Raw genomic sequence first — 112,129 nt, 5'->3', positions numbered from 1 at the left:
GCACGATCGCGAAGCTCAGCGGGGTAAGGGGACGGACGTGCCATGACTCGATCCTCTCAGGGAATCGAGCCTCCATCAGACCCGGAGCGGTTCAGCATCGACGACTGCCTTAGGACAGACGTCGAGGCCTGTCGGCGTTTCGAAGATTGGAAGGGCTGGGACGGAAGGCGAGACGATTTGGGCCACTGACTAACCGCCTCGATCGGGGAGGGCGGTCAGTGGGCTACCGCGGCGGCGGCTTCGTCGGAACGCGGACGCGGCACGCTGGCCAGCAGGCCCAGGCCGAGTCGCTTGTCCATGTCAAGGCGGAAGGTGCCATACGGGTTGACGTTCGACCAGAACAGCGCGGTCAGTCCGCGCCGGTCCTCGTCGGTCAGATTCTTCGCCCACTTCGGCTCGGCAAGGACCCGCTGGAGCAGCAGCGTGTTGACGTGCACGAGGCTGGACCGGAGCAGGTGCAGGGCGAGCATCGACGTCTCGGCGTGCTCCTTGTCCGGGCCGGTCAGGGCGCCGTCCTTGCCGTAGTGGAGCACAGTGTTCGCGCTGTTCCAGATCTCCACGACCTGGAGGCCGCCGTGGATCTCCCGGCGCAGGTCGGGGCTGGCGAGGTAGTGGCAGGCGAAGACCGTGCGTACGGCGCGGCCGAGTTCTTCGAGGGCCTGGTAGGTGGGGGGCTTAGGACCGCGCGGGTGAAGCGCCGCAGTACCTGCTCGGCCTCGGCCGTTCCCAGGCGGAGCGCGGTGGCGTACTCGACCATCTGGTCGTACTGCTGCGCGATCAGGTCCCAGCGGATCGGCCGGGTCAGGGAGCCGCCGAGCGCCGGCCAGCCGGGCGGGACGTGGTCGGGGCGGTGTCGATCGGATTGACCGTCAGGACGGGGGTGCCGTCGGACAGGTTCCCGGCGCGGTCGGTGACGGCGATGTAGTAGCGGATGGGCTTGCCGTCGCGGTTCAGTCCGGTGTCGGTCCAGGTGGTTTTGTCGGTCAGGACCATGGCAGACCAGTCGCCGACTGCGGTCTGCCGGTAGACCCGGTAGTAGGCGAGGTCCATCTCCTTGTTGGGCGCCCAGGAGAAGGTGGCGGAGTCGGTGTCCTTGTCGTACACGACCTTTGCCGCGGTGGGCGCGAGCGGCGCGACACGGTCCACGGATGCGTCGGTGCGGGGGGTGTAGGCGAACTTGACGGTGGCGGCGCCCGTCCAGTTGACGTAGTCGATGCGGAGGGTGTGGGTGCCGCGGGGGATGGTCAGGTTCACGGTCCGGGAGACGGTGCTGGACCCGTTCTTCCAGAGGTCGATCTTGCGTGCGCCGTCGAGGTATACGCGGATGCCGTCCTGGCCGGAGGCGGTGAACGTGAAGGGTCCGCCGGAGCCGAAGTCGCGGGTGATCTGCCAGCGGACGCCGAAGTTGTTCGTGGCGATGCCGGAGACGCCGGGAGAGTTGGTGCGCCAGTTCTCGCTGATCGCGGTGTCGGTGTCCGTGCGCTTCGGAGTGCCGGAGAAGGAGGTGTTCGCGAAGAACTGGCGCAGGAAGGTCGGGTTCCCGGTGACTGAGACGTCGGACGTCCCGGCGGACACGTTGCCGGACTTGTCGACGGCGCGGACCTCAGAGAGGTGGGTGGTGCCCCCAGCGGAGGTGTCTGTGAAGGTCGTGCCGGTGACAGCGGAACAGCTCCGGTGCCGGGCAGGCTTCCAAAGTCTCATCCGGACGGTCGGCCCAGCGCCACCAGGCTGAGGCCTCCTGGCTGGTACCTGACGGCAGGATGTCTCTGCCAGACCGTCCAGAACGTAGTCACGGGGAGGCCTTCCACCAGTGGCATCAAGGGTTACGACGTCTTCTACTTCGACAGCGACGACCTGTCGTGGGCGGCAGAGGACCCGGTGATCGGGGCTGTAAACGAGGCCTTCGCTGAGCTGCCGGCAGAGGTCGAGGTTCGCAACGAGGCACGCGTCCACCTCTGGTACGAGCAGTAGTTCGGCGTCAAGTGCCCTCCCTCCACACAGCTGCACCGACGCGGCCGTCGACAACTTCGCGGCCACGACATGTTGCGTTAGTGTGCGCCTGGAGGGAGACGGACCCGAGGAGCGTCTACGCACCGCACAGGCTCTCCGACGTGTTCAATCTGGTCGTCCGACCCAATCCCGTGCTTGCCCCACGCGCGGTTACGAGGCCAAGACGGCCCGCTGACGGCAGTAATGGCCCGAGCCGACCGTACTCGACTGACCCTCGCCCAGGGTCCTGGCTCCGTCATCCCGATGTGCGGAGTCGACACAGCCAGATGATGCTCCAGGCGAGGCAGGGGACAGACGATCGGCGTGATCAACTTTGTCTGCCACAATCAGCGCAACAACAAGTGCCCGCCTGGAAGCATCCGTGACAGACCCCGAAGACCGAGAGCAACAGGCAGCCGTCACCCGTCTGCTGCTGTACTACCTGAATGCCCCCATCGCCGACTACTGCCATCTGCGCGGTGTCCTCCCCGCCCCCGGGGCCGTACGGATCGCCGTCCGAGCCGGGGAGGCCGAGCACGCCAAGAGCCTCCTGTACGAAATTCCCCACGACGCGGTGACCCCCTACTACATCCCCGGCATGCTGCGCACCGTCCTGACCGGGCCCCAGATCTACAGCAGCAGCGACGTCGACGAGGTAATGGGGATGACGCTCATCCGCCTCCGCCCTCAGGACATCACCCCGACCCCGGAAACCGAGCGAGGTGAGGCGCTCACCGTCGTACGCGCCCTCTCCGACCCCGTAGACGACGAGAACCCGTTCCTTGTCGGCTTCCTCATGCACGGCGACGGCCTGATCCGTCTGTACGTGCAGCGTCCCGACCGACCGGGCATCATCGGGGTCGACATCCGTTTGACCGGGACGCCGACGACCGCCCTCCTCGCCTCCCTCCCCTCCCTCATCGGGGAGGAGCAGTACCAGCGCCCGGCCCCGGATGACCCGCACTGCGACCTACTGGTCGACCTGACCAACTGGTAGAGCTCCGCCGACTAGGGCGTGTATCAAAAGTGGATCTTGAACGTGAGATGATCTTGGTTCGTGACACGTGGAGATCTGACGGATGCGCAATGGGCGCTGCTGGAACCGCTGTTGCCGAAGGGCAAGAAGCCCGGACGGCCGCCGACGTGGGCCAGGCGGCAGCTGATCGACGGCATACGGTTTCGGGTCCGCACCGGCATCCCCTGGCGGGACCTGCCAGCCGAGTACGGGCCGTGGGGCCGGGCGTACGACCTGTTCCGCCGGTGGCAGCGGGACGGCACCTGGCATCGGATCTTCACCGCGCTGCAGGCCCGGGCCGACGCGAAAGAGCTGATCACCTGGGACATCAACGTCGACTCCACGGTGTGCCGGGCCCACCAGCACGCCGCTGGGGCGAGGAAAAAGGGGAGCTGCAGAAGGAGCCGCCCGGCGGCGTCGCCGTCGAGCCGGACGACCACGGGCTCGGGCGCTCGAGCGGTGGCCTGACCACCAAGCTGCACCTGGCCGTCGAACAGGGCCAAAAGCCCATGTCCATCGTGATCACGGCCGGACAGCGCGGGGATTCCCCGCAGTTCGAGCCTGTCCTGAACAAGATCCGTGTCCCGCGTCTCGGGCCGGGCAGGCCGCGTACCCGGCCAGGTCGGGTGCGCGCCGACAAGGCGTACGCCTCCCGGAAGAACCGCGCTTACCTGCGGCGGCGCGGGATCCTCTGCACCATCCCGGACAAGGCCGACCAGGCCCCAACCGCAAGAAGCGCGGTTCGCGCGGCGGCCGGCCGCCGAAGTTCGACCCGCAGGACTACAAGGCTCGGCACGCGGTCGAGTGCGGTATCAATCGCCTCAAGAGGCACCGGGCCGTGGCCACGAGGTACGACAAACTCGCGGTCCGCTACGAGGCCACAGTCCTCGTTGCCGCCATCAACGAGTGGTTGTGACGTACTGGTCCGACGACAAGCCGAACACCCGTACTCGCCGACCCCCGGTGGGATTGACCGTCTCACAGACCGGATGCATCCCCAGTTTGGTCATGATTCGTTCGGAGGCGTCGTTGCCCACTTGAGTGATGCTGACGATCCGCTCCAGCCCTCGCTCTTCGAACCCGAACCGTACAGCGGCCGCAGCAGCCTCGGTGGCCAAGCCCTGCCCCCAGTGGGAACGTCCCAGCCGCCAGCCGACCTCAACCGCCGGCAGTACCTCCGGCAAGAAGTTGGGCACCGAAAGGCCGGTGAATCCGGCCAGCTCGCCAGTGGACCGGATCTCCACGGCGAACAGGCCGAAGCCCTGTGACTCCCACTCGCTCTCCCATGCCTGGACCCGGCGACGAGTCTGCTGTTCGTCAAGGACGCTGCCGTCACGGATCCACCGCATGACCGCGGGGTCGGCATTGACGGCAGCCATGGGCGCAACGTCTTCCTCGCGCCAGCGACGCAGGATCAAACGGGGAGTCTCAAGCGTGATCATCCAATCATTCTGGATCACAAATGGGCTCTCCTCCATCCTCACCAGGCACTTTCGATACACGCCCTAAGGCGTGCCTGGGCCACGGAACGTCTCAGCATCCGTGTCCACTGAGGGACGGCTCCCACGCCGGCTCCGGGCCCGGCGCACGCCGCTGCCAGTCCGTAGGTCTCCCGGCTCTAAACGGCCGTCAACAGCGTCCGCAACAACGGTCCCCAACTCCTCGACCCGATCAGCTTGTGACCGCAGCACGATGAGCGGCCGAAGACGGGCCTCTGACTACTGACCCGGTGCCCGGTCTGGCCGGTGTTCCGCGGACATCGGTTCCTACTCAGGCGCGGCGCGCCGGGTCTGAGGCTGGTGCTGTGGACGCGGGGGCGAGGTGCGGGATGCTTGCTCCTTGAGGAGCCAGTCGGCCATGGAACGGACCCGCTCTGCGAGATCGGCGTCCCCGGCCGTAGACGCCTCTGCAGCTTGCGGAGCGCGCAGGAAGCCGGCCTCATAGCGGGCTGTGTATGCCGCGCTGGCACGCCACCGGACGCTTGGTGCGATGGCGGCTTCGACGGGGGTGTGAACGCGGCGGTGTGCGTGCGATGCATCTGGTGCGCGTCACGCCAGGCCACTTCAGTGAGCGTTTTCAGCGTTGCCTCTCCAGGGTGAGGACGGCTTTGGTGATGACGCTCATGCGGTTGGGGCTGATTCGGGATCTGCGGAGGATCTGCCAGGACTTCATTTGCTTGCTTGTGCAGTACCCCCGCGTGCTTCACCAGCGGCTCGGGAGTTTTCATGTTCACGACGCCCTGTTTGCGTCACGCAGGCTGGAGAGCAGGGCTTTCGCGTGTGCCGCGTAGGCTTATCGCCGCGCCGCTGAGCCAGCCCCAGCTCCGCCGGGCTACGCCCGCTCAACTGGCGACGACCCCCGCAAGCTGCTTGCATGGAAGAGGAGCCTCGATGCGGGGGAGGTCAAGTTGAGAACTTACTCCGGCCCGAGAGTCGATGGCACGGCATCCTAGCGTGCTCTCATGAGATCACCGTAGGGAGAGCTCTGATGGCTGACGTCAAGCTAGACAACCCCGCATGTCACTCCGAAATCGTTTTTGTCGGCAACGTGGCCCTTCGTTCATTTACCGAAAAGTCGACGTACCCGCCTCCTCACGCGGAGTCAGTCCTGGTAATCGACATCCTGGTTTCCAAAAATTACCTCAAAGCGGAATTCTTGGAGGCTACGCTTACTCTTGAAATTAAGAGCCCGGCGGGAGTGCAATTCGTCGATCACAGTGATCGCAATAATTTTATTTGGGGGGTGCCAACGAACGGGTCCTGGAATGAATCCACTCCAGGCGCACCCACGAGCAAGCTGCGAATCAGGTGGGAAAAAACTACGCTACTTTCCGGGGATGGAAACGGAAAGACCCATTACATCGGCGTGCATGGGCTTCCGAGTGGATCCGCATTGGAGATCAGTGCGGTAGCGACTGCAACCAAGGTTACAGCTGCCACGTCAAGTTGTCCCCTTCAGGTCCAGAACCTCCACGTTGGCGAACGGCTTGCCGGCTACCTGGGCTAACGGCCGCAGGGGGGTGCTATCGAGGCCCCGGGGAACGGTTTCCAAGGCCGGGGCGGTGCTTCTAATGGAGACGGTCCGCAAGGGCGGGCTGGACGGCGCGATATCGGCTGAGTGCGGGCGACTGTGGGATTCGGACCGGGAGCCGACTATCGCACGGTCCGCGCACTCGCCTGCCTTAATCCGCAGTGCCCTGATTGGCTGCAATAGCGGTCACGGGTTATAGATATCCCGACCGCGTGGGATCGCAAGGAGGAAGCGTCATGGCGCAAAAGGTAATCGACGTTACGTTGGCGAGCATAACCAACACGGGTACTTCTCACATATCGCCGAAAGGCGTCATAAATATTCAAACGGTACGCGCTGTAGACGACGAGCAAGTGTTTCAGTCGGAGAATCTGTACCGGAGGAATGATGGGCAGCCGATGCATCCAAGTGGGGTGCAATCCCTTGCGCCGGGCCAAAGTCTCACATATAGCGTCACGAAGCGACTTACCGTTTCCCACTTCTCTGAAGATGAGAGTGAGGGATTCAATCAAATGATGATATTTGACCCTGATTTGACGCAGGATATAGTAGATCTCGGCTCAGTCAGCACCGTCCACTATTTTGGTTGTTTCAAGCGTAAGGTTCGCTTTGATGAGCTCGAGGGATTTCAAACAATCGAGTGCCTGTACAACATAGCGGCAACCGCTGATCACAACTGTAGGTTCACGGCAACGTACACGATAAACCTCGCTTCCTCGTCCGGATAGCCGGACTTCCTGCGCAGGTGCCGTCCTGCCCAAGCGCAGCGCAATAGTCGCGGGGCTGTTTGGGCGACCGCCGTAGGCCGGAGGCGCTTTCCGCCGTCTTGAGCGCCAGCCGGATGGCCCGCCCCATGAAGGCGCGACGTGGGCAGCAGCCCCGCCGCCGGCCTGACGTGCGTCGCTGGTTGTGGGCCGGGCGGGGAGCGGGAGACAAGGGCAGGCCCGTGGCCACTCCCCCGTGGCCACTCGCAGCTTTGCGTTGAACACTGAGCGTTTTCAGCGTTGCCTCTCCAGGGTGAGGACGGCTTTGGTGATGACGCTCATGCGGTTGGGGCTGATTCGAGATCTGCGGAGGATCTGCCAGGACTTCAACCGTGCTATGCCGCGTTCGACCGGTGCCCTCGCCGCGGCCAGGGCCCGGTTGACGGTGCGTTGGGTGAGAGTGAGTTCACCGCCCGGTGGCCTTTTGAGTCCGGTGGTGACCCAGGGGCCGGCGCCCTGGTAGGCGCGGTCGGCGAGGATCGGGACGCCCTGACGCTCGCACATCCGGATGATGCGGTGGGTGCGGGCCGCGGTCAGGTCGTGGGTGCGGCCCGGCAGCGCCGGCGAGATCCATAGAACCTCGCCGGCGGGGTCGGTGACGACCTGAACGTTCACGCCGTGTCGACGGTGTTTGGCCGAGGAGTCGGCTCGGCTGTCGCCGACGCGGTCGCACTCGGCGAGGGTCCCGTCCAGGAGGACGAACTCCGGATCGTGCTCGCGCAGAGTCTTGAGCAGGCCCTGGGCCCGTTCGGCGAGCAGGCCGGTCACGGCGGTGATGTACGCGTGGGCGGTGCCGACGGATATCCCGAAGCCGGACGCGATCCGGGTGAGGGTGTCGTGGCGGCGTAGGTACACCAGAGCGACGAGCGCCCGCTGGTGCGGCGGGAGTTTGCACCGTCGGTCACCCTCTCGGGTGACGATGAGCATCGTGACCCACTCGACCAGCCCGTGCGGGAGGTCGAGTGCGGCAGGATAGGGAACCAACAAGGCTCCTGTGCCGGTGGGTAGAGACTTCGAACACCTCCCCCAACGGCACGGGGGCCTTGTGCGTTGCGGCCCTCACCTCGACCTCGCCGCCGTCACCCGATCAGTGGCCACGCTGAAAACGCTCAGTCACCTCGACCGGGATGTCGGCGGCGGTGGTGAAGTCCACCAGCGCGGGCGTCACGGTGTGGGAGGCAACAGCGGCCCGGGCCAGCTGGTACAGCGTGAACGTCATATGCGTGGCGCCCCGTGCAGGGATGCTGCCTTCGAAGATCTCTTGGTGGTAGGCGTCCTCGAACGCCTGCTGCCGAGTGGCGTACCAGCGAGTGCGCGGAAGATTGCCGTGGCCGAGGTACTCCAACAACACCTCAGCCCGCGCGGCGGCGTCCTGGCGTTCGTCGTGGACGTGCGCGTGCACTGAGGGCGGCAGAAACAGGCGCGTGGCCCCGTGTAAAGGCTGGGCTGCCGGATCCAGCATGGTGGTCTGCACCGGGCGGTAGAGCGCCACGTAACCGTCGGCTTCCTGCTCGCCACGCTCCCCGTACCGGTAGACGGCGTCACGGTGGCCGTGAAGGCCGTAGCGGCCGTTTCGGTGCGCGAGTTGCGCCCTGCCGGAGGCGACCTCGATCGGGTCGAAGTAGGCGGCCCACTCGCCGGGCGGCCGGTTGTGGACGTTGCGCAGAGGATCGGGTTCCCGATAGCCGTTCCACCAGTGGGCGCCGTCGCGGCTGCGGGTGCCGTGATTGATCCACGCGGTTGGATAGGCCGCGTACAGGGCGTCCATGAGCACACTTCCCAGGCCACGCCGTTGGAAGCCAGGGTTCACCTCGAGCATCCACACCCGCAGGGCCTGCCCGTCGGGGTGGACGTGGAAATCCAAATTCCCGGCGGCCCTCCGGCCGACCAGCGCGACCAGGCGGCGTCCCTGCCATGGCTCACCGACGTCCATCCGGTAGTCGGTCAGCCACAGTGACAGTCCTTCGTCGGGCAGGCCGCCTTCGTCAGCGGACACCGCTAGCGGCCGTCGGTCATCGGTGTGACGGCGACGAGCCGGCTGCGGGCCTCATGGACACCCTCCAGCCCGACCAGCGCGGCAGCGGCCGAATCTTCCCGCTGCCTGGCGGCCAGCTGCCCAACCGGTCCGGTCCAGCGGCCGACATCGATGCCGAGCACGCTCTGCACGACAGCCTCGGACCTTTCCGAAACCGAGGTCGGCCGGGAGATGTCGTAGGTGACCACCTGGGCTGTGCACGCCACATCCCCCCGCGCATCAGGCACGGCCCGATGATCGAAGTTGATCTGCCCTGCAGTTCCCAGAGCGGCCATGAGCCGGGCGACAGCCTCCGGCGGCCCACTCATCTGGAGCTTGGTGTAAGAGGGGTCCGGTGCCTTCGACGGCTCACTCACGACTGCTCCCTGGGCGCGGATCACTACGAGATACAGCTCCCTGAATGCACGCGGGGAGTTCCCGCCGTCTGGCTCGGCTGTGCCGTCCAGTCGGGACTGCGGCGTGTGCTCGCGGCCCACGCTTGGTCGTCCAGCTCACGTCCGGCGCGCCGAGTGCCCTGCTGCCGAGGGCGGTTGCGCCCGCGTTCGGTCGGTTGTCGGTGTCTGGGTCGCTTCGATCGCTGGTGTCCTCGGACGTCCGACCGCCGCAGCGGCCGAGTGGCTGGCCTGTCCCGGCTTCTGCGAGCCGGAACGCGGGCTTGCGGGGGGTCAGGCGTGCGGGAGCCTGTCGAGGAAGCCGAGGACGGCGGTGATCCGGCCGTCCTCGGTCAGGGTGATCACGTCGGAGCCGGCGACCGGAGCCGAGCCGTCGGCGGTGGCACCAGTTCCCAGCTGAAGCGGGCGATGTGGTGGTTGCCGTCCACGTCGCCGGTCAGCTTGAACTCGAAGCCGGGGAACTGGTCGTGGGCCGCCTGGATGACCGCGATGATCTGGTCGTGGCCGCGCACGTCGGCCACGGGTCGGTGTAGGTGCCGCCTTCGGACCACGCGGCGCCGACCGCCTTGGCGAGCGTGTCGGTGTCCGAGGCGTTCCACGCCTCGAAGTAGCGGGCGACGGCGGCAGCGTAGATCGACATGATGGGACTCCCGTTCCGGTGAAGCGACTCGTCTTGCATGCCTTGGGGCCGGGTTCGGACCGGAGTGTGCCGGCCCGAACCCGATGGCTCCCGTCACTGTGCCGTGCCGGCAGGCTGCCGCCCGCGGTACGAGGACAGTCGTCCCGCCTGGTGGCCCGCGGACCGCGTGCAGCGTCCCGCGTCGCGGCGCCTTGCCATGCCCCGGGCAGTCCGGGAGCAGGAATGGCCGTCCCCGCCTACTACCGGCCGGGCCCTCACCGGCCTGGTGACCGGCCCGCGGCGGCGTAGCGGGCGCCTCCGGCTGGGTTTCCCCCTGGTGTCACGTCACCAGGGCGATCCGAGTAAGGAGGGGCAACGGTACTGGCCTGCCTGAAGCTGCGCGACATTGCGATGATCGCAATGATGATTGTAGGCCTGCAGCTACCGTTGATGCTGCTCTGCTCTGGTACGACCGCCCCTACAGCCCGGCCGCCGCGCTCCGAGCAATTGTCGTAAGCATGCATTCGATTGAGGAACTCGCCGCTCTGCGCAACCCGATGCCCGAACCGGGCTCCGCCACCCCCGAGGACTGCTACGCCGACGCCTGCGACCAGGTACTGGAACAGCGCAAAAACGACGCCGCCGGCTTGGAGGCCGCGGGCGAGGAGCTGGGGACGGATCCGCTGCTGCTGGCGCTCGCCGACCTGAAGTCGAAGAAGGAGGCTGTCGACGCGCAGATCAGGCATTTGCTCGCCTGGGGGCGGGAGTTCCACGGCAGCCGCCCCTACGGGCTGGAGGAACTCGCACGCCGCGCCGGGTACAGCATCTCCGGAGTACGCACCGCCTACGGCGACACGGAGATCAGGCAGGTCGCCGAACAGATCGGCCGTCAGCCCAACCGACCGCGACGCGAGAGCGCCAAGGGCGGCCGGTGAGCGGGACCGCCCATCCACCCCCAGCCACCGCACGGCAAAAGGAGCGGCCAGGGCAGCAGCTCGGCCCGGCAGCAGGCGCCGACTCCGGCGCCGTCCTCGGCGCCGGTGACCAGGGGAGACCGTACGGAGTGAACCCCGACGGTTCACACTCTCTCCCGGCTTGTAAATCGGGTGTCGTCCCGGATGGGCCGACAGCACCGTCCAACGAAGGGAACTTCTCTCATCGAAGCGGGAGTTCATTGTTCATAGCCGTCGCAGTGCAAAGGAGCAGGTAGCCGTGAGTGAGCCGCCGCAGACACCAGAGCCGTCCTACAACAGAGTCCAATTGAGCGGGCCACCGGAAGCAGTGGCCCGGCTCATGGCGGCTCTCGGCGCAGCGGGAGAGATCATCTTCGATCACCGGTCGGAGCCGGACGTACGTGGAGACGTGGCGTGCACGGCCCGGGTGGTCACCTACAGTGCGCCGACGCCGCAGCCGGTGTCTTCCGGGCGGGCGGAGGCGGTCGTTCAGAGCACGCTGCGGCTGGATACGGCACGCTGGCCCGGGCTCGGCCAGGACGAAGGCGTCCAGCGCTGGAGAACGGTGCCGCGGCCGCGCTGGGTGCGGTCGACGGTGTTACCGAGGTGAGCAGCCGCCTGGTGGCCGTGGTCCCTTCGGTTGCCGCTGGCTAGCGTGGCCGCGGAGGCGGGCGGCCTGCCCGAGGAAGGTCTGGCGCTGTGGCTGACGGAGTGGAAGGTCAGCACGAAGATCCCTTGGCCGGGCCGTCACCTGGTCGCGTCCGTCGGCCGTAGCGTGGCGGGGCAGCTCGACTACTTCCTCCACCCGGACGGGCAGGCGGTGAAGGTGGTCATGCTGCGCGACCATCCCGATTTCCAGCGGCGCGGCCTGGCCGGCGTGCTGATGGACGCACTGTATGCGGCGCATCCCACGGCCTGGATCAACCACGGCTGGCGCACCGGGGACGGCGCGCGCTGGTGGAACGGCTACCAGGAACCCGATCCCGGGCGCAATGTCCACAACCGGCCGCCCGCGGAGTGGGCAGCGTACTTCGACGCGGTGGACGTCGCCTCGGACAAGGCGCACATCGCTCACCAGAACGAACGCTACGGCCTTCACGGCCACCGGGACGTCGCCTACCGCTACGGCGAGCGCCTGGAGTCGGAGGCAGCCTTGCACGCGGCGGCGTTCCGGCCGGTCACGCCGGTCCCCGTGGACCCGGGCGCTCAGCCTCTGCACGGTGGCTTACGTCTCGTCCTGCCGCCGGCTATCCACGCGTTCGTCCACGACCGCACACAGGATGCCGGTGCGCGGGCTGCGGCGCTGCTGGAGCATCTCGGGCACGGGAACCTGCCGCGGGACGCGTACTGGAACACCAGCGTGCAGGCCGCGTTCGCCGACACCCACCAGGAGCTTTTCGAGAGCCGGTCGCCCGGACCGCCGGCCACGCATGTGGTGTTCACGCTGGCCCGCTGGACGCCTCAGCTGTGTCCGCGGCCGACGCTCTCGCGACGAGCGTGGAGTTCACGCAACCAGGCGACGTCGCGGTCGACGTCACCCGCATGTCCTGGCGCCCAGCCGACCGGCCGTACCTGACTAATGCCGCCGCGTTGACGCCCGCCGTCGCAGCAGCCATCGCCCCTCTGTCGGCGCGATCCGTGAGTGCCGCCTACCCTAGCCGCTACAACGAGAGCGGCTTCCTGCGCGCCGCGGCCCGAGCAGGCGGGCGGCCCTTCACCGACCGGGCCGCCCAGATCCAAGCCATGGCCGAACGGCTCCTGCGCGGCCAGGCCTCACGCACCCGGACACCACGGCCGAAACCCGCACCACCGCCGAGCGCCGCACCGCGCCCGCCCGCGCCCGAGCAACGACCACCAGCACCGGGACGCCGCCCATGAAACGAGCATCTGTGGCGGGTGGCCCGTGCAGGGCTCCTGGCCGCCAGGCGGGACCGCAAGGCCTCGCCTGCTAAGTCATCACCTGCCGCCGCACCGCGACGGCTGCGAGTCGATACGGCCGAGGTCCAGGTCGGCGACGTCGAGCAGCAGCCAGATGGGGTGACACGGCGTTTGCCTGGGAGCGTGACTGGTCACACTGTGATCATGCCCGAGTCCCAGGGCGGCGGACGGCTGCGCCCGCCGAAGCGTCGGAGTCCGCGCGTACGTGTACCGCGAGTGGAGAGTCGACCGCGGCCAGGCCATCCACGGTGGATGATGTTCCTCGACAAGGCGGCATCCATCCTCGCGCCGGGAACCCTCGTCATCGGGTTGCTCTATTTCTTTGGAAGCACGTACACGGATGCGTACTACGCCTTCTTCGGTGTGCCACCGCGCGACCTCCAGTTCTCTACACAAGGCTACTTGGCCAATAGTCCGCGGGCGATCTTCTTCCCAGTGCTGTTCCTTTTTCTGACTGGCGTCGGCCTGGTGATAATGATGCTGCTGATTACCCATGCGTTGTCAGGCAACCGGCATGTGGCGAGGCGCCGTGTCGTGGCCAGATGGTTCATGTATCCCGGCATGGCTGTCTCGCTGCTATTACCATTGGCATTCTCGAACTTGGCGGTGGGATCATCGCGCCAGGACTCGGCGAGGAGTTCCTACTGGGTGTGGACGCCACTTGTTGTAGCCCTGGGAGCGGCCCTGTGGCTGTACGGACTTCGGCTGAGTCCCGGCGACTGGGGTAACCCAGAAAAGCGCGCACCGAGTGGCAGGCGGGTGTGGTTCACCGCTGAGGTATTGCTGGCCGGCCTGATGACGGCCACCTTGTTTATTTTTGCGACCCGCTATGCGACCTACAGGGGAAGGGCTGATGCTGACGTCGACGCCAATACTGGTTTTAAAGCCTACCCGTCTGTTGTGATTTATTCGAGAATGAAGATCGACCACGATATTCCGGAAGTCACCGTGGAGGACCAAGGTAGCGGAAGCGGCCCGTACCGCTTCCGCTACAAGGGCTTCGTCGCCCTCGCGAAAACGCCAACCCATTTCTATCTCGTCTCCCGCGACTGGCATGCCGGCCGAGCGGTGCTCGTACTGCCGGACGACGGCACCATCCGCGCTGAGATGCAGCCAGCCTGAGCGTCGCAATCCGCGCCGAGACCGCGACAGAGAGCCGAGGCCGCCGTCCGGGCCGCCGATGCTGACAGGAAACTCTCGGTTGGACAACCACGTCGCCTCGGGCGATGCAGACCATCTCGCCGAGCGGCAGGTTATCCCTGTCACGCCAGTCGGCGTGGATGGCTTCGAAGGCGAGGCGGCCGATGCCCGCGCCCAGGTCGATGATCCGTTCGCCCGGCCGGTCGCCGCCGATGTCGTTGGTGGCGAGCTCGCGTGCCATCTCGCGGGGCGTGAAAAACGCGCCGCCGAGAGCCTGCGTGGTGGACGCCGACGGCCGGTAATGATCGAGAACGAACTCCTTCTCCTTGCGGGTCAGGTCCCGGTCGGCAGCGACCAGGTCCATCGCTTTGTGGTGATTGCGGGCCTGCTCACGGGTGAGGGGCACAGTCGCAAGCGCTGAGGTATGCGGCGGGCGGCCCGAGAACATGGGGTGGTGGTCACCGCTCAGCCCTGATTATCACGGACACTGGCGCGGTGGCTGGCAAGCGGCGCAACCCGCACCGACGGCGGTTTCCGGCGGCTTCGGACCCTTCTGAGGACGGAGATTGGGGGGCCTGGAAGGAGGTGGGGCGTGAGGGGAGCGGGCTTCGGCACGATGCAACGCACTGGCCCGGCCCGGGGTAGAGAGCGGCCCCGGCACCGCGACGGGCGGCGCCGGGGGCCGTGAGGTCAGGCGGGGTGACAGTGTTCAGCCTGCGCTGTGGCCGCGGCATTCCGGCTCGCTGCCAGCGTGGGCGTCCAACCAGCATGCGGTGGCCGTGCCGGGTGCGCCGGCAGCGCGAAGCAGACCGACCAGCGCGTCGATCTCGGTGCACTGCAAGGCAGCTGCCACCTCGCACGCGGTGTCCTGGAGGCTGAACACGGCGGCGAACCGGGCGGCGGCCTCCTCGAGCGGTGCGCAGGCGCCGGTTTGGACCAGCGGCTGCTCGGAGGGGCCGTGACGGCACACGCCGGTCTCGTCGTGGTCGATCGCGGCGCCCCTGCAGTACTGTGCCCCATCCTCCGCCGCGTGCTGCTCGCGCTCGGCGCACTCGGCTTCGGCTCTCAGTGCGCGAGCTACTTCGGGGAGGCGGCCGGTGAGAACGACGACCGGCACCGTGCCGGCCGGCTCGTCATCTTGGCGCGAGTCACGGACGAAGGTGAACCGGGTCCAGTCGTCCGCGGTCTCGACGCTGAGCGTGTTGCCGACCACGTCGACGAACTCGTACCGGTCCCGCCGGTCGAGGTGGTCGGCCAGGGCGCGCACCTTGACCGCGGGCAGGAGCACGGTGACCGTGTCGCCGCCCAGGGCGAGGTTCTCCGCCTCGCAGGACACGTAGGGCCCGCGAGGACGGGTGGTGGCGCGAAGCTCCACGCGATGGCTCTGTGGGTCGGTGTAGCTGTACGAGGACACAGGTGCTCCTGTTAACGGTGGGATGGTCCAGGGGTGCGGCCGGGCCGGAGCCGACCAGGCTGTGACGGCACAGTGGTCTGTGGGGGCGTCGTGGTTGGTGAACCCGCGTGGTTTTACTGAGGCGGGATCCCGTCAGTCGGCGTGCTGGGCGGGGCTGTGGAGTGGAGTGGACCGTGCGCGGGGGGTGGCTTAGCTCCGCAACCTGCTGTGCTGACCGGCATTGCATCGGGTCGGGCGCGGCAACGCGCTCGGCCCCGTCCCCTCAACGGGGGCGGGACCGAGTGGCAGTCAGCGTGACTGAGGCAGGGACGGGCAGGGCCGGTTCAGGTGGCGGCTGGGGCCGCCGCGCTGTCGGAGACGGCCGCGGTGGCCGACTTGGTGGTGGTCTGCTGTTGGCCGACAGGGGTGAGGATCTCTCGGTGGTCTGAGGTGATGAGGGCAGCGACGCTGTCACGCCAGTTCGGAATGCGGCAGCGACTGCGATCGAGGACCAAGAAGCCGGCGCCCCGACCGCTTCGGGCGTAGATGAAGGTGTCGCTGCGAGTGCCGTTGGTGAACTTCAGGGTGTGGCTGAGGCGGACCTGCGTGCCCGGCTTCAAGCCGCGACGCAGGAAGTCGCGTTGCGCGTGATAGGCCCGGCACTGCGCGCGCCAGGCGAGTGCGTACTCGTTCGTGGTCGGGGTCAGGACGTTGAGCACCGACTTGGGCGCCTTGTGGTCCCCAGGACCACAGTTCTCGTCCAGGTCCTTGTAGCCGAAGTTGAAGTCCGGATCATTGGTCCAGCGGGTCAGGGCGATGAACGCGGTGACTTCACTGGTGGTCCGGTCGCGGACGGCGGCGTAGAAGACGCCTTCGACGGTGCCGTGCGCGATGATCTTGTAGCGGTGGTCGAGCTTCTTCGCGAAGTGCTCTTCATCGGTTTCGGCGTTCTTGTCGCGTCGGTAGAACGTCCATCCCATGACGTGGCCTCTCGATCAGGTGCCGGTTCTGTGGCCCGGCCGCCGGCGCAGCATGGGACGGGAGGCGGCAAGCGACGCAAGGGTGTGCCGGCAACCCGCGCAGGTGGTGCGGGAGGCGGCGCGTCTCCGGCAACCGCGTACACGCTCATGCCGCCGACGCCGGCGAACACGGGCACGTAGACGCCGATGTTGTCGCCGCCGTTGGCGAAGGGGACCGCGACGACCTCCAGCGGCCTGGGCCCGCCCTCGGCCTTCTCTTTCTCCTCCTCCGGATCGTTCCGGTGCCGCCAGGCCTGGACGGCGGCCTTGATGTCCACGGCGAGCGGCAGCAGACCGAGGTTTGGGATGGCCTTCTCGGGCAGGAAGGAGGCGCCGAACGCGGCGGCCACCGCGACCGAAAGGACGGCGGCGAAGCCGAGGTACTGGCCGATGGCGATGCGCCGGGTGGAACCGCGATGGCCGGCGTCCTGGGCGACCAACAGAGGATGTCGTCGATGTTGGTGACGGCGAACGGGCGCCGCCTGGCCAATGATGCCGAGATTCACGCCTGCACCGCCCAACCAGAGGTGTGGGAGAGGGCGGCCGGCCGTAGGCGCTGCGGCGGGCCGGGTCGTGCTGAAGATGCAACTTCATGATCACCCCTCGGTCAGGCACGTTAGGTACGTGCAGAGCAAGCGGTGATCTACCGATGCGGTCTCGTTTCGGACTGATACGTGCGCGACCGGTCCTGATTCCGCCAGGAAGCATCAGGGTCGTAAGCGGGGCTTGGGTCGGCTCGACGAGGGGAATCTAGACCGACAGGCGTCGCCATCGGGGGGTGGGGGACATTCGGAGATCACAGGAGACTCGGGTCAACGCTGGAGTTTCTGATATCGACGGCGTGGCCCACGCAGTACTCGTACTGGGCGATACGGCGTGGTGGCCCCTGTCTTCAATCATCGGCCGTTCACCCAGCATGCTCACCGGAGCCTACGAGGGAAGGCTCCCGCGCATCACGGCCGTGGAGCCAGAGACGTTCAAAACGCAGGCATTGGCTGGCTGGTCCGCATGGCTCGACCTCGACAAAGGTGAGCTGTCCGTCACCTCACCGGTCAACCCACGTTTCCACTACGGAGCCGTTCCGCCCTTGCCGCCCGGATGGCGGGAGACAGCAGCGCTGGCGGGACGCGTCCTGCTCTTGGTCACCGGCTATTTGCCGCCCTTGCCCGCCGGCATCGACAGCGTCGATCTGCTGGACCGGCTGGCGGTCCAGGGCCGCCTCCACGGCGCCATAATTGGCTACGCGGAGTCCGCGAGGCCCAAACAGGCACACCATGTCCTTCACCACCCGGACGAGGGCGACACGTGCCTGCCGACCGTCGTAGCCCCAGCAGACGCTCTTATGGAACTGTCGGAACTCGTCGCCGACCGGGTTCTTGTGCTGGACGAGGCCAAAGCCCGTGCGCGTCGTATCGCCTGGCTCACGGAGAAGGCACGGGGGAGCGCAAGCCGACCGGATTCGGCTCCAGCGCCCATAGTCGGCCCGCCATTCGCTATACCCGGCGAACCGCCCGTCCACCATCCAGCAGGAACACCGGACAAACCCGTGCGGGAGATGACGGATTCCGAAATCGCCGCCCACGCCTTCCCTGTCGGGTGGCCCCCGGAGTGGGCGCTACGCGTGCACTACTACTACCTACGACTGCTGGTGGAGGTCGCCGAAGCCCGCGGAGGGCCCCAGCGGTCGTCACTGTGGCCGGTCGCCGCAGCTCGCGCCATCGACGCTGCCGCCCATCTGTACTCCGTCACCGGTGATGAAACTCTCTTCGACGATGCCAACGAACTCTCCGTTCGACAGCTCACCTTGCTGCGCTCCCAACCGCCTGCACGTCCTCTGCAGGACGCGCTCCTCGCCGCGGCCGAGCTCCGCCTCGCAGCCCTGGGCCCGCTCCATCTCACCGGCGACCTGTACGCACGCGAGCGCCTTCCCTGCCTCATGGCCGCGCGGCGAGTGCAGTTGTACCAAGCCTTTGAGGACGATCGGCCAGAGCCGTCCAGCCTCACGCTCCGCATCGCAGAGGCGAACGCCTTCGTCGAGGAAGCCCTTGGCACGCTCGCTGGGCCGTCCCGTGGGCGGGCGCTCGTACTGCGCATCCAAACCGGGATCGCACGTGAGCAGCCATACTCTCTGTCCACAAAGCAGATCCGATCCCTCGCGGCAGAAGCCCGCGCGTGTTTCCAGGGCACTGAAGGGCCGATCATCGACCTCTTCTTGGCTCGCCTGCTGAACGATCTATCCCTTGACGAAGCGGCCGACGTTTTCAGGCTACCGCTGCAGGCGATCGTGACGGCGTACGGTGAGCCGGGCGCCCGTGCCCTTGTCTCCCAAGGCATTGAGTTCGCGCGTTTCGCCGGGAGCCGAGATCTTCTGCAGCATGTCCTTCGATGGTCCGCCAACTTGTCTGAGCCCACGTCTGATGCGCACCTCCGCCAGGAACTGGAAGCGAGCCTCCACTGTCTTCCGTGCGACGAGACTCCGTGTCCTGCCCCCGGTGCTGATCTCGCCGTGCTAGCTCGTCGGCACCTCTCACACCCTCGACGGCTGTGGTCCTCCCTCCGGCGTAGGGCACCTCAGGAGGCGGCCCGCGCACACCTCGCGGCGCACGCCCTGGCAGACGGCCGCATCGAGCTCGGTTTGCGGTTGCTGCCGCCTTTCGAGTCATTGAGCACCCTCGGGCACGGGTTCTCCCTGCTCTATGCTGACCTGCACTACGAGGCGGCCAGGAAGAGCATCGCCTGCCCAGATGCTGCCGGGCCTGGTCTTGCCTGGCTGCTGTGCCAAGCGGCGCAGAAGTACTCCCTGCTCGGCCTGTACGGGCTCGCCAGTTGGTGCCTAATACAAGTGCTGGAGCTTGTGGAGGAGTCGTCCGACGACGACCTTCCCGGCGTGGTCACAGCCGTCGCGGGGGTCATGCCAGTGCTTCACGCGAACCGGGACCCGCAGCTGGCCCGCATTTACCGGGACGTGGTGCACACCAGCACGCCGTACCCCGAGTCCCTGGAGGCGTTCCTGGGACTACACCACGCGGCCAAGGGCCCCACGTTCTCCCAGCTCTACGGCACACGCGAGCCCTTCGAGGTGCCGGAGGCCGTGACGCACCAGTTGGTGCGGCTGCGGGTGGCCTCGGCTTCCCGCAACGCTGAGCTCCTTGCTCCAGCGGAGGCCCCACCGAACCAGTCCGACACCCTCATCCCGGACACGGAATTGTGGGACTCGTCGTCACCCTTATCCGTCGAAGAGACGGCGCCGGGACGGACAGCCGCAGAGATCGAGCAGAACATCAAGCGGCACATCGACCGCGGCATCAATGAAGCACTGCTCCAGACCGCTGCCAACGGCAAACAGGCGATTCCCGATGTGCACCGACTACAGGAAGGCCTGGACGACCGGACTGTGTTCCTGAGCTGGTTCCTTCCAGCGGCCGCTGGACCTCGGTCCGTCTACACCATGCTGGCGGTCACCAGGGAATCGGCGGAGGTCATGGTCACACGCTCGGCCTCTGGCGACGACGACGTCCCGGAAACGGGCAACGAAGCGGAGCGACGCCCGGGGGAGCATGCCCTGGTCCGCATGGTGAGCGCCATGCGGTCCGAGGTGACCCGTGAGCCGTTCTTCGACGAAGTCGTCACGCCCGGCGGAGCAGCCCTGCTAGCACGGCCTCTAATTCCCTCAGAATGGTTGCAGCAGTGGCGCGACAGCGGCAAGGATCATCTGCGCATCTGGGCGCACGGACCATTGCACTACCTGCCGTTCCACCTGTGCTCCTACGGCCCCGAAGCGCGGCTGGTCGCCGACGACTTTACGGTATCGCTCGTCGCTGGCCTGGGCACTTCATCTCCCCCGAGCTCTCCAAATCCCCGCCCGGCGCGTACCGCGGTCATCGCATCGGCGTGCGGCGGTGAAGAGTTCGGCCTGAAGCGCGAGTCCATTCTGGAAGAGCATGCGGCCAAAATCGCCACGCTGATGGGCACCGACCCCATCATTAAGCAGGCGGCGACCCGGCAGCGTCTGCTCGACGAACTGTCCACCGCCGACGTCGTCCACATCGCCGCTCACGGCACCCAGGATGCAGGGGCGCCCTGGTTTCACTGCCTGTACCTGAGCCCAGATGAGGACGACGACGGCCGGGTCTTCGCGCACGACATCCTCGCGGCCAACCTGCGTGGTGTGCGGCTCGTCACCCTTGCTTCCTGTGAATCCGCGCTCGGTCGCTACGACATCAACGACAACTTGCGCGGCATGCCAGCGGCACTGCTCCTCGCCGGCGCGCAAACGCTCATTGGCTGTCTGTGGGAGGTACAACCCGATCCGGCGACGCGCTTCTTCGCCGATCTCCACCAGCGCCTCGCACAAGGCTCCGCCCCGCTGACAGCCTTCCGAGAGGCGCAACTTGAAACGAGGGCTGTCTTCCCTGCCTACCGGGACTGGGGGGCATTCGTATTCCTAAAAGGCTGGCACCACACAGCTCAGGAGGCGACATGACCGAGGCGAACGGCTGGACCATCCCGTTGAAGGAGGTTCCCCTTATCCCCGAACGAACCCTGGGCACGCCACCAGTGTCCGGAGATCTGGCGCGCAGGCTGTCGTTCGGCCAGGCCCTGTTGCCGGTGTCCGAGGCCTACGCTCCCCCCGAATGGTGTGCCTATGCCGCGGGGCTCACCCCAGAGCGCACGTTCCGACTACTCGCTCTGGTGTGCTCCTTCTACCCCGAGCAGCCGGACAGTCCCTGGACCATGAAGACGGGGTCAATGGGGCTGTCTCTCAGCACAGCCGGTGAGACACCCGCTAGGGCCGTCGCTCGCCGCATCGACCCGGGTCGGCGGACCCAACCCGTAAGCACCTCGCCCTCTACTGTCTCCTTCTCCTTCAACGCGGGATTGTTCAGCGCAGGGGTGGAGCACCCGGTCGGGGGATCCACCACCGGCTCGGAATGGGTCGTGCAGGGCTACGGGGCGCATCAATCCCGGCTGCGCTGGGATTTCCGCAGCACCAGGCGCCATCCACTCGTCGGTGATCATCCCCTGGCCGTCCTTGTCGAACTCGAGCCCGACAAGGAGCACCGTGCCGAGGTCATGTTCTCTGTCGAGCTCAAGCACCCGGTCGTCGGGCTGCGCAGGCACCGAGCGCAACTCCCTGCCGTCACGATCCCATTCGCTATTTGACTACACCGCGTCAGGCCTATCCGGGCGAACTCACCAAGGCCCGAGCCGTCGTGTAGTCATTTCTGGTTCTCGAAGCGGACCATGTGCCGCAGGCTGGCTCGCGCCGCGGCCAGGTCGTCCTCGGCCTCCTTCAGCTTGCTTTCCAGCCGCCTCACCTGAGCGTGAGCCTGATCGAGCTCAGTGCACAGCTGTTGGTTGTCGGCGGTGAGTTCGTGGATGCGGGTGCTGAGGTCGGAGGTGACCAAATGGTCGAGCTGCTGGCCCGTGGCTTCGGCGGACGGTGCCCTTGAGACGCTCGGCCTCTTTCCGGAGGCGCTGGTTGTCCTCCCGCAGGCGCTGCTGCTCGCCCTTCCACCCGGCCGACGCCTTAGAGGTCCTAACAGAAGCCGTTGATCATGTGACTTTCGGCTTGGTTGGTCGTTGGTCCGATCGTGGAAACGCCAGTCGCGGCCGTGGATCGTCTCGGACGAACTGTGGTCGCTCATCGAGCCGTTGCTGCCCGTGCCGGGTCCGAAACTGGTCGAGGGCAGACCGCGAGTGCCGGACCGGCAGGCGCTGTGCGGGATCCTGTTCGTCCTGCACACGGGTATCCAATGGGAGTACCTGCCGCAGGAACTGGACTTCGGCTCAGGCATGACTTGCTGGCGGCGCCTGGCCGCCTGGAACGAGGCCGGCGTGTGGGACGAACTGCACCTGGTGCTCCTGAAGAAGCTGCGGGCGGCGAAGAAGCTGGACTGGTCCCGGGCGGTGATCGACTCATCCCACGTCCGGGCCGCTCGACGGGGCCCAAAAGCGGTCCCAGCCCGGTCGACCGCGCACGGCCGGGCAGCAAGCACCACGTCCTCACCGACGGCCAAGGCATCCCGCTCGCAGTGTCGCTGACCGGAGGAAACCGCAACGACGTCACCCAACTCCTGCCCCTGCTCGACAAGATCCCGGCGGTTGCCGGCGTCGTCGGCCGCCCCAGACATCGACCCGACGCGCTGCTTTCCGACCGTGGCTACGACCACGACAAATACCGCCGCCTAAGGGCTGTCCCGTAAATGATCTCCTGGTCGTCTCAAGCGTGGTAGGCCGCCGTGCGGCCCGCTTCCCTATCCGGCGAGGGCGAGGTTGTGCATCCAGGCGATGCCGAGCATGGCGTGGTGGACACCGTCGCCCTTGAGGCGGCAGTCGCGGAGGATCTTCCATGTCTTCATGCGGGCGAAGACGTGCTCGACGCGGGCGCGGACCTGCTTGTGGGACTTGTTGTGTTCCTCTTTCCAGTCCGGGAGTTCGGCCTGGCCGCGCTGTCGGCGGTGCGGGATGACGAGTCCGGTGCCCGGGTAGCCGCCGTCGGCAATCGTGACGGTGTTGCCGACGGCGGCCTTGGCGCCGGATTCCTCCCATGCCTTGCAGTCGTTGCGGTTCCCGGCAAGCGGCCGGCCGACCACGACGACCAGGCGGGAGTCGGCGTCGATGACGACCTGGTGGTTAGTGGAGTACCGGTAGTTCTTCGACCGCTCGGCGATGGTGTGGTCCCGGGTGGGTACGAGGGTGCCGTCGACGATGAGCACGGTGTCCTTGGCGAACCGCTTGCGGGGCTGGAGGGCGAGCATCGGCCCGAGGTGGTCGATGATCCGGTCCGCCGCCGACTTCGAGATCCCGAACAGTGGCGCAAGCTGCCGCATGGTCAGGTTCGTACGCCAGTAGGCCGCGACCAGCAGTGCTCGATCCTCGAGCGGAAGACTCCACGGTCGGCCCCTGCGGACCACGTCTGCACCTGCGCGACGCAGCACGGTCACCAGCTTCCCGAACTGCTGCGGGCTGAGCCCGGTGAACGGGGCTATCCAGGACGGCTCCGACGCCGTGATCACACTCGCCACACCATGATCATCGACCTCATCGAGGCATGGCCACAGCTACGCTGATCGAGGCAGTCCACAGTGAGTAAAACCGGGGGGAACCGTGAACCGACCTCTGCTGTTCCTCGACGTGGACGGGCCACTCAACCCCTATGCAGCCAAGCCGGAGAGACGTCCCGACGGCTACACCACCCTCCGGGTCCCCCGGGGCGAAGCCCATCAGGATGACAGAAGCCTGTCGCCCCGACAACGCCCCCTGCGAGTCTGGCTCAACCCGGAGCACGGACGAATCCTGCTCCAGCTCGGCTTCGAGCTGTGCTGGGCCACAACATGGATGGACGACGCCAACCGGTGGATCGCACCGGTCCTGGGCCTTCCGGAACTTCCCTTCGTGAACTTCGGCGACGTCCTGCTCCAAGAACGCCCTGATGGAGTCCACTGGAAGACCGGACCGCTAGTGGACCACGCAGGCGGCCGTCCTTTCGCCTGGGTGGACGATGAGCAGAGCGAGCTGGGCCCCGGCGGGGGCAGTGTCGGGGGGCCGGAAGACGCTCCCCCCCGCCCCCTGGGGGCGTGGTCGAGCCACCGGCGGCCGGGCCGCCTCGCCCCCGCTCTGCCGGTGCCAGACGCGGAGCTCGCCGCCCGGGTGGCCCGACTCCACGCGTACAAGGTGGGTGACCGTCCTATGAACGCATCCGCCCGGTCGACTGCCGACAGACGGTGCGGGGCGCCATCACCCCGCACCGCCCGTCGGTCCTGTCACGTCACGCGGAGGAGTCGTCGAACGGAGCGTTCATCACCGACGAGGACTCGCAGGACCAGATGACACCGGTGCTCACCCTGATCTTGCAGACCTCGATGTAGGCGTTGTCGATGTAGCCGCCCGGCGAGGCGTACGTCGTCCATGTCGCGGTGTCTTGACCCGACGGAATGGTCCGCAGCCGCCACACGATGTGGCCGTTGTCGCCGTTGGTGACAAGGCGGGCACCGATGGCGTAGCCGTCGGTCGCGGTGTCCTCGACGTGGATTGTGACGGGGTCCAGACTGTACGGCCGGAGGCGCCAGCCGATGTCCACGCGGCCGGAGTACGAGTAGTCGGTCGCCCGCACGCTGGCCGACGTGGTCAGCGGGGCAGCGGCGGCGGGCGTGGCGGCGGCCGGGACGAGGACGGCGGCCAGAGCTACCGCCGCAGTGGCAGCCAGAGTGTGCTTGAGACGCAAGAATCCCCCGAAAGACGAGCTCAGTAGAACTGAGGTGCGGAATGATCATTCTAGTGCCGGTTGACTGGATCTGGCGCACACCCGACTGACGTCCGGATGCCGCTAGCGGCCGCCCTGGACGACACCCGGCACCTACAGCCTGGCCCCCTCCACACGGTGGTCGCCACCTGGACGGCCCGCCTCACCGCCCTGCCAGCCTTGACTGCCTTCCTGGCGAGCGGCATGGACGTCCGACGGCATCGACGCCCAAGACTCGCCTGTGAGTGACGCCTTCAGCGCCGCCTCTCCGCGAAGGCCCAGGACGTCCTGACCGAACTGCCCGACCACGCGCGGCAGATCGTGCGCGACGTACTCGACATCGCCGGCCGCGACCCTTGGGCCTTCCCGCCGTTCGACAGCCGCGACCCCGAAGGCGAAGACGATTGCTCCGCCTCGGCCGGCCGGCTCACCGCCGTGTACTGGATCAACCGACCAGCCAGGCGCCTGTACGTCCTCGACCTGATCTGGATCGGCTAGGTGTACGAGGCCATGACGTTGGTGACGCCCCGACATAGTTGAGCTGCCGGGGGCCTGTTCTCAATGGCCGTATGGGGTCGGTGGTAGTTGTAGTGGACGTTCCAGACTTCAAGGGCCTCTGTGCGCTGCTGTTCTGAGGTCCATGGCCGGGCATACAGGAATTCTTCGGCCAGGATCCGGTTGTAGCGCTCGACCTTGCCGTTGTGCCGTGGGGTGTACGGAGTGATCCGCTGGTGCCGGGCCTCGAGGAGGGCCCTGGCGAAGGCATCAGCGCGGTAACAGGAGCCGTTGTCCGTCACTATCCGTTCGATTCGGGTGATCCCGTGAGTGGCGAACCACGCTCGTGCCCGGTGCAGGAACGCGACCGCTGTCGCTGCCTTCTCGTCCGGCAGGGCTTCGGTGTAGGCAAGTCGGCTGAATCCGTCGATCGCTGAGTGCAGGTACGCGTAGCCGCCGCATTCGGTCTTCTTCTTGCGTTTGTTGACGGACTTGGCTTGTTCGCTCCCGCGGCCGTGAACGCGCCATCCGCCACCCTCGGGGATGCGACCGACCTTCTTGACATCGACGTGGACCATGTGACCTGGTCGACGAGCAATGATCTTTTGGGGTTCTCTGTTCGACGCCCCGCTTGGGTCGATGAACCGGCGCCGGTTCAGCCCCAGCTGAGCCAGATGTCGGCTCACAGTCCGTCGGCTGATGGGTGTCCCGGCCTGTGTCAGCTCGAATGAGATGCGGGCTGCCGACCACTTGTGGGCGCGTCGGAGAACCTCGACCTGGGCTACTACTTCGTCTGGGGTGGCCGTCGGCTGGTGTCGTGGCGTCGAGGAGCGGTCCAAGAGCCCGATCTCGCCGAATCTGCGGTAGCGGTTCACCCACTTTGAGGCACAGGCCCGGGAGATTCCCATCTCAGCGGCGACGTGAGCAATGGGGCGAGTTCGGCAGCGCTCGACGAGGCGGCGGCGCCCTTCAACGACAACGGTGCGTTGCGGTGAGTCACGCGGCTCATCGCGCTTGTGGGGAGGCGGGGCTCGTGGTGGCCTCCTTCGGCCGTGATACGTGGGCGACGAGGAAGAGCAGTACGCCACAGGTGGCGACCAGGATCCAGCCCGGGCGGGACGCGTGTGCGAGCCCCGTCGGGCTGGTGGCCGTGACCAGGGCGCCGGCGAGAGCGATGCCGAGGGCGGAGCCGAGTTGCCGTGCGGTGGAGGTGATCGCCCCGGCCACGCCGGCACGGGCGGGTGGCAGTCCATTGACCGCGGTGTTGGTGATCGGGGCGTTAGCGAAGCCGAACCCGACGCCTATGAGCGAGTATGCGGCCAGAAGCAGCAACACGCTCGTATGCGGGGTGAGCCGGACCAGGCAGAGCCCGCCGGCCGTGATGAAACCGCCCGCAAGGAGCAGCGGCAGCCGCGGTCCCGTGCGGCCGACCATGCGGCCGGACCAGGGGGCGCAGACCATCGCTCCGACGGCCAGGGGCAAGGTCGCCATGCCGGCGGCCAGCGGCGTCCCTTCCCGGGTGTGCTGCAGGTAGAGGGTGTTCAGCAGCAGTGTCATGTTCAGGGCGACGAAGACCGCCACCGCGCCCAGGACGGCACCGCTGAAGACCGGGCTCCTGAAGATCCGCGGATCCATCAGCGGCTCACGTCGGCGGGACTCGACCCGCACGAATCCGGCTGTCGCCACGGCAGCCCATGCGTATCCCGCCAGCGCCGCAGGCGACGTCCAGCCGATGCGCGGCCCTTCGATCAGGACGCCGACCACGACGGCGAGGACCATGGTCAGCAGGACCTGGCCGGGCAGGTCGAGGCGCCGGGCCCGCGGTGCCCGGGACTCCGGCACGAACACCGCACTGAGCAGCAGAGCGGCCGCGATGACCGGTGCGTTGATCCAGAACAGCGCCCGCCAGCCGAGCCCCGCGAGCAGCGCGCCGCCCGTGACGGGACCGGCGGCCATGCTCAGTCCGAACACTGACGCCCAGATGCCGATCGCCTGCGCCCGTTCCTTCGGGTCAGGCATCGCGTTCACCACGATCGCGAGCGCCACGGGGCTGAGCATCGAGGCGCCGATGCCCTGCAGGGCGCGGGCCGCGATGAGTACGCCCGCCGACGGGGCGAGCGCGCAGACCAGTGAGGCCGCGCCGAACGCGGCCAGCCCGCACTGGAATACCCGGCGGCGTCCGAAGCGATCCGCCAGTGCGCCGGAGGAGATCAGGCAACTGGCCAGGACGAGGGTGTAGGCGTCCACGATCCATTCGAGACCGCGCGTGTCGACATCCAGGCCGCGCCCGATGGCCGGCAGACCCACATTGACGATGGTGGTGTCCAGGCCCACCAGGAACATGCTCAGGCAGCAGACGGCCAGTACCGTCCAGCGTCTGCGCGCACTCAGCATGGGTTGAACAGGATGTGTTGTTGCGGTCACGGTCTACCTCTGATGTCCGGGAACAATGCCCGGCAAGGCTCGGCCCGCGCGACGGCCGCAGCCCATCAATTTTGCGAACACTGCAAAACTGGGTCCATGAACACAGAATCCGGGGACGCGGAGCTGGAGCAGATCCTCGATGGCATCGGGCCCCGGCTGCGCAGGCTGCGCCGGGAACGGGGACTCACGCTCGAGGCACTCGCGGCCACGACGGGGATCTCGGTCAGCACACTGTCCCGGGTGGAATCGGGCAGGCGGCGCCCGACTCTGGACCTGCTTATCCCGCTGGCACGGGCGCACCACGTCGCACTCGACCAGCTGGTGGCGGCGCCGGCCAGCGGTGACCCTCGGGTGCACCTCCGGCCCTTGCACAAGGGGCGCGGCAGCGTCCTCGTGCCCCTGACGCAGTATCCGGGCCGAGTGCAGGTCTTCAAGCAGGTACTGGCACCCCGCCAGCCGGAACTGGTCACCCACGAGGGCTACGAATGGCTCTACGTCCTCGCCGGTCGGCTGCGCCTCATCCTCGGGGCGCAGGACTTCACGCTGCGGCCCGGCGAAGTGGCCGAGTTCGACACCACCGAGCCCCACTGGTTCGGCCCCGCGGACACGAGCGCCGTGGAGATCCTGCACCTGTTCGGTCCACGAGGAGACCAAGCCATCGTCCGCGCCAGACCGTCCGCAACCGATCCCGCCCCGCCGACCGCCCCAAACCCACCGTCAACAACGTCATGACCCGCAACAGCTAGGCCACCCCGTTCGGATCTAGTGGCTCATCTCAATTCGATGACCAGGCAATTGATCGCTGTCTCAGACAAGGCTGCTTCTAGGTTGAGCGTGGCTATGTTCGTGGCCACCGAGCGGTGGGCACTGAACTGCGTTGTCGGCGGCAGCGGTGTGTGGAAGAGTCCCGGCGCATGAGTACAGCGGTTGCTTATCCCGTCGCGAGAACGACGGATCTGACCGAGGCCTTGACCGCGGCCCACAGAGTGCTGCGGATCGCCGACTTGAGTAAGGCGGAGGTTTACGCGCACGCGAAGCTGACCACCGTCGAGGAGCTGCTGCGCCTGCGGGCGGCTGTCCCCGGAGCCTGGTACTGCACAGAGTCTGCTGTGGTCGGAGCCGACGGTGAGCCCGTCTATGGGTTCCTGGAGGAGGAGCTGCCCGGCGACGCTGATGGCCTGGCAGGACTGCTGCCGCTGGAGTTCACAGAGGAGGGCCAACCGATCGGCGACGTCCCCGACGGCTACGAGGAAACGTTCCTGTCCGCCGTGGGAGCCGGACCCGCCTCGCTGGCGTGGTGGTGGACCACGTGGCCCGCCGTGCCGGAACTCAACCTGCATCCGGGGGCGAAGCACGCCGAAGTGCAGATCGCTGTCCACAGCGCGGACCTTCTCCGGGAAGTCCCGGCCGACACTCACACCCTGTACGTTTACGTCGGACCGCGCGAGGCCGCCCGCGCCCACTGGATCGCCGCACAGGCTGGCCTGCACGTCATCGGCCCCGGGCTGTGGGAGAGCTAGTGGCTTGTCGACCTGCCACCCGTCGGCCAGCAGGGCCTGCGCCTTGATTCCCCCATGATGGGCCTCCCTGTACCGCGGGGAGGCCCATCTGCCGTTTCCAGGCCACGTACCGTGCGGCCACGGCATTCACCCGTCACCGGCGGAGGATGTCGTCAACCGCACTTGTCAAGACTGCGTGCGGTGGCTGACACCAGTAGCTGACACCAACAAGCGCGAACAGCAACGGTTGGCGCCGGACCTCAGCGGACGATCGACCACAGCGCAAGGCCCGTCGGTCGACGTTGACAGACCCCGGTGATCGACCTGATAAGGATGAGGCCAGACCTCAAAATCAGATTCCTAGGCCGTCGCCCGCCGGACCTGGTAATTCCAACGTGTGAGCGACCGGACGACGGTCTCGGCGCCAATGGGGTTGGCGCTGTGCACGAAGACCGTTCCGATTCGGAAGGGCCGTCCATTGAAAGCGGCTTCTTCCATGAGGGTCACCACGGGCAGGATGCTGTCGTCGCCGCCGAGGTCGTGGTCGAGCCAGAGTTCGTTGATGAAGGTGTCGCGGTGCTCTCGCAGGAGCTTGACACCTTCGCCGCTGGTGCGCGCGATCTGTGTGGCCCAGGGCAGCGGCCGGAGGTCGTCAATGCCAAGGATGACGGGCGTCGGTGCGGGCGACTCTTCCTTCACCCGCCCATCATCACAGCACCGCCGCGGCGGGCCCAACAGCAAGGACGACGTAGGCGGCGCTACGGATCAGAAGGTTGCGCATCCGCTGCGGCGGCCCAGTCACAGGCCGGGCCGTCTCAGTTTCCGTCTCATTCAGCGACGTACATCGCCGTTCAGCCTGGACCACACATGGCAACTGAGTCATGGAACGGCCAGCCGTGAACGCAGGTGAACGGCACTGTACGAGCTCCGCGCCCCCACCACCACAGTTGGAAAGCGTGTTGGCCGGGTGATGAGGGGGGTGGGGTCTGGGGCCTGCAACATAGTCCCGAGGTGGCTCCCGGGGACCTTTGTGCCCACCCCCCTTTACCGCGGACCTCGAAGGTTCTCTGACCGGTCTCACTTCGCCAGGCAAGCTAGCAGGGGGGACTGACAACCGGATGCCGGCAGGGAGTTGCGGTACAGCAGCGAAGTACAGCAACCCCAGCAACCGGCAACGATTCGCATCGGTCCTTATGGGCCTCCCGGCAGCCTGTATGACCTTCAATGACCCATCTCTGTGGAGCTACGGACCAGAAGGTGGCCGCGCCCCAGTCGTGCCCGATCGAGCGGGGGACCACGGGGAACACCGGGCAGTCACGGCACACGGTCACATGTGCGGCTTCCGACCGAGAAACCAGGTCAGGGGCCATTCTCAAGACCGTCGCCCTCTCGGGCGCCTTACCTCCTTGACCTGCAGAGCAACCCTGAGGGCGCTCCGCGAGCCGTCCTCGGCCCATGCCTGGCCCCTGGGGGAGGGATTCCTCCACCGCGAGTCTCCTGGCAGCCGCCCGGATCCCGGGCACCGCACCGACCCCTCAGCCTCGCGGAAGGCGGGGATTATCTGATGCCCCATTGTGATTCGCGGGGGTACAACCCCGTGCGGATGCTGGCTGTCTGTAAGGCGCTGGAGGGATGAGCCTTCTGTGCCTTCGCGTAAGAAGATTGGGGATCAGGTGGGGAAGCAGGTTTGGAGAGTCGTCGTAGCCGGTGGTGCGGCGGCAGTGTTCACGGCCGTGGCCGCGGCGCCGGCCGGGGCGGCCGAGGGTGGGGTCTCGTTCACCCGTGTCCAGGTGAACGGCGGCAAGCCGATTGTGATCGGGGTGTCGGAGGTTGCGGTGCCCGCCTCCTTCCGAATGGCGACCACCCACAAGTGGAAGTGGCCAGCGGTGTTCCTGTACCGCGGTGGTGCGGGTGATCGACTGTGGCACGCCATCGAGACGAGCGACTGCATCACCGTGAGCTCGGGCGTCTGCGACTTCAACGAGACGATGTACTTCGACCCGAGCGTGTGGGACATGCGTAACAGCGAGGCCGGGGCCTGGAAGGTCGCAGCCGAGGTGTACTTCAAGGGCGGCGGTGGCGACACCGACGACAAGGGTCTGACGGTCCACGTCAAGCGCAACTCCCGCCTGACCGTCAACGCCTCGCCCGAACCGGTGTCCAAGGACAAGACCATCACCGTGACCGGAAAGGTCACACGGGCCAACTGGGAGACCAGGAAGTACGCCTCCTACGGAGGCCGCCTGGTGAACCTGCAGTTCAAGCCTGCTGGCACCGCCTCCTACACCACGGTGAAGAAGGTGTACGCGGACGGCTCGGGTGATCTCCGGACGACCGTGAAGGCCTCCAAGACGGGAACGTGGCGCTGGGTGTACCACGGCAACACCACCACCGGCCCGTCGGCGTCGTCCGGGGACAACGTCGTGGTGAAGTGATGTCCGCGGTGCTGGCGGGCTGGTGGGGGTCGAGCCGGCAAAACGGCTACGACGGTGAAGCCGCTGGGTCCGCCACGATCGCGACGGACACGACGCCTTGCGCCGGCCGACTGCGAGCGAAGAGGTCGTGCCAGATCGTGCGGTGAACCACGGGACACCCCGGGGAATCAAACGGCCTCGCACCAGGCATCTATACCCCCCAGCAGCAGGCATGCCTCAGATCACCTCAGCTTCCCAAGCGGAGGTGATCTGAGCGCCGGAGCCAAGGACGACGCAGAGAGCGCCGATCGCCTCATCCCGCCTGGAGCGGAGTAAAGCGATCCCCGGCTGCTGCGTGTCTAACTGCCTGACAACGCCGACGAACATCAGCGGCCAAGCGCGGACGCCTGCGGACCATCGCCGCAGATGAGAGGCACACGAGTCCAAGGCCAAGCACCCAGCTAAGTTGCTTCGGGACGAAGCAGTCCTGAGCTAGAGGCTGTCGCGCTCGATGAGTGAGCCGCCAGGGCCGAGAGAGAAGAAGCGCGGTGGGCCCTTGGTTTCCATGGCCCTTTACCGCATAGCTCCCCTCCCGATGCGAAAAGACGACGATGCCCCCGACAACTGCTGACTGGTGCTCGACCGGAGCCTCGGAGACCTGCTCATCCACCGTGATGTGGTCCTCGACGGACTCGATGCTCCGCGGCACGCCGCCCGCACCGTCCTGGCCGACATCCCGGACGGCAAAGCGGAGGATCACCTCTTCGACGCCATGCTGGTGGCCAGCGAACTCATCGCCAACGTCATCCAGCACAGCAGTGGTGCGGTCCTCACAAGGGTTGAGGCCTACGAGTTCGGCGTGGCATTGGGCGTCGTTGACCGCGTGGCCGACATCACCGCCGTCCCTATCCGACCTCCGAACTCACCTGACTGACCGGAGCAGGCGGCGAGTAGAAGAGCGTGTTCGGCCGGTGACCGCCAGTCCGGCAGGTCAGATAGCAGCGGCCCGCAGGTCCGCTGCCGTCAGCAGCGACAGCAGCGCGATGCCCTCGGCCGCGAGGGCATCGGCACCGCCTTGCTCCCGGTCGATCACGCGCAGCGCCTCAGCCCCTAGACCACGCAGGTCCGCGGTCGACAGCACGATCTGTCCTCCGCTGGTGACCACATCCTCAACGACCAGCACCCGGCGTCCCTCGATGTCGGCGCCTTCGGCGAGACGGCAAGTGCCATACGACTTGGCCTGCTTGCGCACGAAAGCGCAAGGCAGACCCGTGTGTCGGCCGAGCGCGGTCACCACCGGGATACCGCCCATCTCCAGGCCAGCCAGGACCTCGGTGCCAGAGGGCACCAGCGGAGCCATCTGCCGGGCGATGTCATCCAGCAGGACCGGATCCCCCTCGAACCGGTACTTGTCGAAGTACTCCGTGGCAGTACGTCCGGACCGAAGCGTGAACTGCCCGGTCAAATGGGAAACGGCATGGATACGGCGAGCAAGCTCGTGTCTGTCTCGGTCGGCTGCCGTCAGTGCTGTGTGCGCCGTGGTGAGGATCTCCTCGAAGAGCGGGAGCCCTTGGTGGCGCGGGCCAGGACGGGGTCGCCGACCATGGTGCACAGGCGGGTGATGCCGTTCGCGTTTCCGGCAACTGGAGCAGTTCACCGCCTGGACGGGGTCCCTGGCGCGCCGTGTCGGGCACGAGGTCACCCGCTTCAGCGTCGGGCCGAAGCCGGACGGGCTCGCGGTCGTCGCCCGCTACGAAGGCGGCCGCCTCACCCGTCTCATCACCCGTGGGAAGGCTCCACCATCACCTATGCCACCCTGCACAACCCGGCCGACATCACCCGGCGCGACCTGCGTCTGGGCGACCAGGGCATGGTCCACCGCGCCGGAGACGTCATTCCCCGGATCGAGGCTCCCGTCGCCCACCTGCGCGCCGGCGGCGGAAGCCCATCGCGTTCCCGGAAGTCTGCCCGCGCTGCGGATCGGCCATCGACAAGAGGCAGGAGCGCTGGCGGTGCGCGCAGGGCCGCAACTGCCACCTGGTCGCCTCCCTGTCGTATGCCGCCGGCCGCGACCAGCTCGACATCGAAGGGCTCGGCGGCACCAGTGTCGTCCAGCTCGTCGACGCCGGCTTGGTCACCGATCTCGCCAGCCTGTTCACCCTCACCCGCGAGGCGTTGCTCGGCCTGGACCGGATGGGCGAGACCAGCACCGACAACCTGCTCGCCGCGATCGAGAAGGCCAAGCGGCAGCCGCTGTCGCGGGTGCTGTGCGCTCTCGGGGTGCGAGGCACCGGCCGCTCCATGTCCCGGCGTATCGCTCGCCACTTCGCCACCATGGACGCCATCCACGCCGCCGACGCCGAAGCGATGCAGCAATGTCAGTGGGCGGCGATGCTGCTTGCCCGTGCGGCCGCGGCGATGGCGGCGGCTTCGTCAGCGTCGCGATGCCGCGCCTTGAGCGGGGGGCCACCGGCCAGACACCCGAGACCCACCTGTCGGCCTCCGTCTCCCTGCCTCAATGACTGGATCAACGACCTCCTCAAGGCAACTGGTTGATCAACATCACCCAGGATCTAGCCCCCAGGCACCCCTACTCGGCACCACGCCGCTCACCACCCAAGCCGACGTCGTCGTACTCGCCGCTGTGGGCGTGTTCGAACGGCCGAGCACGGCGAGCGAGCGGGCCGGATGCTGTGCGGGGAGGCGGCGGCCGCCGGGGTCTGGAGTCGCCGCCATCACTGCGGGTGGAGCGAGCGGGAGCACGGGCCGCAGGAGTGGTGGGGCGACCGCCTGGATGGTAACCACCCGGTGGTCTGGGGGTCTTATGCGTCGAGTGGCCGGTGCACGGCGCATATGTGTCGAGGCACTTGTGGCCGCCGCCTCCGGCCCGGACGGCGTCCATCCAGCGCCTGCGTGCCGCGCTGGTCGACGCGCTCGGCGCCGATTCTGCAACCGGGTGCTGGAGGAATGTCCGCACCTCACCGGGTCCGACCCTCTTCGAGGGGCTGCACCCGCCACGGGGTGCGCCAGCGTCTTCCGCCCGCTGCCGGACACGTGTGCGCCCCCACCCGCACGCACAGTACGCGCAGGTCTCGGGAGCGGGACGACGACCGGGCAATCCTGAGGAGGAGTGCCCGGTCATCCCGTTCGCCGGTGCGACCGGCGGCCGGTGCCGGTGTCAGTGTCCGCCGGACTCCTCGGGGCGCGCCTGGCGCGGCAGGAGGAAGGAGAGGAGGAAGGTCAGCGCGAGCATGCCGTCAACGATCCACAGCACCGTCTTCATGACCGATCCGAAACCGCCCTTGAAGGCCGAGGTCGCGGTGGCCTGCAGGGCCGCGGGTATCCGGGCCCCGGCCTCGGGCGAGGTCACCGCGGACCGCGTGTCCTTCTCCAGGCGCGCGCAGGACGCCGGGGTGGCGGCGGGGTCCTTGGCCACGGCGCGGTCCGAGGCGCATTCGCGCAGGTCCGCCACGACACGATCCTGTGCGGCGGGCGCGACGTGGGCGGCGGCCAGCTGCCCGCGCAGATCGTTCGAGCGGTGGTCGACGGCGGTGGCGATCCCGCCGCCCAGCAGGCCGAAGAACACGGTGCCGAGGATGGCCACGCCGAAGGCGCCTCCGAGCTGCTGCATCGCGGTCATCGTGCCGGACGCCGAACCCGTCTCGTGCTGCTCGACACTGGCCAGCACGATGTCGAAGAACGGAGCCATGAGCAGGCCCATGCCGATGCCGGCGACGAGCAGGGACGGCAGCAGCTGCCAGGGTCCGACGCCGCTGCCCACCATGTCGAGGGTCAGCCACACACCGAACACGCCGGCCGCCATGACGAGGGTGCCCGCCTGAAGGACGGCACGTCCGAACCGTGCGACACCCTGCGCGATCCCGAACCCGACGATCATGCCGCCGGACCAGGGCACCATGACCAGACCCGCCTTGAGGGGCGAATAGCCGAGGCCTATCTGGGTGTAGAGGTTGAAGACCAGCATGAAGCCCTGCATGGTCGAGAAGAAGACCAGTCCGAGGACCATGCCGCCGCTGAACCCGCGCTTGCGGAAGAGGCTCGGGACGACCAGCGGGTCGAGACCGGCGCTGCTGCGGCGCGACTCGTACCTGGCGAAGACCGCGAAGACGACGACGGAGGCGCCCATCATCACGAACGCCCACACGGGCCAGTCGTACTCGCGGCCCTGGACCAGCGGGAAGATGATGAGCAGCGCGGCCAGCGAGACCAGGAGCATGCCGGGGATGTCGAGGCGGGGCTTGCTCTCGGAGCGGCTCCGGGGCAGATAGCGCACCGCGCCGAGGAAGGCCGCGGCACCCAGCGGCAGGTTGATCAGGAAGATCATCCGCCAGCCGGTGCCGAAGTAGTCGGCGTCCACGAGCCAGCCCGCCAGGATCGGCCCGCACACCGCGGACAGTCCCATGACCGGACCGAACATGCCGAAGGCCTTCTGCGACTCCTTGGGCGGGAACATCTCCTTGATCATGCCGAGGCCCTGGGGCAGCATCACCGCACCGAACAGGCCCTGCACGACGCGGGCGCCTATCAGCATCTCGGGCGACACGGACACCGCGCACAGCAGCGAGCCCACGGTGAAGCCGGCGGCGCCCACCAGGAACATCGTGCGGCGTCCGTGGATGTCCCCGAGCCGGCCTCCGGTGACGAGCCCGACGGCCATCGACAGCGTGTACGCGGCGGCGAGCCACTGCAGGGTGGAGGCCCCGCCTCCGAGGTCGGCACGCATGGACGGACCGGCGATGTTCGTGACGACGGCGTCGAGGAGGTCCATCACCTCCGCCGCGAGGATCACGAAGAGCGCAGCCCAGCGCCACCGGTAGAGCGCGGGCGAGTCGGTGGGCGTCTCCGTGGACGCGACACCGGTGGTGGACATCGGAACTCCTCGCTGGGGGGTGCGCACCGCGGAGACGGGTCCGCAAGGCGCGCAGGAATGGGTGACGGACGTGGTGAACGATGTTCACCGTAGCAGAACAGTGCTCAGCCAGAGAACGCTGTTCATTAAGATATAGCGCAATCCGGCCGCACCGCACAAGATATATCGCGTCTTGGTTCGGCGGGGGCCGGGGAATGTCGCTCGCCGGTGGAGAACACTGTTCTCTCGTGTGCCTAGACTGGTCGCATGACAGACGCGGCAGCCGACAGCCCAGCAACCCCACCGCCGTCTCCGTGGGAGCGGGAGCGCCCCGCCCGTGTCCATGCCGCTCCCGCGCGCACACGGCTGTCCCGCGACCGCGTCGTCGAGGCGGCCTTCACCGTGCTGGACCGGCAGGGACTCGACGGACTGTCGATGCGTCAGGTGGCCGCCGAACTGGGCGTGACCGTCTCCGCCCTCTACGCTCACGTCAACTCCAAGGACGACCTCCTGGAGCTGATGTACGCACGTCTCTTCGACGGCTTCGAGATGCCCGCAGCAGATCCGGACCGGTGGCAGGAGCAGTTGCTGGACTACGCGCGGGCCGGCAGACAGCGACTGCTGTCCCATCGCGACATGGCCCGGATCTCCATGGCGCACGTCCCCTTCACCGCCGAACTGCTCCCACACGTCGAGGGGTTGCTCGCCATATTCCGCACGGCGGGCCTGCCCGACCGTATCGCGGCGGAGGCGGGCGACCTCATCTCCACGTACATCGACGGGTTCGTCCTGGAGGAGGGCATGTGGCAGGACCGCGCCGCCCAGCAGGGCGGCGACGCCTCCTCCCTGGGCCGCCCCGACTGGCGCGATATGGCCGACGAGATGCAGAACTACTTTGCGACCCTGCCCGAGGCCGAATTCCCGCACCTGCGCGCCCTGTCCGGACTCATGGTGACGGACTCCTCCGACGAGCGGTTCGACATCGGCCTGCAGATCATCCTGCGCGGCCTGGCGAGCTACCTGCCGGACCGGACGGACCACGCGACCCCGGAGGACTGATCGCCTCCGCAACCCCCGGACGTCAGCGGCAGACGGATGCCGCGCCCGGGTGCGCCCCCCTCTGTCGTGCGGGAACCGGCTGGCCCTGTCCTGGCATGAAGGGACGCTGGCTTTGGGACACGTTGGGGGGCGCGACGGGGTTCACCGCAATACACGCGGCTGGAGACGGCTGGGTGCATCGCTGGACGATCTCGGGTGCGGTTTGCCTGGGCGGACGTCCACCGGGTAAAGGGGCACCTGCTGGCGTGCCCGGAGTGCCGGGGCGGTCTTCGCGCGACTCTCCCCGCACCGTGCCCGGCACTTCTGCCACCATGAGCGGCCGCCCGCGGGCGCCGCCGCCACTCGGCGGCTGAGGACTTCGGACGATGCGTGAGTAGGACCTGAGCGGCGCCCGCCGGCGCAGGAGCACCTACAGCAACAGTGACGGCGGCAACTGCGTCGAGGTCGCCCACGGAGTCCCCGGTGTCGTTCCCGTCCGGGACAGCAGGTGGCCGACGGATCCGTGGTCCTCGTCGGGAGCGCCGCCTGGGTGGAGTTCGTCAGGGGGATGGTGGGGTAAACCCCAAGGCGTTTCAGGTTGTTGCCCGGATGGGGCGGGCCCCTGAGATCCGCGAGGCTCGTCGTATGACACAGCGCACGCGCACCATCCGCAACGTCGCCATCGTCGGCGTCTCCACCGCTCTTCTCGCCGTCACCGCGCCCGTGACCGCCTCCGTGGCCGCGATCCCCTCCGAGGGCCTCGCCTGGACCGCCTGCGAGGGCTCCGGCATCGACCCCCGTCAGCAGTGTGCCACCCTCCGGGTCCCCATGGACCATGCCGACCCCGACAGTCCCCTCATCGACATCGCCGTCTCGCGCATCCCGAGCGAAAATCCCGAGGCCCGGCGCGGCACCCTGTTGCTGATCCCCGGCGGGCCGGGCGGCTCCAGCCTGAACGACCCCTCGGCGAAGGGGCAGAAGCTCCCCCAGGGCGTCCTGGACGCCTACGATCTGGTCGGCTTCGCCCCACGCGGGCTCGCTCCGTCCACGCCCGTCGACTGCGGGCTGGACCACGGCGACCTCGCCACCTCCAGGCTCCGCCCCTGGCCCGCCGCCGACGGCTCGGTGGACGGGAACATGGCTACCGCCCGCCGCATGGCCGATGCCTGTGCCGCGAACGGCGGCGAACTGATCCGGCACCTCAGCACCGTCAACGAGGCCCGCGACATCGACCGCCTCCGTGCCGCGCTCGGCGAGCGCAAGCTCTCCGCGTGGGGCGTGTCGTACGGGACGTACGTCGGAGCCGTGTACGCGCAGCTGTTCCCGCACCGCACCGACCGCATCGTGTTGGACAGCAACGACGACCCCGACCCCATCCGCGTCGCCCGCGCCTGGCTGGCCGGGCACGAGCAGGGCGTGGAGGACACCTTCCCCGACTTTGCCGCGTGGGCGTCGAAGCCGGACAACCCGGACCGCGTCGCGAGCAGGGCCGCCGACGTCCGGCCGCTGTTCCTGCGGCTGGCCGCCCGGCTCGACCGGGAACCCCTCCCCTGGCCCGGCGCCAACCCGGAGGAGCTGAACGGCAACGTCCTGCGCCAGACCATGCTGGACAGCCTGTACTCCCCCAGCCGATATCCCACGCTCGCCAAGCTGATGCGGGCCGCGCAGCAGGGCACCGTGCCGCCCGCGCCCGCGGGGCCGCCCGAGGCCGTCCTGCAGAACGTCGCCGCCGTCGGCGCCGGCACGCTGTGCAACGACGTCGCGTGGCCCACGTCGAAGGCCGTGTACGAGAAGGACGTCGCCGAGAGCCGCGCCGAGTACCCGCTCACCGCCGGCATGCCCCGCAACGCGATGCCGTGCGCCGCCTGGCCGTATCCGCCGCGTGAGGCGCCTGTACGGATCGCCGGCCGGGGGCCGTCCAACATCCTGCTCGTCCAGAACGAGCGGGACGTCGCGACCCCGCTCAGCGGCGCCCGGAAGCTCCGGAAGGCGTTCGGCCGACGCGCGGTCATGGTGACGGTGAACTCCGCCGGGCACGACGCCTACCTCGCCAACGGCAACGCTTGCGGCGACCGCACGGTCTCCCGCTTCCTGGCGACGGGGCAGCGGCCGGGCGCAGACACCTACTGCGCCTGACGGTCGCCCGACGTCACCAGCCCCGACTCGTAGGCCGCGATGACCAGTTGCGCCCGCTCCCGCGCGCCCAGCTTGCCCATGATGTGGCTCACGTGGTCTTCGCGGTCAGCGGGCTCAGCCCGAGGGAGTCGGCGATCTCCGTGTTGGCGAGGCCGCGGGTACTGTTCGAAGCAGGGCTTGTCCAGATGCCGCCGTACCTGCCACGGTTGTGCCAGCGTGAACGTGATCTTCGAATACAGGCGCTGGTCCGCCACGGCAGGGCGTGGCCGCGTTCGTCCAGGGCGTCCGGGTCGCGGCCCCGAAGAACCGGTGTGCGCGCAGGGCGTCATCCGGGGAGGGGTACATGACGGGCAACGGCAAGCGGGGTTCGGCGGTCATCGATGAACGACCTTGGTACCTGGCGAACGAGCTGCTGGCTTTCCTGATCGAGATCGCTGCGCTGGGGCTGCTGTGCTGGTGGGGCTTCACCGCGAGTGGCAGTGCGGCAGCCAGCGTGCTCCTCGGCCTCGGCACACCGGCCCTCGCCGCGGCGCTATGGTGGCTGTTCGCCGCGCCCCGGGCGCCCCTGCGGCCGCCGCTGCCCGGCGTCCTGATCGTGAAGGTGCTGGTGCTGGGCGGTGGTGCGCTGGCGCTGGACGGGATCGGGCATCCGGTCGGGGCGCTGGTCGTGGCGGTGGTGACGATCGTGAACATCACTGTGGCGGAAGTCTTCCGCCGGCCCGCACCCGGAGGTGTGCAGCCTGTTCCCGAAGTGGCGCGCCCTGGCGGCTGAGGCATCCGCCGGCAAGCGGCACTCGTCGGCAACGGCGTCTTCACCTGGGGGGGGAGAACGTCGAAGGAGAGCTCGGTAACGGCACTACCGAGGCCTGTTGCCAGGAGATGAAGCTGCCCGGCGCTGACCGTCTCTCAGGCCGGGAACACCCCTTGTATGTACTGTAACCGCCACCGCAGCATCGACGAGGCCGGCCAGCAACAGGCGGTGTCAGCCGCCCAACCAGTCGACCATGCCGCCCCACCGAGTCGCACCATGCCCGAGTGACCGGCCAGATGCCGCAGGGTGCAGCCTCCCCGCCGGCCCCCTCATCCGGTCGCGGTAATACGGTCCACGATTGTCACTGGCATGCCATACGCTTCGTCTCCGGCAGCGTCCGGGCACCCGTCGCGGGGGCCAGGGGGACGCGCCGCCCGTTCCTTACCGCCCGGACACCACCGGGCTTCTTCTGTGGGGGGTCACAGTACTGTGCGCAGGCGCAGCATCTCGATCGCGACGGCACTCGCGGTCGTCCTAGGTTCCGCGTCCCTGATAGCGGGCGTGGCGGGTCCGGCGTCGGCCGACTCGGCCAAGGTCCTTCCGGTGAAGGCGGTCGGTGACATCATCGTGGACGGGGCCCACCAGCGGGTCTACGTCTCCGATCCGGCCGGCGGCAAGATCGTCGTCACCGACTACAGCGGCACAGTGAAGGCGACACTCACCGGTCTTTCCGGCGTGACCGGCCTGGCGCTGTCCGCCGACTCCGGACAGGTGTACGCGGCCGTCAAGAACGGCAATCGGATCATCTCGGTGGAGACGAGCACGTACACCCAGACCGCGAGTTATCCGGTGGGCGTGGCTCCCGGCGACCTGGAGGTGGTGGACGGCCGGATCTGGTTCGCCCACGGCACGAACTTCGGCTCGCTGGACGTCTCCGGCCCCGAACCCGTCGTTCACCTCGCCCAGCGGGGGGACGTCGACTTCTCCGGCGCCTTCGGCATGTTCCTGGCGTCCGACCCGGCCGTGCCGGGCGTCCTGGTGGCCGGCAACGGTGGCCACCTCGCCGTGTACGACGTCTCGGCCGACGGGGCCGTGCTTCGGGTCAAGGGCGACATGGACACCGCCGTGCGGCAGCTGGACCTGACGCCCGACGGCGAGCAGGTCCTCACCTCGTGGGGCGACCCGGAGTACGGCTACGGTCTCGGCGCCTACTCGACCACCGATCTCACGGAACGGCCGGGTTACCCCATCGACCCTTACCCGAACGCGGTGCGGGTCGCGCCCGACGGCAGCGTCGCGGGCGGCAGCTCCTCCTGGTACGAGCCCGACGTCCACATCCACCGGCCCGGCGACCAGGTGCCGGTGCGGGAGTACGACTTCCCCAACACCGGCAACAGCAGCGGCGCCGATACCCTCGTGGACGGAGCGCTCGCCTGGGCGCCGGACTCGAGCCGGGTCTTCGCCGTCTCCGAGAACACCTACGGCACGTACACCCTGCGCGCCCTGACCGACCCGACCAAGGAGCTGCCCACCCTGAAGGTGTCGGCCCCTGGTAAGTCGGAACGGGGCAAGAAGCTCACTGTCACCGGCAAGCTGACCTCGAGGATGCCCCTCGCCGCCGGCACCGCCCTGAAGGTGACCCGTACCGACGTCGACTCTCCGAACGGCAAGGCGCTGGCCACCGTCACGACGAAGGCGGACGGCGGCTTCTCCTTCACGGACGCCCCGCCCGCCGGAGGAAAGGTCACCTACAAGGTCTCCTACGCGGGCGACGCCACGCACGCACCGGCCTCCGGCTCGGACGCGGTGGACGTCTCGCGCAAAGCGACGTCGCTGAGCCTGAATAACAACGGCAAGCTGTACGCGTACGGCAAGGACGTCACCTTCACCGCGCACCTCGGCACGACGTACAAGAACCGCTCCGTCTCGATCTACGCGGACCCCTTCGGATCCGACAAGCCCAAGAAGCTGCTGAAGACGGCCAAGGTCAACTCCAGCGGCAACCTGTCGGTGACCGTCGACATGACCCGGGACACCGCCGTCACCGCGGTCTTCGCCGGCGACGCCCGCTATGCGTCGAAGACCGCGAAATCCACGGCGTACGCCCAGGTGAAGGTCTCCACCACCGTCTCCAAGCACTACAAGACGGGCCGGATCGGCTCCACGACGTACTACTACTTCCACAAGAACACCGACCCGGTGTTCACCACCGCCATGAGCTACTACGCCGGCCGCAAACAGCGCTTCCAGCTCCAGGTCTACTACCAGGGCTCCTGGCACGATTCCGGCTCGGAGTACTTCGCCCTGGGCTCCAACGGCAAGTCGGCCGTGCGCCTGGAGGCAGCGGGCACAGCCGGCGTCCGCGCCCGCATGCGCTCGTCGTACGTCAACGGCTCCTCCGGCGACAGCGTCAACTCCACCACCCACGGGGCCTGGAAGTACTTCACCTTCACCAACTGACCGCCCGGGCGGAGAGGGCCTCGGCCAGGCCTTCTCCGCCCGACCGCCGCTCACGCTGCTGGCCCGAACACTTCAGCGGATCCTCGCCTCTCGTGGCATCTGCTTCAGGGTGCGCAGGGCGTCGAGTCAAGGGTGGTGACGTGTGGAATAGCAACTGTCGCTCTCTCACGGTGACTGGCATCCGGCAGCAACAACCAGGTACAAGCAGTGCTGTCGTGGCCGACGAGCCCGCAAAGACCCCCATCCAGAACAAGTACGCGCAGCAGTACACGCCGACGACCTCGCGGGCAACCGCAAGGAGCAGAGCGAGGTCACCGCTCAGATCGCCGGTCTATCACGCAGGACCATCCCGGTCGAACGACATCCATCCAGACGGTACGCAACAACCCCGGCGCCCGCCCGGCAGGCGACAGCCACGCACGGCAGGCCGCTCCGCCCCGTAGACGGCGATGACCCCACGCCGTCGACCCCGACGCTCAACTCGGCGCGTGCCCCCAGGACAACGGCGGCCTGCACACAGACACTGAGCGCATCGGGGCACTCAAGAGGAGCGTCAAAGCAGGCGCAGCCCCTAGGGAATTGCCGACACTGAGAACGGCGGCACGCGAAAGGCTCTTCGATGGCCTGCTCGCGGCAAGAGAAGGCGGGAGCAGCACCGGCATGGCGCGGCTCATGTCGAGGGGGCCATCCGCGGTCGTTGCCGGGGCGGGCGTGGGCGATCGGGCGGTCGACGCCAGGTTCACGGAGAACTCGCGGGGCGTCAGGTGGGCGCCACATACCTGGTCCATGGCGCACGCGTTGCGGTGACCGGGGTGCGGCGGCTGACGACACGGACCTGGAGGGCCGCCAGGACCACGGCCGTGGACGTGCACGCCCACGTGACCGTGCGCTGCCGCCCCCAGCGGTCTACGACTGCGCGGTGCCGCGACGCGGCCGTGCGGGGCGCCGGCCTCACACTTACCTGGCCCTGCGTCCGACCGGTACGCCCGGCCGATAACCGGTGGCCGGATGCGTGCCGCAGTGCCGCGCCGGCGCAGCTGGCCCTGGTCATGCCGCATCGAAGGAACAGCCATGCGACTTTGAACGAATGTCGCATTTGGATTGTTTGCGCTTTTCCTTCGGCTTCGGCTACTGTCCAGGCCCTCCGGACGAATTGTTCGGAGACTACGGACGGCTGGGCGGCTCTCCCCCAGTTCCGCCGCGCCCAACCTCCGCAGCCGGGTTTCCGCATGACCCGACTGCGAAGGAAGGCACTTCGCGCCGTCCATCGAACCTCCGGCGCGGGCCGTGCCGACAGGCTGCTGCTCGCTCACCGTCAGCCGGAACGCGCCGGCAGGTTCGAAAACAAGGGCCGGAGAAGCGGCCCGCCGGCACGTCGGGACACACCGCAACGGAACCCGACTGATGCACACACCACTTGAAGGATGAAAGGACCCATTTCCGTGAACACCGACCAGCTCCAGACCGAGACCGCGGAACTGCTGCCAGGACGCGAGGCACTCGGCAAGTTCTCGTTCAACTTCGCCAAGATGACCTCCGTCACCAAGAAGGTGGCCCACGTGGACGCGCACAACGAGTCAGCCGCACTCAACCAGTGCTCGCCCTACGCGGTCGCCCAGTCCGAGGCCACCCAGAGCATCAACGTCCAGCAGTAACACACCAGAGCCGGGCAGGGCAGGGCCGATGGACGAACCCGGCCCCGCCCGGCACACCCCGGCGGACACGCACCGCAGCCACACCCTCCCCCTGGTGGACCAAGAAGCTTCACCGCAGACGCAGTTGGCAGTGGACGCCCACACGTACGCGTCCCGTCGCACCAGCCCTGAGCGATCGAGCCTGTTGCGCCAGAACCTCTCCCCCGCACCTCACCTCGCCTCACCGCACACCCGCCGCCCGTCACCGCCCCCATGCCACGCGGCCGTTGCCCTCGCGGGCGGCCGCCGGGGATGCGACAAACACCGCCACAGGCCGCCGCCGCACACCACGCCCACGTGTCAAACCGTCAACCGCGCCCAGGAGAAGACCATGCCGGCGTCCGCCGACCACGCCAGCCCCACCACGCTGCAGGCCCACCCTCCACACCGCGGACACGTACCCGGGCAGACCGCCGACCCCCTCACGCCCGACGGCCACGAGCCCGACGCCCTGACGCACCCGGCCCCCACCATGACGGCCCACGCCCCCGCAGCCCCGCACGCCGCGCCTGTCCCGCAACCGAGCCAGGGCCTGCAGACCCTCGGTGAGTACAAGGGGTCGGGCTTCACCGAACGCCGGTACATCGTCCGCCGCGGCGACGGACAGGTCATCCAGCTGTCGCGCCTGCTGTACCTCGTCGTGGCGAGCATCGACGGCGTCCGCGACGCCGAGGCGATCTCCCACCGGGTCAGCGGCCGCTACGGGGCTGAAGTCACCACCGACAACATCGTCCACCTCATCGAGCACAAGCTCACCCCGCTCGGGATCACCGTCCCCCCAGGAGAGCACCCCGGTGAGATCGTCGCGCCCCGCTCCGATCTGCTGCTGGCCCTGCGTGGCCACAAAACGATCTTCCATGAGGGGCATGTGGCGCGCATCGCCGCCGCCCTGGCCTGGCTGCACCGCCCCCTGGTGGTGGTACTGACGCTGGCAGGCGCCGTCGTCATGGACGTCTGGCTCTTCGCCGTCCACGGCGCCATGACCGCCGTACTGCAGGTACTCGAACAGCCCCTGTGGATGCTCATCATCTTCCTCCTGACCGTAGCCTCCCTCCTCTTCCACGAGTTCGGACACGCATCCGCCTGCCGCTACAGCGGAGCAGTCCCCGGAAAGATCGGCTGCGGCATCTTCCTGATCTGGCCCTCCATGTACACGGACGTCACCGACGTCTACCGGATCGGGAAAGCGGGCCGCCTGCGCACCGGACTGGGTGGCGTCTACTTCAACGTCCTCTTCATGCTGGCCCTCACAGCCGTCTACCTCCTCACCGGCCAGCCCTTCCTCCTCGCCGCCGTCTACCTCGCCCACTTCGAAGTCCTCGAACAACTCATGCCCGTCGTACGCCTCGACGGCTACTACATCCTCGGCGACCTGGCCGGCGTCCCCGACCTCTACGGCAAGATCAAACCCATCCTGCTGAACCTGCTCCCCGGCAAGCACCACCGCGCCGCCGCCGCCCAGGTCGCGGACCTCAAACGCTCCGCGCGCACCATCGTCACCGTGTGGGTCCTGACCATGGTCCCGCTGCTCCTCGCCGAAGCCGCCTATGCCCTGTGGAACCTGCCCCGCCTGCTCACCACCGCCGCCCGTGCCCTGCACGACCAAACCCTGGGAACCATCGGGGCGTTCACCGACGGGCACACGGCGGCCGGGCTGGTCGGAGTCATCGGCACCCTCATGCTGCTGTGCCCGATGGCAGGAGGCGCCTACCTCACCGCCCGGCTGGCGGCCCGCCTATGGCGCGCCGCCGCGAAAGCGAGCCAAGGAAAACCGGTGGTGCGTCTGGCGCTGGCCGCCGCCACCGCCACGGGCTGCGCCGTCCTCGCCACCGCCTGGATCCAAGGCCTCACACCGGAGCCGCTTCCCAAAGCAGCCCCCGCCACCCCCGTGTTGCAGCCCAGCACACCCACCCGCACCCCACACCCCACCCCCACACGCCCCAGCGCAACACACCCCACCGTCCAGCCCTCCCCCGACGTCACAGCCCGGCAAAGCCACCCCGCACAACTCCCCCACTCCACCACCAGCGACCAGCACACCCTCACGGCCACACCGTCCACCGCATCCCCGGCCGCCCCGGCCCCCGGCACCCGCACACCAGGCGCCACAACGTCGCCCGGCACCACGCCCACCCACCCCACACCCAGCACGTCCCCGAGTCACACCCCCACCCCATCCCCCTCCCACACCTCCTCGCCCTCGCAGTCTCCCCCCACCTCGCCCTCACCTACGGCGACCACGCCATCGAACCCGAGCCAGTCCTGACACCACGTCACCGAACCCCCCTTTGCAGGAGAAGACCATGCACCACCGCAAACCGCGCACCCCCAAGACCACCAAGACGGCCGTCCGCCTCGGCGCAGCCGTCACCGCCGGCCTGGCCATGACCGCCGTCACCACCGCAGCACGCGCCACCCCTGCCCGCACCGGCATCACCCCCCGCGTCGCCATCGCCGTCGACACCGCCCTCAGCCACGCCGACAGGACCCACGTGAACCAGTCCGACACCTCCTTCGCCATCCACGAGTACGGCCCCACCATCGCCGTCACCGCCAACAACCGGGCCACCGCCGTCTCCGCAGGATGCTCCCCCCACAACCCCTGCCGCTCCGTCGCGCTCTCCTACCAGATCGTCACCACGGCCGGCCGCAACGCACGCCTCATCAACGCCACCAACCTCAGCCGGGCAGTCAACGAACACTGCCCCGCCTGCCAGACCGTCTCCGCCGCCTACCAGTTCGTCGTGGCCACACCCGGGCAGTTCAGTCTGAGCCGCCAGGCACGCGGCGAACTGAACGGCATCAACCGCCGGGTCGACGCCCTTCGGGCGTCCCGTCTGCCGATCGACCAGATCACACGCCAGGCCGACGAACTCGCCCGGCAGGTCAAAACCATCCTCGACCGCGAGGCGGCACGCGCGCCCCGCACCAGCGGCAGCAACGACCCCCTCGCCGACTTCATGCCGACCGTGACGGTGCACCGCCACGTCCGCTAACCCCCCAGCCCTCGCCCCCCCCACCCCGGACCCGACCGGACCAAACCAAACCGGACCGGACCGGGACCGAGGCCCGCACCCCCACCACGCGACAGCCACCCGCTGACCGCCTGAGCGCCTGACCGCCTGACGGACGAAACCGGCCCGACCCGACCAGCCCATCACGGTGTCCGTCCGCCTCGTCCGCCAGGCGGTCACAGGAATCAGGGAGCATGCAGCACCCAGCGGTGCGGCCCGTCAGGGGGATGTCCAGCATGTCCGAAGCTCCGTTACTGCCGGAGTCCCTGCACGAACCGAAGCGGCAGATCGGTGGGCTCGTCGACCCGCGATGAGGCCAGCACCCGTCGATGCCGCCCCGTTGTGTTTCGGTCGCCGAGGCCTGAGCGGCGTACGCACTCCTCGATCTTCGCTTCGGCCATGTAGATCCTGATGACCCGTGGACCTCCCAGGTAGCGGGTCTCTCCGTCGCAGAAGTCGCTGGACGTCCCGTCGCTGAAATAGACGTATCCCGACCATCCGCCGGCCTGGATGCTGTAACCGGAAGAGTTGAGCGAGTAGCTGCCGCTGCAGTTCTTGGACCAGTCAGCTGTGGCGCCACTGGACGTGTAGTACTTGTAGTGCAACGTCGCCGCGGGAAGCTGGCATTTCTGGGTCGCGCCCTGCTGGGCGGCTGAGGCCGCTCCCGGCACTACGCCGGCGAGCGCGACCACTCCAGCGCCCACAGCGATGATCTTTCCCAATACGCTCTTCGTCACGTACGTCTCCTTCGCTGCCCTGCGCAAGGCGGGCTGGTCGTCGGCTTGTCCCGGGCGGCCGCTCCCCCTTCCCCCACGCCGACCGACCCCGCGCATCCGTCCTCATCCGAGCTGCGGGGCTCCTCCTCACCAGGCGGTGCCGGCTACCGGCATGTGGGATCGGAGATCGCCGAGACGGTGTAGGGCGGATGCCCGGGCGGTTCGTCGAGCTGACTGTTGACCACGTAGAGGCGGCAGCCGTGACGAGCGAGGGTCGTCGGCAGGTCGAACCGGTCACCGGTGATCTGATGCTCCACCCTCCCGCTGCGGAGATCCCGACTCAGCCGGACGATGTAAACCCCGGCCGGTGCACCGTAGTTGACCACCGCATAGAGATGGCGGCCGCGCAGCAGCATGCCGTCCGCCCCGAACGACGTCCCACCGAGCTGCACCTCCTCGACGGCTTTCGTCCCGGTGTCCACCCGCCACACCGCCTCCGTGCCGTTGGACGCCACGAGCAGCGTCCTGCCCGTGCGGTCAGCCGTGATGCCGTTGAGCAGCCAGTACTGCGCCGGAAACTGCGGAGCAGCGCTGCGGATGTCGACCCAGGGCCGCAGCGGGCCCAGACGACCGGCGCGCAGTGCAGCTCGGTGGATCACGGGATTGGCCCAGTCGGTGACGTACACGGCGTCCTTGGTGATGACGAGATCGTTGAGATTCGCGGCGCCGAGGGGGCCGTCCTCAGCCGTGCGGCGGGCGACCAGCCGCCCTTCTCGATCGTGCACCGTGAGGATCGAGCCGCCCACGGAGAAGACACGGTGGCGGGCATCGGTGTGCACCCCGAGCGCGCTCGGGCGATCGGCGATGCCCTGAGCGGCGAAGGGCCGCAGCTCGGCGTCACCGATGCGTCCCGTGAACAGCCGGCCGGTGCCTTCGGACGTCACATACAGGGTGCCGTCCTGATCCACCGCGACTCCCTCCGGCAGGATGCCGGGATCCCGCGAGACGACGTAGACCTCGGGAAGGTCCCGAGCACCCGCGGGAGCGGCCTGGCCGGCCGCCGCCAGCAGTACCGAAGCCCCCAGACAGAACAGACGTGTCATGACGCGCATCCATCCACCTCCCCGACGATGTCCTGCAGGGCCTGCCGCACCAACCGCCCCCAGCCCGACCTGACCCCCGGTTCCTTCGGCGATCAAGCGCGGGCCACCAGGCTGCGCCAATCAGGCATGCCGCCGCGACGTTCCGTGCCATGATTCGACCAGGTTCGAAGGGACGGCAGCGCAAGCCAACGGGACCGGACGGTCGGGAGGTTCGTTGATCGAGCTCACCGTGGACGCCGCGGGGCTCGCCCGTTCCCGCTTCGCCATCTCACCGTTGCACGAGGCCGTCGCGACCCTGCTGCCCTGGGGCAAGCGCCCGGCCCCCGATGCCGATCCGTGGGTCGCCCGCGCCAGGCGTGTGCTGCGCCGGGCCCAGCTGCCACTGCTGTCCGAACTGGCCCTGGACACAAGCGGGTACGTGCCCGACTTCCTCAGCCCGCATCCCGTCCAGCCCTCCCCCAGCGTCGAGGAGGAACTGGAGCGGGTTCGGTGCACCCCGCCCGAGCGTGTCCTGGGCGAACTGGAAGCGCTCCGCAATGGGCGGCCGCGCAACGGCCTCGCCGGTACCGAGCTGTCGGCAGGAGTGCGGCGGGCCATGTCGCGGGGTGGTGCACACGTGGCCCGGCAGGCCGCGGACGAGATGCGGCGCTACTGGGAGCTGGCCTTCGCCCCGCACTGGGAGGCCGCCAAGAGCGCCCTCGACGCAGAGGTCGACCGGTGCGCCGGCGTACTGGCCCGGCACGGTGCAGCCAGACTCTTCAACTCCCTGCACCCCTGCATCCGATGGGCCGACGGCACCCTGCAAGTCAAGAGCCGGTACCAGATCGCGCTGCCCGTGCCCCTGGTGGTCGTCGTACCATCACTCGTCGCGCCGCAGCCTGCCGTGGCCGTGGACCCCACACGCGACGGCGCCAGGCCCCCCATGCTCGTCCATCCCGTGCGCGACAAGGCCATCGCCGACACCATCACCCCAGCAGTACCCACCACCGAGACGGCGCAACTGCTCGGCCCCACCCGCGCAGCACTCCTCGCCGCGCTGGCGCAACCAGCCTCCACCGCACAACTGGCAGCACGCCACTTCCTCAGCCCCGCAACAGTCTCATACCACCTCGGCGTCCTGCACCGGGCCGGCCTCATCACCCGCGCCCGATCCGGCCGATCGGTGCTCTACCGCCGAACGCCCAACGGAATCCGGCTGGCGCGAGGCCGGTAAGCAGGCCCCGGCCCGTGTGCAATGGGACCCCGAACGCGACCTGCACACTCAGCCACTTACCCACCGGTCCCTCCAGCTCGGCCTCTCCGGCGAAGCCGCACACCTCTACGCCGATGAGTGGACCGTCTCGATCACCGACACCACATCGCTCGCCCACACCATCCACGCCCATGTACAGAACGGACAACCGGACACCGCACGACAACTTCTCCCCACCGAGCGCCCCTATCCCATCAACGAAGACGCCCCTTCTCATCTACACCCATGAGCCCACCTGCCCTCTGGCGCCGGCAATCTCGACCCATTCCACCAACACGTGCTCGACCGAGGAGAACAGCGGCTCGTCAACTGCGGCGGCATGTCGTGCACGGCGAAGGACTGTCGAGAACACCAGCGTCCAGCCAGGCGATTTTCAGTGGTCGTACGCGGTCAGTGCGCGTACGGCTGGCATGCCGCGCATGAACCTGGCTCCACTCGTCAGGTCCCCCTTGGATCGATCATGTGGGGAACCGGGAGGCGCTCTACCGGCGGAACGCCGAGATCAGTCCGCCGGGCCGCTCCTCGCGCTGCGGCGGGGTGCTGATCGGACGGCCGTAGGCGGCAGCACGCTCGCGCAGGGTGTGGCTGTCGGCCTCCCAGCCGTGCCCGGCCAGCCAGCCCACCGGGTCGTCGGGCATCTCCGAGACCCACATGGACGCCGCCGATCCCGGCGCGGCGTCCGCGCCGAAGCGCTCGATCGCGCCGCGCGAGCCCAATGTCAGCCCCATCCGGCTGCCTGCCGCCGACTGCGCGCTGATCCGTGTCAGCAGCAGCTCCACCGCGTCCTCGGGCAGATAGATCAGCAGACCTTCGGCGATCCACACGGTCGGCACCGCCGGGTCGTGCCCTGCGGCGGCCAGCGCGCCTGGCCAGTCCTCACGCAGATCCACCGCGACGGTGATCCGCTCGCAGCGTGCGACGGCCCGCTCCTGGCGCAGGACCGAAGCCTTGAAGTCCAGTGGCGCGGCGGTGTCGACCTCGAACAGCCGGGTCCCCTCGGGCCAGTCCATCCGGAAAGCCCGGCTGTCCATGCCGGCGCCGAGCAGCACGACCTGCCGGACCCCGGACGCGGAGGCCTGCTGCAACAAGTCGTCGAGGAACTTCGTCCTGATGACGATGGAGAACGACACGGCCAGGCGGCGGCGTCGCGCCGTCTCGTCACCATCGGGCAGCGGCGGGGAAGAGGGCCACAGGCCGCCGGCGGTGGCGAAGGCCTGTGCCAGTGGGTCGCGGAACAGCGCGTTCTCCCGCTCGGTCTCCAGCGCCCGCACCCGGGCCACCCCCACCGCCGTGGCCCACACTCCCGACGGCCGCACCCGCTCCTGCTCATCAGTCACCGCGCCAGCCTAGATGATCGATTCCAACTGGCCTGATGGGCTGTCTTGTTGCCGTGGCCGCCCTCCCCTCGACGACGGGTCACTAGCCGAAGATGAGCCCAAGTGGACCGCGCACAAGGTGGCCCTGCTGACAGCAGGCTGGGTACGCACGGTCGGCCACGGCCATCTGGTGACGTCCACCGCGCCGTTCTCGGACGCCATGAACGCCATTGCCCGGCGGCAGCCGGGGCAGCGTCAGGGTCGGTCACCGGGTGCGGAGACTGCCGGTGTACACGTCCGTCCGGTTCAGTGGTGAGCCGGAGTGGGTCTCGGTGAGCACCGCCCGTACTCCCTTTCCGTCAGCCACCAGGCCTTGGTAGTCGCCGAGGAAGTAGCCCCCGGCGAACGGCGCCTGCAGCCAGTCGAAGACCCGCGAGATCCGTCGGTCGGTCCGGCGCCTCGGGTCTCCGTGCGGCAGTGTGGCCAGCTGGTAGGCGGTGGGCAGGGTGGTGGTGTCACCCGGCTTGAGGAAGCGCAGGTCGTAGTAGGTGAGCGCGACCGTGCCGCGTTCGTCGACCGCGATCGACGGTGAGAAGGCCGGCACGCCTTTCGGGCTGATCAGGTCGGGGGTCCCCCAGGTGCGTCCGCCATCGGTGGAGCGCACGAGCTGGACGGAGTCGAACCTGCCGCCGGAGAAGTCCGAGCCCTCGTAGGCCATGTACAACGTGCCGGTCCTGGGGTCGACGGCCGGGCTGGGCAGGGTGGCCGCGGCGCGCAGCGGTTTGGTGGGGTCGTTCGGGTCGACCTCCGGTACGGAGGTGTCCCGGGCCACGGTCGCCGGGGCGCTCCAGGTTTCTCCGGCGTCGGTCGACGTGACCATCGCGTAGTGAGCTTCGATGACAGTGCTCAGGTCGTCGGAGTAGGTGATCCGGTCGAAGAAGTCGTACAGGATGCCGGTGCGCCGGTCGGCGACGATCACATGGCCGATGGTCTGGGTGTTGGGCACGGTGCTGGTGTCGACGAAAGGGCGGCCCTTGCTCCAGGTGCGGCCGCCGTCGCGGGTGAGCGAGATGTAGCCGGGACCGTCGAGGGAGCTGGGGCCGGGCGGGTCGTTGTCGAGGCGATTCCAGACCTGGTAGGCGGTGCCCTCGCGGACCGGGTCGGCGGTGAGCGAGGGCTTGTCGTTGAAGAACGGCTGCTCGTCCACGTGTGTGGTGGTGAGGTTCTGCCAGGTGCGGCCGCCGTCGCGGGACGTGGCGGCGAGAAGCGCGCTGCGTGTGCTCCTCGCGAAGTCGACGCCCTCTCCGCCGGCGTAGACGGTACCGTCCGGCCCGGTGCTCACCCAGGGGTCGGAGGCCCGTTCGAAGTCCGCGCCGCCGGGGGCACACAGGCTGAACGGCAGCGTGCTCCGGTGGAAGGTGTGGCCGTCGGTGGTCCAGCCGGCTGCCAGCCCACGGGCGCCGCCGTCACTCCAGCGGTCCTGCTGGAACACGGTGACCACGCGCTTGGGGGCGCGCGGATCGACGGAGAGGTTCGGTTCGACCTCGGTGCCCGGGTAGACGATGCTGTCGGGGGACCTCGCCCCGATGGTGCAGTCCGCGTACGGGTCACCCTGGGACACCTTGATCAGTGGTGTGCCGTCGGGGTTCCGGTCCGCTGCGGCGGGCTTCGCGCCGGTGACCGTGAGGCACAGGAGTGCGGCGGTGGCGACGGCGGTCAGGGGCAGGAAGACGCGCATGCGGGTACTCCTCCGGGCCTGGCGGCCGGAATGCGGGACCGCCGTCATCGACGCGGCCTGGGGGCGCGGAGGTGTACTGGACTGGACCGGTGGGGGCGGGGCGACTCCGCTTGATCCTTTTCGGCGGTGTGGCCGGTGCCCTTGATGGGCCGAACGGCGGAGTCCTCCCCGGGGCCGTCGAGAGCAGGGCGGAGCCGACCGGCGGTGCAACGTGCCGGTCGGCTCCTTGGTCGTTCTGTTACGGCGCCGTCTCGGAGAGTGTTCGGTCAGGGCATCGCGAAGGCCACCTCGATGCGGACGGGGGCGCGATCAGCGCCCGCGCCGGAGGGTGGTCACGTCGTGCGCAGTGACGCCTCACAGCGTCCGGGGCATGGCGCCGCGGACCGTCTCCAAGCGGTGGCGGTTTCGGCTTCGAGGCGGTCGGCGTCCATTGTCGCTGGTGCCACGGCGTCGAGACGGGCGTGGGCGCGCCACCCGACGGTGGGCCGGGCGCCGTCACCCCCGTAAGTACCGCGCCGCGCGCACCGGCCGGACTGGTTGCGCGTGCACACCGATCAGGTGATCGGCTGCGTGGTCCCGTCTGGCAGTATGCAGTAGTCGCCGGCGTAGGGGCGTGATGTGATCTGTCCGCCGGCGGCCGTGCAGTCGTCTCTGCTGATGTTCGGAGACGAGGCGGCCTCGGCACTGACAGCGCCGACGGCGCTCATTCCGGCAAGGGTCGCCGCGGCGAGGGCGAGGCCCAGGAACTTTCGTATGCGCATGGCTTCCTCCTCCTGCCCAGTGCCTTCGTCAGGCGTCCGGGACACGTCTCAAAACGACGGAGCGGGGTGACGTCGATGTCCTGGCGTCGGGGCAGACCACCGGGCCGTGCTGTGTCCGGGGAGGCCGAAAGGCGGGTCCTCTAACGCGGTTCGTGGGCCGCCGCCCGGCAGGCACCGTTCGCGGCGCCGCCCGCCACTCCGGCCTCGGTCAGCCCGGCCACACAACTCTGCAGGTCTCCGACCACGCCACGGCTGCAGGCCGCTGTGACGGAGTCGGAGGCGGTGGCACCGGCCTGTGCGGCCATCTGCGTGCAGGCGGGGATGTCCGCCCGGACCGCGGGGGCGGCGAGGACCGCACCGCCGAGGGAGAGGGCCAGTGCTGTGAGGACACCGGCTGTACGGGTCGGACTGCGCATGGGGACCACCAGCTCTCCAGGACGTTCGCTCGGGACGTAAACAGAACTCGACTCGCATCGACTGCCGGTTGGGGGCCACCCGGCAGGCTTACTCGCCGCCCTCCCGTTGGTCACACCGCCCGCGATGGGGGCGAGGGTCGGGCTGGTGCGGACGTCGGCGATAAGGGTCGACGCGCGCACGGGACGCATCCGCCTTCCGCGTCGGTCGCACAATCCCGATCCCGGCCGGCCGGATTCACGCGGTAACGCCGCCCGACGACGCTCGGTGAGCGGTGCTCCCGGCCTGCGGGCTCACTGACCGGCGACCGCACGGTTCTGCGCTGCCGCCATTGAGCCCCGGCCAGGACATGGTCACCAGGCCGAAGGAGATGGCCCCGGACCGGATGAGACCTACTCGGACCTCCACTCGCGGGCTCCTCATCCAGCGTCGCATCCTCTCCCCCGCCCGTCCTGTGCAGCAGCGGCCCCACCCGGGCGTGAGCGCGCGCAGCGCGCGGTCCGGAGCACGCAGCGCCCCGGCCGCTCCCCCGCCGACGCGGCGGCCGTGCGCGATCGCTTGCCCGCCACGCGGCAGTCCCCGGTGTGCACACCTAGGTCACGGCTGGTCCTTCGTGCGTGCGGCTGAGGCTTGCCGGGTGTCTGCGCCGGAGCTGACGTGCCGCTGGGTCTCCTGGGGGCCGTGCCAGTCCAGGCACACGGCGGTGGCATCGTCTTCGAGCCGGCCGTCGGCGGCGTCCCGGACCGCGGAGGTCAGCGCCAGCGTGGTCTCCCTCGGGTGCAGGTTCCGGGTGCGCTCCAGCAGGGCGGACAGGTCGACCTGCTCGCCGTGACGTTCGAGCATGCCGTCGGTGAACATGAGCAGCCGGTCACCGGGCCGCAGGTCGAGGTCCTGCACACGGTACGGGTGGGGAGTCAGTTCAGACAGGCCGAAGGGATGGTCCACCTCGCAGGTGATCGCCTCCACAGTCCCGTCGCGCATGCGCAGCGGCCAGGGATGACCTGCGTTGACGAGCCGGGCCCGCCCGGTATGGAGATTGATGCGCACTAGCTGCCCGGTGGCATGACCGTGGCCATGTGCGATCAGCGCCTGGTCTGCCCTGTGGGCCTGTTCGGCCAGGTCGGTGCCCGCCCGGCGGGCACCACGCAGGGCGCCCACGAGGACCGTGGCGGCCAGGGCAGAATCGATGTCGTGGCCCATGGGATCGGTCACCGACACGTGCAAGGTGTCGCGGTCCAGGGTGTAGTCGAAGGTGTCGCCGCTGAGGTCCTCAGAGGGCTCCAGGTTCCCGGACAGGGTGAACTGTGCAGCCTCGCACGACAGCGACGGGGGCAGCAGCTGGTACTGGATTTCAGCTGCCAGGGTGGGGGGCTTGGAGCGTTTGCCCCAGGTGTATAGATCCGTGAAGCGACCGTTGGCGATCACGATGTAGGCCAGGATGTGGGCGGCTTCCCCAACCGCATCGAGGACGTCCTCACCAGGGCCGGTCGGCAGGAGCAGTTCCAGCAACCCGATCGCATCCCCCCGGTTGGTGACCGGCACGATCACCCGCTGCCCCTGGCCGGTCGCGTCCTGGTACAGACGCTGGGTACGGATCACCTCCTCGTAGACGCTGCCGAACAGGGATATCCGCTCTGCCTCGCGCCGACCCTCAGCGGGGGCGGTGGACAGCCGCGCCACCGCCCTCCCCGTCAGGTCCACGATGAGGAAAGAGACCTTCGTGGCCTCGAAACGCATCCGCAGGTCCTCCGCGATCACGTCGACGGCATCCGCCGGAGCCCCTGTCTCCGCCGCCGTCAGCAATCGGGGGAGTCCGCTCTGTCCACCACTCACGACCGCAGTCCCTTCCACAGCCCCCCACCAGCTTGGTGATCGCCACAGTGAGCGTCAATCGGTGAACAGTCACGCTCCGGCATTCGGCCGCGAACGCGGCCGCCACGGCTGCTGCGCCCAGCTCGCCGTGCATGCGGACGGGCGGGTGCTGGTGCGCTCCCGGCAGGGCACGGACGGACGCCTCGTATCCCCAAAATCCAGGGTTCGAGCGGCCACCCGCTGGCCGGTTGGCATCCCGTCAGTGGTCGGACGCTGCTTCCGTGCCCTCGTCCGGCCGGGGCATGTGGTGCCGCCGCTGGTCGGCGGGGCGGCGGACTTCATGGAGGTGGAGCAGGATGCCCCTGGAATGGTCGCGGGAGCGGCCTGGCGGGCATGGCACCTACTAGGTACCATCGGAGAATGCCATCACTGAACGTGTCCTTCTCCGACGAGGAAATGGAAGGCGTCCGTGCCGCCGCCGCCGCCGAGGGCAAGAGCCTGAAGCAGTACCTGCATGATCTCGGTGTTCGCGAGATGCATCGCAAGCGGTTCGTCGCCGGTGCCGCCGCCTGGGCCGACCGGCTGCGCGGCGAGTTCGACGAGGCGTTCCCCGAGGAGATTCCGCCGTCCCAGCGTGACGGGTTTGCGGCTGCCTGATGGTCCTGCACATCGATGTTTCCTGGCTGCTTGATGTCCAGGAAGCTGCGCTCGGGCACGAAGACGTGGCGGTTACGGACTACTCGGCGCTGGTGGCCGCCGTGGCGCGGCACAAGACCAAGATGCCGACGCTTGAGGCGTCGGATCCGGATGCCGCTTGGCGTGCGGCTGCACTCCTGCACACGATTGCGCGCCTTGATCCGCTCCCTCATCGCAATAGCCTTTTTGCCGCTTTTGTTGCCGCTCAGTACATGGATCAGTCCGGCGAGGGCATCGATCCGCCCTATGGCGCCCTGTCCGACCTCGTCCGCAAGGTCCGGGACACCCGTCTGAGCGTCTACGCCATCGCCGAGGCGCTGCGTTCCTGGCGGATCTGAGCCGCAGCGCGCCAGGCGACGGTCTCGGACCAGGCCCGGGCCGCCACTTGAAAGACGTACCGGACCGGACAAGGTTCGTGACGCGCAGGCCCGCGATCCCGGCGCGAAGGTCGTCAATGCCGTCGCGCCTCATCCCGGTCTCCACGAAGCGCAATGGCGGGCGTTGGTCGACCGGCGCGCGGGCGCGTGGACGGGCGTCGATGCCCGTCCACTCACTCTGCCCGCCCTTGTCAGCTCGCCACTCTCAGCTCACCGCCGTGAACGTGTAGCTGCCGGCCGGCAGGTGGTAGCTCGCTGGTCCCGCCGGGACTGCCTGGGCAGGGGCGACCACCGACTCCGGCCGTGAGGTGGGGACGGTCACGGCTGCGAAGGTGTTGACGGGCACGGTGACCTGAAGTCGCAGCTGTCCGTTGGAGATCGACCAACTGCTCGACGCGCTGCCGAACGGTGTGTCGTAGGTGCTGCGCGCGGAAGTCAGGCCGCCGCCGGGGCGCGGTGCGATCCGCAGCGAGGCGTAGCCGGGACTGGCGGGACCGAGTCCGGCCACGTGACGGTAGAGGAAGTCGCCGACCGAGCCGAGACCGTAGTGGTTGAACGAGTTCATCCCCGGGTCGTTGAACGAACCGTCGGTCCGGATGCCGTCCCAGCGCTCCCATATCGTCGTGGCCCCATGGTCGATCATGTAGCCCCAGCCGGGGAAGCCGCGCTGCAGCAGGATCTGGTACGCGGTGTCGACGTGCCCGTGGTTCGCCAGTACGGGCAGCAGGTTCTCGACGCCCAGGAAGCCGACGCTGAGGTGCCCGTTCGTCGCCGCGACCTTGGCGGCCAGCTTGTCCGCGGCCGGCCGTACCAGGGACGAGGGCAGCAACTCGAAGGCCAGGGCCAGCACGTAACCGGTCTGGGTGTTGCCGCGGAGGGTGCCGTCGTCCGTGACGAAGCGTGCGACGAAGGCCGCTGCCACCTGGTCGGCCAGCCGCCCGTAGGACGTGGCCTCGGAAGTGCGCCCGGTGGCCGCCGCCATGCGCGAGACCAGGCGGGCCGACCAGGCGAAGTACGCCGTGCAGATGAGGTCCTGCGCCGTGTTGTCGTTGACGTTGAGCCAGTCGCCGAAGGTCTGCTGATTGCGTATCAGATCGCTCCCGGCGGTACTGCGCAGATAGTCGACCCAGCTCGCCATCGCCGCGAAGTGCCGGTCGACGACGGCGACGTCGCCGAAACGCTGCCACAGCGTGTACGGGATGATCGTGCCCGCGTCTCCCCAGCCGGCCGTGCCGGAACCGCTGATCACGGCAGGCGCGACGTCGGTGAAGGCACCGTTGGACTGCTGGGCGTCCGTCAGGTCGTCGGCGAACTTGGCGAGGAAGGTGTGGGTGTCCAGGTTGAAGGTGGACGTCGCGCAGAAGGCCGCGATGTCGCCGGTCCAGCCCAGCCGCTCGTCCCGCTGGGGGCAGTCGGTCGGGATCGAGAGCATGTTGCTGCGCTCGCCCCACACGATGTTGTGCTGGAGCTGGTTGATCAGCGTGTCCGAGGTGGTGAACGTGCCCGGCTGCGCGGCATCCGTCCACACCGCGCGACCGATGACGGTGTCGTTGCCGGGTTTGAAGTCGGCTGGGACGCCGCTGAGTTCGACGTAACGGTAGCCATGGACGGTGAAGCGGGGCTCGTACGTCTCGGTGTGCCCCGTGCCGGCGAGGGTGAACCGGTCGGTGGCCTGGGCGGCGCGCAGGTTGGTGGTGTAGAGGGTGCCGTCGGGGTTGAGGACCTCGCCGTGCCGGACGGTGATGGTGGTACCCGCGTCGCCGCTGAGCGCGATGCGGTTCCAGCCGGTGAAGTTCTGCCCCATGTCGAAGATCCACACCCCGGGTTGCGGCTGCGTGTGCGTCACGGGATGGAACTCCTGCTGGACGGTGACCCCGTTGTCGACCTGGGCGACCAGATGGGGTGCGGTCCCGTCGCGGACGGCCGCGGCGGCCCAGCCGCCGTCGTCGAAGTCTGGGCCGTCCCAGCCGTCGATGTGCAGACGCGCGTCATAGGTCTCGCCGTGGTAGAGGTCGTCCGTCCTGATCGCTCCCGTGCCGATCTTCCAACTGCCGTCCGTCGTCACCAGTTGGGTGGTTCCGTCGGTGAAGGAGATGAGCAACTGCGCGGCGTACCAGGGCTGTGTGCCGTACCGCTGGGTGCCGGCGAAGCCCAGGCTGCCGGAGTACCAGCCGTTGCCCAGCCATGCACCGAGCGCGTTCGCTCCTTGCCGGATCTCTTCGGTGACGTCGAAGACCTTGTACTGCAGGCGCTTGGTGTAGTCGGTCCAGCCGGGAGCCAGCACGTCGTCGCCGACCTTCACACCGTTGAGCCGGGTCTCATGGAGCCCCAGGGCGGTGGTCAGGAGCCGGGCGGAACCCACCGGCTTGCCCACGGTGAATCTCTTGCGCAGCAGCGGTGCGGGCCGCGCGACCCGCACGCTGGATCCCCAGGGGCCGCTGCCGTACGAGGTGACCACGCGCGCCGCCGGCCACGCGCCGTCGTCGTACGCGGCGGCCTGCCAGCCCGACGGCGCGTCCTGGTACGACTTCCACGACGCGTCGGTGACGACGGTCGGGCCGCCGGTCACCGTCAGCTTGGCGACGAGTCCCGCCGGGGACTGACTGGAGTTCCGGCAGGCGATCGCGATCGTGTTGTCGCCGCCGGTGAGGTGGGTGGTCACATCGACCAGGGCGGCGCTCTTCCAGGAGTCGGTCACCCGGGGCGACGTACTCACCAGGGTTCCGTTGATCCAGACGTCCGCGGTGTCGTCCCCGGTGACGACCAGGCTCGCTCGGGTCGGCGCACCCGTCAGGCCGAAGGTGCGCCGGAAGTAACGGGTTCCGGCGGGAACGCCTGCCGCGGGATCGCCCTCGGCGTACCAGATCCAGGCAGCCCCCGACAGGTCCGGGCCCGACGGCCCGCCGATGAACGCGGCGCGCCACTCGTCGGCCGGCGCCAGCAGCCCGGTCTCGAACCACTGCGGCTTGCTCCACTCTCCCGCCCGGCCCTGGGCATCCCAGACGCGCACGCGCCAGAAGTAGCGTGCAAGGCTTGCCAGGGGACGGCCGGCGTAGGCGACGTCGATCTGCCGGTCGGACGGGACACGGCCGCTGTCCCACAGGGGGCCGGCGCCGTTGGCCCGCGACGAGACCTGGATCTGGTAGGCGGCCTGCCGCTGCTGCGGTGCCGTCGAGTCGAGCTTCCAGCCGAACCGCGGATGCGCTGCGTCGATCCCCAACGGGCTGGTGCGGTGCTCCACGGTAAAGGCGACCACGCTGAGCGGTGACGGCGCCGTGAGGTCGGGAGCGGCCACCCCGGTGTTCCAGGGAGCAGTTCCGTAGGCGCCGAGATCCTGGGCGGTGGGCCAACTTCCGTCGCCGAAGCCGGGCTGCTCCCATCCCTCGGGCGCGTCCTTGCCCGCCGACCAGCCGCTGCCGGTGACGACATCGGTCGTGCCACCGGAGGTCAGGATGCGCACCCGCCCGATGACACCCGCGGGGCCGCCCTGGTTCCGGCTCGCCAGTGCGATGGTGTTGACACCCGGTGTCAGAGCGGGCCGCAGGTCCACATACAGGGCCTTGCGCCAGGAGTCGGCGACTCTGGGGGAACCGGCGAGAGGCTTTCCGTTCAACCACACGTCGACGGTGTCGTCACCTGTGACGACGAGCTGCGCGTCGGTCACCTCGCCCTCGGCGACGGTGAATTTCGTACGGAAGTACCGGTGTCCGGCGGGGGCGTCGGTGCGCGGGTCCCCTTCCGGATACCAGATCCAGTGGGCCGGGGACAGCCCGACGGGCTCCGCCTGCGGCATGCGCGCACCCGCCTGGGCACGGGCCGGGAACGCGCCAAGGGCGCCTGCGGCGAGTACCCCCGCGGTCACCGCTGAGGCCGTGCCGAGGAAGTGCCTTCGGCTGACCGGCGGTTGGCAGTGGGGGGTGGGTGAGTCGGGAGTGGGGGGAGTGTTCTGGCTGTCCAACGGAGTTCTCCTTCACACGGGGTGGGCGAAGCAAGACGACTCGGCTGAGCGGCGGACGCGGGCGGGGGCCGTGGGTCCGGGGACAGGCTTGGCGGAGCAGAGGTTCGGGTGGAGCGGGCACGCGGTCGCCCAAGGAGCTGCTTGGGCTGCTTGAGCCATTTGAAACGTTTCAAATCGTTAATGCGGTCGCAACTTATGAGAGTTGGCGAGCGGCGTCAAGAGAGGCGTACCGCCGTTCCGGACGGCGCCCTCCCCGGCGTACCGGCCGAAACCCGCCAGTGAATTCGCGGGCAGCGCGCCCACAGACCGTCCTGTCGTGTACCGATGCCGTCCGCCCCGGGACGGCTCGACGAGGGAGGCGGCGGAGCGCCGGAGGCGCACGAGGCCAGGTCGGGAGACCGGACGATATCCCGAGACGCCGCGCGGTCTGGATGGCCGGCCCATGCACGAAGAGGCGGCGTTGCTGTTCCCGAGCGATGCGCTGCCCGTCATCGCTTCAATCACGGCGACGAGAAGCCGAGGTCGCGGCGGTGCGCCATCACTGCATGGAAAAAGGCCCGGATGACCGGGCCTTCTCCGTCCTGGTGGGAACAGGATTTGAACCTGCGACCTCTGGGTTATGAGCCCAGCGAGCTACCGAGCTGCTCCACCCCGCGTCGGCGGGGCCACTCCGCACACAGCTCCAGAGGCCGGCGGGGACGTCAGCCGCGGACGATGTTCTCGGCCTGGGGGCCCTTCTGCCCCTGCGTGACGTCGAACGTGACCGTCTCGCCCTCGACCAGCTCGCGGTACCCGTTGCCGGAGATGTTGGAGTAGTGAGCGAAGACGTCCGGTCCGCCGCCGTCCTGGGCGATGAAACCGAAGCCCTTCTCGGAGTTGAACCACTTCACGGTGCCGCTGGCCATACTGCGTCCTTCGATCTCGCCGGGGTTCCGGCCGGGGTGGGTAGCGGGGTCTTCCACTGTGGGAAGACTCCCGGCGTCCGTTCTACCCCGACCAGGGCTCCGTCATTCGATCATCTGTCCACGAGTTCTATGCGGTCCGGTTTCGGCGGCCCCGTAGGGCCGCCGAGCGAGGGTGAGGCCACGGACGTCCAGCGGCCGGGCATGGGCTGCCTGGTCATGCCTGCGGCTGGCGCAGATGCCTGGCGAAGAACTGGGCCGCGGCGTCTCCAGCGAACTGCGGGACGCCGGTGTGGCCGCCCATGTTGGCGTGCAGTGTCTTCTCCTTGGAGCCGAAGGTGTCGAACAGGTTTAGGGACGCCTGCCGGTCGTTCCCTTCGTCGTCCCACTGCAGCAGGACGTGCAGCGGAATGGTGACCCGGCGGGCCTCCTCGATCATGGCGGCGGGCAGGAGACTGCCGGCGAAGAGAACGGCGGCCGAGATGCGCGGCTCGACCACCGCCAGCCGGATGCCGACCGAGATCACTCCCCCTGAGTACCCGACCGGGCCGCCGATATCGGGCAGCGACAGGAGGGCGTCCAGAGCGGCCTGCCATTCAGGGACCGACTTTTCGACGAGAGGGAGGATGAGGGCGTCGATGATCTCGTCACCGACCGGCTCGCCGGCCTCCAAAGCCCGGCGCAGGTCGGCGCGGGCCTGCTCGGCGGCGGCCCAGCGGGGCCGGTCGCCGCTCCCAGGAAGCTCGATGGTGGCCGCGGCGAAGCCGTCCGCCGCGGCGTGCCGGGCCCGCTCCGCCAGCCGGGGGTACATCTTGCGCAGTCCGAGCGGAGGGTGGCCGAGCAGGATCAGCGGCACCGGTGCGGACGCGGATGCGGGCGTCCACAGGATGCCAGGGATGTCGCCGAGGGTGAATTCGCGTTCCAGGACGCCGTCGTCGAGGCGCTGTTCAGAAGTGAAGTGCACGGTCGTGCCTTTCGGGAGTGCGCTTGAACGGCGCTCCCGGACGACCTATCGCCCGACCGTGACCCCGGAGGGGAGCACCCATGTCGATACTGCGTTCACGGGTACCACCTCCTCGCTCTCTCGCACGGCCTCCGGGAGGCTAGCAACGGCCGCCATGGCCCGCCAACGAATTTTTGCGGCGGCTCCGTGGCCGGCTGGCATGGTGAGCTCCCTTGAACGCTGGTTACCCGCCAAGGTGCGCCCTCATCTTGCTCGAGGGCTACGGGGCTGGAGCACCAGGTCTCGCTGATACCAGGTGCCCGGCTTACCGCCGAGATGGGCCGGGTCGGCGGGGCCGACGGGCACGAATCCGGCTTTGGTCAGTACCTTTTGGGACGCGACATTCTGGCGGGCCGTGGCCGCTCTCAGTGTGCGCAGCCCGTCCTGGGCGGCCGCCAGTTGGCACAGTTCCAGGACGGTCGCGGTCGCCACGCCACGGCCGGCGACGTGCTGCGCGACCCGGTAGCCGAGTTTCGCAGTGTGGTCCTCGATGTCGACCAGGTTGAACCTGCCGAGTACCGAGCCGTCCTCGGTGACGAGCACGTAGAAGGCACAGAGGCCTGCATCCTGCTCAGCCAGCAAGGCGTTGTATCCGTCGGTGAACTGGGCGAAGAAGTCGTCGCCGCGATCGGAGACCGAGGCAGCGAAATAGGCGCGATTCGCCAACTCGAAGGCCAAGACCGCCGCAGCATGGTCGGCATGCAGCCGCTTCAGCTCGGGCACTCCTCAACCTTACCCAGGTGGAACGCCGCGGCCCCTGGCCGACCGCAGCACAAACCGGCGAAGGGTAAGGCCCCGGGCCGTTGTAACCGAGCGCCGTATCCGCCAGCGTCCGCCCTCTTGCGAGGAAATTCGGCCCACGGCTAGCCTCCGCCCGTGTCCTCCCTCGTCCCTTCCCTCCCGGTCGGCTACCGTTCGCGGGCCTCGACCACTGGCGACATCCCAGCGATTCACGCTCTTGTCACGGACTGCGAACGAGAGGTCTACGGACGGGGTCAGAGCGACATCGGGGCCGTGGCCGCCGATGTCGCGCGGCCGGACCTGGTGCCGGAGTCGGACACCGTCCTCGTGATCGATCCGGCCGGTCGCCTCGTCGCCCGCGCCTGGGTGGACCGGCGTTCCGAGGTGGATGTGCATCCGGAGCACCGGGGCCGGGGTCTGGGCGCCGCGCTTCTTGACTGGACGCTGGCGCGGGCTCGGCAGGCCGGCACCGCCCGGGTCGTGCAGACCGTGCCGGACGCGGACACAGCCGCCGTGGAGTTGCTGTGCGCGCATGGGTACGAGCCGCTGGTGACGGCCTGGCTGCTGGAGTTCACCATGTCGGCCGAGCCCGCGGTGCCCGAGCCCTCGGCGGGCATCACGGTCCGGCCCTTCCGCACCGGCGACGGGTCCGCCACGCACGTGCTCATCCAGGACGCGTTCGACGAGTGGCAGGAGCGGCGGCAGGCGTACGAGGAGTGGGCCGCCCACACCGTCGAGCGGCCCACGTTCGCACCTCAGCGCTCGGCCCTGGCTTTCGCGGGCGATCATCTGGTGGGCGCCGCCCTGGCGCTGGACCTACCGGGCACGAACGAGGGCCACCTCGAACAGGTCGCCGTACGACACGACCACCGCGGCCGCGGCATCGCCCGACTCTTGCTGCGCCACGCCTTCCGTGCCTTCCACCACACCGGCCTGCGCTCCTGCACCCTGTGGACCCACTCGGACACCGGCGCGCTCGACCTCTACCTACGAGTCGGCATGACGGTCCGGCACAGCTCCACGGTCTTCCACAAGGACCTCGGCGCATAGGACGACTCCGCAGGGGGGTCTCGCCCCAGCAATGCAAGTCCACCCGGGTGACCGGGCCGTGAGCTTCAGCGGCTGCCCGGTCCAAGCCTCGAAACCTTCCCATTCGCCCTACCCGTAGGCGACGTTGAAAGGCTGGCCGCCGGCCGCCCCCGCGTTGTGGCAAACAGCCGGATCTCGTAGAGTCACCAACCGTGAACACCGGACCGGCGCCAAGCCACACACAGATCGGCTATCCGGTGGAGAGCTGATCGTACGAGGGGGGCCAACAGGACACCCCCTCGGTTCGGCACGCGGACCTCCCGACGCTCGTGCACCGTGAGTCCCTTCTTCATGCCGAGCAACAACGAGGTCAGCCGAATGACAGTCACGTTCAACCACACCATCATCGCCGCCAGGGACCGCCACGAGTCGGCTCGGTTCTTCCGGGAGCTGCTGGAACTGCCGGAAGCACCGTCCTGGGGCCCGTTCATCAACATCCAGCTCAGTGACGGCGTACTGCTTCAGTTCGCCGAGCCGCCGGTGGACATCCAGATGCAGCACTACGCGCTTCTGATCGACGACGAGCTGTTCGACCGGGCGTACCGGCGACTGTGCGACAGCGGCATCGAACACTGGGCCGATCCGCAGATGCGACGTCCCGGTGAGATCAACCATGAGCACGGTGGCCGCGGGGTGTACTTCAAGGACCCTGCCGGTCACGCGATTGAGCTGATCACCCGCCCGTACCTGTAACCGAGAGCGTCCCTGGCCGGGCACCCACACATGGCGCCCGGCCAGGCCGGCCGTCTTCGTCCGCTGGGCGGCCCACTTTCCCTCGCGGCGGCTCGAGCAGGCGGCCTTCGGACTCACCTCGAGGACCTTCATCAGGTCTATGACATCGGTCGCCTCCCGCCGCGCCGTGCGCGATCGAGCGCTGCGGCGGCGGCTGCGGCTGCGTTCCACGAGCCGTTTGCGTCCTTCTGGGGTCAACGGGCTGTTGCGGTGCGTCATTCCGGTGCTTACGTCAGTAGTTCGGCGACGGCAACCGGGGCCTCACGCATTGCATTGTGGCCGGTTGGGAGGTCGTGCACTTGCCAGTCCGGATCCGCTTGGAGCCGGGTGCGGAGTTCAGTGAAGGGGGTGCGGTCTTCCCATCCCGAGCAGTAGATGAACTCGCGTCGGGGCACATGGTCGACGGCGCCGGTAAGCCGGATCGTTTGCATGAACGAGGCGAGTGGATGGGGACGGCGGCGGGGATCGCCACCGACAGGCGGAAGCACGGCGTAGCCGGTGCTCGCAACGCCGGTGACGAACGCTTGCCGGTAGCGCTCGGTGGTCAACATCCAGCACGACTCGCCGTCGCGCGGCACGTAGGCGTCGAGATACACAAGTCGTGAGACCCGGCCGCGGGCACGGTCGGCAGCGGCGGAGATCACCATCCCGCCGTAGCTGTGGCCGACCAGCGTCGCGTTGGCGATACCCGTGCGATCGAGGAGGCGTAATACGTCGTCGGCATGGGTGTCCAGGTTGGCGGCCGCGACCGTGGCGGTGTCGTCGTCGGGCCGCAAACCGGTCAGGGTCAGGGCGTGGACGGTGTGACCCACACGCTCCAGCAGCGGAACCACCGCGTCGAACGACCATGAGCCGTGCCAGCCGCCGGGTACGAGGACCAACGTCGCCATGGGCTTCTCCTCTCTTCAGCCGCTGCGTCGAGGGGCGCCGCCGGCGAGGTCCGGTTCTACGGGGCGCTGTCTGCGGCTCACAACCACTTCAGATCATCACGTCGAGGCACGGCTGACCACCGATAAGCTGCCACCTGATGCCCGACAGCCGCCAACCGCGTACAAGCACCGCCGTAACGTCAGTTGTGTGGCCGTCCGCCGGACGGCATCTCTGGGCGTCCGGCGGAGCAAGCGCAGTGCAGTCGCACTCACGTGGACACCTGGTGTACGCGGCCACCGGCGTCCTGGCAGTGCATACCGACCGCGGCACGTCGATCGTGCCCGCCAACCGGATCGCCTGGACCCCCGCCGGATACACCCATCGGCACCGCGCCCACGGCGACACCGATATGCGGATCGTCTTTCTTGCGCCGTCCCTGGCTCGGCGCATACCGGACCGTCCCGCGGTGTTCCTGGCCTCCGGCCTCGCGCGTGAGGTCCTGCTCGCCCTGACCGGGCCGCACGATCACGACCGTGCCGCACCGTCCTACAGCCGCACCGCCCGCTCCCGACTCCTCAGGGTCCTCGTTGATGAACTCAGGGAAACGCAGGAGCAGCCGCTGCACCTGCCGGAGCCACGGGACGACCGGTTGCGGTCCATCGCGCGGATGCTGTCCGAGAGGCCGGCAGACAACGCCTCGCTGACCGAACTCGGGAAGAGGACAGGAGCCAGCTCTCGCACCCTCAGCCGGCTGCTGCGCGACGAACTCGGCATGACTTTCCATGAGTGGCGCACCCAGCTACGCATTTACCACGCGCTCGTACTCCTCGCCGAGGGCCACGACACCACCCAGACCGCCTTCGCCTGCGGATGGGCCAACCCCAGCAACTTCATCGCCGCGTTCACCAACGTCATCGGCACCACCCCCGGCCGCTACCGAGCCAGCCGCCAGAACGCCGTTCGTGGCTCAGGTCTTTGACTCACGGCATTCCGCGGCCTCGGAATGCCTTCGCATGGACTCGACGGCTCAGTCCCGGCTCCGCGCTGCGAAGGGGTCCGCACGGTTCGCCGTGTCATGGTGCGTCCTGGTCCGCTGTAGCGAAGGCATGCTTTCGCGTGAGCGTGATCACAGTCAGGCTGAGGACTCCGAGCGCTGCCGCGGCGACGGCGTCGGCGGCGATGTCGACGCGCTGCAGGAGTATGCCGCCGATGATGCCGCCGAGTGCCATGGCCGCGTTCCACAAGGTCACAAGGATGGCTTGCGCGGTGTCGGCGATGGCTGGGCTGCGTCGCATCCCCGCCTGACCGGCTGCGGTCTGAAGGAGCGTGGGTGTACCGCCCCATCCCAGGCCCCACGCGACGGCTGCGACCCAGACGACGGCCTGTGCCGTGGTGGCGGCGAAGGCGGCCGTGGCGACGGTGAACAGGGTCGCGGCCGTCAGCGCGAGCCCACGAAGGTGTCTGTCGATGTGACGGCCGGTGTACCAGATGCTGACCAGGCATGCGATGCCGAAGGCCAGCAGGATCGCGTCCACTGCGGTGGCGAAGCCGGCGTGACGTAGGTACGGCGCGATGTACGCGTAGATGATCGTGTGGCCGAGGACGAAGGAGACGACGACGACCATGATGGCGGCCATCCCGGGGACCCGGAGCGTTTGCCGGGTGGTCGGCTTCGGCTCTTCGGCTGTTGTCGTCGGCCGGCTGAGGGCGGGAACGCTGAACCTGACCCATCCGAGGACGGCGGCGGTGATCACTGAAACGGCAGCGAAGGACGCTCGCCACCCGACCTGTTGCCCGATCAGCGTCCCGGCGGGAACGCCTAGCGACAGCGCCAGGGGGATCCCGGTCATCGCGATCGCGATGGCACGGCCTTCCTGACCGGGAGGCGCGATACGCCGCGCGTATCCCGCGAGGATGGCCCACGCGAGTCCGGCGGCGACGCCGGCGAGGAACCGTGCGACGAGCAGGACCGCGTAGCCGGGCGCGGCAGCGGTGAGCGTGTTCGCGACCAGGAAGACGGTCATGGCGCCCAGCAGCAACGGCTTGCGCCGAATTCCCGCCGTGGCAGCGGCCAACGGTATGGCGGTCAGGGCTGTCCCGGCGGCGTACACGGTGACGGCCTGGCCCGCCGCACCGGAGCTGACGCCGAGAGTGGAGGACATCTGCGGGAGGACGCCCGCCGGGAGGGTCTCGGTCAGGCTGGTGATGAAGACCGCGGTGCCCAGTGCCAGGAGCGCGGACCAGGGCAGGACGTCACGTCTTGTCGGAGAGGCTGTTGTGGTCGTCATGCACTGATCGTGAAACCCTCACATTGATGTGATGGTCAAGCTTGGGCCGCGCCGCTACTCTCGAGCTTGTGCGGATCGGTGAACTGTCCCGCCTGACAGGCGTGTCCCGGCGCCTGCTGCGGTATTACGAGGAGCAGGGCCTGATCGTGCCGGATCGGTCGATGAACGGATACCGTGACTACGATGAACGGTATGTGGACCGCGTGAAGCAGATACGAGGTCTGCTGGCGGCGGGGTTGCCGACCCGGATCATCAAGCAGATCTTGCCGTGCCTGGACAAGCCCAGGTCCATTCACTTCCCGGACGCGACCCCGGAGATGCTGGCGTTGCTGACCTCGGAGCGCGACAAGCTCACCGACCGGATCGAGGTGCTCACCCGTAACCGGGACGCGATGACCGAGTACTTGGCCGAGGTGGAGCAGCGTCGCGTCCCGGTCGCGCCCGGTCAACTGCGCGGCACTTGAAGCCAGTTCATCACCGGACAACCTCCTGGACGATCCTGTCGGCGTCGTCCGGAAGCACCGCGGGGCGCAGCCGAACCCCGATCAGGCCGAACTGCTCACGCCAGCGGGCGAGTTCCCGGGCGAGGCGGTCCGCGGTTCCGACGAACACGTGCGTGTCCGGTGCCCAGACGAAGCCGGCGGCTTCGTTCAGCCCGGCCAGCCTGGCCTCCGCGTGCCTGTCCGTGTCGCCCAGGACAACCGCCACGTCTGCGTACACCTCGGTCGCGGTGGCGTCGGGTGTCAGCTTCTCGATTTCTCGAAACGCCTTCAGGAGCACGGGAATCGGATGCTCCTGCGACGGAGTCACGAAGACCCGGTCAGCGACGGCCGCAGCGAGTCGATACGGCTCCAGGGCATGGTGCGCGAGCACCGCGACCTTCGGGGTGCTCAGCACCGGGACGGTCAGCGGGCCGGCCGCCGGGTACCTTTCCCTCCCGGTGAGCCGCAACGGCGCGACCATGTCCCGATGCAGGAACGTGTCCCCGGAGCTCAGGCTGTCGGCGGGAAACGTGCTCCACAGCTCGCGCACTGTTCGCACGTAGTCCTCGGCGTCACGAAAGAGATCCCGGAGCCGTCGCGCGATGCGAGTCGGGACGTACACGTCCTCGGGCCGCAGCTGAGGCGTCACCGGTCCACCGACCACCGTGGCATCGCGTGCATCGGCGGAAACCTGCGGCCGCCACACCACCCGGCCCGGCCCGATTGCCGCCAAGGACGCCATCTGAGCGGCGACGTGGAACGGGTTGGTGTGCGTCACGTTGCGCGAGACCACCACCTCGCTGATGTCTGTCGTTGCCAGCAGGACCGCTGCGGTGACAACGGGATCGAGCCTGCCGCGCACCCGGTCATGGCCCTGGTCGGTGGTACCAAAGCGGTCGGTCTGCAGGCTCAGGCCGTCCTCGAGCGTGACGAAGTCGATGCCGGCTGACGCGGCCGCGCGCCCCCAGTTCGTCCAGTAGCCGCCCTTGAAGACCTCTTCGGCATCCGTCACCGACGACAACAGCCACGAGGCAGGGTGCCAACCCGTGCCCTCCAACGCCAAGCCGAGCCGAAACGAGCCGGGGTTCATCGAGTCCCATTCCATGACTCGATTGCACAACCGTCACACCGATGTGAAGGTCAACCCGTCAACAGCCTTCTGACCCGTTACAGTCAGCGCCTGTTGCGGACCGAGCCGAAAAGGCTGTGGACGCGGGCACGTACCTGGTGCGGCAGCCGGTCACCGGTCCGGTTTTCGTGCCTCGACCAGCCTGTACGGATTACCGATGAGGCGCGTTCCTTCGGCAGGATGGGCGAATGACCGAGATCATCACGCCCCGTCTCCTTCTCCGTGGCTGGTACGACGACGACCTCGTGCCGATGGCGGACATCAACGCGGACCCACAGGTCATGCGCTGGATCGACGACGGCTCGGTGCGCGACCTGGACCACACGGCCGAGGACATCGAGCGGTGGGAGGAGGAATGGGACGAGGAGGGCTTCGGACTCTTCGCCGTCGAGTTGCTGGCCTCGGGCGAGCTGATCGGCTTCACGGGACTGTACGTGCCCGAGTTCCTGCCGGAGGTGATGCCCGCGGTGGCGATCAGCTGGCGGCTCGGCTCACAGTTCTGGGGGCAGGGATACGCGTCGGAAGCGGCGCACGCCACGCTGGAGTTCGCGCTCCAGGACCGCGGCCTGGACCGCGTGATCAGCATCAACCGGGTGGGGGACAACGCCTCCGAGAACGTCATCCGCAAGCTCGGCATGGTGCCCGAGCGGGAGACGGCACACCCGGTTCACGGCTACCCACTGCGCGTGCACGCCATCGATCTCACCGAGTTCCAGGCGTGAACCGGCCGTGGCGCCGATCGCCCCAAATGCGCTCTCTACGACGCGGATCCGCAGGGCTGGTCACAGACGCTGCGTGAGCGGGCTTCGCGCTCGAGCTGAGGAAGCGGGGGCCCGGCCGGATGATCAGGGCCGCAGCAGTGACCGTGCCCCAGAGGACTCAGCCGCGTCGGAGGCCGGGCCGGCAGACACTTTGCGGGGCCTGCCCGGCCACCGTGGACCGGTTCGACTGTGTTCCTGCCCTGCTCAGGCGGCGCGGCCGGCCTTGAGACGGGCTGCGGTGTCGACGACGCGGCGGGCCTGGTACCGGGCCGCCTGCAGGGCCAGTTCGCCGGGCGGGCCGTCGCCGGCTACGTGGGAGGTGCCGTACGGATTGCCCGACCGGAACTGAACGGGGTCGGTGTAGCCCGGGGGCACGATGATGCCGCCCCAGTGGTAGAACGTGTTCGCCAGCGCCAACAGGGTGGATTCCTGCCCGCCGTGAGCGGTGTTGGAGGCGGTGAAGGCCGAGTACACCTTGTCCGCGAGCTTCCCCTGGAACCACAGAGGGCCAGTGGTATCGATGAAGGTCCTGAGCTGTCCGGCCGGGTTGCCGAAGCGGGTGGGGGTGCCGAACAGCACCGCGTCGGCCCACTCCAGGTCGTGGTGGCCGGCCTCGGCGATGTCGGCGGTGCCCTCCAGGTGCCGGACCCACTCCGGCCTGGTGGCGATTGCCTCCGGCGGGGCCGTTTCGGCGACCTTGCGCAGTCGCACGTCGGCGCCTTGCTTCTCCGCGCCCTCGACGGCGGCTTGCGCCAAGGTGTGTACGGTGCCGGTGGAGCTGTAGTAGATGATCGCAACGTTCACGGGTGCCACGATGGGATTCCTCTCCGTATGGGTCTGATCGGTACGACGAGGCAGCCCTGCGGAATGTGAGGCGCCGTGCCGACCTCACAGTTCGGTGCGCCGAATCGTCGTAGACGGTGAGGCGAGGCGTCGAGGAAGTCGGTGACACCATGACGTCCGAGCCGGCACACGGCCGGCTGGGCCCGATGGCGATCATGAGCGAGCGGCGTCGGCTGACGAACCTCGCGTATCGGCTGCTGGGCTCCTTGGCCGATGCCGAGGACGTCGTACAGGAGACCTATGCCCGCTGGTACGCCATGTCGCCGCAACAGCAGGAAGTCATCGACTCCCCCGGCGCCTGGTTATCGACTGTCGCCAGCCGCATCTGCCTCGATCTGCTCGGCTCGGCGCGGGCAAGACGCGAGCGCTACGTGGGCGAGTGGATCCCGGAACCGCTGCCCGACCGTTCGGAGGGGATCGGCATCGCCAAGTGGCCGGGGGACACCACCGTCGACCCCGCCGACCGGATCACCCTCGATGAGTCGGTCGGTATGGCTTTCCTCGTCGTGCTCGAAGCGATGACCCCGGCCGAACGTGTGGCGTTCGTCCTGCACGATGTCTTCCGTTACTCCTTCGCTGAGGTGGCCGAGATCGTCGGCCGGACCCCTGCGGCCTGCCGCCAGCTGGCCACCTCGGCCCGCCGGCGCATCCGCGCGTCGCAGCCTGACGCGGCCTCGTCAGCCCGGCGCGCCGGCGTCGTCAGGGCCTTCATGCAGGCATGGGAGTCCAAGGACATCGACGCCCTCGTCGGCCTGCTGGCCCCCGACGCAACGGCGACAGGCGACGGCGGCGGACTGGTCACGGCCGCGCTTCACCCAGTTGAAGGCGCCGAGCAGGTCGCACACTTCTTCGTCGACCGGCGCGGTGCGGCGCCCGATCTGAGCCTGGTGGAGCGCAACGTCAACGGCCAGCCGGGGCTCGTCGTCCAACTGGACGGCGTCACCGTGTCGGTGATGGCCTTCGAGGTCAGCGGTGACCGGATCCGTCACATCTGGGCGGTGCTCAATCCCGACAAACTTCGCCCCTGGGCAGCGAGGTGACGGCTCGCCAAGGCAGCCGATGGAGGGCTGCGAACCCGAATTTCCGCGATGGGTTGGCGATGACGAGACAGACGATCAGTTCGGGGTTGACCTCAAGTCTGGTTGAGCTCCTAGGTTCGAGAGTGAAGATGTCGACGTATCGGAGAGGAACGGCCATGAGGACGCTGGTGCTGGGAAGGACGCCCGCCCGGGTGACGCAGGTGCTGGCCACGCTGCGTGCGGACGGCTTTGACGCGGAGGGAGCGAGCTCCGACGAGGAGGCCCGAAAGCTCCTGGAGACCGAGGAGTTCGGGGTGCTGATCATCGGAGGGGGCGTGGAGCCGGACTCCCGTGCCACGTTCAAGGAGATCGCGGCGAAGCACCGGGTGCGGCGGGTGATCGACGGCGCGCTGACGGAGCCGTTCGACGCCTATGTGCGGCGGGAGTTCGAGCCGCTGATCCGGGAGGCCGCCGCCCAGGGTGACGGTCATGGTCGTTCTGGACGTTGATCCGGGTGACGTCCTCACCGGAGCGGTCGTCCCATCTACCGGATCCCCGCGATCTCTTCGCCGATCTGCAGTCGGAGTGCGGTCAAGAGGTTCTCCACGGCGAGGTCTTCCACAAGGCGTCGGATCCCGCCACGCTGTGCACGCCCCATGCCTCGCCTCATGGCTCGAGTGAGCTCGTCCAAGCTTTGTCCGAACGGAGTCCCACCATCATGCCGGTCGCGTCCGAACCCACCCCTCGTGCAGTCCTGGCCCGCTATCAGCGGGCGATGCTTGACAGGTCCGCGGACGACCTGGCCGATCTCTACGCGCCCGATGCCGTCCATGAGTTCCCGTTCCTGTTCCCTGGGATGCCCGCGCGCTACCTGGGGCGCGAGGAGGTCCGCGCGGGCTATCGGGCGGCCTGGGGTGCCAGCCCAGCCCGACCGCAGCAGATCGGCGAAGTCGTCGTACACGAGAGCACCGACCCCGAGGTGATCACTGTCGAGCAGGTCGTGACCGGCACCGTGACCACCTCCGGGCGGCCCTTCAGATTCCCCGGTCTTCTGGTGATGCGCATTCGCGACGGCCAGATCGTGCACGTTCGCGACTACATGGACGGACTCGGCGTGGCTCATGCCATGGGCCGACTTGCCGCCGTCGCCGCCAGCCTCGGTGACCGCTCCTGAATGCCCGGCTCGGGCCTGTTGAGCTCCTCGCTCACCTCCCACAGCCGCGCCGCCGCCTCCGGCTCGACCGCGTAGGGCAGCACGCCGGGCGACTCGGCCGTGGCGTACCAGTCGGCCTCGGTTTCCGGGGCGACCAGTGGGCTGATGTCGCAGTTCTCGCAACGCCGCCTGGTCCGTCGAGCCGCGGGCTGGTGGCGCACCACACGCTGGTGGCCGCTCCCTGCTGGACGGTCTTGAGCTGCCGGGCGGGGTCGATGAGTCGCCCGGGTTCCGGCTTGTCGCCATATCGCCTCCGCACGCCCTGGGAACCCGTGGCGACGCGTGCGCCGGACCCGGAGCCTTCCCCGACCCGGGAGTCGCCTGTCACCGCAGTTGCTGGAATGCCTGGTCGGCATCGGCTACGGCCTCGGGGTGGACGTCTCGGGCGGCTCGACCGTCGGCGATCTTCTGCCAGTTGGTCCGGGCGAGCACCCGTTGGACCGCCAGTACCTGGGCGGCTCGCAGGCGTGCCTGGATGCCTTCGCCGAGGGCGCCCGCCAGCGCCTCCTCATCCTCGAGCTGGTACCGCGTGAGCCGTCCCGCCAGGCTCGGCGTGGTGAACACCAGCCGATGGAACGCCACCACCTCGGGATGATCGTTGAGCCCGGTGACGGGGTCGTACCGATCGAGGCCCGCCCGGAAGTGCTGGTGCAGCGCCGTCACCGGCTCGATGGCGGAGCCGCGGTCACGTACGACACGTGCCGCCTCGCCCTGGTGGTCCGCGAACCGGTGCAGCACCAGGTCTTCCTTGGTGGGGAAGTACCGGAAGAGGGTCGGCTTGGAGATCTCGGCCGCCGCGGCGATGTCGTTGACCGAGACGCGGTCGAAGCCGTGCTCCAGGAACAGCGAGACGGCCGCGTCGCCGATGGCGTCGCGCGTCCGCTCCTTCTTGCGGGCCCGCAGTCCCGTCGGCTCACTCATCTGACCACCGTAACATTCATGACCGCGTTGCTTTTTTAACCGAGTAACGTTTCTATGGACGGCGTGAATCAGAGAGACATTCCTCCCGTGCTCGTGACCGGGGCGACGGGCCGGATCGGCCGCGTCGTCGTCGACCAACTCCTCGACGCGGGCGTGCCGGTCCGCGCCCTCTCCCATCGCTCCGAGGCGGCAGCGACGCTGCCGGCGAAGGTCGAGGTCTTCACCGGCGACCTCACCGTGCCCGAGTCGCTCGACCCGGCACTGAATGGCGCCGGTGCGGTCTTCCTCGTCTGGACCGCCCCACCTCAGACCGCCGCGGCAGTCGTCGAGCGGCTGGCAGCCCACGTGCGGCGGGTCGTCTCCCTCTCCTCCCCACATCAGACGCCGCACCCCTTCTTCCAGCAGCCCAATCCCATGGCGGCGCTGCACGCCGAAATCGAGCGGCTCATCGCGGCCACCGGACTCGAGTCGACGATCATCAGGCCGGGGATGCTCGCGTCGAACTCGCTGGCCTGGTGGGCGCCCGCGATCCGGGCCGGCGAGGTCGTCCGGTGGCCTTACGGCGCCGCGGAGACGGCACCGGTCGACGACCGCGACATCGCAGCCGTCGCGGCGCGAACGCTCTATCAGGACGGATACGCCGGAGGCGACTACGTCCTCACGGGCCCCGAATCGCTGACCCAAGCGGCGCAGGTGGACGTCATCGGTGACGCCCTGGAGCGCCGGATCACATTCGAGGAGATGACGCCGGACGACTTCCGGCGCCTGTCGGAGGGGACGGCGCCCAGTTCGGTCGTCGAGATGCTGCTCGCCGCGTGGAGCGCGGCGGTCGGACAGCCCGCGTACGTCACCACCGCAGTGGCCGACATCCTCGGGACGGCGCCGCGAACGTTTCGCCAGTGGGCCGCCGACCACGCCACCGCTTTCACGGAAGGTTCGGAAGGTTCGTAACCTCGTCGACCGCGACCTGCGCCCCCGCCCAGCCCTCAGACCGAACGCGCACGGCAGGGACGCCGACTGGCGATCGTCAGAGGGCGAGCAGCCCGGCGAGCATCACTGCCCCCGCCGCGGAGAAGACCCGCGACTTCCGCCAGCCGGGACCCGAAGCCTGGCGGTTCAGCTCCCACATGAACACCAGACCGCCGCCAAGGCCCAGCGCGCTCCGCAGCAGGAAAGCAGTCGTGTGCACAGGGAAGCCTCCAGGGACCTTGGAATGGACGGGAACGTTACCCCGGGCGGAGGTCTGGGAGTATGTGGGGGGGCTCGTACGGGGCGCGATACTCACTGCGCCGGCCGCGTCGTGCATGCCCGTCGCAACGTCCACGACCACGAACGCTCCCGCAGGATGGCGAAGCCGCCTGACCGGGTCTCTCATCACCCTGATGGTCCGACGCCCGACCCGACCTCCGGCAGTTCAGAGGGCTGCCGGAGGTCGCAGATCCCGCGCCGTAGCAACCCGGGCCTCTCGCCGACCCGTCCGATCAGGGCGAGGGCAGGCGATGTGCCTATTCTCCGCTGTCGCGTATGACCTTTTCGAGCAGCGTGAACGATTTGGGCCTACCGCCGGGCTGCGGCTTGCCCTCCTTGTGTCCGACAACCTGGTAGCCGGCGTTGAGGTAGTACGCGTTCAGGCGGGCGTTGTCGGACAGGCAGTCCAGCCGTACCAGCTCTCGTCCCGCCTCGGCCACGCGGCGCTCCGCGACTCGCAGAAGACGCCGCCCTGTCCCGGATGGGGACCTTCGCACAGACGTCCGCACCCGCATCGGCCGGCTGGTCGGCACCAGCCGGCAGCTCCGGCCGCGGCTCACGCCTGGGACCTGCGCGGAGCACAGGGACTCGGCCTGCGCACCGCCTGTGTCGCCCGTCCCGTCGGCGACCCGCCCGCCCTCTCGGACGGAAGGGGTCCGGCGGGCCGGCCAGCGGGAGATCTCCTGGGACCCTGGAGAACCCGTCGACGGCTCCGTTCCCTCAGTCGTGGCCCCCGCAGAAGTTTCCGGAGGCCACGCCGAGGGCGTCGACTCAGCCGACGACCGTGATGTTCTCCGCCTGCGGACCCTTCTGGCCCTGTGTGACGTCGAAGGTCACGGACTGGCCTTCCAGCAGCTCACGGAAGCCGGAGGAGTTGATGTTGGAGTAGTGCGCGAAGACGTCCGGGCCCCCGCCGTCCTGCTGAATGAAACCGAAGCCCTTCTCGGCGTTGAACCACTTCACGGTCCCGCTGGCCATGCTTCTACCTCTCGGTCGAACCGGGTCCACGCCATGCGGACCCGAGGCGATGTTCCTGGCCGGTCCGCGCAACAAAACGCCCGCACCTGGCGGTACGGGCGGGAACGGCGGACCAACCAAAGCGACGCTACATGGCGTGTTCGGCCGGCGCCAGACAGCAGCAGACACTCGGGGTCGCGGTGCCGTCACGGAGACCCGCGCGCGAAAAGGACGTCTGGTATCAAGCTGGGGATCATCGGCCCTCCGTACCACTCCCCCACGTGCCGTCCACTCCCCCGCCCACTCCCGTCGGCCGGAACGCCGGCGCAGGCGGCGAGCCGCGCGCGGCCGTCACGTCTGCCTCGGTACCGCCGGTTCCGCCCAACCGTGACGCACGGCGTGAGCGCCCAACTGCATCCGGGTCCGGACCCCGGCCAGGTCCATGAGGTGGCGCAGGCGTCGTTGCAGCGTGCGCGGTGACAGACCGAGCTGTACCGCGGCCGTGGAGTCGGTCACGCCGGCCAGCAGGAGCGCGAGGATCCTTCGGTCGAGGTCGGACGGGCCGTCCGACCCGAGTTTCACGACGGGCTCGGCCTCCTGGACGGTCCCCGACAGCTGGAACGGGTGGGCGGTGCGCCACACCGTCTCGAACAGCGCGTCCATGGCGTCCAGCAGGCCGCTGCGGTGCAGCAGCACGGCGCCGGGCTCCCCGGCCGGCGTGGTCGCGAGCGGGACGAGGCCGAGTTCGGCGTCGGCCAGCACGAGTTTCATGGGCAGCCGGTCGGCGACCCGTAGCTGCACACCGTTGTGCAGGGAGTCGATCGCGTCATCGACGATGCCCGGCTCGGCCAGCACATCCCGGTCCAGCACCGCCCGGAAGCGCACGCCGCGGCCGATGGCCATGGGTTCGGCCGTGTTCTCGTCGGGCGGCAGGGCGACGAACGGAGCGGTGATGAAGGTGCGGACCTGTGTGCGGGCCGCCTGCTGCACCTGGAGGTAGCGGTGGCGGATGGCGTCGACTCCGGTGACCACCTCGATGAGGTCGACGATGCTGCTCCCTGTCATCGCCGCCCGGTGTTCCTCGGCGAAGGTCACCAGGGCATGCTCAGCCGCACGCAGTCCGTCCCGGCGCTGGCTGATGAGGGCGCCGAGCGCCATGGTCGGCGGCGCGGCGGTGAACAGCTCGTCCGCCGACCTGATCACCAGGCCCGACTCGACCAGTCGGCACAGGGCCCGGTCGGCCAGGGCCCGTGACAGGCCGAGCAGATCCGACAGCAGGACGGCGGTGGACTTGGGCCGTCCGAGCAGGGCCCGGTAGACGCGCTCGTCATCGGGCTCCAGGCCCAGAACATCCAGCATCGGCGACCGACTCTCTTTCACTTGCCGCAGCGGCGGAAGTATCCGCCATGGCAGCCGATCTTGAGAAGTCCCAGTTGGGATGGGGTGTGCCGGGAAGGGCCCCGAGGAGTCACCTCCCCGGGGCCCGACGCTTCGACTCACCGCAGGCCGTAGGCCCGGATGATGTCGTTCCGGACGCCGAAGCCGCCGTTCGTCCCGGCGCTCGCGCGGACCGAGAGGAAGCCGCCGGGCTTCTTCGCCGTCCTGAACGAACCCGTCCAGTAGCCGTCGGCGCCCTTGGCCAGGGTCACCTTCTGCCAGGTGCCGCCGTCGTCGTACGAGACATCCAGCTTCACCGTGCTGACCTTGCCCGGCACACTGCCGCCGTCCATCGACACCGGCTTGAGCCTGATCTTCTGGTTCGCGTTCGCCTTGACGTCTCCGTGCAGGTCGGACTCCAGCTCGTAGTCCAGGTTCAGCACGGAGAACCGCTCGAAGGAGTCAGAATCGACGGTGTCGGACGTGAACGTCCACTCCGTGTGGGTGCGTGTCGACAGCCGGAAAACGTCGCCCGGGCGCTGCGCGTCGAGGACGGCGCGATAGGGCAGCCTGCCCGCCGGCACCTCCTGCCATTGCATGTCCCCGCCGACCGGGTTGTCGTAGATCAGCGTCTTCCCCTGGAAGACCTGCAGGTGGGACGGCGTCTCACCCCAGGGCAGGTAGCCGCCCAGCCGCATGTTGCCGCTGGCGGAGGTCCACGCCTGCACGTTCCATGTCATGTAGTTCTGCCAACGGGAGTTGTACACACCGAAGGACTCGCCCTGGCCGGGCCTCGTCGCGGGGGCGAACCAGTCCAGACGGGTGGTGCTGCCCTTGGCATACCTGTTGTCGCCCGACACCATCGTCCACGGCAGGGTTCCGTCGGTGCCCTGCGTGTGGAACTCCCGCCAGACCTGGCCCGGTGTCACCCACTCGGTGCGCGTGCCCGGGTGCCACTCGCGCTCGGGCAGGTTGAACGACGGGCTGAGGGTGAAGTCGGACCGGTAGCCCTCCGCCGGACCACCGCCCGCGGCTGAGTGGTAGCGGGCGTCGACCCGGGCCAGGTCGGACTTGGCGGGCTGGTAGACCAGGGCCCGGTCCGGCACCCGGCCGGGGTAGTTCCGGGTGAGGTCGTAGACGAACGGTGTGTACTCGGTCTGCTTCACGGTGAGGTTGAAGGCGCCGGACCCGGCCAGCGAGAGGAGGGCCCTGCCCGCGCCGCGGTGCACGGAGGCCACGGGGATGGGCGACTCGCCCACGTACTCCACCAGCGCACCGGGGCCGTCGTTGACCACGATCAGTGCCTTCGCGCCGGCCGCGACGGCGGCCTCGGCGCGTTCCTGCGGCGAGACCTCGTCGCTGCGTTCGACGACGGCGACCTTGCCCTTGGCATTCACCTTCGTGTACGCGGCAGCCGAACCGTTGCCCGCGTGGACCACGCCCCACCTGTCCGTGGCGGTGTCCAGTGCGCTCCCCGGCTGGGCCAGCGCGTCGAAGCGGAGGCGGCCGCCCAACGCGCTCAGATCGAGCTGGGGTGCACCCTTGCGCCATCGGGTGGTCAGCATGAAATCGCCGTGCTCCATCGGCTTCGTCGGCGAGACGTAGACGTCGTCGTAGGTCTGCGGCAGCACGTACGCGCTGCGGTAGTCCGTGTACGGGTCCTGGCCGTCGTAGTGGACGTTGAAGTCGACCTTGCGCTGGCGGTCCTCGGTGCGCTGCGGGGCCTCGGTCCGGAGCAGCCGGGCCTTCCCGGCGTCGAGCACCACGTCCGCGGGGCCGTCCTCGAGCACGGTCTCCGGGTCGACCAGCACCGCCAGACCCGAACGGTCCGCCTTCTCACCGGCCACGTCGACGTTCGCCGTCACGGTGTAACGGCCGGGTGCCATACGCATGGTGGTCGAGCCGTCGACGTACACCGACCACGGCCAGACGTCGCCGGCCAGATTGACGCCGACCCAGCCGGCGGCGGGCTTGCCGTCCCGGCCGACCAGCTTGATGTTCAGGTCGTAGCGCTCATCCTCCTTGAGCAGCGCCAGGGCCGTGCGGGTCACCGGCTTCCCCGTGCCCGCGTCGATGGCCGTCACGTAGCCGACGTGGCGGCCTGCCGGGACGGACCGCGGGTCGCCGGTCACCGGGACGGCGGCCGTGCCGCCCGCCGGGACGGTCACCTCGGCTGCGCCCAGTGAGAACGGGCCGCCGTCGTCGCTCAGCGCCAGGTCCAGCGTGACATCGGTGGAACCGGTGTTGGTGAAGGTCAGTTCCTTCGTGACGGCGCCGTCGCTCGGTTCGTTCGGCCAGGTGTAGTTGCCGAAGAAGAGCGATCCGGTGCCGCGGACCGTGGTGCGCACGGCGGCGCCCACATCGACACGGCCGGTGCCGACCTCGTACGGCGAGTACCCGACCAGCCCCTTCGCGGTGCTCATCAGGTGTTCCTTGAGCCGGCTGCCGGTCCAGTCCGGGTGCCGCTGGGCCAGGATCGCCGCCGCGCCGACCACGTGCGGGGTGGCCATCGAGGTACCGCTGAGCGTGCGGTACATGCCTTCGCCCCCGTCCGTCATCTCCTGCGAGCGGGCCGCGGTGATGTCCACGCCGGGCGCCGCGATGTCCGGCTTCATGCCGCCGGAGTAGGCCAGCGGGCCGGTGCTGGAGAAGGACGCGAGCCGGTCCTGCTTGTCCGTGGCGGCCACGGTCAGCGCCGAGGCGGCCGCGCCCGGGGCCGAGACGCTCTCCGGGCCCGCGTTGCCGGCGGCTATGACGAACAGTGTGCCGTACTGCTCCGACAGGGCGTCGACCGTCTGTGACATCGGGTCGCTGCCGTCCGTCGGGTAGGAGTCGCCGAGGCTCATGTTGACGACGTCCGCGCCCGACTCGGCAGCCCACTGCATCCCGGCCATGACCCAGGAGTCCTGGCCGGAGCCTTCCTCCCCGCCGAGCACCTTGCCGACGTACAGGTCGGCGCCGGGGGCGACTCCCTTGTAGTCGCCGTGGGAGGCGGCGCCCGAACCGACGATCGTGCCGGCCACATGGGTGCCGTGGCCGTTGATGTCGTTGACGCTCTCGCCCGGCACGAAGCTCGCCGTTCCGTCGATCACGCCGGCGAAGTCGGGGTGGTTGACGTCGATGCCGGTGTCGAGAACCGCAACCTTGACGCCCTTGCCGGTGTAACCGGCCGCCCAGGCCTCGGGCGCGCCGATCAGCGGCACGCTCTCCTTGAGGTTGGCCTTCACACGCCCGTCGAGCCACAGCTTGGCGACACCCGCGCCCAGTCTCTTGTGGTCCTGGGGCGCGACGGCGGTCCAGAAGGTGCGGGCCCGCCGCTTGTCGGTGCGGAGCACGGCACCGTTGATGCCCTTGAACGCGCGGGTCAGCCTGCTGCCCCGGGGGGCGGTCGGCTCGGCGGTCGCGCGGGGCTTCGGCTTGGCGTACATCGCGATCAGCGGCAGCGCGGCCGACTTGGCGTCGTCGTAGCCCATCTTGATCAGATCGGTGACGTTGAACAGCCGCCGGTCCAGCTTGCCGGCGCCGAGCAGTGGCGCCGCCTCGTCCGGGATGACGTACAAGTCGCCCTTGATCTCCTGCAGTTTCACCCCGCCGACGGCGTTGTCCGGCCGGTCGACGTCGGCCATCTGCCGGCCGTCGGCCATCGTGGCGACCGTGACGACGTCGCCGGTGACCAGGGTGACCTTGTGGGTCGCCGAGGGGTCGACGGGAACCGCGGGCTTGCTCGGAGCGGCGTGTGCGGGCGCTTGCAGGACGGCGAGCCCGGACGCCAGCAGCGGCACCACGGCGGTGGCCGAGATCAGCTGCCGGCGTCTGCGCCGGAAGGCGGAATACAGAGAGGGGGAGAACATGCCCAGGGTCTATCGGCCGGTTCACGCCGCCGTGAAGGGCCGATCATGGCAAATCCTCGCCGTGGCAAGAACTCGTCAGCCACGAACCACGCGCATCCGGGCGCAGGGCGCACTTTTCGGGCCGGGCACCGGTTCGAAGTGGGTGGGAACCCTGCGCGATTACCGGGCGGTGATCGTGTCGGTGAGGTCGGCGAAGTCGGCGAGGTGCGGCAGGTCGGGCAGGTCTGCGACAAGAGCGACGTTGGGCGCAGCCGGGATTTCAACACTCAGTGGGGACCGGGGGGTTGGCAAGCCCTGTTGATACCTCAATCATCTTGTCATGAACCTGCGGTCCGACGGGCGGCTCGCGGTCTCATGGAGGTGTTGCGATGCACCGAAGACTTTCCGTAGGCCTTTCCGCCTCGGCCCTGGCCGTCATCACCGTCGTCGGCACAGCGACCGCCGCCGACGCCGCACCCGCGGACAAGCCCCAGGTCCTCGCGAACTGGACCCAGACCAGCGCGTCGAGCTACAACACCTGGGCCGCCGCCCGCGCGAACCAGGCCGCCTGGTCCGCGTACGCGTTCGACTGGTCCACCGACTACTGCTCCACCTCTCCGGACAACCCGTTCGGATTCCCCTTCTCCATGTCCTGCGCCCGCCACGACTTCGGCTACCGCAACTACAAGGCCGCAGGCACCTTCAGCGCCAACAAGGCCCGCCTCGACAGCGCCCTCTACGAGGATCTCAAGCGCGTCTGCCTCAACTACACCGGCGGCACGAAGACCACGTGTGACAGCACGGCGTGGACCTACTACCAGGCGGTCAAGGCGTTCGGCTGACAAGCACCTCCTCGCCGGACGGTCCGGCAGCGACGGGGATCACCAGGACCGAGGAACCGCGGAAAGGGATGTGTCATGGCGGACTTGAACGCAGCGGGGAGCGCGGACGCCGGAATCCGGCGTCGCTCCCTCCTGCGCGGCGCGGCAGGCTGGTCGGCAGTGGCCGGGATGGCGCTTGCCACCGGCGTGGGGACGGCGGACCCGGCTTCGGCGTACGGCTGGACGCGCACCCTCCAGCAGGGCATGAGCGGTGCCGATGTGACGGAACTGCAGGTGCGGGTCGGCGGCTGGGCCGCTTCCGGCGCCCAGCAGACCTATGTCGCCTGGGACGGCGCCTTCGGACCGGCCACCGAGAGCGCGGTCCGGCGGTTCCAGTCCGCCTACGGCCTGCCGTCGGACGGTGTCGCCGGACCGCAGACGCAGAGCGTGCTGAACAGCCTGGAGAGCAGCGACGGTTCGTCAGCGCACTTCGACTGGAGCGAGTTCTACTCCAACGACGGCTCGGGGTTCAGCGGCGGCAAGGTGAGCGCCGCCCAGGTCAAGGAGAACGTGCGCCGCCTGATGTACAAACTGGAGGCCGTGCGCAAAAAGGCCGGCAACAGCTCGATCACCGTCAACTCCGGCTTCCGCAGCGTCGCCCACAACTCCTCGGTGGGCGGCGCCTCGAACAGCATGCACGTATACGGGGTAGCCGCCGACATCGTGGTCGCGGGCCACACCACCCTCCAGACGTACAAGATCGCCGAGACCTGCGGCTTCTCCGGCCTGGAGGCCTACACCCACTCCTGGCAGCACACGGACAGCCGGGTGCAGTACCCCTCGTACGGCTCCGGCTCCTGGTGGTGGGAGAGCGGCGTCGTGTGACTCCTCCCCCGCCCCTGTGTCGACGGGCGTACACGACCCAGCGCGGCAGCCCCTGCCACCTTTGTGACAACGGGAGTTGGTATTCGGTGAAGACCTGGAACAAGACCCTCGCCGTGACGGCGGCCGCCGTCACGGCCGTCGCCCTGCAGCAGTCCGTGGCCCGGGCCGACGTCCCGCCGCAGCACGCGATCATCGTGTGCCAGACGGCGAGCTTCTACGCGAACTACAACAGCGCATCCGGCCCGACCGGCTATCTGCGAACCCTGACCTACGGCAACAAAGTCGGCCACACCCAGGGCGCGCATCCCGTCTACAACGGCTGGGCCGCCACCTTCGACTACGGCCCCAACGACTGGGGCTATGTGCGCTACGAGTGCATCGGCGGCTACGACTCCTGGTGAGCGCTGGTGACGGCCGCCCTTCCCAGCAACCGGCAGTGAAAGGACTCTCCTCGATGCCCGTCTTCCGTGGCGGCCGTGCGGCCGCCGTCGTCACCGCGGCCGGCGCCGCGCTGCTACTCGGCGCCGGACCGGCGCTCGCCTACTCGAACGGCACCGTCGGTGTGCGTGAAACGGTGTGCGCCACCGACCTCTACGTCCGCACCGAACCGGTCGGCGCCTGGATGGGCACCCTGTACAAGGGCCAGACCTTCCTGGTGGAGAGCAAGAAGAGCGGCTGGGCGTACGGCTTCGCCTACGGAGACATCAACCGCCGCGGCTGGGTCCAGGACGGCTGGTTCTGCTGACGTCACCCCGGTCCGGGCCCCCAGTACAGTACCGGGGGCCCGCCCTCTCGAAGCAGGGGCCCCGCCCCGCCGCCCCGTGAACCGCGCCCCCCAAGCCGCGGGCCCCGGCTTCCCCTGGTGCGCTACGGTCGTTCCGTTCCCTATGCGCGAGACAGGAAGGCGATCAAGTGGCCGAACTGCGTCTGGGGCCCCTGCTGAGGTGCACCGACGGCTCGTTCGCGACGGTGTGGGTCGAGACCAGCGAAGCCTGCACGGTACAGGTGCGCTGCTCCGACGGCGCGAGGGGCACGGCCCCCAGCTTCCAGGTGGCCGGGCACCACTACGCGCTCGTCACGGTGACCGGGCTGCGGCCCGGCGCGTCCCCCTCCTACGAGGTTCTCCTGGACGACACCCCGGTGTGGCCCCTTGCCGACTCCCCCTTCCCGCCCTCCGTCATCCGTTCGCCCGCCACCGGCGACGCCGTCCGCGTCACCTTCGGATCGTGCCGCTGGGCCGCACCCCCCGCCGACGGCAAGGATTCGGTCGGGCCGGACGCCCTGGACACCCTCGCGATCCGTCTGGCAGCCGACCCCGACGCCGAGCGCCCCGACGTCCTGCTCCTGTTGGGCGACCAGGTCTACGCGGACGAGACCTCCGAGCAGACCCGGCGCTGGCTCGCCGAGCGCCGCGACCTCGATCAGCCGCCCGGAGCCCAGGTCACCGACTACGAGGAGTACTGCCACCTCTACTACGAATCCTGGCTCGACCCCGAGGTCCGCTGGCTGCTGTCCACGGTGCCCAGTCTCATGATCTTCGACGACCACGACATCGTCGACGACTGGAACACCTCCGCCGCCTGGCTCGCCGACATGCGTACCACCGACTGGTGGCAGGAACGGCTGCTGAGCGGCCTGATGTCCTACTGGGTCCACCAGCACCTCGGCAACCTCTCCCCCGCCGAACTGGCCGAAGATCCCGCCTGGGCCGCCGTCCACGCCGCGCCGGACGGCACGCCGGCACTGCGCGCCCTGGCCGAGCGCGCCGACGCCGATTCAGCCTCGGTCCGCTTCAGCTACCGTCGTGACTTCGGCCGGGTCCGGATCGTGATGGTGGACTCCCGGGCCGCGAGAGTCCTCGCCGAGGACCGCCGCGCCATGCTCGACCCGGGCGAGGACGCCTGGCTGCGCGAGCAGGTGCTGACCGACGAGCAGACCTACGACCACCTCCTGCTCGGCACCTCCCTGCCCTGGCTCCTGCCGCACCTGGTCCACGACACCGAAACCTGGAACGCCGCTCTGTGTGCCGGGGAACGCGGCGGACGCTGGGCCCGCTTCGGCGAGTGGCTGCGTCGCGGAGCCGACCTGGAGCACTGGGCGGCCTTCCCCCGCTCCTTCGCCGGCCTCGCCGACCTCGTCGCCGAGGCCGGGGCCTCCCCGGCCGCCCCAGCGACCGTGTGCGTCCTGTCCGGCGACGTCCACCACGCCTACCTCGCCAAGGCGTCCTGGCGGTCCGACGGCCCCCACCTCCCCGTCGTCCAGCTCACCTGCTCACCCGTGCACAACTCCGTGTCCCTGATGATGCGGATCGGCTTCCGCTTCGGCTGGAGCTCACCGGCCCGTCTGCTGGGGCGCCTCCTCGCCCGGCACGGCCGCTGTCCCAGGCCTCCGGTCAGCTGGCGCAAGCAGGGCGGCCCCTGGTTCGGCAACCAGCTGATGACCCTGACTCTGCGCGGCCGCTCGGCGCACCTCCGCCTGGAGCGCACCACCTCGAACGCGACGCTGCACACCGTGCACGAGTCCGTCCTGACCGACGACCAGGACCTGTCCGGCCGATCACGTGCGGAGCCGGACGACCAGGTCCGGTCCGCCCGTTGGCCCGGCGTGACGGCGAGGGACGGGGGGCGGTAGCGGCCGTCCTCGCTCCCCCGTGCCGCCCACCGTTTCCGACTGCTTCAGGCACCGTTCCGGATGGCCGTGAGGAGCCGGGCGCAGCGTGCGCTCATGTCCTGCGCGGACAGTTCGGGGTGGGAGATCCACCAGCCGAGCAGTGCGCTGACCGTGCCCGTCCAGATGTGCTTGAGCGCGTCCGCGTCCCGGGCGTCGTCGTTTCCCTGGGCATGCAGCAGGGCGGCCGTGCCGGTGGCCGCCAGTTCGTCGATGGCGTCGCGATGGCGCCGGGCCGCGCGCCAGGGTTCGGAGCCAGGCGGGAGGGTCCGGTCGTACAGCACGAACCAGGCGTGCCGCTGCCCTTCCAGAGCCTGGAAGAGGGCGGTGAGCACTGTGTGGGGCAGCCCGCCTTCCGACGGGTTCGAGACCATGGCCCGTTCGACCGCCTCGAGCAGCTGCGGGCCGATGCGGTCGACGCAGGCCGTGCAGAGGCCGTCCTTGGAACCGAAGTAGGTGTACAGCAGGGGTTTCGTCACGCCCACGCGACGGGCGATCTCGGCCATGGACGCCGCGGCGTACCCGTTCCTTCCGAACTCCTCCACGGCGGCGCAGAGGATCTGCCGTTCCCGGTGGGCCCGCGGTACCCCCTTGGTCCCCGCGCGTGCTCCTGGCCGGTTCTGCTCCCGGTCGCCGTCCGGCGGATCCGGTGGAGTCGAGGTTCTTGCGGTTGCCATGACAGAACTATACGTTGCAGTAACTTACCAAGAGGTAAATTACTGGAAGGTCAATTGGCATGGCCGACAGCACCGCGACGAAGGCGTCATCGACCGGGACCACCCCGCGCCGCTCCTGGTGGGGCTGGGGCACGGAGAGCAAGGCGCTGTCCGACGCCGAGTGCGCCGAACTCGGGCGCTTGCTCCCCGGTGCGGCGAGCGCTCCGCTGCGCATTCCCGACGTCTCCGCGCTCGCCCTGCCGGAGGTGCGTGTGGAACCGCCCACGGCACTCGCGCCGTTGATGTCGGCCGCGCCCCGGGACCGCGCCTCGCACACGTACGGCAAGGCGTACCGCGACGTGGTCCGCGCACTCCAGGGGGACCTCTCGGCAGCACCCGACCAAGTCGCCCATCCCCGCACCGAGCAGGACGTCATCGACATCCTCGAATGGGCGGCGAGCGCCGAGGTGGCCGTGGTGCCGTTCGGCGGGGGCAGTTCGGTCGTCGGCGGGGTCGAGTACCGCGCCGGCCGGCACCGCGGCGTGGTGTCCCTGGACCTCGCAGCGCTGGACCAGGTGCTGGAGATCGACAGGACCAGCCGCGCCGCGCGGATCCAGGCCGGTGTCCTGGGCCCCGCCCTGGAGGCGCAGCTGCGACCGCACGGACTGACCCTGCGCCACTTCCCGCAGAGCTTCGAGTTCTCCACGCTGGGCGGATGGCTCGCGACACGGGCGGGAGGCCACTACGCCACGCTCCACACCCACATAGACGACCTCGTGGAGTCGCTGCGCGTGGTGACCCCGGTCGGCATCAACCAGTCGCTCCGGGTACCGGGGTCGGGCGCGGGTCCCTCCCCCGACCGGCTGTTCCTGGGGTCCGAGGGCACGCTCGGCGTGATCACCGAGGCCTGGATGCGGCTCCAGGAACGCCCGCGTCACAAGGCGTCGGCCACGGTTCTCTTCGAGGACGTCCACGCTGCCATGGACGCGGTGCGCGCCGTCGCGCAGTCGGGCCTGCACCCGGCGAATTGCCGACTCCTCGATCCGGGGGAGGCCGCCCTGGCCGGAATCACACAGAACGGTGAGAGCGTCCTCGTCCTGGGGGTGGAGTCGGCACACTCCCGCGTCGAGGAACGTCTGGCCGAACTCCTCGCCCTCGCCCGTGACCACGGCGGCACGCCCACCGTGAGGGAAACCGGCGGCGCGGACACCGCCGCGGACACCTGGCGCTCGGCCTTTCTGAAGATGCCCTATCTCCGCGATGGACTCGCCCGCATGAGCGTGATCAGCGAGACCTTCGAAACGGCCTGCGCCTGGGACCGCGCGCCGGAGTTGTACGCGTCGGTGCGAAGCCGGCTGGCCGAGGTCCTGAAGGAGGTGACGGGTACGACCGGCACGATCAACTGCCGCTTCACACACGTCTATCCGGACGGCCCCGCCCCATACTTCACCGTGATCGCACCGGGCAGGCGCGGCTCGGAAGTGGCGATGTGGGACGAGATCAAGTCCGCGGCCATGAGCGTCCTGCACGACCACGGTGCAACCGTCACCCACCATCATGCGGTCGGCCGCGACCACCGGCCCGGCTACGACCGTCAGCGCCCGGAACCCTTCGCTCTGGCCCTGCGCGCCGCGAAGCAGGCGCTCGACCCGGCCGGGATCATGAACTCGGGTGTACTGCTCGACCCCGCCGCCACTGCACCGGCAACCTGAGTACGTTCTGAGTAGCCGCGCTCATGCCCCTCGAGGTGGCGCGGCGCACACTCCTGACCATGACACATGTTCCGCCACCCGCCGAGGAGCTGCGGCTCGTCGACGCCGAGCTGTGGCAACTGGAGGCTCGCCGGGCGCAGTTGCTGGCGCGCCGCGCCTGGTTGGTCAGCCGTCTGCCGTCCCTGCCGCAGCCCGGTTGGGCGCCGCCCACGGCCGTGCCCGCGCCGCATCGCCCGGAGGCCACCGCGCCGCGCGTGCAGAATGTGCTGCTGCTCCTGGGCGGCCTGCTGCTGACCATCGCGGCGGTCGCGTTCACGCTGGTCAGCTGGGGGCACCTGGGGATCGGCGGGCGCTCGCTGGTGCTGGGGGCGGTCACGGTGGCCGCCCTGGCCGCTCCGCTGCCGCTGCTGGGGCGCGGCCTGCGGTCGACGGCCGAGGCGGTGGCGGGACTGGCGCTGGCGCTCACGGTGCTCGACGCCTATGCGCTGCACGCGGTCGCTCTCATCGGTATGGACGCCACGGCGTACGCGGCCGGAGCGTCGGCGGTACTGGCGGCCCTGTGGGCGGGTTACGGGCTGCTGCCGCGCACGAAGGCGCTGCGGCTGCCGCTTCCAGCCGCACTGGCCGCCGCCCAACTGCCGCTGCTGCTGGCGGCGGTGGCGGCCGGCGCGGGCCCCTACGGGATCAGTGGCGTGCTGCTCGTGACGGCTGCCTGCGACACGCTCGTGGCGCTGCGCGCTCCGGCCGGGGTGGTGCAAGTCATCGCCACGGTCGGCGCGTACGCCGTGGGGGTGGGCGGCGTGCTGGGTGCGGTCTGGCTGTCGTGGACGGCCGGCGGTCCGGGCGCCGCTACGCGGGCGGCTGCGCTGCTGCTGTTCGCGGCCGGTGTCTCGCTGGCGGCGGCATGGCGGGATCGTGCCGCGGGGCACGCCGTCGGGTTGTCCCTCGCGGCCGGTCTGCTCGCCGTCGTCGCGCTCGGCGGTATCGTCCGGCCCGCGCTGCCGGGTACTTGGACGGTTCCCACTCATCTCGTCTTCGGGATCGCGCTGCTGGCGGCGGTGCGGGCCGATCGGCTCCCGGAGGCGGTGCGGCGGGGTCTCGCCGTCGCCTGCGCGGCCGTGCAGGGCCTGGCGGTTCTGTGGGCGCTGCCGCTGCTCGCGCTGACGCTGCTGGGGCCGGCCGGCGGGGCGGCCCGGGTGTGGTCGGGGGCACCGGGCGATGCCCGTGAGGCCGTGTCGGTGGGCGCGCCGTGGCTGCCGCAGCTGCAGACGGCGCCGCTGGTGCTGGCCACCGTCGCCGTCGTCGTCGCACTGGCGGTGCGTGGTGCGACGTGGCGGCCTCGGGCGCTGACGGGTGTGCTGGCGCTGGGGTGGTCCGCGCTCATGGTCGTCCCGGTGGTGTGGGACGTGCCCTATCCGGCGGCGCTCGTGGTGGAGGTGCTGGTGACGGCTGCCCTGCTCGGGGTGGCGACGCGGTCCGGGGTGGCGGAGCGTACCGTCCTGCTCCCGGCGTTGGTGCTCGCCCTCGTCACGTCCGTCTCGCTCGGGTTTCTGTCGCTGGCGACGCGGTCCGCGACGCTGGGAGTGCTCATCGCTGTGACGGCGCTCTTCGCGGCCGTTTCCGTCAGGCGGCGTCTCACGGCGGTCACCGTTCCGGCCGCGCTCGGCTACGGCGCCGCGCTGGCCTGCGCGGTGGGCGCCGCGGCGGGGTGGGCGCCGCAGCACACCGCGCTGCTCGTGCTCGCGGTCCCGGCCGTGGCGGCGCTGTGCGCCGCGCGGTTCTCGGACGCGCGGACGACCGTAGTGGTCGAGGTGACGGGTGCGGCCACCGGTTGCCTGGCGATCGCCCTGGCGGTCGCCGATCCGGCGATGCTCTCCCTGGTGCTGTCCCTGTCGGCGGTGATCGCGAGCGGCACGGCCGTCCGCGCCGACCGACGTCCCGTCGCCTACGCGGCCACCGCGCTGTTCGCTCTGGCCGCCTGGGTGCGGCTGGCGGCCTGGGGGGTCACGGCACCGGAGGCTTACACGGTGCCGGTGAGCGCCGCGGCGCTCGTGGTGGGCGCGCTGCGACGGCGCCGGGATCCGCGGGTGTCGTCGTGGGTGGCGTACGGCCCCGGTCTGACCGCCACGCTCGTCCCGAGCCTCGCGGCCGCCCGGAACGACGCGTACGCCACCCGTCCGTGGCTGCTGGGCGCGGCGGCGTTGCTGGTCACCCTGGTGGGCGCCCGGCACCGGCTGCGGGCGCCGCTGCTGCTGGGCGGTGGGGTGCTCGTGCTGGACGCGCTGCACGAACTGGCCCCCTACCTGGTGCAGATCGCCGGGCTGCTCCCCCGCTGGGTGCCTCCCGCGCTCGCCGGGCTCCTGCTGCTCGCCGTCGGCGCGACGTACGAACAGCGGCTGCGGGACGTGCGGCGGGCGCGGGACGTGCTGGGCCGGATGGACTGAAACGTCTCTCGGCGGGCGCCCGGGAAACCGCACGTTGCGGCGCACCGGGCGGCACACCGCAGTCGCCTTGCCACCCGGCGGGCGCGCCCGAAGGCCCCTAGGGGGCTTCGGGTTCGGCCGCCGGCGGGTCGGTGTCGTCGTCCTCACCCTTGGCACGCACGTCCGGCGGGGTGGGTGCGGTGATGTTCCGCTGCTCGGCGGACCGCTCCCTCGTCTCCTCGTCGACCTGCGGGGTGTCCTTGTTCTCGGCGGTACTCATCCCTTTGCCCCTTTCACCGGTTCGGAGCGGACAGCGGCCCGGCGCACCGTCGCATCGGCGACCTGCGCGGCTGGGACGACCGCTCCGCACGTTCCTCTTCTGCTCATCGGGAGCACGGGTTCCCTGGGGCAGCCGGTCGACGCACGCTGCCGTGGATCTGATCGCTGCGAGCGGCCGGGGGGCCGGTACCCCGGGACCGGCTGCGGTCCTATTACCAGGTGAGGGCCGGGCGGCGGAGGATGCCGCGGACCCGGACCCGTCCGGTGGCCGGGGGCGGAGCCTGACCCAGGAGACGCAGATCGGCCGACCCGCCGCCGCGCTCGCCGAGGAGCGGCCGGGCCCGATGCTCATCGGCCGCCAGGCGTGGCTCGACGGCCTGGCCCGCGCCGCGTCCGGGAAGGCGGAGGTGCGACCGGTGACGTCGGGACCATTGGGTCCTACGGTCTGACTGGCGCCTCCCACCGGTGCGGGGACAAGGGCTTCTCCGCCCAGGCGTCGCACTCGCGGATCATCGATGTGATGCGCATCACCGTCCAGCCGCTTCAGGACGGGCGTGCGCGATCATGGCCGGATGGACGCCCGTTTTCTTGGCATCGCCGAGCTGGACGAAATCCCGTCCGTGGCGGTCGTGGTCGACGTCATGCGGGCTTTCACCGTGGCTGCCTGGGCCTTCGCCCAGGGTGCGGAAAGGATCGTTCTCGCCGGGTCGCTGGACGAGGCCCTGGCGCTCAAGGCTCGCCACCCGGATTGGGTGGCACTGAAGGACGGTCCGCCCGCGCCCGGGTTCGACACCGTCAACTCGCCTGGCCTGCTGCGGTCCTATGACCTTGGCGGACGGACCGTGGTGCAGAAGACCACGGCAGGGACGGTCGGCGCCCTTGCGGTCAAGGAGGCGTCGCTGGTGCTGTGCGCCGGCTTCGTGGTGGCGGAGGCAACGGCTCGGCTCTTGCGGGCACGCGAGTGCGACAGGGTCACGTTCGTGGTCACAGGCGACGACGGGCGCGCCGAGGAAGACCTGGCGTGCGCTCAATACATCGCTCGCCGGGCCATCGAGACCGGGACGGACGCGGCTGAGTTCCTCCGCCGCGCCGGCGAGTCGCGTGCCGCCGCCGAATTGGCGCAAGGTGAGCGTGGTGGAGCCCATCCTGATGATGTCGCGCTCTGTCTCGAGCTCGACCGGTTCCCCTTCGCCATGGTGGCGATCTCGGAAGGCTCGCTCATGGTCCTCCGTCCGTGCGCCGTGCCTTCACCGACCGACGAGGCTTCGCTCTAGTCGCCGGGGCCCCGCTCGAACCGGTTGAACGCGTGCAGCCGGCTGGTCCCACGCAGAGGACACCGGCGCCCGACGCCCACGGTCCGCCTCGGCGGCCACCTCCCCGTTCCACCCGGCACGATGCTGGACGCCACCCCCGTACACCCGGATGGAGGCAACCGTGCTCGTCGGCCTCCTCCGGTGGACGCCCTCCTTGCGAAGGCCGCGGCCGGCGCCTGATGTCCATGCTGGTCACGGGGAACAGCATGAGCGCACCGTCCCCGCTCACACCTCGTGCACCGGGCGGACGACGCCATGCCCGATCCCGTCGCCGACCCTACGGTGGTGGCATGGCGGTGATCAGCGACCGAAGCCGGCGAGCACCGGCCCGGAGAGGTGCCGTAGAAGCACTGGGCCTGGCCGTGCTGTTCCTGCTGTCCGTGGTGGCCGCCTCGATCGAACCGCACGAGCACCGCTTCTCGTTGCGCTGGAGCGCCGTGTTCCTGGCGGGCGTCGGCTGCTCCGCACTCGCCCGGCGACGCCGCCACCCGATCGGCGTACTGGCCGTCGCACTCGGCTGCGGGGTGAGCTTCCTGGTCCTCGGATTCCGGGAGAGCCCGCTGGTACTCAGCCCGGTCCTGCTGTCCGTCTACACCGTGGCCCTTCTCACCGACCGGCGTACCACCTGGATGTCCGCGTCCGCATCGGCCGCCATTCTGGTGGGCGCCGCCATCGTGTGCGCCCCCCGCTCATGGCTGAACCCCGACAACGTGGCACTGCTGGCCTGGACAGCGCTGCCGGCCGCTGTCGGCGACGGTCTGCGCTCCCGCCGCGCCTACGTGGCGGCCGTGGAAGAACGGGCGGTACACGCCGAACGCACGCGCGAACAGGAAGCACAGCAGCGGGTGGCGGCCGAACGCGTACGCATCGCACGCGAGCTGCACGACATCGTCGCGCACCACATCGCACTCATCAACGCCCAGGCAGGCGTGGCCGCCCATCTCGCCAAGCGGCAACCCGAACAGATACTGACGGCCCTGGAGGACATCCGCGACACCAGCCGGTCGGCGCTCGACGAGCTACGGGTGACCGTGGGGCTGCTGAGGCAGTCGGGTGACCCGGTCGCACCGCGCACCCCTGCGCCGGGGCTGGCCGACCTACCGGCACTCATGGCGTCCTTCGCCCGGGCCGGCCTGGCCGTGGACCACACCCGTCACGGCACCGCCTCTCCCCTGACCCCGGCAGTGGACCTGACCGCGTACCGCATCGTCCAGGAAGCCCTGACCAACGTGCGCAAGCACGCGGGAGCCGACCGCGCCCGGCTGATCCTGCACCACCACCCCGAGCGGCTGACGATCACCGTCGAGGACGACGGGGGTACCGCGCGGCATCACCCCTCGCCTGCCGGTACCGGGCACGGGCTGATCGGGATGCGGGAGCGCGTGGCCACGATCGGGGGCCGGCTGCACGCGGGCCCCCGCCCCGAGGGCGGCTTCAGCGTGACGGCCGATCTGCCGCTGCGTCCCGGCCGGCTGGTCGGCGAGACACCGAGGAGAGACGGGCATGACGATTCGCGTACTGCTTGCCGATGACCAGGCCCTGCTGCGGGGCACCTTCACCATGCTGTTCGAGTCCACCAGCGACATGGAGGCGGTGGGAGAGGCGTCCAACGGTCGCGAGGCGGTGGAACTGGCGCGGGCCCGGCATCCGGACGTGGTGCTGATGGACATCCGCATGCCGGAGATGGACGGCCTCGAAGCCACCCGGCTGATCAGCCAGTCCGAAGACCTCGCAGCGGTGAAGGTGCTCATCCTGACCACCTTCGAGGACGACGAGCACGTGGCCGAAGCGCTGCGCGCGGGTGCGAGCGGCTTCCTGGGCAAGGGCGCGCGTCCCGAGGAACTGGTCGAGGCCGTCCGCACGGTCGCCTCGGGCGACGCACTGCTGTCACCCGCGGCGACAGGAGCGCTGATCAGGCGTTTCCTCGCTCAGCCGGACCCCGTCCCAGGAGAGGTGCACGAGCGGCTGGAGTGCCTGACGCCGCGGGAGCGCGACGTCGTGGCGCTGGTGGCCCTCGGCCTGTCGAACGACGAGATCGCCGAGCGCCTGTTCGTCAGCCCGCTGACCGCGAAGACGCACGCCAACCGGGCCATGACCAAGCTGGCGGCCCGGGACCGGGCCCAGCTCGTGGTCATCGCCTACCAGTGCGGGCTGGCCACGGCGGTGCCATGACCAGGGGTTCTCGATCTGCGGGGGTGCCGGCCCGTCTGTTCCGGCTGTAGGCGGGCGCCCCGAGTACCGCGATCGCGGTAGGCGGGAAACGCTGCGGTAGGACGACGCGCGAGGGGCTGTCGCTGAGCGAAGGTGAGAGGGCGAACGGAGGTCTCACCATGATTGAAGCTCCCAGCCGGATCAGCGATGGCGACCGGACAGCAGTGGCGGGCCGTCAGGAGAGCGACTGCCTCGCAGCCGTGGCACCCCACCTCTCCCTCCTGCGACACTCCCTCACCAGCGGAACGCACCGCGACCAGCACCGATACGTCGACGACCGCGCCGGGCGCCGCCACCTGCCGTCCTCCCGCCGCAAGCCGGCCCCGACGGCCGGAGGACTCACACTGCCGCAATGGGTCAGCAGAACCAAGAACGTGGGCTGACGCCGGCCCCGGGGTGTGCGCGAGGGACGGCATCCACCGGCCATGCCCCTCCGCCTTGGGCAACAGGGGGACCGGCCCCGCAGAAACAGGAGGCGCAGGGTTCCACTGCGGCTTCCGCGGGGCCGGTGCATGGCACACATACCCCTCGACGCGCCCGATACGCCCGATCCCTCCCGGCCGCCTGGGCGGGATGCGCCCTCATCCACGACGTGGGGCCCGGCCGTTCCCGGCCGGGCCCCACGTCGATCTCCACTATCTGCAGCACTCCTCACACCGAGGGTCTGCGGTCACCAGCGGTACCAGCGACCCTTGCGGCCCGAGCCGTCCGCGGACCGGACGACAAAGCCCAGCAGCCACACGACCAGAACGATCACCGCGATCCACCACAGCGCCTTCAGGGCGAAGCCCGCGCCGAAGAGGATCAGAGCCAGCAGAAGAACCAGAAGCAGGGGAACCATTGTTATCAACCTCCTGGCCACCGGATGCCCTTGTCTCACCCCTACAAGCACGCGAAATATGAGTTACTTCTGCCGAGTGAAGGGCACGCGCACGCCACGCCCGATTCCCCCTCCTCGACTTCTGATGCACCGCGGCCACGCATTGATGAACACCCAGGGCGAATCTCTGGCCCCAGGTTTGCCGGAGCCGAGCGGGGTCAGGCGCACAGCCAGAACCTCACGCGACAGCCAAGGAGAGTGAACAGCATGGCCGCCAGTGAGAAGGCCCGGGCCAAGGCCGAGCAGGCCGTCGGGAAGGCCGCCCAGGCAGCGGGACGAGCCACCGGTAACGAGAAGCTGATCGCCAAGGGCCACGCAGCCGAGACCGCGGGCAACGCCCGCGAGGCGAAGGAGTCCGTCAAGGACTCGGGCCGGCCCTGACCGGTAATCATCAACTGCACGTGGGGGCGGTCCCGGTACCGGGGCCGCCCCCACACCTGTGCCCCGCTTCCGCGGAGGACCGGGTGCCGGACGCCGGCGGGCGAGCCGTTGCCCAGCGCGCGGAAGTCGGGCAGCTCCCGCCTTGAGAGGATCAGAACATGGCGGACTCACCCATGCGCGTCAATGCCCTCATCGTCGATGCCAACGACCCTGTGTGGCTTGCCGCGTTCTGGTCCGAGCGCGACGCCGAGGGACGTGCGCATTACCTCAGCTGACCGTGGGGCGTCTGGCAGGACCTGGGCGCCCCGCTGAACCGCCGCTCCACCACCTGCCCCGATACGATCGGCCGCCTCACGGCTGCACCTGCCCCTGACCGTGACCCGAGTCACGGGGGTCTCTGGGAACCCGGTGGCGCGCGCGGACAGGATCAGATGTGGAACTCTCCTTGCGCGCCCGGCTGCGCTCCGGTGATCCGGAGGCCTTCGGGTCGATATTCGACGAACATGCCCAGACCGTCCATCGGTACGCCGTCCGGGTCACCGGGAACTGGGCGACGGCCGAGGACGTGGTGTCGCTGACCTTTCTGGAGGCGTGGCGGCTGCGCGAGTCGGTGCGACCCGAAGGTGACGGCCTGCTGCCGTGGCTGCTGGGCATCGCCACCAATGTGCTGCGCAACACCACGCGGGCCGCTCGCCGCTACCAGGCCGCCCTCAGCCGTGTCCCGCCGCACGACACCGCGCCGGACTTCGCGGAGGAGGTCGTCGAGCGGATGGAGGACGCCGGGCGACTGGCCGCGGCACAGCGGGCGCTGCGGCGGCTGCGCCGCGGCGAGCGGGAGGTGTTCGCCCTGTGCGTGTGGGCCGGACTCGACTACGCGGCGGCGGCCGAGGCGCTGGACGTGCCGATCGGCACGATCCGCTCCCGCCTCTCCCGCGCCCGGAGCCGCTTGCGGAAGTTGACGGACGAGGAACTCGCTTCCGGAGGGACGGAACCGGCGTCCGGCTTTGGACAGCAACAAGGTGGCCGCACGATCGCGGCCCGGTCGATCCAGGAGCAGACCCGATGAACGCCAAGACGCCTCACCACGACGGCTTCGACGCAACGGAGTCCGCCGAGTGCGCGGACGCGGCACGGCTGCTGCCGGCCCCGCCTGCCCGGGATCTGCCCCCCGACCGCCTGCGTGTCCTCAAGGAGCACCTGATGAGCGAGATCCGTCAGTCCGTACCCGCGGCCGGTCCCGAGGCCCCCGCAGCGGACGCCGCCGCGCCGCCGCGACGCCGAAGGAGGCGCTGGGTGCCGGTCATCGCCCCGCTTGCCGCGGCCGCCGTAGCGGCCGCGGTCCTCATCGCCGGCGTCGACCACCACAGCCGGCCCGCCGACGCCGCGCATCAGGCCCCCTCCAAGGCGTCCATGCTGCTGGAGAACGCCGCCGCGGTGGTCTCCCGCGACCCGGCCGTCAACGTCGGCCGCCACCAGTACGTGTACATCCGCAGCGTGTCCACCGGAAGGGACAACCCCCTCCGGGCGAAGTGGACCGACAAGCAGGGCCATGTGCACAAGGAGTACTCCGAGGTTCCTGGGAAGCTCACGGAACCCGAGACTCTCCGGGAGTGGATTCCCTGGTCGCGGAACCAGGACGGCGCCCAGGCGTACGGCGACGACGCCCCTGAACGCCTCGAGTTCCCCGGCCCCGGGCAGGGGACGGTCGGAGGCCCCGGACACATGCAGAGCCCCTACGAGGACCTGGCCTCCCTTCCTCGCGACCCGGCCGCGGCGCTCCGGGCGATCGAGGCCGATCTGCACCGGCAGTTGGACAACGCGGAGAACACCAAGGGCAACAGGCGCCCCTCCGTGAGCATGCCGTGGGTCTTCGAGTACCTCGGCGGCATGCTCCAGGAGTCGGTGGACCCGCAGACCACGGCGTTCCTCTACCGTGTCGCCGCCCGGATCCCGGGCACCACGGTCATCCCCGACGCGGTCGACGCCGCAGGGCGGCACGGTGTCGCGATCACCCTGGACGGTCAGGCCGAGGACCGCCAGGAGTGGATCTTCGACAGGTCCACGTACGCCTTCCTCGGCTTCCGCGACGTCACGCAGGAGGACACGGCGATCGGCAAGGCCGGCAGCGTGATACAGACCACCGCGGTACTCCAGCGCGCCGTGGTGGACCGTGTGGGCGAGGAACCGCACGAGGAGTCATGACAAGAGCGTCGCGAAAGCCCGGGGATTCTCGTGCGCGGCGGGAACAGCCGATCCGGCCGGCGCTGTTGCACCAGCCGAGGGACCGGCGCGCGGGCGGGGAGCGGAGGGACTGTGAGATCGTCCGCTCCGACGCGTTCCGGGCTCCCGGGTCCGACCCCGGTACATATGTGCCGCGGACTCGGACCGAGATCCTTTCCCACAGGAGGAATGTCTTATGAGTGACCGACCCTTGACGCTCATGGCGGTGCACGCCCACCCCGACGACGAGGCCACTGGAACGGGAGGCGTCCTCGCACGATACGCGGCGGAGGGTGTCCGCACGGTCCTCGTGACGTGTACCGACGGCAGTTGCGGTGACGGACCGGGAGGCGTCAAGCCGGGCGATCCCGGGCACGATCCGGCAGCCGTCGCCTTGATGCGGCGTCAGGAACTCGAGTCGAGCTGCGGCATTCTCAAGGTCGGTCATTTGGAGATGCTGGACTATGCCGACTCCGGAATGATGGGCTGGCCGACGAACGACGCCCCCGGGTCCTTCTGGCAGACCCCCGTCGAGGAGGGCGCTGCCCGCCTCGCGGAACTGATGCGCCACTACCAGCCCGATGTGGTGGTCACCTACGACGAGAACGGCTTCTACGGCCACCCCGACCACATCCAGGCGAACCGCATCACGATGACGGCGCTCACGATGACCAGGCTGACACCGAAGGTGTACTGGACGACGGCGCCCCGCTCGATGATGCGGCGGTTCGGGGAGGTCATGCGCGAGTTCGGTGCGGACTGGCAGGAGCCGGATCCCGCCGAGGCCGCCGCGATGGCCGAGATCGGACTCCCCGACGAGGAGATCACCACCTGGGTGGACACCACCGCGTTCGGCGGTCAGAAGTTCGACTCGCTGGCCGCCCACGCCAGCCAGGGCGAGAACATCTTCTTCCTCAGGATGGGCCAGGAGAGGTTCACCGAGTTGATGGGCGTCGAGACCTTCGTACGCGTCCAGGACACCACCGGCGCGGCCGTGCCCGAGAACGACCTCTTCGCCGGACTGCGCTGACCAGGGCGGCCCTGCTCAGTGGCGTGGCGGTCGAGAGGATGCCCGTCCGCTGACCGGGCAGGGCCGTACCCCACCCAGGGCGACGGCCGACTCGGCCGCAACCCGGTGCGGCACGGTTCAAACCGGTTCGAGTTGCGGTTCCGGTCGCCGTGTCGGCGCGGCCATGGGTTCCCACAGTTCGGTGGTCCGTACGTAGCCGTAGATCACCGAGGTCATTGCCAGAATGAGCAGTGGCCCGCAAATCCATGGATGTCCGGCCATCTCCATCGGCAGCCAGCGGTACGAGACCAGGAGCGCGGCGAAGACCGTGGTGCCGTAAGCGACCAGCTGGATTCCTGGACGGTCCCAGCCACGGTCGAAGGAGCGCAGTGCTGCCTCGATGGTGAGCGCGAAGACCACGCCGGCGACGAGATCCGCGCCGTAGTGGTACCCGAATCCCAGCGTTGCGCTGAGCGTGGCGATCAGCCAGAACGTGCCCGCGAATCGCAGAATCCGTGGAGCCCTGCGGGAGTGGACGAATATCGCGGTGGCCCATGCGGTGTGCAGGCTGGGCATGCAGTTGCGGGGGGTGATCCCGTCGTATGACACCGGGTGCGGGGTGTTGATCGCCGGCGGCGTGACCGGCCACAGATCGGCCACCGCCCACTGCACGCCGCCGGTGCCGGAGGCGCCCGGGCCATAGGCGAAGACGGGCCCGACGACCGGGAAGACCATGTAGATGGCCGGCCCGAGGAGGCCGATCACCAGGAAGGTGCGCACCAGATGGTGGCGCGGGAATCGGCGCTCGACCGCCACGTTGCGCAGCTGGTACAGCGCGACGACGACCGCGGCCACCGCGAGCTGGGCGTAGACCAGGTGGAGAACGTGGGTGCCGATCGGGTCGGTGGCGTTGACGATCCGGCCCATCAGCCACGACGGGTTGCCCAGCGCGTGATCGGCGGTCGCCACGTACTGGTCGAGCACCGTCGGGCGGGTCTTCGCTGTGATGAGCAGCCAGGTGTCGCCGGTCTTGCGGCCGGCGACCAGCAGCAGGCCCAGGCCGACGCCCTTCAGCAGCAGGACGCGTTCGGCGCCGGTGCGCCGCGTGACGGCGAGGACCGCGCAGCCCAACATCACCCAGAGCGCGCCGTTGCCGAAGAGATGGCCGTCGCTCATCCGGGCGCCGACCGCCCACCGCACCAGCACGAAGACGGCGTCGATGCCGATGGCGGCTCCGGCCGCGATGAACCGTTGCCGCCAGGTGAGAACCACCATCATCAACGCCAGACCGCCGTACAGCGGTCCCGGTTTCGGGGCGAAGAACAGCCCGTTCAACTGGTCCGTGATCGGCCCCGGTTGGCCGTAACGGCGTGCGGAGATCTCCAGTGCGACGAGGATTCCCAAAGCCGCCACGCCCGCCACGGCCCACACCAGGGCCCGCCGTCGACGGCACGCGGCCAGCACAGGGCTGCCGTTTATTTGTGAGAACACCCGCGATGCTTTGGATATCAATCGCTCAGCCGATTTGTTCGATATGGATGAAATGGACAGAAAGCGATGACGGTCATCATCGCGAGCTCGAACATGTTATCGGAGCGATGCCTGGATTTCGCTGAGCACGGGTGATGTCGCCAGTCGCGCCGCTCCCCCACGACACCTCGCCGGCACGCGTGCGGACGGCTCACCCTTCTGGCTCCCGGAAAGCGCGCCGTACCGCTGCCAGCACGGTGTCCTCTTCGAAGCCCAGGGCGGCTGCCCAGGCGACGAAGTCCCGTGTTCCCGGGGCCTCGGCGGGTACGGATCAGGGAGGCCGCCTCCAGTTCGCGGTAGGCGCGGGCCACGGTGCCTGTCGCGAGGCCGAGGTCGGCGGCCAGTTGCCGTATGGTCGGCAGCCGCTCACCCTCGGCCAGCCGGCCGGTGCTGATCAGGTCTGCGAGCTGGGCGCGGATCTGCTCGTAGGGCGGGACCGGCTTGGTCGTGTCGACCCGATGGCTGCCCCGGCGGACTTGTGTCAACACCTTGCTACAAGCTGATGATCCCGTGCCTCGGCGGCAACGGCGGAAGCGGACAGGAGCGTCGCTGCGGCGAGGCTGCCCCAGAGGGCGGTCGGGCCGTACGGCGCGAGGGTGGTGATGGCCGCCGGGGAGACGGCGAGGCCGAAGCCCGTGGAGAGTTCGAAGCGGGCGAGGACGCGTCCCAGGGCCTGGGCGGGGGCGAGGTGGGTGACGAGCGCGGTGGCGCTGCCCGCGTAGATGATCTCGCCGACGGTGCAGATCACGGCCACCATGGCGACGGCCGGGACACCCCATCCGCCGCCCAGCGAGGTGGCCGCGAGGAAGCCGACATAGGAGACGGCGAGTATCACGCCGGCGAGAGCCAGCGCCGTCCGCCGGGAGAACCTCGACATCAGTACGGTGACCGGCACCTGCAGGGTGACCACGAGCACCGTGTTGCCTACGAAAATCGCCGCCGACCACACCGGGGACGCGTGCATCTCAGTCACCAGGATGAGAGGCAGCGCGATCTCCGGGACGTTGAGGCAGAAGGCGTACACGACGTTGGCGGCCAGCAGCGCGCGCATCCGGGGCGCGGGGCCGTCACCAGCCTCCTTGCCCAGGGCGGCGTCCGGACGCGCGCGCAGTTGTACCGACCAGGCCAGAAGCGCGGCGGCGAGGTAGGCGAGCCCGGTGACGGCCGCCAGCGCCCGCAGGGCGGTGGTGCCGCCCGCCAGAGTCACCGTGGCGATGAGCGCGCCCACGCCCAGTGCGGCGTTGCGCAGGGCCCGGCCCGCCGCGAGCGCGGTGTCGCGTTCCCGGCCGTGGGCGACCGTGGTCACGAGAGCAGCGTGGGCGGCCGGCCAGGCCTGGTTGCCGATGCCGAGGAGGAGTGCCGCCGCCGCGAACGGCCACACGTGCTGCGCCGGGGTGGCCAGCAGCAGTGCCACGCCGAGCACCCGTACCAGCATCGACGCCGCCACGACCGTGCTCCGTGCGCCCAGGTCCAGCCATCGTCCCACCGCGGGCACGCACACCAGACCCGCGACCACGCCGGCCGTCATGGCGGTGCCGGTGACCGGCGCGGACAGCCTCAGCACCGTCACCCCGTACAGCAGCAGGAACGGCCGCAGCAGCCCGGTGCCGAGCGCGTCAACGGCCAGGGCGACGGCGTAGCGAGGGCCTCCGGAGGCACGGACGAGGGCACGGGGGCGGATCTGGGTGGTGGTTGCCATGGCGTCAGACACTGCGGGCGACCGGGGCGCCGGTCACGTCGGTTGACGGGAACCGTCAACCGACGACGGCGACGGACGTCCGAGCCGCGATGATGACGGGATGACGCTGAGGATCGACATCGGCGGTCTGCCGGCCGAGCGGGTACGGTTCGCCGCCTCCCCGCTGGCCGAACTGACCGCGATGCTGCACGTGCTGGCCGAACCCGGGCATCACCCGCGGCTCGCCGGCTGGGCCGGGGACGTCTGGGCGGGGCTGCCGCCGGAGCTGGCCGAGCGGCTCAGGGAGGCGGAGTTCCTCTGGCGTTCCTCACAGGCCGACTTCCTGATCCCGGGCCGGCCCCGGCCGACCCTCGCCGAGGAGCTGGACGACGTGGACCGGATCGACGACGAAAGGTATGTGACCGCCGCACTCGTCACCACGTGCGGCAGCAACCGGGTGCACTTCGCCGGGACGTCTCCACTCACCGAGGCGACAGCGCGCCAGCGCGCCCTGGACGTGGCCCAGGCCCGGGGCGCAGGGCAGGAGGCCTTCGCGGAACGGCTGCTCGCGGACCCCGCCGCGGTACGGGCGCGGGTCCGCCACACCCTGGAACAGTGCGCCGCGGCGTTCTTCGACACCGCCTGGGCGGGCATCAGCGTGCGACTCGCCACCGACCTGCGCCTGAAGAACGACCTGCTGCGACGCGAGGGCCTCGGGGCGGCGCTCGCCTCGGTGTCCGGCGCGGTCACCCTCGCACCGGACGGCGATTGCATCGTCGTGGACAAGCTGCAGGACAAGGCGACCGCCGCCCGCGGCAGCGGGGTCACCTTCATCCCCAGTGTCTTCGGCCGCCCTCACCTGGTGGCGGTCCACACGCCCGGGTGGCATCCGGTGGTGCAGTACCCCGTGGCGGAGCAGTGTCCGTCGGAGCCGGTACCGCTGGAAACGATGACGCTACGGCTGGAGGCGCTCGCCCACCCGGTACGGATGCGGCTGTTGCGCACCCTGGCCCGCGGTCCGCACACCACCGGCGAGCTGGCCCACGCCTGGGAGCTCTCGTCCCCGGAGGTCTCCCGCCATCTGGCCGTCCTGCGCCGCGCGGGCCTCCTCACGGCCCGGCGGCAGGGCCGCTACGTCCGCCACACCCTCAACCTGACCGACCTCACGACGCTGGGCACCGACCTGCTGGCGGCCGTACTGCGCTGAGCCGCGCAGGCGCACGGCGTCGCGGGCATCGGACGGTTCACGATCGGACGCCCCAATGACAAAGGCGAGGAGAACCCTCTCCTCGCCACTCTCAACTTATAGCGCACTGGGGGGCTTGCGGCAAGGGCCCGGTCCTGGCGCAGAATCGTCGGCCGAGCCCACAACCTGCGGAAACGAGGCGCGACATGTGTGTGTCGTAGCCGACGCATGGGGGGCGAGGCGACGTCGAAGGGGTGTGGGAGGGTCATGACCGAGCAGTACGTGCTGGATCTTCGAGAGGTCGATGAAGGGCAGATCGGCGCGGTCGGCGGCAAGGGCGCGAACCTGGGCCGGCTGTCGCGTATCGCCGGCCTGAGCGTGCCGGCCGGCTTCTGCGTGACGACGGACGCCTTCCGGCGGATCATGGCGGAAGCGCCGTCGCTCGACGATCTGCTCGACGAGCTGTCACTGCTGCCCCTGGACGACCGGGAGGCGATCCGGACGCTCAGCGCGCGGATCCGCCGGGCCATCGAGGACGTCGCCATCCCCGGCGATCTCGCGGCACAGATCACGCGCGCGCTCGTCCGCAGCGGCGAGCAGGCCGCGTACGCCGTCCGGTCCAGCGCGACGGCGGAGGACTTGCCGACAGCCTCCTTCGCGGGCCAGCAGGACACGTATCTGAACGTCGTGGGGCCGACGGCGATCCTTCACCACGTCAGCCGCTGCTGGGCCTCGCTGTTCACCGAGCGTGCCGTCACCTACCGCCGGCGGAACGGCATCGACCACCGTTCGGTTCACATGGCCGTGGTCGTGCAGCGGATGGTCTTCCCGCAGGCTGCCGGCATCCTGTTCACGGCCGACCCCGTGACGGGCAACCGTAAGGTCGCCACCGTGGACGCCGGCTTCGGCCTCGGCGAGGCACTGGTCTCCGGACTGGTGAACCCGGACGTCTTCAAGGTGCGCGACGGCGAGGTCGTCGCCGAGGCGATCGCTGCCAAGCGGCGCGCCGTCCGCGCCGTCGCGGGTGGCGGTACGCGGGAGGTCGCGGTCGACGGGCGGCGGCAGGAGCACCCGGCGCTGACGCACGCGCAGGTGGTTCGGCTCGTGCGGCTCGGACGGCGGATCGAGGCATACTTCGGCCGCCCGCAGGACATCGAATGGTGCCTGGTCGACGACGACTTCCAGATCGTGCAGAGCCGGCCGATCACGACGCTGTTCCCCGTCCCCGAGACAGGGGACCAGGAGAACCACGTGTACGTCTCCGTCGGTCATCAGCAGATGATGACCGACCCCATGAAGCCGCTGGGGCTCTCCATGTGGCAGCTGACGGCCATGGTCCGGATGCACGACGCCGGCGGGAGACTGTTCGTCGACGTCACCAGGCGTCTGGCCTCGCCCGCGAGCCGCGCCGGCCTCCTGGACCTCGTGGGAAGGTCCGATCCGCTGATCAGGGACGCGCTGCAGACCGTCCTGGACCGCGACGGCTTCGTCCCGTCGTTCCCGGACACGGGTTCAGGCGGTCCGCCGGCCGGCGGTGCCGCCGCCACCGTCGAGACCGATCCCGCCGTCGTCACCGAGCTGATCGAGCGCAGCCAGAAGTCTGTCGCCGCCCTGGAACGCGACATCCGGACGAAGACCGGGCCGGCGCTGTTCGACTTCCTGCTGGAGGCCTTCGAGGAGCACAAGCGGGTTCTCGGTGATCCGCTGAACATTCAGGTGATCATGGCGGGGATGGAGGCCACGTGGTGGCTCAACGACAAGCTGCACGAGTGGCTCGGCGAGAAGAACGCGGCCGACACACTCACGCTGTCCGCCCCCGGCAACATCACGTCGGAGATGGGTCTGGCACTGCTCGACGTCGCGGACGCCGTCCGCCCGCACCCGGAGGTGGTCGCCTTCCTGCGGGGCGTCGAGGACGAGGACTTCCTGGCCGAGCTGGCGAAGCTCCCGGGCGGGACCGAGGCACGCGACGCCATCGAGGGCTACCTCGACCGGTACGGCATGCGCTGCGTCGGCGAGATCGACATCACGAGGCCGCGTTGGCGCGAGCGCCCCGCCACACTCGTACCCGTGATCCTCGACAACGTCAGGAACTTCGAGCCGGGTGCCGCGGAGCGGCGCTTCGAGCAGGGGCGCCTGGAGGCGCTGAGGAAGGAACAGGACGTGCTGTCGCGTCTGCGGGCCCTGCCGGACGGGGAGCGGAAGGCCGGCGAGGCCAAGCGGATGATCGACCGGGTCCGGACCTTCATCGGCTATCGGGAGTACCCCAAGTACGGCATCGTCAGCCGCTACTTCGTCTACAAGCAGGCCTTGCTCGAGGAGGCCGGACGCCTGGTGCAGGCCGGTGTGCTCGCCGAGAAGGAGGACGTCTTCTACCTCACGTTCCAGGAGTTCCATGACGTCGTTCGTTCCCACCAGGTGGATCACCGGCTCATCCAGCGGCGCAAGGACGATTTCCGGTCGTATCAGGCGCTGGCACTCCCCCGGGTGCTGACATCGGAGGGTGAGTCCATCACCGGGGCGTACCACCGTGACGACGTGCCGTCCGGTGCCCTGACCGGTTTGCCGGTGTCCGCCGGGACCGTGGAGGGCAGGGCCCGCGTCGTCCTCGACATCGCCGAGGCCGATCTCGAGGCGGGTGACATCCTGGTCACGGCCTACACGGACCCGAGTTGGTCGCCCCTGTTCGTCGGCATCGCGGGCCTGGTGACGGAGGTGGGCGGCCTGATGACCCATGGCGCCGTGATCGCCCGGGAGTACGGCCTGCCTGCCGTGGTCGGTGTGGAGCAGGCCACCCGGCTGATCCGCGACGGGCAGCGGATCCGGGTGCACGGCACCGACGGGTACGTCGAGATCCTTCCTTGACCGGCCCGTTCCCGTCAGGTCACGTCACGTCCTAAGGCTGGAAGTGATCGGACGTGGGAGAGAAGCCCTCCAGACCATGGAGGCAGGCCTCGCCGAAGCGCTCGTCGACGGTGATCACGCTGCGGACGGCACCCCGGTTGTCCGCAGCGCACCCCTGGGCCCACGCCCTACCGTGCCCTTCGCTGCCGCCTGATCGGCTCTCCCACCCGGTGCAGGTGGGTCAGGGCCTCTCGGTAGGAGCGGATCAGCCCGGTCTCGTGGTAGGGCACCCCGATCTCGGCGCAGTACTGCCGAACCACTGTCCGGGCGCGGCGCAGATGGGGCGTGGGCATGCTCGGGAACAGGTGGTGCTCGATCTGGTAGTTGAGGCCGCCGAGCATCACGTCGGTGAACCATCCGCCGCGCACGTTGCGGGATGTGATGACCTGGCGCCGCAGGAAGTCGGGCCGCTCGTCACCGGTGAGGGTGGGCATGCCCTTGTGGTTGGGGGCGAAGGTGCAGCCGAGGTACACGCCGAACAGGCACTGGTTCAGCACCATGAACGCCACCGCCTTGCCCGGCGGGAGGACGAGGAACAGAGCGGACAGCACGCCCGCGATGTGCAGCAGGAGCAGGGCGCCCTCCAGCGCTCGCTTCCCCATGTAGGGCGAACGCAGCGCGCGCAGGCTCGCGACGTGCAGGTTGAAGCCTTCGAGGGTCAGCAACGGAAAGAACAGCAGGGCCTGGTGGCCGCCGATCAGACGCGCCGCACCACGGCTGGCGCGCGCCTGATCGGTGGACCACACCAGGATGTCGGGGGCGACGTCCGGGTCGAGGTCCTCGTGATTGGGGTTGGCGTGGTGGCGCGTGTGCTTGTTCATCCACCAGCCGTAGCTCATGCCCACGCCCAGATTGCCGAACAGCCTGCCCATGGCCTCGCTGGGCCGGCGTCGCCGGAAGACCTGCCGGTGGGCCAGGTCGTGTGCGAGCAGGGCCACCTGCCCGAACACGAACGCCAGGAAGGCCGCGACGGCCAGTTGCCCCCAGGTGTCGCCCAGAGCGAAGAAGGACCCCCAGCCCGCCGTGTACAGCACGACCACCAGGCCGATGCGTGCCGCGTAGTAGCCGGGACGCCGGCGCATCAGGCCGGCCGCGGCTATCCGTTGGGAGAGCCGTGCGAAGTCACTGCCGCCACCGGCGCCGGACCTTTCCGCGACGGCACGAACGGACTGGGACGTCAAGGAGACATCGGGGGAAGTCGTCATGTCCGAAAGTCTTCTGTCGGCCGGCGAACCGAGGAAGCCTGCCAGCCACCCTCTGGGTGCGAGGCATTCCCCCTGGACGACCGGGGGTTATCCCCCCGGTCCGACAGCCCGCCGGGCCCCTCTCTCTGGGCTCGCGCGCCTCCGCCCGGCCGCCCCAATGGGCTTGCCCCCAAGTGTTCGCTGATGGCGAATCACCCCTCTGGACACAAGCCGCCGGGGCCGGCTCGTCGGAGTGATTCACGAGCCTCGACACATCGCCTGACCTGGTCGAATGGAATTGCGGACAGTCGAGGTGTTCCGCGTCGCGGATCATGGTTGACGGGTTGCAGCGGATGACCTAAGCTCCCTTTCCATTCGATCAAGGTTGCGAAACTCTCGGGGGGTGAATCCAACCATGATGGTCGAGACCAAGTGGGGATTGTGCGAGCGTGAATGTTGAACATCCGCTCCGCCTCACGCTGTTCACCTTTCATTCAACTTCCGGATCCTGATGCCGGCCACCCTCAGTGTGCTCTCTCGAAGAGAGCCGTCGTGGCCATGGACCGTTGACGTGCCGCCGGGAGGGCCTGTCGTGCTGGACAGCGGGAGTCGCCGGCTGAACGCGGACAACCGCTCCCGAAGACCGTCCGGAAATGATCGGTCCGCACGAAGAACGCGCCAGCTCAGCCGGACCAATCGGCTCAGCACGCGGCGGTCAAGCCTTTTTCGGGCCACTTTGTTCAAATCCACGGGGACCGCGCGCGCATTCTTCGGCGGCGCCTTCTAGGATTCGACGCGGAGCCAATCGGTATCGGACCTGACGGGACCACTCGCGCGATTCCCGGCACCCGCTCCAACGGCCGCCGGCACCCGGTGTCCGTCATATCACCGAGCGCTGACTGAACCGCGACGGACTTTTCCTGGCCGCTGTCGTCCTGAACTCGACAAACACTGCCCTCCGGCCCGCAGAGCGGTTCGGTCCGAACCGCATGCCCATGCGCCGGCATTCAGGGATTCCCGTAGCGCGAATCCGGCTGTTTTCCACCGGCTATGCCCCCATCAGGCACACCCACCGGCCTGATGCTCCTACTGGGACGGACACCGATGAGCGAATCGACCACGTTCAGCGAGACCTTCACCGTCACCGCCGACAACCCCCTGCTGCACGGGCACGTCGTCTACGGACGCAGCCTCCTGCCCGGAGTCGGTTACGTGGACCTGGTCCTCCAGGTCCTCGCTCGGCATGGCCACCCCATGCAGGACGTGGAGTTACGCAACCTCACCATCCTTGCCCCGCTCGTCGTAGGATCCGGTCACCGCGCCCTGACCACCGTCGAGGGACGCCGGGGATCGGACGGCGGCTGGCGTGTCGAGGTCCGCAGCCGACGCCCCGAGGACACCGCCGACGTTCTCCACGCCGTCGCGACGGCGCACCGCTGTGCCCCCGCCGCCTACACCGAACGGCTTCCGCTGCCGGTCGACGGGGCCACCCGGAAGACCACGCTCGATGAGATCTACACCTGGTGCCGCGAGTACGACCTGGTCCACTCCGGTCTGATGAAGATCGGCGGCATGGTCCACCACCGACCCGGCGACTGGATCGCCGAAGTGGAACTCGCCCCCGAACACCGGGGAACCAACCCCGCGTTCCTCTTCCACCCGGCCCTGTTCGAGGCGGGCCTCCTCGGCGGTGGCGTCGCCATCGGCATGCTGTACGGCGACAACGACGGCCCCGGCCTCTACCTGCCCCTCATGTTCGAGCGGTTCCGCGCCACCGGACCGCTGGGGAGCCGCTGCTACGTCCGCGTCCGCGCCGACTCCGTACGCCGGGACGAAGAACTCATACGGCTCGGCGTGGAGTTCTACGACGCCACCGGCGCGAAGGTCGCCGAAGTGGGCCAGTTCGTGGCCAAGCGGGTGCGCGCCGCGTCGTCCCTCGACGTCAGCGGCGACGCCTCCACGCTGCCGGCACCGGCTCCCGCCGCGCCTGTGGTGGCTGAGACGGCGGCTGCTTCGGTCGGGGGCAGCCTGGTCGAGGTGGTGCAGGGGTTGGTGGCTGCCCGGTTGGAGGTGGCCGCGAACCAGGTGGATGTGGGGCTTGGCTATTACGAGTTGGGGTTGGCATCGGCTGACCTGTTGTCGTTGGTCACCGCGTTGGAGGAGCGGCTGTCGGTGGAGTTGTCGCCGACGGTGATGTTCGAGTACCGGACGATCGCGGAGCTGGTGGAGTGGCTGGAGTCGCAAGTGCCGGCGCAGGTCCCGGTGACAGCCTCTCCCACGACCCCTCCCCCGTCCGATGGTGGGCCGGCTCCCGTCGCCCCGGCTCCGGACGCCGTCGCCCTTCCACAGCCCAGCGTCCGGAGCGGCGCTCCGTACTCCGACTCCGCCCTGCGCGCCGCCCTCGCCGAGGAGGTGTCCGCGCTCCTCGGCGTTCCCCTCGCCGAACTCCACGCCGACGCCGAGCTGGCCGAGTTCGGCCTGGACGTGAGGGGCCTGGCCCACCTGGCCGACCGGGTGAACGCGCGCCTCGGCCTGACCGCCCCGCTCGCCGCCTTCCAGGAGCACCACACCCTGCGGGCCCTCGCGGAACACCTCGGCCGTGCACACCGCACCCCGGCCGTCTCCGGACGGCGGACACCGACGGCGCAGCCCCATCCACTGCTCCACCGGACCGTCAGCGGTGACGGCGACAGCGACGGCACGACGTACGAGACCCGTTTCACCGGCGACGAGCCGTTCCTGCGGGACCACCAGGTGCACGGCGACCGGATCCTGCCCGGAGTCGCTCATCTGGAGATGGCCCGGGTGGCTGCCGCGAGGGCGCTGGGACGGGGCGATGCCGCCGCCGTCCGGCTGACCGACGTGGTGTGGCTGCGGCCCGCCGTCTGCGGTCCCGACGGACTCGTGCTGCGGGTGCGCGTGCGCACAGCCACCGCGGACGGCTGCACGTACGAGATCCACAGCGTGAACGAACGAGGTGACTCCACCCTGTGCAGCCAGGGGCGCGTGGCCCTGGCCCAGGACGCCCCGCCGCTCCCGGTCCTTCTCGACGACCTGCGTGCCGCCTGCGCCGATGCCGTGCACCCCGGCGAGCACATCTACGGGCTCTACGACGGCATGAACATGGTCTACGGCCCCTCCCAGCGGTCGGTAGCCCGACTGCACGCCGGCACCGACCCCGACGGACGCCCCCAAGTCCTGGCCGAACTGCGCCTGCCGCCCGAGGCGGAACCGCTCGGCGCCGGCGCGCTGATGCACCCGAGCATCCTCGACGGCGCCCTCCAGGCCACCCTCGGCCTGTGGCTGGACCAGGCG

96 protein-coding genes, 1 tRNA gene and 12 pseudogenes are annotated in these 112,129 nt (G+C 69.2%); 59 read left to right on the top strand and 50 right to left on the bottom strand.

All coding sequences use genetic code 11. The annotated features are described in order from the left end of the window. Nucleotides 1–215 precede the first annotated feature (215 nt). From ACZ6B1_RS33605 to ACZ6B1_RS33595, 3 genes and pseudogenes are all read right to left on the bottom strand, one after another. Nucleotides 216–620: pseudogene (locus ACZ6B1_RS33605) on the bottom strand (Tn3 family transposase); the annotation flags it as partial. Beyond that, nucleotides 503–778: a hypothetical protein gene (locus tag ACZ6B1_RS33600; protein ID WP_468784552.1), complete on the bottom strand. Its 276-nt coding sequence runs from the start codon at nucleotides 776–778 to the stop codon at nucleotides 503–505. The pseudogene ACZ6B1_RS33605 and the gene ACZ6B1_RS33600, both read right to left, overlap by 118 nt. A gap of 23 nt (nucleotides 779–801) precedes the next feature. Then, nucleotides 802–1,701 (bottom strand): PA14 domain-containing protein, encoded by a 900-nt coding sequence (locus ACZ6B1_RS33595; protein ID WP_468784545.1) that lies wholly within the window; start codon nucleotides 1,699–1,701, stop codon nucleotides 802–804. On the opposite strand from ACZ6B1_RS33595, the gene ACZ6B1_RS33590 reads away from it, so the two are divergent. The 4 genes and pseudogenes from ACZ6B1_RS33590 to ACZ6B1_RS33575 form a co-directional block, all read left to right on the top strand. Then, nucleotides 1,612–1,971, top strand: a complete 360-nt coding sequence (locus ACZ6B1_RS33590) for a nucleotidyltransferase family protein (protein WP_468784544.1) — start codon at nucleotides 1,612–1,614, stop codon at nucleotides 1,969–1,971. The genes ACZ6B1_RS33595 and ACZ6B1_RS33590 overlap by 90 nt on opposite strands. 400 nt (nucleotides 1,972–2,371) lie before the next feature. Then, nucleotides 2,372–2,986, top strand: a complete 615-nt coding sequence (locus ACZ6B1_RS33585; protein WP_468784543.1) for a hypothetical protein — start codon at nucleotides 2,372–2,374, stop codon at nucleotides 2,984–2,986. A gap of 60 nt (nucleotides 2,987–3,046) precedes the next feature. Then, nucleotides 3,047–3,472: an IS5 family transposase gene (locus ACZ6B1_RS33580; protein ID WP_468784542.1), complete on the top strand. Its 426-nt coding sequence runs from the start codon at nucleotides 3,047–3,049 to the stop codon at nucleotides 3,470–3,472. Nucleotides 3,473–3,513: 41 nt separating this feature from the next. Beyond that, nucleotides 3,514–3,735, top strand: a pseudogene (locus ACZ6B1_RS33575) (transposase); the annotation flags it as partial. A gap of 168 nt (nucleotides 3,736–3,903) precedes the next feature. Here the strand turns inward: ACZ6B1_RS33575 and ACZ6B1_RS33570 are convergent. From ACZ6B1_RS33570 to ACZ6B1_RS33545, 6 genes and pseudogenes are all read right to left on the bottom strand, one after another. Further along, a complete protein-coding gene (locus ACZ6B1_RS33570) occupies nucleotides 3,904–4,446 on the bottom strand; it encodes a GNAT family N-acetyltransferase (RefSeq protein ID WP_468784541.1) in 543 nt (180 codons plus the stop codon). Nucleotides 4,447–5,080: 634 nt separating this feature from the next. Beyond that, nucleotides 5,081–5,179: pseudogene (locus ACZ6B1_RS33565) on the bottom strand (IS5/IS1182 family transposase); the annotation flags it as partial. Between the two features lie 1,853 nt (nucleotides 5,180–7,032). Then, nucleotides 7,033–7,782 carry a transposase gene (locus ACZ6B1_RS33560; RefSeq protein ID WP_468784540.1) on the bottom strand — a complete coding sequence of 250 codons (750 nt, stop codon included), beginning with the start codon at nucleotides 7,780–7,782 and terminating at the stop codon, nucleotides 7,033–7,035. 103 nt (nucleotides 7,783–7,885) lie between these two features. Further along, nucleotides 7,886–8,794, bottom strand: a complete 909-nt coding sequence (locus ACZ6B1_RS33555; protein ID WP_468784539.1) for a GNAT family N-acetyltransferase — start codon at nucleotides 8,792–8,794, stop codon at nucleotides 7,886–7,888. 2 nt (nucleotides 8,795–8,796) lie between these two features. Further along, nucleotides 8,797–9,189 carry a hypothetical protein gene (locus ACZ6B1_RS33550; protein ID WP_468784538.1) on the bottom strand — a complete coding sequence of 131 codons (393 nt, stop codon included), beginning with the start codon at nucleotides 9,187–9,189 and terminating at the stop codon, nucleotides 8,797–8,799. 309 nt (nucleotides 9,190–9,498) lie between these two features. Further along, a pseudogene (locus ACZ6B1_RS33545) lies at nucleotides 9,499–9,865 on the bottom strand (nuclear transport factor 2 family protein). A 497-nt stretch (nucleotides 9,866–10,362) separates the two neighbouring features. On the opposite strand from ACZ6B1_RS33545, the gene ACZ6B1_RS33540 reads away from it, so the two are divergent. From ACZ6B1_RS33540 to ACZ6B1_RS33525, 4 genes are all read left to right on the top strand, one after another. After that, the gene (locus ACZ6B1_RS33540; RefSeq protein ID WP_468784537.1) at nucleotides 10,363–10,779 is read left to right on the top strand and encodes a hypothetical protein; all 417 of its coding nucleotides are present in this window, start codon (nucleotides 10,363–10,365) and stop codon (nucleotides 10,777–10,779) included. 673 nt (nucleotides 10,780–11,452) lie between these two features. Further along, nucleotides 11,453–12,373, top strand: a complete 921-nt coding sequence (locus ACZ6B1_RS33535) for a hypothetical protein (RefSeq protein WP_468784536.1) — start codon at nucleotides 11,453–11,455, stop codon at nucleotides 12,371–12,373. Between the two features lie 614 nt (nucleotides 12,374–12,987). After that, nucleotides 12,988–13,857 carry a hypothetical protein gene (locus tag ACZ6B1_RS33530; protein WP_468784535.1) on the top strand — a complete coding sequence of 290 codons (870 nt, stop codon included), beginning with the start codon at nucleotides 12,988–12,990 and terminating at the stop codon, nucleotides 13,855–13,857. A 79-nt stretch (nucleotides 13,858–13,936) separates the two neighbouring features. Next, nucleotides 13,937–14,296, top strand: a complete 360-nt coding sequence (locus ACZ6B1_RS33525; protein ID WP_468784534.1) for a hypothetical protein — start codon at nucleotides 13,937–13,939, stop codon at nucleotides 14,294–14,296. Between the two features lie 288 nt (nucleotides 14,297–14,584). Here ACZ6B1_RS33525 and ACZ6B1_RS33520 read toward each other — a convergent pair whose 3' ends face one another. The 3 genes and pseudogenes from ACZ6B1_RS33520 to ACZ6B1_RS33510 all read right to left on the bottom strand — a co-directional run. Beyond that, entirely contained in the window at nucleotides 14,585–15,289 is a 705-nt protein-coding gene (locus ACZ6B1_RS33520; protein WP_468784533.1) for a hypothetical protein, read from the bottom strand. 323 nt (nucleotides 15,290–15,612) lie between these two features. Next, nucleotides 15,613–16,248, bottom strand: a complete 636-nt coding sequence (locus tag ACZ6B1_RS33515) for a DUF6927 domain-containing protein (protein WP_468784532.1) — start codon at nucleotides 16,246–16,248, stop codon at nucleotides 15,613–15,615. 170 nt (nucleotides 16,249–16,418) lie between these two features. Next, nucleotides 16,419–16,793, bottom strand: a pseudogene (locus ACZ6B1_RS33510) (cadmium resistance transporter); the annotation flags it as partial. A gap of 335 nt (nucleotides 16,794–17,128) precedes the next feature. Here ACZ6B1_RS33510 and ACZ6B1_RS33505 point away from each other — a divergent pair. Together ACZ6B1_RS33505 and ACZ6B1_RS33500 are read left to right on the top strand one after the other, a co-directional pair. After that, nucleotides 17,129–20,770, top strand: coding sequence for a CHAT domain-containing protein (locus ACZ6B1_RS33505; RefSeq protein WP_468784531.1), 3,642 nt, complete (start codon nucleotides 17,129–17,131; stop codon nucleotides 20,768–20,770). After that, a complete protein-coding gene (locus tag ACZ6B1_RS33500; RefSeq protein WP_468784530.1) occupies nucleotides 20,767–21,450 on the top strand; it encodes a hypothetical protein in 684 nt (227 codons plus the stop codon). Before ACZ6B1_RS33505 ends, ACZ6B1_RS33500 begins: the two co-directional genes overlap by 4 nt. Nucleotides 21,451–21,506: 56 nt before the next feature. Here ACZ6B1_RS33500 and ACZ6B1_RS33495 read toward each other — a convergent pair whose 3' ends face one another. Beyond that, a complete protein-coding gene (locus tag ACZ6B1_RS33495) occupies nucleotides 21,507–21,695 on the bottom strand; it encodes a hypothetical protein (protein ID WP_468784529.1) in 189 nt (62 codons plus the stop codon). Between the two features lie 211 nt (nucleotides 21,696–21,906). Between ACZ6B1_RS33495 and ACZ6B1_RS33490 the strand changes: the two are divergent. Further along, nucleotides 21,907–22,481, top strand: a pseudogene (locus ACZ6B1_RS33490) (IS5 family transposase); the annotation flags it as partial. A 63-nt stretch (nucleotides 22,482–22,544) separates the two neighbouring features. Here ACZ6B1_RS33490 and ACZ6B1_RS33485 read toward each other — a convergent pair. Further along, the gene (locus tag ACZ6B1_RS33485) at nucleotides 22,545–23,315 is read right to left on the bottom strand and encodes a transposase (protein WP_468784528.1); all 771 of its coding nucleotides are present in this window, start codon (nucleotides 23,313–23,315) and stop codon (nucleotides 22,545–22,547) included. Nucleotides 23,316–23,397: 82 nt separating this feature from the next. Here ACZ6B1_RS33485 and ACZ6B1_RS33480 point away from each other — a divergent pair. Continuing rightward, nucleotides 23,398–23,808: pseudogene (locus ACZ6B1_RS33480) on the top strand (hypothetical protein); the annotation flags it as partial. Between the two features lie 250 nt (nucleotides 23,809–24,058). Here ACZ6B1_RS33480 and ACZ6B1_RS33475 read toward each other — a convergent pair. Then, the gene (locus tag ACZ6B1_RS33475; protein ID WP_468784527.1) at nucleotides 24,059–24,514 is read right to left on the bottom strand and encodes a hypothetical protein; all 456 of its coding nucleotides are present in this window, start codon (nucleotides 24,512–24,514) and stop codon (nucleotides 24,059–24,061) included. A gap of 339 nt (nucleotides 24,515–24,853) precedes the next feature. Between ACZ6B1_RS33475 and ACZ6B1_RS33470 the strand changes: the two genes are divergently transcribed. Further along, the gene (locus ACZ6B1_RS33470; RefSeq protein ID WP_468784526.1) at nucleotides 24,854–25,030 is read left to right on the top strand and encodes a hypothetical protein; all 177 of its coding nucleotides are present in this window, start codon (nucleotides 24,854–24,856) and stop codon (nucleotides 25,028–25,030) included. Here ACZ6B1_RS33470 and ACZ6B1_RS33465 read toward each other — a convergent pair. Both ACZ6B1_RS33465 and ACZ6B1_RS33460 read right to left on the bottom strand, forming a co-directional pair. Next, a pseudogene (locus ACZ6B1_RS33465) lies at nucleotides 25,027–26,027 on the bottom strand (IS481 family transposase). The gene ACZ6B1_RS33470 and the pseudogene ACZ6B1_RS33465 sit on opposite strands and share 4 nt — an antisense overlap. 5 nt (nucleotides 26,028–26,032) lie before the next feature. Then, entirely contained in the window at nucleotides 26,033–27,421 is a 1,389-nt protein-coding gene (locus ACZ6B1_RS33460; RefSeq protein WP_468784525.1) for an MFS transporter, read from the bottom strand. Between the two features lie 126 nt (nucleotides 27,422–27,547). On the opposite strand from ACZ6B1_RS33460, the gene ACZ6B1_RS33455 reads away from it, so the two are divergent. Both ACZ6B1_RS33455 and ACZ6B1_RS33450 read left to right on the top strand, forming a co-directional pair. Next, nucleotides 27,548–28,183 (top strand): helix-turn-helix domain-containing protein, encoded by a 636-nt coding sequence (locus tag ACZ6B1_RS33455; RefSeq protein ID WP_468784524.1) that lies wholly within the window; start codon nucleotides 27,548–27,550, stop codon nucleotides 28,181–28,183. 182 nt (nucleotides 28,184–28,365) lie between these two features. Continuing rightward, on the top strand, nucleotides 28,366–28,971 hold the full coding sequence (locus ACZ6B1_RS33450) for a hypothetical protein (protein ID WP_468784523.1): 606 nt from the start codon (nucleotides 28,366–28,368) through the stop codon (nucleotides 28,969–28,971). Nucleotides 28,972–29,310: 339 nt separating this feature from the next. Here ACZ6B1_RS33450 and ACZ6B1_RS33445 read toward each other — a convergent pair whose 3' ends face one another. Beyond that, nucleotides 29,311–29,649, bottom strand: coding sequence for a cyclic-phosphate processing receiver domain-containing protein (locus ACZ6B1_RS33445; protein WP_468784522.1), 339 nt, complete (start codon nucleotides 29,647–29,649; stop codon nucleotides 29,311–29,313). A gap of 974 nt (nucleotides 29,650–30,623) precedes the next feature. On the opposite strand from ACZ6B1_RS33445, the gene ACZ6B1_RS33440 reads away from it, so the two are divergent. Then, entirely contained in the window at nucleotides 30,624–31,385 is a 762-nt protein-coding gene (locus tag ACZ6B1_RS33440) for a hypothetical protein (RefSeq protein WP_468784521.1), read from the top strand. 613 nt (nucleotides 31,386–31,998) lie between these two features. Then, nucleotides 31,999–32,298, top strand: a complete 300-nt coding sequence (locus ACZ6B1_RS33435; protein ID WP_468784520.1) for a hypothetical protein — start codon at nucleotides 31,999–32,001, stop codon at nucleotides 32,296–32,298. A gap of 57 nt (nucleotides 32,299–32,355) precedes the next feature. Here ACZ6B1_RS33435 and ACZ6B1_RS33430 read toward each other — a convergent pair whose 3' ends face one another. Further along, a complete protein-coding gene (locus tag ACZ6B1_RS33430; protein ID WP_468784519.1) occupies nucleotides 32,356–32,829 on the bottom strand; it encodes an orotate phosphoribosyltransferase in 474 nt (157 codons plus the stop codon). Between the two features lie 324 nt (nucleotides 32,830–33,153). Between ACZ6B1_RS33430 and ACZ6B1_RS33425 the strand changes: the two are divergent. Further along, nucleotides 33,154–33,740, top strand: a pseudogene (locus tag ACZ6B1_RS33425) (helix-hairpin-helix domain-containing protein); the annotation flags it as partial. An 802-nt stretch (nucleotides 33,741–34,542) separates the two neighbouring features. On the opposite strand, the gene ACZ6B1_RS33420 reads toward ACZ6B1_RS33425, so the two are convergent. Then, nucleotides 34,543–36,255 (bottom strand): MFS transporter, encoded by a 1,713-nt coding sequence (locus ACZ6B1_RS33420; protein WP_468784518.1) that lies wholly within the window; start codon nucleotides 36,253–36,255, stop codon nucleotides 34,543–34,545. Nucleotides 36,256–36,501: 246 nt separating this feature from the next. Between ACZ6B1_RS33420 and ACZ6B1_RS33415 the strand changes: the two genes are divergently transcribed. The 3 genes from ACZ6B1_RS33415 (at nucleotide 36,502) to ACZ6B1_RS33405 (ending at nucleotide 39,408) form a co-directional block, all read left to right on the top strand. Continuing rightward, nucleotides 36,502–37,293, top strand: coding sequence for a TetR/AcrR family transcriptional regulator (locus ACZ6B1_RS33415; RefSeq protein ID WP_468784517.1), 792 nt, complete (start codon nucleotides 36,502–36,504; stop codon nucleotides 37,291–37,293). Between the two features lie 380 nt (nucleotides 37,294–37,673). Continuing rightward, a complete protein-coding gene (locus ACZ6B1_RS33410; RefSeq protein WP_468784551.1) occupies nucleotides 37,674–37,898 on the top strand; it encodes a DUF397 domain-containing protein in 225 nt (74 codons plus the stop codon). A gap of 19 nt (nucleotides 37,899–37,917) precedes the next feature. After that, nucleotides 37,918–39,408, top strand: a complete 1,491-nt coding sequence (locus tag ACZ6B1_RS33405) for an alpha/beta hydrolase (protein ID WP_468784516.1) — start codon at nucleotides 37,918–37,920, stop codon at nucleotides 39,406–39,408. Here the strand turns inward: ACZ6B1_RS33405 and ACZ6B1_RS33400 are convergent. Next, nucleotides 39,396–39,565, bottom strand: a pseudogene (locus tag ACZ6B1_RS33400) (response regulator transcription factor); the annotation flags it as partial. The gene ACZ6B1_RS33405 and the pseudogene ACZ6B1_RS33400 sit on opposite strands and share 13 nt — an antisense overlap. Nucleotides 39,566–39,751: 186 nt before the next feature. On the opposite strand from ACZ6B1_RS33400, the gene ACZ6B1_RS33395 reads away from it, so the two are divergent. The 5 genes from ACZ6B1_RS33395 (at nucleotide 39,752) to ACZ6B1_RS33375 (ending at nucleotide 47,309) form a co-directional block, all read left to right on the top strand. Then, a complete protein-coding gene (locus tag ACZ6B1_RS33395) occupies nucleotides 39,752–40,180 on the top strand; it encodes a YrdB family protein (RefSeq protein WP_468784515.1) in 429 nt (142 codons plus the stop codon). A gap of 468 nt (nucleotides 40,181–40,648) precedes the next feature. Beyond that, on the top strand, nucleotides 40,649–42,619 hold the full coding sequence (locus ACZ6B1_RS33390) for a YncE family protein (protein WP_468784514.1): 1,971 nt from the start codon (nucleotides 40,649–40,651) through the stop codon (nucleotides 42,617–42,619). A 1,442-nt stretch (nucleotides 42,620–44,061) separates the two neighbouring features. Beyond that, nucleotides 44,062–44,274 (top strand): hypothetical protein, encoded by a 213-nt coding sequence (locus ACZ6B1_RS33385; protein WP_468784513.1) that lies wholly within the window; start codon nucleotides 44,062–44,064, stop codon nucleotides 44,272–44,274. Between the two features lie 370 nt (nucleotides 44,275–44,644). Further along, nucleotides 44,645–46,579: a zinc metalloprotease gene (locus ACZ6B1_RS33380; protein ID WP_468784512.1), complete on the top strand. Its 1,935-nt coding sequence runs from the start codon at nucleotides 44,645–44,647 to the stop codon at nucleotides 46,577–46,579. A gap of 37 nt (nucleotides 46,580–46,616) precedes the next feature. Further along, nucleotides 46,617–47,309: a hypothetical protein gene (locus tag ACZ6B1_RS33375; RefSeq protein ID WP_468784511.1), complete on the top strand. Its 693-nt coding sequence runs from the start codon at nucleotides 46,617–46,619 to the stop codon at nucleotides 47,307–47,309. A 269-nt stretch (nucleotides 47,310–47,578) separates the two neighbouring features. Here the strand turns inward: ACZ6B1_RS33375 and ACZ6B1_RS33370 are convergent, their stop codons facing one another. Both ACZ6B1_RS33370 and ACZ6B1_RS33365 read right to left on the bottom strand, forming a co-directional pair. Further along, nucleotides 47,579–48,064: a hypothetical protein gene (locus ACZ6B1_RS33370; RefSeq protein WP_468784510.1), complete on the bottom strand. Its 486-nt coding sequence runs from the start codon at nucleotides 48,062–48,064 to the stop codon at nucleotides 47,579–47,581. 143 nt (nucleotides 48,065–48,207) lie between these two features. After that, complete coding sequence (locus ACZ6B1_RS33365) at nucleotides 48,208–49,146, bottom strand: SMP-30/gluconolactonase/LRE family protein (RefSeq protein WP_468784550.1); 939 nt, start codon at nucleotides 49,144–49,146, stop codon at nucleotides 48,208–48,210. 214 nt (nucleotides 49,147–49,360) lie between these two features. Between ACZ6B1_RS33365 and ACZ6B1_RS33360 the strand changes: the two genes are divergently transcribed. Next, nucleotides 49,361–50,359: an ArsR/SmtB family transcription factor gene (locus tag ACZ6B1_RS33360; protein WP_468784509.1), complete on the top strand. Its 999-nt coding sequence runs from the start codon at nucleotides 49,361–49,363 to the stop codon at nucleotides 50,357–50,359. A 16-nt stretch (nucleotides 50,360–50,375) separates the two neighbouring features. Continuing rightward, a complete protein-coding gene (locus ACZ6B1_RS33355) occupies nucleotides 50,376–50,627 on the top strand; it encodes a DUF4291 family protein (RefSeq protein ID WP_468784508.1) in 252 nt (83 codons plus the stop codon). A gap of 253 nt (nucleotides 50,628–50,880) precedes the next feature. Here ACZ6B1_RS33355 and ACZ6B1_RS33350 read toward each other — a convergent pair whose 3' ends face one another. From ACZ6B1_RS33350 to ACZ6B1_RS33330, 5 genes are all read right to left on the bottom strand, one after another. Further along, entirely contained in the window at nucleotides 50,881–51,699 is an 819-nt protein-coding gene (locus tag ACZ6B1_RS33350) for a class I SAM-dependent methyltransferase (RefSeq protein ID WP_468784549.1), read from the bottom strand. 280 nt (nucleotides 51,700–51,979) lie between these two features. After that, nucleotides 51,980–53,452 carry a sialidase family protein gene (locus ACZ6B1_RS33345; protein ID WP_468784507.1) on the bottom strand — a complete coding sequence of 491 codons (1,473 nt, stop codon included), beginning with the start codon at nucleotides 53,450–53,452 and terminating at the stop codon, nucleotides 51,980–51,982. Between the two features lie 554 nt (nucleotides 53,453–54,006). Further along, nucleotides 54,007–54,213, bottom strand: a complete 207-nt coding sequence (locus tag ACZ6B1_RS33340; protein ID WP_468784506.1) for a hypothetical protein — start codon at nucleotides 54,211–54,213, stop codon at nucleotides 54,007–54,009. A gap of 140 nt (nucleotides 54,214–54,353) precedes the next feature. After that, the gene (locus ACZ6B1_RS33335) at nucleotides 54,354–54,629 is read right to left on the bottom strand and encodes a hypothetical protein (protein ID WP_468784505.1); all 276 of its coding nucleotides are present in this window, start codon (nucleotides 54,627–54,629) and stop codon (nucleotides 54,354–54,356) included. A 595-nt stretch (nucleotides 54,630–55,224) separates the two neighbouring features. Beyond that, a complete protein-coding gene (locus tag ACZ6B1_RS33330; protein WP_468784548.1) occupies nucleotides 55,225–56,364 on the bottom strand; it encodes a PP2C family protein-serine/threonine phosphatase in 1,140 nt (379 codons plus the stop codon). Between the two features lie 495 nt (nucleotides 56,365–56,859). Here ACZ6B1_RS33330 and ACZ6B1_RS33325 point away from each other — a divergent pair, with 495 nt between their 5' ends. Both ACZ6B1_RS33325 and ACZ6B1_RS33320 read left to right on the top strand, forming a co-directional pair. Beyond that, nucleotides 56,860–57,096: a hypothetical protein gene (locus tag ACZ6B1_RS33325; protein ID WP_468784504.1), complete on the top strand. Its 237-nt coding sequence runs from the start codon at nucleotides 56,860–56,862 to the stop codon at nucleotides 57,094–57,096. Next, the gene (locus tag ACZ6B1_RS33320) at nucleotides 57,096–57,473 is read left to right on the top strand and encodes a toxin Doc (RefSeq protein WP_468784503.1); all 378 of its coding nucleotides are present in this window, start codon (nucleotides 57,096–57,098) and stop codon (nucleotides 57,471–57,473) included. The genes ACZ6B1_RS33325 and ACZ6B1_RS33320 overlap by 1 nt, the downstream gene beginning before the upstream one ends. Nucleotides 57,474–57,717: 244 nt before the next feature. Here the strand turns inward: ACZ6B1_RS33320 and ACZ6B1_RS33315 are convergent, their stop codons facing one another. The 5 genes from ACZ6B1_RS33315 to ACZ6B1_RS33295 form a co-directional block, all read right to left on the bottom strand. Continuing rightward, nucleotides 57,718–61,305: a family 78 glycoside hydrolase catalytic domain gene (locus ACZ6B1_RS33315; protein WP_468784502.1), complete on the bottom strand. Its 3,588-nt coding sequence runs from the start codon at nucleotides 61,303–61,305 to the stop codon at nucleotides 57,718–57,720. 747 nt (nucleotides 61,306–62,052) lie between these two features. Next, nucleotides 62,053–62,123: transfer RNA gene (locus tag ACZ6B1_RS33310), tRNA-Met, on the bottom strand. Between the two features lie 48 nt (nucleotides 62,124–62,171). Continuing rightward, entirely contained in the window at nucleotides 62,172–62,375 is a 204-nt protein-coding gene (locus ACZ6B1_RS33305) for a cold-shock protein (protein WP_014677112.1), read from the bottom strand. A gap of 214 nt (nucleotides 62,376–62,589) precedes the next feature. Beyond that, on the bottom strand, nucleotides 62,590–63,336 hold the full coding sequence (locus tag ACZ6B1_RS33300; protein WP_468784501.1) for a dienelactone hydrolase family protein: 747 nt from the start codon (nucleotides 63,334–63,336) through the stop codon (nucleotides 62,590–62,592). Nucleotides 63,337–63,579: 243 nt separating this feature from the next. Beyond that, a complete protein-coding gene (locus ACZ6B1_RS33295; protein ID WP_468784500.1) occupies nucleotides 63,580–64,098 on the bottom strand; it encodes a GNAT family N-acetyltransferase in 519 nt (172 codons plus the stop codon). Nucleotides 64,099–64,389: 291 nt separating this feature from the next. Between ACZ6B1_RS33295 and ACZ6B1_RS33290 the strand changes: the two genes are divergently transcribed. Both ACZ6B1_RS33290 and ACZ6B1_RS33285 read left to right on the top strand, forming a co-directional pair. Then, nucleotides 64,390–65,166: a GNAT family N-acetyltransferase gene (locus ACZ6B1_RS33290; protein WP_468784499.1), complete on the top strand. Its 777-nt coding sequence runs from the start codon at nucleotides 64,390–64,392 to the stop codon at nucleotides 65,164–65,166. Nucleotides 65,167–65,523: 357 nt separating this feature from the next. Then, nucleotides 65,524–65,898: a VOC family protein gene (locus ACZ6B1_RS33285; RefSeq protein ID WP_468784498.1), complete on the top strand. Its 375-nt coding sequence runs from the start codon at nucleotides 65,524–65,526 to the stop codon at nucleotides 65,896–65,898. Between the two features lie 266 nt (nucleotides 65,899–66,164). Here ACZ6B1_RS33285 and ACZ6B1_RS33280 read toward each other — a convergent pair whose 3' ends face one another. Beyond that, nucleotides 66,165–66,827: an alpha/beta fold hydrolase gene (locus ACZ6B1_RS33280; protein ID WP_468784497.1), complete on the bottom strand. Its 663-nt coding sequence runs from the start codon at nucleotides 66,825–66,827 to the stop codon at nucleotides 66,165–66,167. A 263-nt stretch (nucleotides 66,828–67,090) separates the two neighbouring features. On the opposite strand from ACZ6B1_RS33280, the gene ACZ6B1_RS33275 reads away from it, so the two are divergent. Next, nucleotides 67,091–67,786 (top strand): helix-turn-helix domain-containing protein, encoded by a 696-nt coding sequence (locus tag ACZ6B1_RS33275; RefSeq protein ID WP_468784496.1) that lies wholly within the window; start codon nucleotides 67,091–67,093, stop codon nucleotides 67,784–67,786. A gap of 94 nt (nucleotides 67,787–67,880) precedes the next feature. On the opposite strand, the gene ACZ6B1_RS33270 is transcribed toward ACZ6B1_RS33275, so the two are convergent. After that, entirely contained in the window at nucleotides 67,881–69,095 is a 1,215-nt protein-coding gene (locus ACZ6B1_RS33270) for an MFS transporter (protein ID WP_468784495.1), read from the bottom strand. 68 nt (nucleotides 69,096–69,163) lie between these two features. Here ACZ6B1_RS33270 and ACZ6B1_RS33265 point away from each other — a divergent pair, with 68 nt between their 5' ends. Beyond that, the gene (locus ACZ6B1_RS33265; RefSeq protein WP_468784494.1) at nucleotides 69,164–69,559 is read left to right on the top strand and encodes a MerR family transcriptional regulator; all 396 of its coding nucleotides are present in this window, start codon (nucleotides 69,164–69,166) and stop codon (nucleotides 69,557–69,559) included. Nucleotides 69,560–69,569: 10 nt separating this feature from the next. Here ACZ6B1_RS33265 and ACZ6B1_RS33260 read toward each other — a convergent pair whose 3' ends face one another. Further along, a complete protein-coding gene (locus ACZ6B1_RS33260) occupies nucleotides 69,570–70,682 on the bottom strand; it encodes an LLM class flavin-dependent oxidoreductase (RefSeq protein ID WP_468784493.1) in 1,113 nt (370 codons plus the stop codon). Between the two features lie 212 nt (nucleotides 70,683–70,894). On the opposite strand from ACZ6B1_RS33260, the gene ACZ6B1_RS33255 reads away from it, so the two are divergent. Continuing rightward, on the top strand, nucleotides 70,895–71,428 hold the full coding sequence (locus ACZ6B1_RS33255) for a GNAT family N-acetyltransferase (RefSeq protein ID WP_468784492.1): 534 nt from the start codon (nucleotides 70,895–70,897) through the stop codon (nucleotides 71,426–71,428). A 243-nt stretch (nucleotides 71,429–71,671) separates the two neighbouring features. On the opposite strand, the gene wrbA is transcribed toward ACZ6B1_RS33255, so the two are convergent. Beyond that, the gene (wrbA, locus tag ACZ6B1_RS33250) at nucleotides 71,672–72,283 is read right to left on the bottom strand and encodes an NAD(P)H:quinone oxidoreductase (protein ID WP_468784547.1); all 612 of its coding nucleotides are present in this window, start codon (nucleotides 72,281–72,283) and stop codon (nucleotides 71,672–71,674) included. A 137-nt stretch (nucleotides 72,284–72,420) separates the two neighbouring features. On the opposite strand from wrbA, the gene sigJ reads away from it, so the two are divergent. The 3 genes from sigJ to ACZ6B1_RS33235 all read left to right on the top strand — a co-directional run bounded on the left by sigJ (nucleotide 72,421) and on the right by ACZ6B1_RS33235 (nucleotide 74,503). Continuing rightward, entirely contained in the window at nucleotides 72,421–73,350 is a 930-nt protein-coding gene (sigJ, locus tag ACZ6B1_RS33245) for an RNA polymerase sigma factor SigJ (protein WP_468784491.1), read from the top strand. A 155-nt stretch (nucleotides 73,351–73,505) separates the two neighbouring features. Continuing rightward, a complete protein-coding gene (locus ACZ6B1_RS33240; RefSeq protein WP_468784490.1) occupies nucleotides 73,506–73,838 on the top strand; it encodes a hypothetical protein in 333 nt (110 codons plus the stop codon). Nucleotides 73,839–74,047: 209 nt separating this feature from the next. Beyond that, nucleotides 74,048–74,503 (top strand): nuclear transport factor 2 family protein, encoded by a 456-nt coding sequence (locus tag ACZ6B1_RS33235; protein WP_468784489.1) that lies wholly within the window; start codon nucleotides 74,048–74,050, stop codon nucleotides 74,501–74,503. Nucleotides 74,504–74,866: 363 nt separating this feature from the next. On the opposite strand, the gene ACZ6B1_RS33230 is transcribed toward ACZ6B1_RS33235, so the two are convergent. Continuing rightward, entirely contained in the window at nucleotides 74,867–75,463 is a 597-nt protein-coding gene (locus tag ACZ6B1_RS33230) for a TetR/AcrR family transcriptional regulator (RefSeq protein ID WP_468784488.1), read from the bottom strand. A gap of 54 nt (nucleotides 75,464–75,517) precedes the next feature. Here ACZ6B1_RS33230 and ACZ6B1_RS33225 point away from each other — a divergent pair, with 54 nt between their 5' ends. Next, entirely contained in the window at nucleotides 75,518–76,414 is an 897-nt protein-coding gene (locus tag ACZ6B1_RS33225) for an NAD(P)H-binding protein (RefSeq protein ID WP_468784487.1), read from the top strand. 76 nt (nucleotides 76,415–76,490) lie between these two features. Here ACZ6B1_RS33225 and ACZ6B1_RS33220 read toward each other — a convergent pair whose 3' ends face one another. Both ACZ6B1_RS33220 and ACZ6B1_RS33215 read right to left on the bottom strand, forming a co-directional pair. Further along, nucleotides 76,491–76,652 carry a hypothetical protein gene (locus ACZ6B1_RS33220; RefSeq protein ID WP_468784486.1) on the bottom strand — a complete coding sequence of 54 codons (162 nt, stop codon included), beginning with the start codon at nucleotides 76,650–76,652 and terminating at the stop codon, nucleotides 76,491–76,493. A gap of 316 nt (nucleotides 76,653–76,968) precedes the next feature. After that, a pseudogene (locus tag ACZ6B1_RS33215) lies at nucleotides 76,969–77,196 on the bottom strand (GNAT family N-acetyltransferase); the annotation flags it as partial. 66 nt (nucleotides 77,197–77,262) lie between these two features. Between ACZ6B1_RS33215 and ACZ6B1_RS33210 the strand changes: the two are divergent. After that, nucleotides 77,263–77,499 (top strand): annotated as a pseudogene (locus tag ACZ6B1_RS33210) (hypothetical protein); the annotation flags it as partial. Here ACZ6B1_RS33210 and ACZ6B1_RS33205 read toward each other — a convergent pair. From ACZ6B1_RS33205 to ACZ6B1_RS33195, 3 genes are all read right to left on the bottom strand, one after another. Further along, nucleotides 77,483–77,689, bottom strand: a complete 207-nt coding sequence (locus ACZ6B1_RS33205; RefSeq protein WP_468784485.1) for a cold-shock protein — start codon at nucleotides 77,687–77,689, stop codon at nucleotides 77,483–77,485. The pseudogene ACZ6B1_RS33210 and the gene ACZ6B1_RS33205 sit on opposite strands and share 17 nt — an antisense overlap. A 330-nt stretch (nucleotides 77,690–78,019) precedes the next feature. Next, the gene (locus ACZ6B1_RS33200; protein WP_468784484.1) at nucleotides 78,020–79,027 is read right to left on the bottom strand and encodes a helix-turn-helix domain-containing protein; all 1,008 of its coding nucleotides are present in this window, start codon (nucleotides 79,025–79,027) and stop codon (nucleotides 78,020–78,022) included. A gap of 137 nt (nucleotides 79,028–79,164) precedes the next feature. Continuing rightward, nucleotides 79,165–82,896, bottom strand: coding sequence for a S8 family serine peptidase (locus tag ACZ6B1_RS33195; protein ID WP_468784483.1), 3,732 nt, complete (start codon nucleotides 82,894–82,896; stop codon nucleotides 79,165–79,167). 368 nt (nucleotides 82,897–83,264) lie between these two features. Between ACZ6B1_RS33195 and ACZ6B1_RS33190 the strand changes: the two genes are divergently transcribed. The 5 genes from ACZ6B1_RS33190 (at nucleotide 83,265) to ACZ6B1_RS33170 (ending at nucleotide 87,212) form a co-directional block, all read left to right on the top strand. Continuing rightward, nucleotides 83,265–83,717, top strand: coding sequence for a phospholipase (locus ACZ6B1_RS33190; RefSeq protein WP_468784482.1), 453 nt, complete (start codon nucleotides 83,265–83,267; stop codon nucleotides 83,715–83,717). A gap of 75 nt (nucleotides 83,718–83,792) precedes the next feature. Continuing rightward, nucleotides 83,793–84,581, top strand: a complete 789-nt coding sequence (locus tag ACZ6B1_RS33185; RefSeq protein ID WP_468784481.1) for a D-Ala-D-Ala carboxypeptidase family metallohydrolase — start codon at nucleotides 83,793–83,795, stop codon at nucleotides 84,579–84,581. An 86-nt stretch (nucleotides 84,582–84,667) separates the two neighbouring features. Beyond that, nucleotides 84,668–84,982, top strand: a complete 315-nt coding sequence (locus ACZ6B1_RS33180; RefSeq protein ID WP_468784480.1) for a hypothetical protein — start codon at nucleotides 84,668–84,670, stop codon at nucleotides 84,980–84,982. A 53-nt stretch (nucleotides 84,983–85,035) separates the two neighbouring features. Further along, the gene (locus ACZ6B1_RS33175; protein ID WP_468784479.1) at nucleotides 85,036–85,326 is read left to right on the top strand and encodes a hypothetical protein; all 291 of its coding nucleotides are present in this window, start codon (nucleotides 85,036–85,038) and stop codon (nucleotides 85,324–85,326) included. Nucleotides 85,327–85,493: 167 nt separating this feature from the next. Then, a complete protein-coding gene (locus ACZ6B1_RS33170; protein WP_468784478.1) occupies nucleotides 85,494–87,212 on the top strand; it encodes an alkaline phosphatase D family protein in 1,719 nt (572 codons plus the stop codon). Nucleotides 87,213–87,256: 44 nt separating this feature from the next. Here the strand turns inward: ACZ6B1_RS33170 and ACZ6B1_RS33165 are convergent, their stop codons facing one another. Beyond that, nucleotides 87,257–87,925 (bottom strand): TetR/AcrR family transcriptional regulator, encoded by a 669-nt coding sequence (locus tag ACZ6B1_RS33165; protein ID WP_468784477.1) that lies wholly within the window; start codon nucleotides 87,923–87,925, stop codon nucleotides 87,257–87,259. Between the two features lie 59 nt (nucleotides 87,926–87,984). On the opposite strand from ACZ6B1_RS33165, the gene ACZ6B1_RS33160 reads away from it, so the two are divergent. Beyond that, a complete protein-coding gene (locus tag ACZ6B1_RS33160) occupies nucleotides 87,985–89,616 on the top strand; it encodes an FAD-binding oxidoreductase (RefSeq protein WP_468784476.1) in 1,632 nt (543 codons plus the stop codon). 59 nt (nucleotides 89,617–89,675) lie between these two features. Next, nucleotides 89,676–92,060 carry an SCO7613 C-terminal domain-containing membrane protein gene (locus ACZ6B1_RS33155; protein ID WP_468784475.1) on the top strand — a complete coding sequence of 795 codons (2,385 nt, stop codon included), beginning with the start codon at nucleotides 89,676–89,678 and terminating at the stop codon, nucleotides 92,058–92,060. Between the two features lie 97 nt (nucleotides 92,061–92,157). Here ACZ6B1_RS33155 and ACZ6B1_RS33150 read toward each other — a convergent pair whose 3' ends face one another. Further along, nucleotides 92,158–92,319 (bottom strand): hypothetical protein, encoded by a 162-nt coding sequence (locus ACZ6B1_RS33150; RefSeq protein ID WP_468784474.1) that lies wholly within the window; start codon nucleotides 92,317–92,319, stop codon nucleotides 92,158–92,160. Nucleotides 92,320–92,470: 151 nt separating this feature from the next. On the opposite strand from ACZ6B1_RS33150, the gene ACZ6B1_RS33145 reads away from it, so the two are divergent. The 5 genes from ACZ6B1_RS33145 (at nucleotide 92,471) to ACZ6B1_RS33125 (ending at nucleotide 96,225) form a co-directional block, all read left to right on the top strand. Beyond that, nucleotides 92,471–92,767 carry a hypothetical protein gene (locus ACZ6B1_RS33145; RefSeq protein WP_468784473.1) on the top strand — a complete coding sequence of 99 codons (297 nt, stop codon included), beginning with the start codon at nucleotides 92,471–92,473 and terminating at the stop codon, nucleotides 92,765–92,767. Between the two features lie 123 nt (nucleotides 92,768–92,890). Beyond that, nucleotides 92,891–93,592 (top strand): 2-phosphosulfolactate phosphatase, encoded by a 702-nt coding sequence (locus ACZ6B1_RS33140; RefSeq protein WP_468784472.1) that lies wholly within the window; start codon nucleotides 92,891–92,893, stop codon nucleotides 93,590–93,592. Between the two features lie 329 nt (nucleotides 93,593–93,921). Then, nucleotides 93,922–95,163: a sensor histidine kinase gene (locus tag ACZ6B1_RS33135; RefSeq protein ID WP_468784471.1), complete on the top strand. Its 1,242-nt coding sequence runs from the start codon at nucleotides 93,922–93,924 to the stop codon at nucleotides 95,161–95,163. Then, nucleotides 95,135–95,803 carry a response regulator transcription factor gene (locus tag ACZ6B1_RS33130; protein ID WP_468784470.1) on the top strand — a complete coding sequence of 223 codons (669 nt, stop codon included), beginning with the start codon at nucleotides 95,135–95,137 and terminating at the stop codon, nucleotides 95,801–95,803. The genes ACZ6B1_RS33135 and ACZ6B1_RS33130 overlap by 29 nt, the downstream gene beginning before the upstream one ends. Nucleotides 95,804–95,961: 158 nt before the next feature. Continuing rightward, the gene (locus ACZ6B1_RS33125; protein ID WP_468784469.1) at nucleotides 95,962–96,225 is read left to right on the top strand and encodes a hypothetical protein; all 264 of its coding nucleotides are present in this window, start codon (nucleotides 95,962–95,964) and stop codon (nucleotides 96,223–96,225) included. A gap of 287 nt (nucleotides 96,226–96,512) precedes the next feature. Here the strand turns inward: ACZ6B1_RS33125 and ACZ6B1_RS33120 are convergent, their stop codons facing one another. Beyond that, nucleotides 96,513–96,683: a DUF5670 family protein gene (locus tag ACZ6B1_RS33120; protein ID WP_143634452.1), complete on the bottom strand. Its 171-nt coding sequence runs from the start codon at nucleotides 96,681–96,683 to the stop codon at nucleotides 96,513–96,515. Between the two features lie 246 nt (nucleotides 96,684–96,929). Here ACZ6B1_RS33120 and ACZ6B1_RS33115 point away from each other — a divergent pair, with 246 nt between their 5' ends. The 4 genes from ACZ6B1_RS33115 (at nucleotide 96,930) to ACZ6B1_RS33100 (ending at nucleotide 100,353) form a co-directional block, all read left to right on the top strand. Continuing rightward, entirely contained in the window at nucleotides 96,930–97,103 is a 174-nt protein-coding gene (locus tag ACZ6B1_RS33115) for a CsbD family protein (protein WP_468784468.1), read from the top strand. Nucleotides 97,104–97,536: 433 nt separating this feature from the next. Next, nucleotides 97,537–98,169, top strand: coding sequence for an RNA polymerase sigma factor (locus ACZ6B1_RS33110; protein ID WP_468784467.1), 633 nt, complete (start codon nucleotides 97,537–97,539; stop codon nucleotides 98,167–98,169). Further along, nucleotides 98,166–99,305 carry a CU044_5270 family protein gene (locus tag ACZ6B1_RS33105; protein WP_468784466.1) on the top strand — a complete coding sequence of 380 codons (1,140 nt, stop codon included), beginning with the start codon at nucleotides 98,166–98,168 and terminating at the stop codon, nucleotides 99,303–99,305. Before ACZ6B1_RS33110 ends, ACZ6B1_RS33105 begins: the two co-directional genes overlap by 4 nt. Nucleotides 99,306–99,519: 214 nt before the next feature. Then, complete coding sequence (locus ACZ6B1_RS33100) at nucleotides 99,520–100,353, top strand: PIG-L family deacetylase (protein ID WP_468784465.1); 834 nt, start codon at nucleotides 99,520–99,522, stop codon at nucleotides 100,351–100,353. 117 nt (nucleotides 100,354–100,470) lie between these two features. On the opposite strand, the gene ACZ6B1_RS33095 is transcribed toward ACZ6B1_RS33100, so the two are convergent. Genes ACZ6B1_RS33095 through ACZ6B1_RS33085 form a run of 3 tightly spaced genes read right to left on the bottom strand, consistent with a single transcriptional unit; the run spans nucleotide 100,471 to nucleotide 103,561 of the window. After that, nucleotides 100,471–101,796, bottom strand: a complete 1,326-nt coding sequence (locus ACZ6B1_RS33095) for a phosphatase PAP2 family protein (protein WP_468784546.1) — start codon at nucleotides 101,794–101,796, stop codon at nucleotides 100,471–100,473. Nucleotides 101,797–101,840: 44 nt separating this feature from the next. Next, nucleotides 101,841–102,350, bottom strand: a complete 510-nt coding sequence (locus ACZ6B1_RS33090; RefSeq protein ID WP_468784464.1) for a GntR family transcriptional regulator — start codon at nucleotides 102,348–102,350, stop codon at nucleotides 101,841–101,843. Further along, nucleotides 102,344–103,561 (bottom strand): MFS transporter, encoded by a 1,218-nt coding sequence (locus ACZ6B1_RS33085; protein ID WP_468784463.1) that lies wholly within the window; start codon nucleotides 103,559–103,561, stop codon nucleotides 102,344–102,346. The genes ACZ6B1_RS33090 and ACZ6B1_RS33085 overlap by 7 nt, the downstream gene beginning before the upstream one ends. A gap of 100 nt (nucleotides 103,562–103,661) precedes the next feature. On the opposite strand from ACZ6B1_RS33085, the gene ACZ6B1_RS33080 reads away from it, so the two are divergent. Beyond that, on the top strand, nucleotides 103,662–104,747 hold the full coding sequence (locus ACZ6B1_RS33080) for a DUF5937 family protein (protein WP_468784462.1): 1,086 nt from the start codon (nucleotides 103,662–103,664) through the stop codon (nucleotides 104,745–104,747). A 246-nt stretch (nucleotides 104,748–104,993) separates the two neighbouring features. Then, a complete protein-coding gene (rph, locus tag ACZ6B1_RS33075; RefSeq protein WP_468784461.1) occupies nucleotides 104,994–107,591 on the top strand; it encodes a rifamycin-inactivating phosphotransferase in 2,598 nt (865 codons plus the stop codon). A 167-nt stretch (nucleotides 107,592–107,758) separates the two neighbouring features. Here rph and ACZ6B1_RS33070 read toward each other — a convergent pair whose 3' ends face one another. Beyond that, the gene (locus ACZ6B1_RS33070; RefSeq protein ID WP_468784460.1) at nucleotides 107,759–108,835 is read right to left on the bottom strand and encodes a fatty acid desaturase family protein; all 1,077 of its coding nucleotides are present in this window, start codon (nucleotides 108,833–108,835) and stop codon (nucleotides 107,759–107,761) included. A 1,083-nt stretch (nucleotides 108,836–109,918) separates the two neighbouring features. Here ACZ6B1_RS33070 and ACZ6B1_RS33065 point away from each other — a divergent pair. Continuing rightward, a partial coding sequence (locus tag ACZ6B1_RS33065) for a phosphopantetheine-binding protein (RefSeq protein WP_468784459.1) occupies nucleotides 109,919–112,129 on the top strand: 2,211 nt, incomplete at its 3' end.

The organism is Streptomyces sp. NPDC041129, from assembly GCF_055592265.1.
The sequence above is the reverse complement of the archived record's forward strand: the minus strand, read 5'-3'. Positions and strand labels throughout refer to the sequence as shown.

Coding starts and splice junctions, on each gene's coding strand:
- ACZ6B1_RS33530 (WP_468784535.1), top strand. CDS start 12,988: ATGATGTTCCTCGACAAGGCGGCATCCATCCTCGCGCCGGGAACCCTC.
- ACZ6B1_RS33375 (WP_468784511.1), top strand. CDS start 46,617: ATGCACCACCGCAAACCGCGCACCCCCAAGACCACCAAGACGGCCGTC.
- ACZ6B1_RS33135 (WP_468784471.1), top strand. CDS start 93,922: ATGGCGGTGATCAGCGACCGAAGCCGGCGAGCACCGGCCCGGAGAGGT.
- ACZ6B1_RS33315 (WP_468784502.1), bottom strand. CDS start 61,305: ATGCCGCAGGCGGAGCCCGTCGGGCTGTCCCCGGCCCACTGGATCTGG.
- ACZ6B1_RS33185 (WP_468784481.1), top strand. CDS start 83,793: ATGGCGGACTTGAACGCAGCGGGGAGCGCGGACGCCGGAATCCGGCGT.
- ACZ6B1_RS33150 (WP_468784474.1), bottom strand. CDS start 92,319: ATGAGTACCGCCGAGAACAAGGACACCCCGCAGGTCGACGAGGAGACG.
- ACZ6B1_RS33125 (WP_468784469.1), top strand. CDS start 95,962: ATGATTGAAGCTCCCAGCCGGATCAGCGATGGCGACCGGACAGCAGTG.
- rph (WP_468784461.1), top strand. CDS start 104,994: ATGACCGAGCAGTACGTGCTGGATCTTCGAGAGGTCGATGAAGGGCAG.
- ACZ6B1_RS33175 (WP_468784479.1), top strand. CDS start 85,036: ATGCCCGTCTTCCGTGGCGGCCGTGCGGCCGCCGTCGTCACCGCGGCC.
- ACZ6B1_RS33085 (WP_468784463.1), bottom strand. CDS start 103,561: ATGGCAACCACCACCCAGATCCGCCCCCGTGCCCTCGTCCGTGCCTCC.
- ACZ6B1_RS33080 (WP_468784462.1), top strand. CDS start 103,662: ATGACGCTGAGGATCGACATCGGCGGTCTGCCGGCCGAGCGGGTACGG.
- ACZ6B1_RS33070 (WP_468784460.1), bottom strand. CDS start 108,835: ATGACGACTTCCCCCGATGTCTCCTTGACGTCCCAGTCCGTTCGTGCC.
- ACZ6B1_RS33345 (WP_468784507.1), bottom strand. CDS start 53,452: ATGCGCGTCTTCCTGCCCCTGACCGCCGTCGCCACCGCCGCACTCCTG.
- ACZ6B1_RS33100 (WP_468784465.1), top strand. CDS start 99,520: ATGAGTGACCGACCCTTGACGCTCATGGCGGTGCACGCCCACCCCGAC.
- ACZ6B1_RS33280 (WP_468784497.1), bottom strand. CDS start 66,827: ATGGCGACGTTGGTCCTCGTACCCGGCGGCTGGCACGGCTCATGGTCG.
- ACZ6B1_RS33230 (WP_468784488.1), bottom strand. CDS start 75,463: ATGAGTGAGCCGACGGGACTGCGGGCCCGCAAGAAGGAGCGGACGCGC.
- ACZ6B1_RS33395 (WP_468784515.1), top strand. CDS start 39,752: ATGACGGGCAACGGCAAGCGGGGTTCGGCGGTCATCGATGAACGACCT.
- ACZ6B1_RS33255 (WP_468784492.1), top strand. CDS start 70,895: ATGACCGAGATCATCACGCCCCGTCTCCTTCTCCGTGGCTGGTACGAC.
- ACZ6B1_RS33340 (WP_468784506.1), bottom strand. CDS start 54,213: ATGCGCATACGAAAGTTCCTGGGCCTCGCCCTCGCCGCGGCGACCCTT.
- ACZ6B1_RS33415 (WP_468784517.1), top strand. CDS start 36,502: ATGACAGACGCGGCAGCCGACAGCCCAGCAACCCCACCGCCGTCTCCG.
- ACZ6B1_RS33205 (WP_468784485.1), bottom strand. CDS start 77,689: ATGGCCAGCGGGACCGTGAAGTGGTTCAACGCCGAGAAGGGCTTCGGT.
- ACZ6B1_RS33165 (WP_468784477.1), bottom strand. CDS start 87,925: ATGGCAACCGCAAGAACCTCGACTCCACCGGATCCGCCGGACGGCGAC.
- ACZ6B1_RS33365 (WP_468784550.1), bottom strand. CDS start 49,146: ATGACACGTCTGTTCTGTCTGGGGGCTTCGGTACTGCTGGCGGCGGCC.
- ACZ6B1_RS33270 (WP_468784495.1), bottom strand. CDS start 69,095: ATGACGACCACAACAGCCTCTCCGACAAGACGTGACGTCCTGCCCTGG.
- ACZ6B1_RS33595 (WP_468784545.1), bottom strand. CDS start 1,701: ATGAGACTTTGGAAGCCTGCCCGGCACCGGAGCTGTTCCGCTGTCACC.
- ACZ6B1_RS33515 (WP_468784532.1), bottom strand. CDS start 16,248: ATGGGATGGACGTTCTACCGACGCGACAAGAACGCCGAAACCGATGAA.
- sigJ (WP_468784491.1), top strand. CDS start 72,421: ATGACGTCCGAGCCGGCACACGGCCGGCTGGGCCCGATGGCGATCATG.
- ACZ6B1_RS33380 (WP_468784512.1), top strand. CDS start 44,645: ATGCCGGCGTCCGCCGACCACGCCAGCCCCACCACGCTGCAGGCCCAC.
- ACZ6B1_RS33240 (WP_468784490.1), top strand. CDS start 73,506: ATGAGGACGCTGGTGCTGGGAAGGACGCCCGCCCGGGTGACGCAGGTG.
- ACZ6B1_RS33460 (WP_468784525.1), bottom strand. CDS start 27,421: ATGCTGAGTGCGCGCAGACGCTGGACGGTACTGGCCGTCTGCTGCCTG.
- ACZ6B1_RS33235 (WP_468784489.1), top strand. CDS start 74,048: ATGCCGGTCGCGTCCGAACCCACCCCTCGTGCAGTCCTGGCCCGCTAT.
- ACZ6B1_RS33570 (WP_468784541.1), bottom strand. CDS start 4,446: ATGATCACGCTTGAGACTCCCCGTTTGATCCTGCGTCGCTGGCGCGAG.
- ACZ6B1_RS33420 (WP_468784518.1), bottom strand. CDS start 36,255: ATGTCCACCACCGGTGTCGCGTCCACGGAGACGCCCACCGACTCGCCC.
- ACZ6B1_RS33155 (WP_468784475.1), top strand. CDS start 89,676: ATGACACATGTTCCGCCACCCGCCGAGGAGCTGCGGCTCGTCGACGCC.
- ACZ6B1_RS33260 (WP_468784493.1), bottom strand. CDS start 70,682: ATGGAATGGGACTCGATGAACCCCGGCTCGTTTCGGCTCGGCTTGGCG.
- ACZ6B1_RS33330 (WP_468784548.1), bottom strand. CDS start 56,364: ATGCGTTTCGAGGCCACGAAGGTCTCTTTCCTCATCGTGGACCTGACG.
- ACZ6B1_RS33105 (WP_468784466.1), top strand. CDS start 98,166: ATGAACGCCAAGACGCCTCACCACGACGGCTTCGACGCAACGGAGTCC.
- ACZ6B1_RS33225 (WP_468784487.1), top strand. CDS start 75,518: ATGGACGGCGTGAATCAGAGAGACATTCCTCCCGTGCTCGTGACCGGG.
- ACZ6B1_RS33160 (WP_468784476.1), top strand. CDS start 87,985: ATGGCCGACAGCACCGCGACGAAGGCGTCATCGACCGGGACCACCCCG.
- ACZ6B1_RS33455 (WP_468784524.1), top strand. CDS start 27,548: ATGAACACAGAATCCGGGGACGCGGAGCTGGAGCAGATCCTCGATGGC.
- ACZ6B1_RS33190 (WP_468784482.1), top strand. CDS start 83,265: ATGCACCGAAGACTTTCCGTAGGCCTTTCCGCCTCGGCCCTGGCCGTC.
- ACZ6B1_RS33305 (WP_014677112.1), bottom strand. CDS start 62,375: ATGGCCAGCGGCACCGTGAAGTGGTTCAACTCCGAGAAGGGCTTCGGT.
- ACZ6B1_RS33405 (WP_468784516.1), top strand. CDS start 37,918: ATGACACAGCGCACGCGCACCATCCGCAACGTCGCCATCGTCGGCGTC.
- ACZ6B1_RS33540 (WP_468784537.1), top strand. CDS start 10,363: ATGCATTCGATTGAGGAACTCGCCGCTCTGCGCAACCCGATGCCCGAA.
- ACZ6B1_RS33325 (WP_468784504.1), top strand. CDS start 56,860: ATGCCATCACTGAACGTGTCCTTCTCCGACGAGGAAATGGAAGGCGTC.
- ACZ6B1_RS33195 (WP_468784483.1), bottom strand. CDS start 82,896: ATGTTCTCCCCCTCTCTGTATTCCGCCTTCCGGCGCAGACGCCGGCAG.
- ACZ6B1_RS33335 (WP_468784505.1), bottom strand. CDS start 54,629: ATGCGCAGTCCGACCCGTACAGCCGGTGTCCTCACAGCACTGGCCCTC.
- ACZ6B1_RS33285 (WP_468784498.1), top strand. CDS start 65,524: ATGACAGTCACGTTCAACCACACCATCATCGCCGCCAGGGACCGCCAC.
- ACZ6B1_RS33200 (WP_468784484.1), bottom strand. CDS start 79,027: ATGCTGGATGTTCTGGGCCTGGAGCCCGATGACGAGCGCGTCTACCGG.
- ACZ6B1_RS33450 (WP_468784523.1), top strand. CDS start 28,366: ATGAGTACAGCGGTTGCTTATCCCGTCGCGAGAACGACGGATCTGACC.
- ACZ6B1_RS33120 (WP_143634452.1), bottom strand. CDS start 96,683: ATGGTTCCCCTGCTTCTGGTTCTTCTGCTGGCTCTGATCCTCTTCGGC.
- ACZ6B1_RS33130 (WP_468784470.1), top strand. CDS start 95,135: ATGACGATTCGCGTACTGCTTGCCGATGACCAGGCCCTGCTGCGGGGC.
- ACZ6B1_RS33115 (WP_468784468.1), top strand. CDS start 96,930: ATGGCCGCCAGTGAGAAGGCCCGGGCCAAGGCCGAGCAGGCCGTCGGG.
- ACZ6B1_RS33500 (WP_468784530.1), top strand. CDS start 20,767: ATGACCGAGGCGAACGGCTGGACCATCCCGTTGAAGGAGGTTCCCCTT.
- ACZ6B1_RS33140 (WP_468784472.1), top strand. CDS start 92,891: ATGGACGCCCGTTTTCTTGGCATCGCCGAGCTGGACGAAATCCCGTCC.
- ACZ6B1_RS33320 (WP_468784503.1), top strand. CDS start 57,096: ATGGTCCTGCACATCGATGTTTCCTGGCTGCTTGATGTCCAGGAAGCT.